Source organism: Vibrio sp. 1731 (assembly GCF_033339955.1).
In the GTDB taxonomy this organism is placed as follows: domain Bacteria; phylum Pseudomonadota; class Gammaproteobacteria; order Enterobacterales; family Vibrionaceae; genus Vibrio; species Vibrio alginolyticus.
Genome location: NZ_JAWOVO010000002.1, coordinates 114,241 through 229,583, shown reverse-complemented (window position 1 = coordinate 229,583; position 115,343 = coordinate 114,241). Strand labels below are relative to the sequence as shown.

At 45.7% G+C, this 115,343-nt stretch carries 88 protein-coding genes and 1 riboswitch (2 of these 89 only partly in view); of the genes, 42 read left to right on the top strand and 46 right to left on the bottom strand.

Going from position 1 to position 115,343, the window contains the following annotated elements:
• Positions 1–385, top strand: partial view of an ATP-binding protein gene (locus R7035_RS03735; RefSeq protein ID WP_005500050.1) — the 3' end only. The gene continues 1,046 nt to the left of window position 1, outside the view; only the last 385 of its 1,431 coding nucleotides appear in the window; the start codon falls outside the window, past its left edge; it ends in the stop codon at positions 383–385.
• Positions 386–387: 2 nt separating this feature from the next.
• Complete coding sequence (locus R7035_RS03730) at positions 388–1,632, top strand: ABC transporter substrate-binding protein (RefSeq protein WP_086047188.1); 1,245 nt, start codon at positions 388–390, stop codon at positions 1,630–1,632.
• Between the two features lie 74 nt (positions 1,633–1,706).
• Here the strand turns inward: R7035_RS03730 and R7035_RS03725 are convergent, their stop codons facing one another.
• Genes R7035_RS03725 through R7035_RS03705 form a run of 5 tightly spaced genes read right to left on the bottom strand, consistent with a single transcriptional unit; the run spans position 1,707 to position 8,955 of the window.
• A complete protein-coding gene (locus R7035_RS03725; protein WP_086047189.1) occupies positions 1,707–2,909 on the bottom strand; it encodes a type III PLP-dependent enzyme in 1,203 nt (400 codons plus the stop codon).
• Positions 2,902–4,731, bottom strand: a complete 1,830-nt coding sequence (locus tag R7035_RS03720) for an IucA/IucC family protein (RefSeq protein ID WP_262651619.1) — start codon at positions 4,729–4,731, stop codon at positions 2,902–2,904. Before R7035_RS03720 ends, R7035_RS03725 begins: the two co-directional genes overlap by 8 nt.
• On the bottom strand, positions 4,703–5,908 hold the full coding sequence (locus R7035_RS03715; RefSeq protein ID WP_262651621.1) for an MFS transporter: 1,206 nt from the start codon (positions 5,906–5,908) through the stop codon (positions 4,703–4,705). Before R7035_RS03715 ends, R7035_RS03720 begins: the two co-directional genes overlap by 29 nt.
• Positions 5,909–5,914: 6 nt before the next feature.
• Entirely contained in the window at positions 5,915–7,747 is a 1,833-nt protein-coding gene (locus R7035_RS03710) for an IucA/IucC family protein (protein WP_262651623.1), read from the bottom strand.
• Positions 7,744–8,955 (bottom strand): acetyl-CoA carboxylase biotin carboxylase subunit family protein, encoded by a 1,212-nt coding sequence (locus tag R7035_RS03705; RefSeq protein WP_262651624.1) that lies wholly within the window; start codon positions 8,953–8,955, stop codon positions 7,744–7,746. Before R7035_RS03705 ends, R7035_RS03710 begins: the two co-directional genes overlap by 4 nt.
• A 250-nt stretch (positions 8,956–9,205) precedes the next feature.
• Here R7035_RS03705 and R7035_RS03700 point away from each other — a divergent pair, with 250 nt between their 5' ends.
• The 6 genes from R7035_RS03700 to fecE all read left to right on the top strand — a co-directional run bounded on the left by R7035_RS03700 (position 9,206) and on the right by fecE (position 17,295).
• A complete protein-coding gene (locus tag R7035_RS03700) occupies positions 9,206–11,242 on the top strand; it encodes a TonB-dependent receptor (protein ID WP_053303932.1) in 2,037 nt (678 codons plus the stop codon).
• A 120-nt stretch (positions 11,243–11,362) separates the two neighbouring features.
• Complete coding sequence (gene pvuA, locus R7035_RS03695) at positions 11,363–13,501, top strand: TonB-dependent siderophore vibrioferrin receptor PvuA (protein ID WP_132936228.1); 2,139 nt, start codon at positions 11,363–11,365, stop codon at positions 13,499–13,501.
• Positions 13,502–13,602: 101 nt separating this feature from the next.
• The gene (locus tag R7035_RS03690) at positions 13,603–14,526 is read left to right on the top strand and encodes a Fe(3+) dicitrate ABC transporter substrate-binding protein FecB (protein WP_054578604.1); all 924 of its coding nucleotides are present in this window, start codon (positions 13,603–13,605) and stop codon (positions 14,524–14,526) included.
• Positions 14,527–14,600: 74 nt separating this feature from the next.
• Positions 14,601–15,560 (top strand): FecCD family ABC transporter permease, encoded by a 960-nt coding sequence (locus R7035_RS03685; RefSeq protein ID WP_411913235.1) that lies wholly within the window; start codon positions 14,601–14,603, stop codon positions 15,558–15,560.
• A complete protein-coding gene (locus tag R7035_RS03680) occupies positions 15,557–16,528 on the top strand; it encodes a FecCD family ABC transporter permease (protein ID WP_132936230.1) in 972 nt (323 codons plus the stop codon). The genes R7035_RS03685 and R7035_RS03680 overlap by 4 nt, the downstream gene beginning before the upstream one ends.
• A gap of 2 nt (positions 16,529–16,530) precedes the next feature.
• A complete protein-coding gene (gene fecE / locus R7035_RS03675; protein WP_054575393.1) occupies positions 16,531–17,295 on the top strand; it encodes a Fe(3+) dicitrate ABC transporter ATP-binding protein FecE in 765 nt (254 codons plus the stop codon).
• A gap of 117 nt (positions 17,296–17,412) precedes the next feature.
• On the opposite strand, the gene R7035_RS03670 is transcribed toward fecE, so the two are convergent.
• On the bottom strand, positions 17,413–19,299 hold the full coding sequence (locus R7035_RS03670; protein WP_132936231.1) for a methyl-accepting chemotaxis protein: 1,887 nt from the start codon (positions 19,297–19,299) through the stop codon (positions 17,413–17,415).
• 364 nt (positions 19,300–19,663) lie between these two features.
• Between R7035_RS03670 and R7035_RS03665 the strand changes: the two genes are divergently transcribed.
• The gene (locus tag R7035_RS03665; RefSeq protein ID WP_132936232.1) at positions 19,664–22,414 is read left to right on the top strand and encodes a M16 family metallopeptidase; all 2,751 of its coding nucleotides are present in this window, start codon (positions 19,664–19,666) and stop codon (positions 22,412–22,414) included.
• Between the two features lie 88 nt (positions 22,415–22,502).
• Here the strand turns inward: R7035_RS03665 and R7035_RS03660 are convergent, their stop codons facing one another.
• Complete coding sequence (locus R7035_RS03660) at positions 22,503–22,955, bottom strand: polymer-forming cytoskeletal protein (protein ID WP_080659230.1); 453 nt, start codon at positions 22,953–22,955, stop codon at positions 22,503–22,505.
• Positions 22,859–23,812, bottom strand: a complete 954-nt coding sequence (locus R7035_RS03655) for a M23 family metallopeptidase (RefSeq protein WP_005374721.1) — start codon at positions 23,810–23,812, stop codon at positions 22,859–22,861. Before R7035_RS03655 ends, R7035_RS03660 begins: the two co-directional genes overlap by 97 nt.
• Positions 23,813–24,239: 427 nt before the next feature.
• Here R7035_RS03655 and R7035_RS03650 point away from each other — a divergent pair, with 427 nt between their 5' ends.
• Entirely contained in the window at positions 24,240–25,994 is a 1,755-nt protein-coding gene (locus tag R7035_RS03650) for a hypothetical protein (RefSeq protein ID WP_318145966.1), read from the top strand.
• A gap of 81 nt (positions 25,995–26,075) precedes the next feature.
• Here the strand turns inward: R7035_RS03650 and R7035_RS03645 are convergent, their stop codons facing one another.
• The 12 genes from R7035_RS03645 to R7035_RS03590 all read right to left on the bottom strand — a co-directional run bounded on the left by R7035_RS03645 (position 26,076) and on the right by R7035_RS03590 (position 39,282).
• Positions 26,076–26,720, bottom strand: coding sequence for an START domain-containing protein (locus tag R7035_RS03645; RefSeq protein ID WP_318145965.1), 645 nt, complete (start codon positions 26,718–26,720; stop codon positions 26,076–26,078).
• Positions 26,721–26,797: 77 nt separating this feature from the next.
• Positions 26,798–27,982, bottom strand: coding sequence for a multidrug effflux MFS transporter (locus tag R7035_RS03640; protein WP_318145964.1), 1,185 nt, complete (start codon positions 27,980–27,982; stop codon positions 26,798–26,800).
• Positions 27,979–28,623 carry a recombinase family protein gene (locus tag R7035_RS03635; RefSeq protein WP_318145963.1) on the bottom strand — a complete coding sequence of 215 codons (645 nt, stop codon included), beginning with the start codon at positions 28,621–28,623 and terminating at the stop codon, positions 27,979–27,981. The genes R7035_RS03640 and R7035_RS03635 overlap by 4 nt, the downstream gene beginning before the upstream one ends.
• Positions 28,624–28,769: 146 nt before the next feature.
• On the bottom strand, positions 28,770–29,777 hold the full coding sequence (locus R7035_RS03630) for a LacI family DNA-binding transcriptional regulator (RefSeq protein ID WP_318145962.1): 1,008 nt from the start codon (positions 29,775–29,777) through the stop codon (positions 28,770–28,772).
• Between the two features lie 216 nt (positions 29,778–29,993).
• Positions 29,994–31,727 (bottom strand): sodium:solute symporter family transporter, encoded by a 1,734-nt coding sequence (locus tag R7035_RS03625; protein ID WP_318145961.1) that lies wholly within the window; start codon positions 31,725–31,727, stop codon positions 29,994–29,996.
• A complete protein-coding gene (locus R7035_RS03620) occupies positions 31,720–32,715 on the bottom strand; it encodes an ester cyclase (RefSeq protein ID WP_130545702.1) in 996 nt (331 codons plus the stop codon). Before R7035_RS03620 ends, R7035_RS03625 begins: the two co-directional genes overlap by 8 nt.
• Before the next feature lie 49 nt (positions 32,716–32,764).
• Positions 32,765–33,739 (bottom strand): ester cyclase, encoded by a 975-nt coding sequence (locus R7035_RS03615; protein WP_054574863.1) that lies wholly within the window; start codon positions 33,737–33,739, stop codon positions 32,765–32,767.
• A gap of 524 nt (positions 33,740–34,263) precedes the next feature.
• Positions 34,264–35,544 carry a TRAP transporter large permease gene (locus R7035_RS03610; RefSeq protein WP_033906641.1) on the bottom strand — a complete coding sequence of 427 codons (1,281 nt, stop codon included), beginning with the start codon at positions 35,542–35,544 and terminating at the stop codon, positions 34,264–34,266.
• Positions 35,541–36,104 (bottom strand): TRAP transporter small permease, encoded by a 564-nt coding sequence (locus tag R7035_RS03605; RefSeq protein ID WP_318145960.1) that lies wholly within the window; start codon positions 36,102–36,104, stop codon positions 35,541–35,543. Before R7035_RS03605 ends, R7035_RS03610 begins: the two co-directional genes overlap by 4 nt.
• A 58-nt stretch (positions 36,105–36,162) precedes the next feature.
• Positions 36,163–37,158 carry a TRAP transporter substrate-binding protein gene (locus tag R7035_RS03600; RefSeq protein WP_318145959.1) on the bottom strand — a complete coding sequence of 332 codons (996 nt, stop codon included), beginning with the start codon at positions 37,156–37,158 and terminating at the stop codon, positions 36,163–36,165.
• Between the two features lie 267 nt (positions 37,159–37,425).
• The gene (locus tag R7035_RS03595; RefSeq protein WP_025768661.1) at positions 37,426–38,382 is read right to left on the bottom strand and encodes a LacI family DNA-binding transcriptional regulator; all 957 of its coding nucleotides are present in this window, start codon (positions 38,380–38,382) and stop codon (positions 37,426–37,428) included.
• 150 nt (positions 38,383–38,532) lie between these two features.
• A complete protein-coding gene (locus R7035_RS03590; protein WP_256901190.1) occupies positions 38,533–39,282 on the bottom strand; it encodes an HpcH/HpaI aldolase family protein in 750 nt (249 codons plus the stop codon).
• 289 nt (positions 39,283–39,571) lie between these two features.
• Between R7035_RS03590 and hisD the strand changes: the two genes are divergently transcribed.
• The 4 genes from hisD to R7035_RS03570 all read left to right on the top strand — a co-directional run bounded on the left by hisD (position 39,572) and on the right by R7035_RS03570 (position 43,403).
• Positions 39,572–40,864 (top strand): histidinol dehydrogenase, encoded by a 1,293-nt coding sequence (gene hisD / locus R7035_RS03585; protein WP_256901189.1) that lies wholly within the window; start codon positions 39,572–39,574, stop codon positions 40,862–40,864.
• Between the two features lies 1 nt (position 40,865).
• Positions 40,866–41,600 (top strand): SDR family NAD(P)-dependent oxidoreductase, encoded by a 735-nt coding sequence (locus R7035_RS03580; protein WP_005374763.1) that lies wholly within the window; start codon positions 40,866–40,868, stop codon positions 41,598–41,600.
• Between the two features lie 83 nt (positions 41,601–41,683).
• Positions 41,684–42,688 carry a cupin gene (locus R7035_RS03575; RefSeq protein ID WP_005374765.1) on the top strand — a complete coding sequence of 335 codons (1,005 nt, stop codon included), beginning with the start codon at positions 41,684–41,686 and terminating at the stop codon, positions 42,686–42,688.
• A 1-nt stretch (position 42,689) separates the two neighbouring features.
• A complete protein-coding gene (locus R7035_RS03570; protein ID WP_053303920.1) occupies positions 42,690–43,403 on the top strand; it encodes an alpha/beta fold hydrolase in 714 nt (237 codons plus the stop codon).
• A gap of 69 nt (positions 43,404–43,472) precedes the next feature.
• Here the strand turns inward: R7035_RS03570 and R7035_RS03565 are convergent, their stop codons facing one another.
• The 3 genes from R7035_RS03565 to R7035_RS03555 form a co-directional block, all read right to left on the bottom strand.
• Positions 43,473–44,558, bottom strand: a complete 1,086-nt coding sequence (locus R7035_RS03565) for a porin (protein WP_017820111.1) — start codon at positions 44,556–44,558, stop codon at positions 43,473–43,475.
• 177 nt (positions 44,559–44,735) lie between these two features.
• Positions 44,736–45,752 carry a nuclear transport factor 2 family protein gene (locus R7035_RS03560; RefSeq protein ID WP_039536481.1) on the bottom strand — a complete coding sequence of 339 codons (1,017 nt, stop codon included), beginning with the start codon at positions 45,750–45,752 and terminating at the stop codon, positions 44,736–44,738.
• Positions 45,753–45,853: 101 nt separating this feature from the next.
• Positions 45,854–47,149, bottom strand: a complete 1,296-nt coding sequence (locus R7035_RS03555; protein ID WP_017634479.1) for an MFS transporter — start codon at positions 47,147–47,149, stop codon at positions 45,854–45,856.
• A 339-nt stretch (positions 47,150–47,488) separates the two neighbouring features.
• Between R7035_RS03555 and R7035_RS03550 the strand changes: the two genes are divergently transcribed.
• Complete coding sequence (locus R7035_RS03550) at positions 47,489–49,030, top strand: sodium:solute symporter (protein WP_318083585.1); 1,542 nt, start codon at positions 47,489–47,491, stop codon at positions 49,028–49,030.
• 11 nt (positions 49,031–49,041) lie between these two features.
• The gene (locus R7035_RS03545; RefSeq protein ID WP_193837792.1) at positions 49,042–50,412 is read left to right on the top strand and encodes an L-serine ammonia-lyase; all 1,371 of its coding nucleotides are present in this window, start codon (positions 49,042–49,044) and stop codon (positions 50,410–50,412) included.
• Between the two features lie 78 nt (positions 50,413–50,490).
• Here the strand turns inward: R7035_RS03545 and glgX are convergent, their stop codons facing one another.
• Positions 50,491–52,482 carry a glycogen debranching protein GlgX gene (gene glgX / locus R7035_RS03540; RefSeq protein WP_318145958.1) on the bottom strand — a complete coding sequence of 664 codons (1,992 nt, stop codon included), beginning with the start codon at positions 52,480–52,482 and terminating at the stop codon, positions 50,491–50,493.
• A 446-nt stretch (positions 52,483–52,928) separates the two neighbouring features.
• On the opposite strand from glgX, the gene R7035_RS03535 reads away from it, so the two are divergent.
• The 5 genes from R7035_RS03535 to R7035_RS03515 all read left to right on the top strand — a co-directional run bounded on the left by R7035_RS03535 (position 52,929) and on the right by R7035_RS03515 (position 59,616).
• Complete coding sequence (locus tag R7035_RS03535) at positions 52,929–54,200, top strand: maltoporin (RefSeq protein ID WP_213914725.1); 1,272 nt, start codon at positions 52,929–52,931, stop codon at positions 54,198–54,200.
• A 100-nt stretch (positions 54,201–54,300) separates the two neighbouring features.
• Complete coding sequence (locus tag R7035_RS03530) at positions 54,301–55,110, top strand: MalM family protein (protein ID WP_005374786.1); 810 nt, start codon at positions 54,301–54,303, stop codon at positions 55,108–55,110.
• 317 nt (positions 55,111–55,427) lie between these two features.
• The gene (locus tag R7035_RS03525; RefSeq protein WP_005374788.1) at positions 55,428–55,934 is read left to right on the top strand and encodes a hypothetical protein; all 507 of its coding nucleotides are present in this window, start codon (positions 55,428–55,430) and stop codon (positions 55,932–55,934) included.
• Between the two features lie 120 nt (positions 55,935–56,054).
• Positions 56,055–57,668, top strand: a complete 1,614-nt coding sequence (locus R7035_RS03520; protein WP_318145957.1) for an alpha-amylase family glycosyl hydrolase — start codon at positions 56,055–56,057, stop codon at positions 57,666–57,668.
• A gap of 331 nt (positions 57,669–57,999) precedes the next feature.
• Positions 58,000–59,616: an endonuclease gene (locus R7035_RS03515; protein WP_262651655.1), complete on the top strand. Its 1,617-nt coding sequence runs from the start codon at positions 58,000–58,002 to the stop codon at positions 59,614–59,616.
• Positions 59,617–59,715: 99 nt separating this feature from the next.
• On the opposite strand, the gene pulA is transcribed toward R7035_RS03515, so the two are convergent.
• Positions 59,716–63,705 (bottom strand): pullulanase-type alpha-1,6-glucosidase, encoded by a 3,990-nt coding sequence (pulA, locus tag R7035_RS03510; protein WP_132936242.1) that lies wholly within the window; start codon positions 63,703–63,705, stop codon positions 59,716–59,718.
• A 546-nt stretch (positions 63,706–64,251) separates the two neighbouring features.
• On the opposite strand from pulA, the gene R7035_RS03505 reads away from it, so the two are divergent.
• From R7035_RS03505 to pdxY, 6 genes are all read left to right on the top strand, one after another.
• Positions 64,252–65,448: a tetratricopeptide repeat protein gene (locus tag R7035_RS03505; protein WP_132936243.1), complete on the top strand. Its 1,197-nt coding sequence runs from the start codon at positions 64,252–64,254 to the stop codon at positions 65,446–65,448.
• 536 nt (positions 65,449–65,984) lie between these two features.
• Positions 65,985–66,431, top strand: a complete 447-nt coding sequence (locus tag R7035_RS03500; RefSeq protein WP_262651659.1) for a helix-turn-helix domain-containing protein — start codon at positions 65,985–65,987, stop codon at positions 66,429–66,431.
• Positions 66,432–66,841: 410 nt separating this feature from the next.
• The gene (gene speF, locus R7035_RS03495; protein WP_132936245.1) at positions 66,842–69,022 is read left to right on the top strand and encodes an ornithine decarboxylase SpeF; all 2,181 of its coding nucleotides are present in this window, start codon (positions 66,842–66,844) and stop codon (positions 69,020–69,022) included.
• A 61-nt stretch (positions 69,023–69,083) separates the two neighbouring features.
• A complete protein-coding gene (potE, locus tag R7035_RS03490; RefSeq protein WP_132936246.1) occupies positions 69,084–70,394 on the top strand; it encodes a putrescine-ornithine antiporter in 1,311 nt (436 codons plus the stop codon).
• A gap of 147 nt (positions 70,395–70,541) precedes the next feature.
• A complete protein-coding gene (locus tag R7035_RS03485; protein WP_017634469.1) occupies positions 70,542–70,730 on the top strand; it encodes an AbrB/MazE/SpoVT family DNA-binding domain-containing protein in 189 nt (62 codons plus the stop codon).
• 101 nt (positions 70,731–70,831) lie between these two features.
• Positions 70,832–71,701: a pyridoxal kinase PdxY gene (gene pdxY / locus R7035_RS03480; protein WP_213916985.1), complete on the top strand. Its 870-nt coding sequence runs from the start codon at positions 70,832–70,834 to the stop codon at positions 71,699–71,701.
• Between the two features lie 65 nt (positions 71,702–71,766).
• Here pdxY and sstT read toward each other — a convergent pair whose 3' ends face one another.
• From sstT to malT, 7 genes are all read right to left on the bottom strand, one after another.
• Positions 71,767–72,984 carry a serine/threonine transporter SstT gene (gene sstT, locus R7035_RS03475; RefSeq protein WP_005374821.1) on the bottom strand — a complete coding sequence of 406 codons (1,218 nt, stop codon included), beginning with the start codon at positions 72,982–72,984 and terminating at the stop codon, positions 71,767–71,769.
• 356 nt (positions 72,985–73,340) lie between these two features.
• On the bottom strand, positions 73,341–74,417 hold the full coding sequence (gene rsgA, locus R7035_RS03470) for a ribosome small subunit-dependent GTPase A (RefSeq protein ID WP_005374823.1): 1,077 nt from the start codon (positions 74,415–74,417) through the stop codon (positions 73,341–73,343).
• A 276-nt stretch (positions 74,418–74,693) separates the two neighbouring features.
• Positions 74,694–75,002: a glucose PTS transporter subunit EIIB gene (locus tag R7035_RS03465; protein ID WP_005374825.1), complete on the bottom strand. Its 309-nt coding sequence runs from the start codon at positions 75,000–75,002 to the stop codon at positions 74,694–74,696.
• Entirely contained in the window at positions 74,992–75,606 is a 615-nt protein-coding gene (locus R7035_RS03460; protein ID WP_005374827.1) for an SCO family protein, read from the bottom strand. Before R7035_RS03460 ends, R7035_RS03465 begins: the two co-directional genes overlap by 11 nt.
• A gap of 9 nt (positions 75,607–75,615) precedes the next feature.
• Positions 75,616–76,041, bottom strand: a complete 426-nt coding sequence (locus R7035_RS03455; protein WP_031778871.1) for a hypothetical protein — start codon at positions 76,039–76,041, stop codon at positions 75,616–75,618.
• Between the two features lie 243 nt (positions 76,042–76,284).
• Entirely contained in the window at positions 76,285–77,202 is a 918-nt protein-coding gene (locus tag R7035_RS03450) for a DUF368 domain-containing protein (RefSeq protein ID WP_017820124.1), read from the bottom strand.
• Positions 77,203–77,780: 578 nt separating this feature from the next.
• Entirely contained in the window at positions 77,781–80,489 is a 2,709-nt protein-coding gene (gene malT / locus R7035_RS03445; protein ID WP_005374834.1) for an HTH-type transcriptional regulator MalT, read from the bottom strand.
• A 734-nt stretch (positions 80,490–81,223) separates the two neighbouring features.
• On the opposite strand from malT, the gene R7035_RS03440 reads away from it, so the two are divergent.
• The 5 genes from R7035_RS03440 (at position 81,224) to R7035_RS03420 (ending at position 91,504) form a co-directional block, all read left to right on the top strand.
• A complete protein-coding gene (locus tag R7035_RS03440; RefSeq protein ID WP_005374836.1) occupies positions 81,224–83,677 on the top strand; it encodes a glycogen/starch/alpha-glucan phosphorylase in 2,454 nt (817 codons plus the stop codon).
• A gap of 117 nt (positions 83,678–83,794) precedes the next feature.
• Positions 83,795–85,975 (top strand): 4-alpha-glucanotransferase, encoded by a 2,181-nt coding sequence (gene malQ, locus R7035_RS03435; RefSeq protein ID WP_005374838.1) that lies wholly within the window; start codon positions 83,795–83,797, stop codon positions 85,973–85,975.
• A 232-nt stretch (positions 85,976–86,207) separates the two neighbouring features.
• A complete protein-coding gene (gene glgB / locus R7035_RS03430; protein ID WP_262651717.1) occupies positions 86,208–88,451 on the top strand; it encodes a 1,4-alpha-glucan branching protein GlgB in 2,244 nt (747 codons plus the stop codon).
• Between the two features lie 137 nt (positions 88,452–88,588).
• Positions 88,589–89,263, top strand: coding sequence for a monofunctional biosynthetic peptidoglycan transglycosylase (gene mtgA / locus R7035_RS03425; protein ID WP_186585601.1), 675 nt, complete (start codon positions 88,589–88,591; stop codon positions 89,261–89,263).
• Positions 89,264–89,443: 180 nt separating this feature from the next.
• Complete coding sequence (locus tag R7035_RS03420) at positions 89,444–91,504, top strand: alpha-amylase (RefSeq protein WP_213885237.1); 2,061 nt, start codon at positions 89,444–89,446, stop codon at positions 91,502–91,504.
• Between the two features lie 69 nt (positions 91,505–91,573).
• Here R7035_RS03420 and R7035_RS03415 read toward each other — a convergent pair whose 3' ends face one another.
• Positions 91,574–92,290, bottom strand: coding sequence for a DsbA family protein (locus R7035_RS03415; RefSeq protein WP_318145956.1), 717 nt, complete (start codon positions 92,288–92,290; stop codon positions 91,574–91,576).
• A 96-nt stretch (positions 92,291–92,386) separates the two neighbouring features.
• Positions 92,387–92,674: a hypothetical protein gene (locus tag R7035_RS03410; protein ID WP_049872671.1), complete on the bottom strand. Its 288-nt coding sequence runs from the start codon at positions 92,672–92,674 to the stop codon at positions 92,387–92,389.
• Positions 92,675–93,122: 448 nt separating this feature from the next.
• On the opposite strand from R7035_RS03410, the gene R7035_RS03405 reads away from it, so the two are divergent.
• The 4 genes from R7035_RS03405 (at position 93,123) to R7035_RS03390 (ending at position 96,044) form a co-directional block, all read left to right on the top strand.
• A complete protein-coding gene (locus tag R7035_RS03405) occupies positions 93,123–93,860 on the top strand; it encodes a nucleoside recognition domain-containing protein (RefSeq protein ID WP_186585603.1) in 738 nt (245 codons plus the stop codon).
• Positions 93,860–94,327: a YjiG family protein gene (locus R7035_RS03400; RefSeq protein WP_005374849.1), complete on the top strand. Its 468-nt coding sequence runs from the start codon at positions 93,860–93,862 to the stop codon at positions 94,325–94,327. The genes R7035_RS03405 and R7035_RS03400 overlap by 1 nt, the downstream gene beginning before the upstream one ends.
• A 9-nt stretch (positions 94,328–94,336) precedes the next feature.
• Entirely contained in the window at positions 94,337–95,461 is a 1,125-nt protein-coding gene (locus R7035_RS03395; RefSeq protein WP_186585062.1) for a M20 family metallopeptidase, read from the top strand.
• A gap of 208 nt (positions 95,462–95,669) precedes the next feature.
• On the top strand, positions 95,670–96,044 hold the full coding sequence (locus tag R7035_RS03390; RefSeq protein WP_262637806.1) for a YkvA family protein: 375 nt from the start codon (positions 95,670–95,672) through the stop codon (positions 96,042–96,044).
• Between the two features lie 9 nt (positions 96,045–96,053).
• Here the strand turns inward: R7035_RS03390 and R7035_RS03385 are convergent, their stop codons facing one another.
• The 5 genes from R7035_RS03385 to R7035_RS03365 form a co-directional block, all read right to left on the bottom strand.
• Positions 96,054–97,247: a lipase family protein gene (locus R7035_RS03385; protein WP_262651672.1), complete on the bottom strand. Its 1,194-nt coding sequence runs from the start codon at positions 97,245–97,247 to the stop codon at positions 96,054–96,056.
• Positions 97,247–97,720 carry a DUF6795 domain-containing protein gene (locus R7035_RS03380; RefSeq protein ID WP_232284613.1) on the bottom strand — a complete coding sequence of 158 codons (474 nt, stop codon included), beginning with the start codon at positions 97,718–97,720 and terminating at the stop codon, positions 97,247–97,249. Before R7035_RS03380 ends, R7035_RS03385 begins: the two co-directional genes overlap by 1 nt.
• 403 nt (positions 97,721–98,123) lie before the next feature.
• Positions 98,124–99,428, bottom strand: a complete 1,305-nt coding sequence (locus tag R7035_RS03375) for a dicarboxylate/amino acid:cation symporter (protein WP_054576578.1) — start codon at positions 99,426–99,428, stop codon at positions 98,124–98,126.
• A 389-nt stretch (positions 99,429–99,817) separates the two neighbouring features.
• A complete protein-coding gene (locus R7035_RS03370) occupies positions 99,818–101,083 on the bottom strand; it encodes a DUF1835 domain-containing protein (protein WP_167415841.1) in 1,266 nt (421 codons plus the stop codon).
• Between the two features lie 280 nt (positions 101,084–101,363).
• A complete protein-coding gene (locus R7035_RS03365) occupies positions 101,364–102,254 on the bottom strand; it encodes a LysR family transcriptional regulator (protein WP_262651674.1) in 891 nt (296 codons plus the stop codon).
• Positions 102,255–102,363: 109 nt separating this feature from the next.
• Between R7035_RS03365 and R7035_RS03360 the strand changes: the two genes are divergently transcribed.
• Positions 102,364–102,672: a monooxygenase gene (locus R7035_RS03360; RefSeq protein WP_262651676.1), complete on the top strand. Its 309-nt coding sequence runs from the start codon at positions 102,364–102,366 to the stop codon at positions 102,670–102,672.
• Positions 102,673–102,679: 7 nt separating this feature from the next.
• Entirely contained in the window at positions 102,680–103,051 is a 372-nt protein-coding gene (locus R7035_RS03355) for a hypothetical protein (protein ID WP_262651719.1), read from the top strand.
• Between the two features lie 65 nt (positions 103,052–103,116).
• Here R7035_RS03355 and R7035_RS03350 read toward each other — a convergent pair whose 3' ends face one another.
• The 3 genes from R7035_RS03350 to R7035_RS03340 form a co-directional block, all read right to left on the bottom strand.
• Positions 103,117–105,285, bottom strand: a complete 2,169-nt coding sequence (locus R7035_RS03350; protein ID WP_005374875.1) for a polysaccharide biosynthesis tyrosine autokinase — start codon at positions 105,283–105,285, stop codon at positions 103,117–103,119.
• A 51-nt stretch (positions 105,286–105,336) separates the two neighbouring features.
• Positions 105,337–105,777, bottom strand: coding sequence for a phosphotyrosine protein phosphatase (locus tag R7035_RS03345; protein ID WP_031780905.1), 441 nt, complete (start codon positions 105,775–105,777; stop codon positions 105,337–105,339).
• 129 nt (positions 105,778–105,906) lie between these two features.
• Positions 105,907–107,025 carry a polysaccharide export protein gene (locus R7035_RS03340; protein ID WP_017820139.1) on the bottom strand — a complete coding sequence of 373 codons (1,119 nt, stop codon included), beginning with the start codon at positions 107,023–107,025 and terminating at the stop codon, positions 105,907–105,909.
• A 458-nt stretch (positions 107,026–107,483) separates the two neighbouring features.
• On the opposite strand from R7035_RS03340, the gene R7035_RS03335 reads away from it, so the two are divergent.
• Entirely contained in the window at positions 107,484–108,377 is an 894-nt protein-coding gene (locus tag R7035_RS03335; protein ID WP_262651677.1) for a hypothetical protein, read from the top strand.
• 69 nt (positions 108,378–108,446) lie between these two features.
• Here the strand turns inward: R7035_RS03335 and nfsA are convergent, their stop codons facing one another.
• Positions 108,447–109,169 carry an oxygen-insensitive NADPH nitroreductase gene (gene nfsA, locus R7035_RS03330; RefSeq protein ID WP_262651679.1) on the bottom strand — a complete coding sequence of 241 codons (723 nt, stop codon included), beginning with the start codon at positions 109,167–109,169 and terminating at the stop codon, positions 108,447–108,449.
• 195 nt (positions 109,170–109,364) lie between these two features.
• Between nfsA and R7035_RS03325 the strand changes: the two genes are divergently transcribed.
• Together R7035_RS03325 and R7035_RS03320 are read left to right on the top strand one after the other, a co-directional pair.
• Positions 109,365–110,006: a MarC family protein gene (locus R7035_RS03325; RefSeq protein WP_005374889.1), complete on the top strand. Its 642-nt coding sequence runs from the start codon at positions 109,365–109,367 to the stop codon at positions 110,004–110,006.
• A 190-nt stretch (positions 110,007–110,196) separates the two neighbouring features.
• Positions 110,197–111,069 (top strand): patatin family protein, encoded by an 873-nt coding sequence (locus R7035_RS03320; RefSeq protein ID WP_053303897.1) that lies wholly within the window; start codon positions 110,197–110,199, stop codon positions 111,067–111,069.
• A gap of 54 nt (positions 111,070–111,123) precedes the next feature.
• On the opposite strand, the gene gbpA is transcribed toward R7035_RS03320, so the two are convergent.
• The 3 genes from gbpA to R7035_RS03305 all read right to left on the bottom strand — a co-directional run bounded on the left by gbpA (position 111,124) and on the right by R7035_RS03305 (position 115,116).
• A complete protein-coding gene (gbpA, locus tag R7035_RS03315; protein ID WP_262651681.1) occupies positions 111,124–112,587 on the bottom strand; it encodes an N-acetylglucosamine-binding protein GbpA in 1,464 nt (487 codons plus the stop codon).
• A 98-nt stretch (positions 112,588–112,685) separates the two neighbouring features.
• A riboswitch (cyclic di-GMP riboswitch) is annotated at positions 112,686–112,786 on the bottom strand.
• Positions 112,787–113,053: 267 nt separating this feature from the next.
• Positions 113,054–113,554, bottom strand: coding sequence for a fasciclin domain-containing protein (locus R7035_RS03310; RefSeq protein WP_005384595.1), 501 nt, complete (start codon positions 113,552–113,554; stop codon positions 113,054–113,056).
• 80 nt (positions 113,555–113,634) lie between these two features.
• On the bottom strand, positions 113,635–115,116 hold the full coding sequence (locus tag R7035_RS03305; protein ID WP_017820144.1) for a cryptochrome/deoxyribodipyrimidine photo-lyase family protein: 1,482 nt from the start codon (positions 115,114–115,116) through the stop codon (positions 113,635–113,637).
• A gap of 108 nt (positions 115,117–115,224) precedes the next feature.
• Between R7035_RS03305 and R7035_RS03300 the strand changes: the two genes are divergently transcribed.
• Positions 115,225–115,343: the start of a DUF6482 family protein gene (locus R7035_RS03300; RefSeq protein WP_005374898.1), read on the top strand. It continues 187 nt past the right edge of the window; only the first 119 of its 306 coding nucleotides appear in the window; the start codon lies at positions 115,225–115,227; its stop codon lies off the right edge, out of view.

The window sequence follows — 115,343 nt, the reverse complement described above, 5'->3', positions numbered from 1 at the left end:
TTCCTCCAATATCGCCGATGCGCCGGACACAATTCGCATCCACGGCGAAATCCGCACCCACTTTGCTGGTAAACCGTTAGCGATTAAGCGCTGCATTCAGAATCTGGTCGATAACGCGCTCAAATACGGCCATCAAGCGGACATTACGCTGAGTGAAAGCCCAGAGTCGATCCAGATTGAAATTGAAGACCACGGTGACGGTGTTGACGATTTATTACTTGAAAAGCTCTGCCAGCCATACTTCCGCGCTAGCAACGATAAAGAAGGCAGTGGGCTGGGGTTAACCATTTCACAGAGTATTGCAAAGGCTCATGGCGGCAACTTGTTGCTGAGCCATTCTCAGTTTGGCGGCCTCTGCGCCACGCTGACTTTCCCGAGAGACTGACTATGAACAAACTGGCATTCTTGTTCCCACTGTTGCTCGCCCCTTGCGTCGCTCACGCTGAGTCGCCACAAGGGGTAGAGTTTTTACATTGGTGGACTTCTGACGGCGAACAGCAAGCGCTGCAAACACTCAAAGCTCAGCTAAAACGGCACGATATTGAGCTGCTGCAAAGCCCGGTGCTAGGCGGTGGTGGCGACAGCGCGATGACGGTACTGCAAGCTCGCGCGCTGGCGGGCAACCCACCGAGCTTCGCGCAAATCGAAGGGCCAAGTATTAAGGCGTGGGATGCCATCGGTATTTTGCACAACGTCAACGCGGTAGCGGATGAGCAGCGCTGGGACGAGGTGCTCTACCCGCTATCTATCGAAATCAATAAAACACAAAACGGCTATATCGCCCTGCCACTTACGCTGCACCGCTTGAACTGGTTGTGGGTCAACCACAAGCTGCTTAAACAACTGAATCTTTCCGCGCCGAAAAATTGGCAAGAGATGTTCGCTGCCATGGAACTTGCTAAGCACAATGGCATTGTACCGATCGCAGTCGGTGAGCAGCCGTGGCAAGTCGCCCAACTTTTCGAGAACTTAGTGATCTCCACTGGCGGCGTTGAGTTCTACACCAATGCAATGGTTAAGCTTGAGCGAGACAGCATCGACAGCGAAAAACTGCGCCAAGCGCTGACGCAATTTCGTCGCCTGAGCTTGTTGATCGACAACCAATTACCTGACAGTAAGTGGGATACGGCGACCCAAGCGTTAGCCGACGGTCAAGCACTGTTTCAAATCGGTGGAGATTGGATTTTAGGTGAGCTGCTCGCCAATCAAGTCTCAGTCCCGCAAGAGGTCGGCTGTTACCCAACGCCGGACAGCGATGGTGTATTCCTCTACAACATGGACAGCTTGGTGTTTATGTCGAGCAAGTCGTTTTCTGCCGAGGCGGCTCAGCAAACCGCAAGCGCACTGGCAGACGTCGAGTTTCAAGCTAAGTTCAATAAGGTAAAAGGCTCGATTCCGGTACGCACCGATATCAACATCAGCGATTTTAATCCGTGTCAGGTCCAGTCATATCAAGACTTTCACTACGGCGTGAAACACAACCTCGCTGTGCCGAGTATGATTGATTCGATGGCGGTCAATCCGGTTGCTCAGCAAGCGATAAACTCGGAAATCTTCCGTTTTTACCGCAATCCCAAAATGGAACCCGACGAGCTGATAAAACGCATTATTGCTATTTCGCAAAGCGGTTAATGGCAATGAATTTGTGCCGAGATGGAATAAAAAAGCCCCAATGATTGGGGCTTGAGTAAAGCGAAGTATGCCGTTTAAAAATAGTGGAAGATCGGCGGTTCATGCATCAAGAAGTTTTGATGGGAGATGTTCCACGCATAGGCGCCCGCTAAGGTAAACACAACATAATCACCAATATCGACGTGGGCGACGTGTTGATTGCGTGCCAGCACATCTTTAGGCGTACAAAGCTGGCCGACAAAGGTCGCTTGTGTATGCTGAATTGGGTGAGAAATTTCGTGGTGTTGCTCGTTTTTCAGGATGACGAATGGATGATCATGGCTCTGCGCTGCTGGCGTGCGGAAGTGGTGAGTTCCTCCGCGTGCGATGACAAAGTTTTCGCCAAGATTTTGCTTAATATCCAGCACTTCCATCACGTAATAACCGCATGCCGCTGTGATGAACCGTCCGCATTCAAAACGCAGTGTCCAATCTTGAACTTGCTCTTTAGCGATGAGGAATTCCAACTTGTCGCAAAACTCCATCCACGGAAAGTGTTGCTCAGGGTTTTGGTAGTTGATGCCCATGCCGCCGCCCAAGTTGATCATTAGCTCACCGAGTTCGAACTCCTGTTGCCACGCTTTTACGACTTGGAAATAGCGCTGCATTAACGCTAAGTGACGCTCAACATCGAGCTGATGCGACATCAAGTGAAAATGGAAACCTTTCAGTGACACTTGCGGGAAATCGCGCAGCAACATCAAAGCATTACTCAGTTCGGACTCGTCCAAACCAAAAGGAGTTGGCTTGCCGCCCATCGCCAACTTGCTGAGCGTGATGTCGCCAATATCGATGTTCATACGCAAAAAGATCGAAGTAGGGTGGTTGAGGCGCTCGGTTAGTGCTCCAATGCGCTTTAGCTCGGTGAGGCTTTCGACATGAATCGCATCGACATCCAGCTCAATCGCTTGTTGCAATTCACTTGGCATTTTTCCTGGGCCGCCGAAGATCAATGGCTTATCGAGTTGTTGCTGGTGGAGGTGTGCCAGCTCCCCGCCAGATGCCGCTTCAAAACCATCGACATACGGCGCGAGCGTTTTGAGAACAGGGCCTGATGGATTGGCTTTGGCTGCGTAAAATAGCTCGACATTTTTCGGCAAAACGTGACGCAGTTGTTTGATGTGTTCTTCTAAGGCGTTTAGGTCATACAAGTACGCGCACAAGGGTTGATTTTGCTGCTGTGCGAGCGTGTGAACTTGTTGGCAAACGCGTGTCGGTAGAGAGAGTGAATTAGACATGTTGCGCTCCTTTTTCGTGTTTCTGCCAAGGCGCGGCGACTTGGGTATAGCCCGACTCCTTATCGGCTTTTTGCATCAAACGCGTGGTGAAATTATTTTTGCTTGGGAAGTGACCGCCATTCTGCAACGCTTCTAGTTCCGGCTGTTTTCCATTCACTGACTGCCAACGCACAATGGCACTTTGCACCGCATTCCACAACGTTTGCTCTAGTGGCTCATCACCTTCTGCGATGAAGAAAATCGCTTCGCTGATGTTGTTGATAAAGGTGCAGTATCCGATGCGATTCCAGCCTTGTTCGCGACTGTAGTAAACCGATTGTCGCGCGCGTTCAGACAAGTCAGTTAATGTTTCTGCTGGCCAGAACTCCGGCAGTAATTTAGTGCCTTCCAAATCACGAATCCAAACACAACACGGCATCTCTTGCTCAAAGCCAATTAAGGTGTTTTGCAAATGCGGCTCAAACGCCACCCCGTGTTTGAAGTAGTAATTAAACACGCCCGGGATCAGGCAATGCAAATAGCGTTCAAACCACAGTGTCGCGATGTCGGAATAGCGATTTTGCGTAGTACGCGCTTTGTTTTTAAGGCGTTGAGCAATGCAACTGTTGCCGTTTTTGTCGTAAGCAAACAGAGCGCCAGCGAGGGTTGGTTTTAAGATGTCGACTTCGCTCAGCGAGAAATTTTCGCGGTATAAAATCCCAAACGATTCGCGCGCTTTGGTGTTGTCGTCCCAGTTGTGCTCAGCGACACTTTCTAGATTCAACGTGGTGGCGTAAGGCTCAGTCATCACTTTAAATACGGGGTTGTGCAGCTGTTCGTTTTCTCTAATTGGTTTAAGAATCGACGTGAGCTGCACGGCGCTGTCGAGTTCGTACCACGCGTTTTTGCGCACGCAATTGGTTAATCGTACGTTGATGGAGAATTTCGCAAACCAATCCATATCTGGGTGGTAGAGGGTACGAACTGAAGAGGTCGGCTGCATCTTTTCACCACCTAAACCCAGTGGCGTGATCTTGCCTTGTTCAATGGCACGCTTCACGCTTGGGTTGCTCAAAATGGTGTAGCTTTCCCAAGGATGACAAGGGTAGAGGGTCTTCCCATTGCTGGTGGCGTGTTGTGGCGCGAGCTGTTGTAGCATGTGCTGAGCAGGGTTAGCTTCTCCGTCGGAACTCAGCACATCAAGTAAGGACGTATCCACTTCAAACCAGTACAGCGGGACTTGCGCGCCGACTTCTGGAGAAAACGCCAAGAGATCATCCATGGTGACGCCCGAACGACTTTTTGGGGTCGGATGGAAAGTATGCCCCCAAATCAGAGACTGTTCCGAAGCGATAAACTCGTTGTGATGCGATTTGGGCGCGACGTTGAGAAACTGCTCGGTAACCAGCACGCTATTTTCCAGTTGTTCGATCAGCTCATGGTTAAATGGGATCGCCAATACCTGCTTGAGATAGTTAAGCAAAAGCGTAAGAGTTTGCGTGGCATCCAATTTCGCCCAACCAGATCCCGGCATTTTCGCCCACGGCAGTTCTGCCAATTTGATTTTGCCCAGTTTGCTCGCGTAGTGAATCGGCAAAACCAGCACGCCATTTTGTTGAGAAAGATGAACGGCTACCCGCTGCTTGGCGGAATAGTTGCGTTTTAACGTTTGGGGTAGCGATGTCGATTGGTAGTGCCATTCCACTTGTTGATTCGGTAGCGCAAATTCACGTAAGTAACAATTAAGAACACCTATTATCGTGTTGAGTTGGGCCTTCTCGCGATTGAGCTGCACATCATGCGCGCGCAACTCGCTAGTCTGAGAGGATTGAGTTTGTAACATGTTGATTTCCAAATTTTGAATGGAGAACCAGCGCGATCAAGGTGATTACGCTGACTATCGCAGAAAGTAGGAAAGGAACCTCAAGTAGCCCCAAGCTAGAAATGAAAGAAGCGCAAAATCCCGCTGCCACGCCACCCCATTTGGACATGGCATCAAAGCGAGAAAATACTTTGCCACTGAGTTTGCGATCCAGATTGCTCGCAAGATGCTGATGCAATCCGTGATAACAACACACCATCGCGATGCCGAAGATAATTCTCGCAGCAATGAGTGCGGTTTCGGACGCAATCAAATGCAAGGCAGAGCTCACGGCAAGCAATGCAAACCCAAGCCACAACGTGCGCAGCGGTTGATGGCGATTCAACCCATCTGACAACACGTGAATTTTTCCTGCCAGCAACAGATAGACGCCATGCGGCAGTGCGTACAAAAAACCGATCCATGCGTGGTGAGTGATGCCATATTGCTGCACAAATGGCGAGAAATAAGGAAAGGTCACCACCATAGAAAACGCAAACCCAAATTGAGCAAAGAAGATCCAACGAATGGCATGCATTGCGTTTTTCTGTGCAACTGGTTTTTCTTGCTGAGGTACTGAGTTTGGCTTTTCGAGGTTTTGGTCGGCGGGTTTATCCGCTGGCAGTGTTAGCGTGATGCCCATAGCAATTAAAGGCAAAACGCATAACCACAGGTACGCGTTGAGTGGATTGGTTTCGGACAAGCTCCAGCCGAGCCCAATGGGCGCAACGATCAGCGCCAAGCGAGCAGATAGTTGGGTTTTATTGAGTGACTTGCCGAGTGTTTTGGCTTCTTTAATTTGACTAGATAAGTAGCTGTTCGAGGCGGCCATGGTGCCGCCAAAGGTTCCTTGAACAATAAGACCAAACACAAACATGGCGAGGTTGTCTGCCAAGCCGCACAGCGCAAACCCTGCTGCAAGGCCAAGTTGCGCACGCAAGAGTGAGCGGCGGCGACCGTAGCGATCGGCAAAGTTGCCCCAAAATCGCGCTGCCAACGCAGTACAAAACGTAGGTAGGATAAACAATACCCCTGCCCAGTCCGCATCAATGCTTGCGCCTAACGTTGGCAACACGACGGGTAGAAATAGCGGCACACCTAACGCGGCAAACGCAGCGATAAAGTGGCACAACAACACACTGTAGATGAGTTTGGTCATAATCGTTTAACGTACGCTTTTTTTGATGGCTTCTATGTAGGCGCGTTGCGCTTCTTCGCTAGAAAGCAGTAAGAAGTTCGGGGCCGACAAACCATAGAACTTATTGATGTCGCTCGCGCCGGAGGCTTCTTTCGAAAGCAAACTGCCAGAGCTCAACAAGTACTTGGCATACAAGTCAGGTGCCTCTTGCAGCAACTCGCGAGCCAGTTTTGTCTCTAACCCTTCGCCTTCTAATCGGTTGAGTTGCTCTGCAATGCTTTTGGCCACGATGGCGTAAAGCGATGCTGAAGAGGCAATGCCCTTCGCTGCCATAGATTCTACAATCGCTGCGATATCCAGTTGCAGTGTGATGGTGGTAAACATCTGACCGAGCGCCAATTCATTGTCGACTTTGATGCGTTGGTCGAGCAGTTCATCGCAATCCACTGGAATTGTTTTTGCGCCGTGTTTTTCGGCAGCATGGTCTGTTGCAAAGCGGAAGCGCTCTGGCCAAACTCGCGCCGCGTCGTTGTCTTTCATCGCGAGCGTCATTCTGCCCTGTTGATCAAATGCAACGATGGCGTTTTGCTGGTTGGACTCCAATGCGATGCCATAACGAAGCCACAAGGTGAGGTGCACTTGGCATAATAGATCGACGTAATCTTGGAACCACGCCAGCGTATCTTGTTGATAGTAATGTTCTGCCAAATGTTCTAAGAACAAGCGGTCGTCAGGCATTGGGCTTGCTAGTGCTGCAACCGGAACTAACGCTTTGTCTTCGCAATGAGTAAGTGGATACTCACGTACGATGTACGCGAAGGTTTTATCCTCGCCGATGTGTCCACCGTGTTTTTCGTTGCAATGGAACAAGCGACTGTTTAAGTCGGCGTCCGTTTGTTCAAGGTGGCTGAGTAGGCGTTCAAACCAGTGGCCGTCATACAGTGTTGAAGGCTTGATTAAGCGAATATTTTTCGTGCCTAGCGATCGCATGATCAGCGGAACCTTGATGTGAATGTGCGGTGCCTCGTTGACGACCACAGTACGAACGGAAAGCGTCGGCGTCACGTCTAGATACGTTAAAGGCGCTTCTATCACACCTTCGGGTAAGGCTTCTAAAGATCGCAGGGTGAGCGGATGTGCAGGGAACAGAACGTGGCTCAGTGCAAAATCAGCAGGAAGCCCCACTTGCTCCATTGTTGGCCAGCAATCAGGTTGTCCGCTGGTTAATGTCACCAGTGATTTTTCAATCGCAATCCAATGCAGAGCAAAGCTTTGTGCGAACTCGGGCGCGTACTTAGCAAGGTCTTCATCGCTCAGGCCAAACTTCGCCCGCGCAGTTGGATAGTACGGATGGTCAAGGTAAGAAGCGATCTGGTCGGCTAGCAGCAGCTTTTTATGCCAAGAACCAAGCTCGGATATTGGTTGAGAAATGTGGTCTGCATGATGATGAAACGCTTGGTCACACAGCGCTTTGTGTTTCTCTGCACATTCCAGTTCTTGAAGGTATCCCGCCAGCAACTCGTGAGAGCTCTCGTGCGCCAGTGTCGTTAGCAGCGCAATCCACTCTTTGTAATGCTGTTGATGCTCGACTTGGCCATTTTTCTCCACCCACCAACCTGGTGGTGTTTCGTCATTGGCGTGAACGTAGCGCCAGTGCTGCATGTAATACGTTGGCGCAACAGGTAAATACAACGTGAAATCAGAGTTGGCAAATATCAGCCAGACTTGCTCGTCTTGAGGAACAATTACCCCTTTTGGCGCGTCTCTACTGAACTTGGCCTTCGACAAAATGCCAAACATGTCTTCGCGCAAGCAAGTGTCGATCAATCGTTGCGTTAGATACAAAGCGTTGTCATTCATGCTGCCACCTCACGAGTCGGAGCGAGATCGAAATTGCTAAGCGCGTTCTGCAGCGCTTGGTCGAGGTTTCGCCCTGATGGTGAGACAATCGAAATTCGGGCGAGATAATCCTTATTGGAATAACTCTGTTGGAAGTGTTCTCCAGCGGTTTTTAGTACCTGTTGCTGAGTGATGATATCGTCATCGTGTTGGATGAAGGAGGTTGAATCTCCATCAATCACACCACTGTGCTCCGCAACCACATAGTGCACGTGCGCTGACCCATGAATTTGGTAATCGCCGGCCAATCTTCGGCCCAAATGCAGACCCAAAATTGTGCTAAACCAACCGAAGTGAGCGAGATTGTTGAGCAAGAATTCGCGGCCATCTCCAATACTGCGGTAGTTAATTTCCACCAGAACCGGGCCATTTTCCGTAATGATAAATTCGCTGTGGCAAACTCCAAAACCAACGCCGAACGCTTTCAGTTGAGCCAAGCAAGCTTCTCGGTGAGCAATGCCGTTTGGTCCGTTCCAGTCTGCGGCGGTTTCGATAAAGTAAGGCGGCTCAGAGAGCGACACATCAAAACCGCCCACGGCGATAAGTTGGTTACCGTCTCCTAAAGTTTCGAGCGTAACCAACGGTCCTTGAAGAAACTGCTCCACCAGAATGGCGGCGTTTGGGTGCTTTTGCCAAAACGCCTCGGAGTAAGCATCGAGCTCGCTTTGGGAGTCACAGCGCTGTACATCTAAACTTGCCACGCCTTCTTTGGGTTTTGCTACGACAGGGAAGGCCATGCCTAATGCCACATTCGAATGGCGATGCAGCAAACAGCTTTGTGTGTTGGGTAAGGATTTTTCATTTAACACCTGTCGAGTTAAGTGTTTGTTTTTGGCCTTTAACGTGACAGACCAATCTTTGGATGGGAGGCCAAAAAATTGCGCGCAGATGGCGGTGGAAGTTTGTAAGTGATCACTATTGCTGAAAACAGCGTCTGGCTTTAATTCATGCTCCGTGATGGTTTCGATGAGTTCTAATGGGTTGAAGACATCACATTCTAGAATGGTATCCGGATTAAAGTGACTATCACGACTCGCCAGCTCTAAATGGCTTAGCTTGTGGTCGGTGATAAGAACGACGTGAAGGTCCATCGCTTTAGCTGCAGGCACAAAGCCGTGAGTGACTGCATCGTTAACGACATGACTTACGATAATCATCGTAGATTTCATGAGCTTTCCTAATTTTCTAACATTTTCTTCTAACGTTGATAAAGTCGCTCACGGTCGTCTTCCAATGTGCCTCTCTCGAGACGGAGGGCAGAAGTTTTAGTGTTTATTGTTATGATATTTGGTTTTTTTTGTTGTTAGTTGTGTTTTTAGGGTAAATAAATATAGAGCATAAAATTAATATTGCAAATAGAAATAATATTTGTTCTTATTTCCATCCGTTGGCTTTATAACAACTAAACGGAATTATGGAATGAATAAATTATTGACCCTGACCCCCTTGGCGGTCGCGATTGGTTCTTCATTAGTAGCACCAAGCGCAGTGGCTTCAGAAGAGACGAACTCAACCCCATCAGCAACTGAAACGATTCAAGTCTTCGGTCATCAGTACGAAGGTTATGCTGAACACATGCCTCAATCAGGCACCAAAACCGATGTGGAATGGCTTGATGTGCCACAAGCGGTATCCGTAGTAACGAAAACAGAAATGCAAGACCGAGGCGCGGTGCGCTTAGTGGATGCGCTAGATGGGGTAGCCGGGGTCAATAACACCTTGGGTGAAGGCAGCCGCGATCAGTTCATGATACGTGGTTTTGATTCACTCAACGATATGTACCGTGATGGCTTGCGAGATGACGGTACGTTGCAGTCTTACCGCAGCTTAGCGAATGTTGAACGCGTTGAAATTGTGAAAGGCCCTGCGGGCGCTTTGTATGGCCGTGGCTCGGCTGGGGGCATCATCAACTTGGTGACGAAACGCGCTAACGGTGAGAATTTTACTCACGTAAACGGCAGTGTAGGTAGCAACAACCAGTATGTCGGTCAGGTCGACAGCTCAATGGCGTTTACAGATAAGGTCAACGGGCGTATTAACTTGGAATACCGTCAAGCCGACTCGTACGTTGATCATGTTGATTCAAACGATTTCTTCATTGCACCGACCATTCGTGTGTTACCAGCGGAAGGTCACACCATTGATGTTGACGTGGAATACGCCCATCAAGAACTAGTGCCGTATCGTGGTGTGCCATCAAAAAATGGCAAGCCAGTTGATTTGCCAGTAAGCACTTACTTTGGCGGCACAAACGACTATCAGGAGTCAGACAGTCTCCGTATTGCGGTGGATTACGAATGGCGTCTGAATGATCAATGGGTATGGAACAACCGAGCGGCATTCAACCATATCGAACTTGAGCAAAAAGGCACGCGTCAGGGCAAAGTGACGGGTAATGAAGTGTCTCAAACCGTCAACAACTTTGGTTACGATCCACGTACTACGACCACTTTACAATCTGAGTTGGTTTGGGAAACCAGGGACAATCAATTGATGGTGGGTGCAGATTTCAACCAGATCGATATCGACCTAACGTTGGCAAGTGACAAAACGCTTCCTCCGCAAAATATCTACGACCCAGTCGTTGGTCCAACGCCTGATCCGGGCTTTAAGCCATTTCGTGACAATACCACCACCACGACAGGTTTGTATGTGCAAGACGTCTATACGTGGGGCGACCTTTCTTTGATCGGTAACGTGCGTTACGACTCGATGGAGCTCGAACAACAAAAAGCGGGCTCAGATAAGGAAAAATTGGATGATGACAAAGTCAGCTACCGTGCTGGTTTGGTATACCGCATCAATTCCGACACATCCGTATACGCCAGTTTAGCGCGCTCTTGGCAGTTACCGTACGCTGGTATCTACATCAATCCAAAATTGGCGGAATTCTTCCACACCGACTTAAAAGAGGTGGGTGCGAAAGCGTACCTTTTGGATAACGCATTAATGTTGAATGCGGCACTGTTCCAGATTGATCAAGAGCAACCACAAACTAACGTGGACGGCGATGTGATCGATAAAATTGAAGTGCGTCACCAAGGTATTGAATTAGAGGCTCGCGGTCAAATCACCAAACAGTGGGACATCTCTGTGGGTTACAGCTACTTGGACGCGGAAGACAAAGCCACAGGCAAAAAGCCGAACGATGTATCAGACCACTTGTTCTCTCTTTGGAGCACTTACCAATTGAATGACAACTGGCGTTTAGGCGGTGGTGTGAAGTACGTGGGCGACCGTTACGCAGGTAACGACGAAGCTGTCGCACTTGGCGATTACACAACGGTGGATTTGATGGCGGCGTACACCACTGGTCGTCACAAAATCCAAGCGAACGCTTACAACATTTTGGATGAGAAATACATTCTTGGCGCAACAAACGGCACGTCTGGCTTAAACCAGATTGGCTACGGCGCACCAGCCGAGTTCATGCTCAGCTACGGATATCAGTTCTAGGCTTTTTGTGCGTAGTTAGCGCCTGTTAGCCGATTTTTTCCTCATATTGAGGATGTTTAGCCCCGAGAGCCTACGGGATGTATTCTGCCCGAGGCTCAATTTCTCGCAAAGGAGATCTTAATGTCTTACCAGAATTTGGATGGTAAAGTGCGTGTACGTGCTGGTTTGTCTACCACTTACAGTGTGCTTGCGATTGCAATCGCTTCTGCCACATCCATGAGCGCGGTTGCCGCTCCTGCTAAAAAAGGACAAACTACCGCGATGGAAACTGTCGTTGTCACTGGTAGTGTGATTGGTAACTCTGAAATTGAAGACGTCAAAGAGTACCCAGGTGCTCGTACCGTCATTACCCGCGATCAAATCGAGAAAACCGCCGCAGGCTCGATTGATAACGCGCTACAGCGCGTGCCGGGTATTAAAGTTCAGGATGAAAGCGGAACGGGCGTATTGCCTAACATTTCCGTACGTGGTTTGAAAGCAAGCCGTAGTGGTCATGCTCAGTTTTTGATGGATGGTGTACCGCTAACACTTGCGCCATATGGTCACACTGGTCAGTCTATCTTCCCAGCAACACTGTCGATGCTTGATCGTATTGACATTGTACGCGGTGGTGCCGCAGTACAGTACGGCCCAAACAACGTCGGTGGTGTGATCAACTTAGTGACCAAACCGATTCCACACACGTGGCAAACTGAAATCAGTAACCGCCTTACCGTGTTTGATGGCGGTGATGCGCCGCTGAATGATTTTTACCTGCGCACGGGCGGCTGGTTAAGCGACACGTTTGCACTGCAGTTGGAAGGTAACTTCCTAAAAGGTGAAAGCTTCCGTGAACATTCCGATACGGACGTGAAGAACTTTCAAGCTAAAGCACAGTGGCTATTGAGTGACACTCAAGAGATTCAAGCATTCCTGCAACGTTACGATGCTGAAACGCAAATGCCGGGCGCACTTTCGCCACAAGACTACGAACAAGATCGTCACCAATCGAAACGTCCTTACGATGATTATGAAGGTAAGTCGACGCGCTGGAGTGTTAAGTACATCCACGATTTGCCATTTGCCGACAGTGCCGAGCTAGAAGTGCTAACGTTTGGCCATAAGTCAGAGCGTCTTTTCAAGTGGGGCTTTAACAGCGCGGGTGGCCATTGGGCGGATCCGGCTCTGCCAGCGACGGACGTTCGTACCTCACCACGTGAATTTACCGTGTATGGTATAGAGCCAAAAATGGCGATGTACTTTGGCGAAGGTAAATCCGTTACTCAAAACTGGATCGTGGGTACCCGTTATGTTAACGAAGACATCGACTACAAACTCACTCAGACTCCAATCGCCGGTGGTGCAACCAGCGTTCCGCGTGATTGGCATTTAGATACGGACGCGTTTGCTGGATACGTTAGCAACGAAATTGGTTTGTTCAATGATACATTGAAGGTAACGCCTGGGTTGCGTGTTGAGTCGGTTCGAATGACGTTTACCGATCGTGGTAAAAAACAAACGGCAGACAACACCGTGACGGAATGGTTGCCAGGTTTGACGGTGGCATACAACTTAACTGACCAGTGGGTGACGTATGCGAACGCGCAAAAATCACTTCGTGCGCCACAAATTGCCTACATCCGAGGTTTGGGTGAAGAAGGTAGCGAACTGGCTTGGAACTACGAAGTCGGCGCGCGTTACACCCAAGATGCGACCAGCTTTAACGCTGCACTTTATCGCATCGACTTTGAGGATCAATTGCAATGGCAAAGTTCAACGCAGACCTTCGATAACATCGGAAAAACACTTCACCAAGGCATAGAGCTTTCTGCTCGTTACGTGCCTGAAGCACTACCTGCACTGAGTTTAGGCGCAAGCTACAACTATCTAGACGCTACGCTTGAAGAAGAAGGCGCGAATAAAGGTAATCAACTGCCTTACACCTCTAAGCATCAGCTTGGTTGGGATGCAACCTACGCATTTTACGGCATGGACACCACGCTATCGGGCTTCTACTTCAGTGACTCGTATACCGATAACGCCAACACCAGTGCCGAAGATGCAACAGGCGCAACGGGTAAAGTACCATCTTACATGGTGTGGAATTTCAATTTGGGGACGGATTTATACAAAGACGACAAAGGCAAGTTACGCATGAATGTTGCGGTGAACAACTTGTTTGACGAGGAGTATTACTTCCGCGGGATTGATACAAGCCCAGTTGGTCGGTACCCAGCTCCGGGACGCTCTTACACACTGGATCTGAACTATCAGTTTTAAGCGTTTCGTTCACCGAGTTTGAAAAGAAAAGTCGCCAATTTACCTTGGCGACTTTGCCGATCTTAGGTACTGGAAAACACTTAGCACTGGAAAAAAGCAAGATGAAAAATAAAAAACAATTTACGATCAAACACTTTTCAACCGTTTTGCTGATGCTGTTGAGCTCAGTTTTTATGTCATTTTCCGCAAGTGCTCAGGTGCGTAGCGTGCAAGATGAGCAAGGCACTTTTGAGCTAGAAGCGATACCTCAACGTATTGTGGTTTTAGAATTTTCGTTTGTCGATGCATTAGCGGCAGTCGATGTCTCACCGGTAGGCGTTGCCGATGACAACGATGCCACACGAGTTATCCCTGCTGTTCGAGCCAAGATTGAACCTTGGCAATCGGTCGGCATGCGCTCACAACCGAGTTTAGAGGCGATTGCGGTGCTCAAGCCGGATTTGATCATTGCTGATGCAGAACGTCATCGTGCGATTTATCAAGATTTGCAGCGAATTGCGCCAACCTTGCTGCTAAAAAGCCGTGGTGAGACATATCAAGAAAATCTCGAATCCGCACACAAAATCGGCGTGGCAATTGGCAAACAAGCGAAAATGACACAACGAATTGAGCAGCACAAACAGACAATGGCGGAGTTCAAACAGCATTTTGCGACACAAGAAACCATTCAGTTTGGTGTGGTTTCTGACAAAGGGATGTGGCTGCATAGCCCGGTTTCTTACGCTGGGGGCGTTTTGAGTACGCTGGGCATCCAAAGCCCGCTGGCTCCATCTGAGCAAAAAGCGTATATCCCAACCAGTTTCGAACTTTTACTAAAAACCAACCCTGATTGGTTGTTAGTTGGACTTTACTCTCAACCAAATATTGTGGATGAGTGGCGCAAAACCCCATTATTTAAGCTGCTAACCGCTGCGAAAAAACAGCAACTTGTTGAGGTCTCTCCTGAGCTGTGGTCGTTAAATCGCGGCATGTTGGCTGCGGAAGAAATTGCCCGTAATCTTGAAGCGTTATTGGAGCGCTCATGAGTGCGTCGATAATCTCAGAAAGCCCGACTTCGGTTAGAAAACCGCATTGGAAAGCGAGCTTGTTTGTCTGTGCTATGGCGTTGTGTACGCTGTCAGGCTATACCGCCTCAATGATTGGCTGGTCTAACTTTTCTTTGAGCGTTAATGACCTGACAAGCTATTGGTTTGCGTTTGATGAGGGCAATATGCTGCATCAAATCCTCGCGACGTTGCGTGCGCCTCGTGCCTATGCTGGGTTATTAATTGGCGCTTCGCTTGCGGTATCCGGAGTGCTGATGCAAGGATTAACTCGTAACCCTTTGGCGTCGCCATCCATTCTCGGCATTAATGCCGGTGCGGCGTGTTTTATGGCCTTGGCGTCCATCGGCGTACCATTCTTTAGTCAATTGAACCCAATCATCAACGCAGTACTCGGCGCGCTACTAAGTGGTGGTGCGGTCATGTTGTTGGGCGGTTTTTTCTCCGCGCGTTCTCACCCATTGCGTTTAGTGCTAGCGGGCATTGCCATCAGTGCACTGCTGATAGGGTTAACTCGTGCGTCGGTAATTTTGGCGGATGACATGGCTTACAGCGTGTTGCATTGGTTAACGGGTTCACTCTCTGCGGTAGATTCTGAGCAGTGGCAGCAACTGTGGCCTTTTGCGACTTTAGGTTTGGTGCTCGCCATGGGCTTAGCGCGAAACTTAAATTTACTCGCGTTGGGGGACGAAGTCGCTGTTGGGCTAGGTGGTAACATTCGTCTTACGCGATTAATCAGTGGTTTAGCGGTTGTGCTGTTGGCAGGTACTAGCGTAGCTATTGCAGGGCCAATTGGCTTTGTCGGGTTGTTAGTGCCGCACTTGGTACGCCCGATTGTTGGTCACAACTATCACATTCTCATTCCGGTTTCCGCCTTGTGTGGCGCGGCACTGGTGACGTGGTCAGATGCTTTATCACGATCGATTGCCTTTCCGGCTGAAACGCCAGTGGGCGTGATTACTGCGCTGTTGGGCACACCTTGCTTTATCGCGATTGCAATGAGGAAATCATCATGATGAATCAAACCAAACTGTTTGCATTAGTTGGATTGTTGCTGATTGCGTCTTCTCTCACGCTGTTTGTTGGCGCGGCGAACATGTCGGCTCAACAGGTTTTTGCATTGCTGTTTTCTTTCTCTGATTCGGACTTTGTGATTCACCAATATCGATTGCCGAGAATGTTGCTCGCCATTGGCGTGGGCGCTGGGTTGGGGCTGTCAGGCGTTTTAGTGCAAGGCGTCATCCGTAATCCACTTGCCTCACCAGATTTAATGGGGATAAGCGCTGGAGCAGGACTGGCGGCTACCGCTTGTTTGGTGCTGTATCCAAATGCGCCAGTGGCAATGTTGCCGATGGTCGCCATGGCGGGAGGCTTGCTTGCTGCTGGCTTTATTGCTGTGCTGGCTTACTGGTCAAAACCAACACCTGCACGTTTGGCGCTGATTGGTGTTGCTGTCAGCGCATTTTTAGCCAGCGGTATCGATTTTCTTCTGATTGTGCACCCTATCGAAATCAACACGGCGATGGTATGGCTAACCGGCAGTTTGTGGGGACGAAACTGGCAACAAGTGCCGTTTATTTGTAGTGCTCTATTGCTGCTACTGCCATTGGCGTTTTGGCTGGCATGGCGGTTAGATGTGATGGGACTGGGAGAAGAAAGTGCCACTACACTTGGCACGAAACCAAGACAGATCCAAATTCTTGCGTTGATTGCTGCCGTGCTATTGGCGAGCATCAGTGTGTCTGTGGCAGGCACGATCAGCTTTGTTGGCCTGCTTGCGCCGCATCTTGCGCGTTTGCTGTTTGGCCACAACCACAAGTTGTTGATTCCAGCCTCTGCAACCCTTGGCGCTTTGTTGGTGATTTGCGCCGATGGTTTAGCGAGAGGCTTACAGCCGCCAATTGAGCTACCAGCGGGAGTGCTAACATCTGTTATTGGCGCACCATATTTCATTTTTCTTTTGTATCGTTATAGAGGTTGGTAAGCATGTTACGAACGCAGAATTTATCCGTCGCGTACGGCAAACAGACCATTATTCCGGATCTCTCTTTGTCGATTCCTCAAGGTAAAATTACCGCACTAGTTGGTCCAAATGGTTGCGGTAAATCGACACTATTAAAAACCTTGGTACGCATCAATAAACCCGCTTCTGGCCAAGTGTTGTATGACGACAAACCACTAAGCAGCTACGGGGATAAACGCTTGGCGCGTTCGTTGTCTTTGCTGCCGCAGATTCTTGTCAGTCCTGAAGGTATTACCGTCAGAAAACTGGTCGAATATGGCCGCTCGCCTTATCTCTCTCATTGGGGCCGGTTAAGTCAACAAGACAAGACCTTAGTCGAGCAAGCAATGCAAGATACTGGCGTGATTGAGTTTGCTGACAAGCCAGTTGAATCGTTGTCTGGTGGTCAAAGGCAAAGGGCGTGGATTGCGATGGTAATGGCGCAAGATACCGACGTAGTGATGCTTGATGAGCCAACCACTTACTTGGATCTCTCTCACCAAGTTGAGCTGATGAAACTCATGAGGCAGATGAACGACAAAGGCAAAACTGTGGTGGTAGTGCTGCACGATCTAAACCAAGCGTGCCGTTACTGCGATCATTTGGTGGTGTTGGAAAAAGGTCAGTTAGTCACGCAGGGAACGCCGCAAGAAGTACTGACAGAAGGCATGTTGGCATCGGTGTTTGATTTACAAGCGAGAGTATTTAATGACCCAATCTCAGGCACGCCGATGTGTGTGGCGGTGTAGGTTTACGTCTTTCGAAAGCTATCTGCAATAAAAACGTCGATCCATAAAAACAAACCCCGCTAGTAACAAAGTTGCTAGCGGGGTTTGTTGTTTTTAAGAGCGTCCTTAATGTGGTGTTTAAGCCAGTTTAAACGTCGCCACTTTCGAGTTGAGATCCTCAGCTTGCGATTTCAGCTCAGCAGATTGATTCATCGATTCTTCGGCACCAACTACCAAGTGATCGGTCACATCTTTAATGGACGTGACGTTTTGCGTGATTTCATTGGTTACGTGCGTTTGCTCTTCGGCGGCGGTCGCGATTTGCGTTGCCATATCGCTGATCAGCGCAACGGCCGCGTTGATTTCATCCAGAGCCAGTGCTGCGCGATCTGCATCTTCCACCGAACCTTGCGCGAGCTGAGAGCTTGTATCCATGATGGTCACAGCGCGTTGTGTGGTTTGCTGCAAAGTCTCGATCGTCGAGCGAATCTCTTCGGTTGAGGTGTGTGTGCGTTGTGATAGCACGCGAACCTCGTCTGCAACAACGGCAAAACCGCGACCTTGTTCACCTGCACGCGCCGCTTCAATCGCCGCATTCAGAGCCAGTAAGTTGGTTTGTTCTGCGATGTCTCGAATCGTTGATAGTACGGTTGAGATGTCTTGCGCGTGCTGGTTGAGCTCGCCGATGACAACGCTCGCTTGGTTGACTTCAGAAGACAAATTGTTGATGGATGACTTGGAGTTGATCACTAACTCATGACCATTTTGTGTGCTTGCTGAAGAGTCTTGAGCGGCTTTAGCCGTCTGCTCTGCATGTGCTGCAATCTCTTGCGTTGCCGATGCCATTTCAGTCACAGCGGTCGCCACCATAGTGATTTCTTGTTGCTGATGGTTCAGATCGGAAACCGATTGATTCGCGCGAGTCGTGCTCAGCTCCGATTGTTGGCTCAGTTCTTCCGCTTGGTGACGAATGTGACCAATAAGTTGCTGCAAACTTTCAACGAACTGGTTGAAGTTTTCAGCCAGCTCACCAACTTCGTCACGGTTTTCTACTTTGATGCGTTGAGTTAGGTCGCCGCTACCGTTTGCGATTTGTGCAAGCGCATTCGAAACGTTGTAGAGCGGACGGAACAAGATGTTACATAGCAGATTAAACAAAGCTACACAGATAACGACGACGATGGTGGTTGCGATGATCTGATCCCAAACAGCATCGTAGAGTGGGGCAACCAACGAGTTTTGATCTAACACCGTCACTGTTGTGAGCTGGGTACCCTCTATGTGGCGCGCGTAAATCACATATTCGGTGCCGTTAATAGAGACGCGACGCTCTGTACCTGAACGTGCGGCAGACGTAATGTCGTTGCTGTTGAGGCCTAGCTTGCTAACCGGTTGATTCAGCAGTTTACCGTTGTTATGAGTGAAAATATTGCCCTGTTCATTGGCAATAAACATATAACCTGCACCCGGTAGGATCACTTGGTTCAGACTGTTCAGGATATCACCGATCTCTACGTCAGCACCCAGAACGACGGTTTGACCATGCAATTGCAAGGCTTTACCGAGCGACACGACGTTAGCCCCCGTGGCTGCTGCGACGGTTGGGTTATCCATAAAGACTTTCGATGGGTTGGCGATTGCATTGGTATACCAACCCCACTTACGAGGATCGTTATTACCTGGTGGCAAAACCACCCCATTAGCGTTGTCTTGTGACCCGTCCGGGTAAGCGAGGAAAACGTTATCGAACGCGCCAGAGTCTCGGACTTGTTTCAAATGCGTAACCAGAGAACGTTTCTCTGAATCAGAAGAGAGTGAAGTTAGTGCCCGCTCTTTAGAGAGTAGCCAGTCCTTTACGTATTGATTGTAAGATGCGCTAGTGCTTTCTAGTCGCTGTGCGACTTCGACATCGAGCCTGTTTAATGAATCTCGAAAAGACAGCCCCTCTACCAGCACTCCCCCTAGAATGATGGCGGCACTGGCAGAGATTGCCAGTTTGTTTTTTAATGATAGATTTTTGAACATAAAGCGAATAATAGATCTTTGAATAATAGTTGTTGTGTTTTTATTCTCATCAGTGCTCTCTGCGCTGTTGAATATGCAGCAGAAAGTCAGATTCGAATCTGTTCAATAATTATATTTTATTGCTCAAAATAAATACTGACTCCATGTCGCGAATTTGAGTTTTACATCAAATAAGCAAAAGGATTTGGGACGATATTATTTATGTATTTGTAAAGTAAGGATTTGTCGATTTTTGTAAATGAGAATTGATTTCAATAAATGGTGATCTTTATCACATTTGTGTGTCTGATAATCCATTAAAAATGTGAAGGTTATAGCACCGGATATATATTGATTAGCTTAATCATTGTTATGGGCAATCGTTATGCGCAGTATATTGTTAGTCCCCGCGTTATTAGTGTCAGGGTGTGCTCTGATACAACAGTCGACGCCGATTCAACCTGACGCCAACTGGCACGTGGACCAGTTATCGAACGGTATGAAATACCATCTTTATCCAACAGAAGACCAAGAAGTTTCGGTCCGTTTGGTGATGAATATCGGCTCATTCCAAGAAACATCTTCTCAAAAGGGTTACGCTCACTTTGTTGAGCATATGGCGTTTAATGGTAGTGAGCATTTTACCGGTAACGACGTTGTCAAACTTTTCGAGCAATCTGGTGGTAGCTTTGGCGCTGATATCAACGCTTTTACCAGTTATCAGCAAACGTCTTACCAACTTGACCTTGCGAATAATACGAAGCTAGAAGATGCCCTGAAGTGGATGAGAGATATCGGTAACGGACTTGAGTTTGCTCCTGAGCAAGTAGAGAAAGAAAAAGGGGTGATTCTTGGGGAATGGCGACGTGCTAATCCAGATGATAAGTCCTTTTCTATGCATGCTTACCAAGCCTCGATTGAAGGCACTATGTATGGTGAACATGACCCAATTGGTACTCGCGAAGCGATTCAAAACGCTTCCTCGAGTAAGTTAAAGGCGTTTTACGACAAGTGGTACCAGCCACAAAATGCCGAGTTGATTGTGACTGGTAATATCGACGTAGATTCACTGTCCAAGATTATCAAAAGCAAGTTCTCGAACTGGGAAAGTACCTCGGATACGGTAATAGAGAAGCGCCGTGATATTCGAGTGAACAACGAAAACAGAATCTTGCCAAGTAACACGATGGAATCACCAAGTCTTCATTTAGTGATTGAGCGTGGTCTAAGTGGCAGCGCGACGATTGAGCAACAACATGAAGTGTGGCGTGATGAAGTCGCAACACAACTCATTCAACAGCGTTTGATCCGTGTACTCAGTGATGCCGCTGAACCTTTTCAATACGCTTATGCAGAGCCCTATTACTCTAACTATCAGCGTATGATGTCGGCAGGGATTTCGTTTGCACCAGATCGCCGCGAACAAATGCACCAGACTTTCATTCGTACCTTGGCGTCGTTAAGAGATTATGGTGCGACTCAATCCGAGTTAGATAGCGTTATGTCAAATTGGCAAGGTGAACTTGCAAATATTGATTCAGATTGGAGTCAGCGTAAGCCAAACAGTTACGCAGAAGCACGTGTTTTTCAAATTGGACAAGACAGTGTCAGCCAATCAAAAGAGAATTATGCCCAGAGTTTGGCAGAATTCATCAACAACGAGAATTTAGAGAGCATTAACACACAATTGACGGCTTTGTTATCTCAGCAGCCAAGCTTTTTTATTGGTTTGGGGAAAAGCGAAACGTCAGAACAGTTCAATGGTGTATTTGCCGCTCTAAACAGTGCCTATCTTCAAACTGGCGAAAAACCGTTAGAGATGTATGACAAAGTGGATGGATTCTTAAAGCCTACCCAGGAAGGCAGCATCACGAGCATGCGTCAGGAAGCGGATGGTTTTCAAGTCTATACGCTATCAAACGGTGTCGAAGTGTGGTTCCAAAAAGATACTAAAGCGGGTGGTCGAGCGTATATTTATTATGCGAGTCAAGGTGGTAAAGCCGCTGTTGATCCGACGTTGTATGCCGCTTATGAAATCGCAGCAACAACGGCAATACGCAGTGGGTTAGGGGCATTTTCTGGTTCAGAGCTAGATAGCTACTTACGCAAAAACAACATTGCGCTTGGCGCGATGCTTGATGCGACCAGTCACGGAGCGCAAATTACGGCGCCAAATACGCACCTAACTGATGCTTTGAATGGACTATACAACCTAGCGACGGAGATTAAAGTCGACGAGCGCCAGATGGCGGCAGCGAAGCAAGAGTTTAAACAGCAGAGCGGCGCTTTTTTTGAATCACCGATGGGAAAACTGATTCAAAAAGCAAACGGCAATTCTTATTTGCCGGGGAGTCGTCATCGTATAGTGTCCAGTGATGATGTTGAACAAGTGACTTCCGAGCAGATACTAGCGGTGCATGAGCAACTTTTCAAAACCAATGATGGCTTTAAGATGGTTATTGTTGCAAACGTAGAGCCGGAAGAAATTACACCACTTTTGCGTAAGTATGTGGCCTCTATCGAAATGAAACCGAGTCGTTCGATTGATTATCACGTTGCGTTTAACCCGGAAGTGCCGGAGCGAACTGTGGTTGCGGATGGGCATGAACCTTCATCGTTGTATGTAATGCGTTTGACTAATACGAGCGATTACCAACGTACGGCAAGAGACACGGTTATCGAAGATATTTTGCAACGTATTAGTAATGCACGTGTTTTGGATATTGTGCGAGAAGAGTCTAGCCTTGATTACAGCCCGAGCATTTACACCATGACACAAGATCGCGAACCCATCTCTGATTGGCTCTTGGAGTCTCAAGTCGAGCCCGAAGACGTGGCACTTTTAGAGAGTAAACTGGGCAAAGTGTTTGATGATTTAGCGTCAAATATTACCCAAAAAGAAGTGGATACGGCCGCGAAACAATTGGCAGTCGCGATGCAAGGATTGGATGACAACCCAGCACAGAGATCATGGGCATATACTCGTTATTTGGTGCATGATTACGGCGTCGATGTGTTACTTGACGTTGAGAAAGTGGCTAAAAGTGTGACGTTAAATGAAGTGAAAGCGCATGCAAAATCAGCTTTTGGTCCACAAGCAAAACGCTCGGTGATGGTTTTAAATCCGGCCGAATAATCACGTAGTTTCTGACGAAAATCGTGGCAATAGTAATAAAAAAGACGGCGTGAAAGCCGTCTTTTTTAAGCACTTTAATCAGAGCGTTTTATGCTGATTTACGCGCAAGTCGCTTTTCATTGTTGGTGTTGTTTTCTTTTGTGTTCGCACTGTCTTGAGCCTTACCCTTTAACGTTACCACTTCCTTTTCAGGTAATTCGGCTGCTTCACCAAAGAATTTGCCACCAGGTTCAATGCTGAGGTTATTGCTCCAGATCCTACCGCTTACGCGTCCCTTGGCAAGTACTTGAATGTGTTCTGCGTGACAGTTTCCGTCCATCATGCCATTTATGATCAGCTGTTTAGCGTAGATTTCACCGTTTACTCGCCCGCTTTCTGCGACAACGAGAGTGCCTTCCACGTTAATTTGACCATCGACGATGCCATCAATCTGGACATCGTTTTCTACTTTGAGTTCTCCGCTAAGAGAACAGCCTTTGGCGATGAGAGTTGAAGCTGCTGAGCTACTCGTTGTTCCACTGTTTTGATTAAAGATTCCCATCGTATTCTTCGCTCCTTAGTAAAAATGTCTTCGAAATCATTAAGGCTCCAATCGACAAATGGTTTCGGATTCAGTGCTCGCCCAACAAATCGCACCTCGTAATGCAGGTGAGGGCCAGAAGAGAGCCCACTGTTGCCGGAAATTGCAATCAGCTGCCCTTTTTTGACGAACTGACCACTTTTTACTTTGAACGCTTTCAAGTGCGAATAAGAACTCGAAAAACCGAAAGAATGTTGTAGCCTGAGGAAGTTACCAGAGCCTTTATTACTGCGGCGGGTAACTTCCACTACCCCATCGGCAGGGGCATAAATTTTGGTACCGATATTTACGGCAAAATCGAGCCCACGATGCATTTTGGCAACTTTTGTCACCGGATGGATACGCTTACCGAATCCGGAAGATAGCCGTACGTTGCCGACTGGAGAGCCACTTGGTATTTGGTTTAATAACACCATGCGAACGTTTGAGGTTATCGCCGCTGCATCGAGCCTAGCATCCAAGTTATTTGTCGAGGTATGTTCTCCAACCCCAAGCACTTTCTCTAATTCACCCAAACGTTCCGAAACAAGTTGTACCCGTTCTTCCCGTTCTGAAAGGTCATTTTCTAGCTCTGATTTAAGTGTTTTCAGTGTGCTGAGCTCTTCACCCATGGTGCGTGAATGCTCTGTCAATTCAGCTTGTTTTAACGCTGCATTATCAACGCGAGTGTACAAGTGATGAATTAAGATTACGGTCGCGGCCAGAGCAACAACAAAAAAAACGAAAAACGTTTTTATGTTGCGTTGCATCCTTTTACTGAAGTACCAATGTCTTGAGCCATTGATAGTTGATATAGAGATCGTCAACTGGTCTTTCATCGTCTTCTATTGCTCGTATTTGGTATACGTCTCGTCACTGAGTTAGTAGGAATGTAAGGAAAACGAGTAGGGACTGCCAGAGGCAAATTGGAAAGAAGTGTCAGGTCGTGAGGCGTTTTCAGATATTAGATAAAAGACTCAATAAAGATTTAATATTCTGCTGATTTTGGTCGTAATTACTCCAAATCGCTTCATTTAACTGAATATTATGATTTTTAAGGCGGTTATCCGAGAAATTGGATTGTGAATATTGCCAATAGCATCCGCACGCAATTCAACTTACTTCACGGTTTGCCTTATAAATGTTGGATAATTTATCAAACCGACATTCATTACATCGATAACTTGTTTATGATAGCGGTTGATATAAAGCACTATTCATTGGCTTTAAACCTAAGCGTTACATTTCGTTTAGGAACACATAACTATGACAACGGAGTTGGTCGTGAAAAAACTACTATTGGCTACAGCAGTGGTCGCAGCAGCAGGGGGCGCTGGCTACCTGTACCAAAACAATACTACCGCGAGTGATGCAGGCTCACTGTTAACGCAAGTTCCTGCAGATTCACTTATGGTGACGTATCAGACTGAACCTTTTAACCATTATAAATACATGAACGCATTCGGTACGGCGAATCAAGGCTCGATTGCAGAACTTTTTGCCGATGAACCACTGTCTCCACAACAGCAGTTTGCAGTTAACTTATTCGATGGATACCTAGAGAGTGCTGCGTCGCCAGAAACATTAAAAGCTTATTTGGGCACCGGGGAAAACATTAATCCTGTGTTGTACACAATTGGTATGGTACCGGTGTACAAAGTGGATATTGAAGACCCTGCCGCGTTATGGAAAACACTGGATCATGAAGAGCAGATGAGCGGCGCTAAGCATGAGTTGGTTAAGCTTGGTGAAGTCGAGTATCGTCGTTACGAGATGACTGATTCAATTGACCCGCAGGACGGTATTGGCTTGGTTGTAGCCGTGGTTGATAACGTGCTTACGTTAACGATTGATGTTCCGCAACTGGGCGTTCAAAACCCGATTAAAATGGCACTAGGGCTTGAAGCACCAAGTCAAAATATTGCTGACAGTGGACGCCTTGAGGCGTTGCAAGCCAAATACGGTGAAAACAACAACTCTTTTGGTTACTTTGATCATCGCGAAGTGATTAAAGGTTTGACGACGAAAGATGGCAATATGTTTGCTCGTCAAATCAGCACGTTGGATGCAATAGATCCTGAACCAACTATTGAGGAAATGCGTTCACCAGCCTGCCATACTGAGCTTACTCAAGTTGCAGAAAACTGGCCTCAGTCCGTCGCGTTTGCAGAATACAAGATTAAAGGCGATCAGGCGTTCATTAAAGGTTCTTTTGTTGTTGAGTCCAACAATAAAGTGATTCTAGATGCGCTCAAGTCGATTCGTGGTGTATTGGCAGAGTCTAAAAGTGATAAGAGTTTCTTTAGTATGGCGCTTGGTTTAGACATCAATACGCTAGCGCCATCGATTGGTCAGATCTGGGCTGACTTGACCCAGCCTCAATACCAATGCTCTTTATTGACACAAATGCAGCAAGAGATGGGCGGCCAGAATCCAGCAGCCGCTGTAAGCATGGGGTCAGGCATGGTTAACGGCCTTAAAGGGTTAAGCCTGCAAATGTTTGATATCAAAGTAGATACTAATGCTCAGCATGGTGAAGTATTTAGCCAGCTAGATGGTATGTTGTCTCTTTCTGCCAATGATCCAATGATGCTTATTCAAACTGCGCAAATGTTCGTTCCTGAACTTGCTCAATTGCAAATTCAACCGGATAACCAACCTGTTAATGTCAGTGAGCTATTAGAAATGCATACTGGCGTGAAGGTGGACGTGTTTGCTCGTCTAAACGAAAACCATTTCACCCTTTACAGTGGTGATAGTGCTGCGGAAGCAAGCAAAGAAGTGATGGCGCAATCACTTTCTCCAAATGGCTTGTTCAGCTTTGATTTTGATTCAGAGCGTATTTTGGAAGTGTTAGAGAGTGCGTCGTCAATCACTGGGGAGCCGGTTCCGGATGATGTTGTCAAAAGCTTACAAGGCGAGCTTGTTGGTGGTATGACGATGGACGTGACAGACCAAGGTATTGGTTTTGAGTTTGATTACCGCGGTGCAACTAAACCTGTAACGGTTGCACAGCAGTAACACATTGAGTAGAAAAAGGCGGCTTGAAGCCGCCTTTTGTTATTATGTACCGTATTAAAAAGCGAGTGGGAAGAGCGACGCTTACTCATCTATTTGAGGATGAGAGTATTGCTGATATTCAGGTAACTCTTTTCTTAAATTACTAAATGTCGTCCATGCACTTTCTTTTGAAAGTTTGTTGATCAGCCAGTTTGGCAATAGACCTCCGGGGTCAGCAAACGCCTTGTATTCCACGAGTGTTGTATCGTTTGTGAGTTTTTGTAACTCCCAAGTCGCATCAACCGAGCGAATTCGAACATAACCATTTTGTTCAGCAAGATATGAGTCAGGTGCGCTTTTGATTTCTATGGTGAACCCCAGCTCATCGACCCAGTACTTTGAGTAGGTGACCATATCCCGATTTTTGGCAGGCCATGGCGCTTTAAACTGGGTGTAAACGATGTTCTCGGTGGCCGATATTTGATTTAAAACCCGGCTATGACTGGCATTGTCAATCCAGTTCGGGATATTGTCACTGTCTTCCAGTAGCGTTAAAAATGCACCATAGCTGGTGGGTGTGAACATCCGAGCACGGATCTCAACTAAACCGTTACTATGTTCTCGGGAGTAAATTGTGATTCCATTCTTGTCACGCTCGAACTGCCAGTTCTCGTTGGCGCTCGCGTCAGTACCAGCGGATATCAATGTGGCGAGTGTTAAGGCGCCAATTCTTAAATGCAACATCATGTTAGTATCCGCCAACTTTTCCTAAATTTAAGTTTATACGATTTGTCGTAACTATAAGGACAATAGTATGTTTTTTGTTATCGTTCTGAAGGTTGCTCTGCACTGAAGCCACGTTGAATGTTGGTGAAGGTAAGCGATGCAAATATTACGATAACGATCGCTAGATGCCATGCTTGACTCAATCCAAGCTGCACCAGAGCTAAGCTGACCAATGAGGAGACGACCATTTGTCCACCACCAGACATTGCCGCTGCGGCACCTGCTTGCTTTTTATAAGGTTGCATTACCATCGCTTGTGCACAAGGTAGGGCAATACCATTACCCAAGATCATTAATAGCTGTCCTAGCATCAGAAATAGAGGCTCAACAGGGCAGAAAAATAACCATATTGCTGCAGCGAGGTGAAGAAATGGGGTGCAGAGCAGCATTTTCTTATTGCCAATAATTGGCCTTACTCGGTTACAAATCGTGGTACCACATAACATACCCAAAGCGGGAATGAGTGCCCACATCGCATATTGAGCGGAGGTCATGCCAATTTGATCTTGCATGATAAATGGCATCACAGAGACTGTCGTAATCATTAAGCTGAAGTTTAACCAACTGATACTGGCGAAACTCATAAAGTAACGAGACGTAAGTAAGCTCTTGTATTGGAGCAACATTTTTCGGGGTGACGGAATGACAGAACGTTTTGCGATGGTTTCTGTGAACTTAAAGGCGATGATTACCCAGGCCAGCGAGACATAGCCCAACAGAGAAATAAACACCATACTCCAACCGAAGTGGAAGTTGATAAAGCCGCCAATCACAGGTGCAATAAGTGGCGTGATTGAAGCCGCCATGGCGATGTAAGACATTGCCACTGGGAGTTCATCCCCGCTAAATCTATCTCGAGTCGACGCCCTCGCGAGTACCGCGCAGCATCCTGTACCTAACCCTTGTAAAAAGCGCCCCATCACCATCCCTGTAAATGTGTCACTGAAGAAAATAATCATCAGCAGACCAGACATCGCGATGAGTAAACCGGTAAGTAATACTCTTTTTCGTCCTAAAGCATCTGACACTGGCCCGTAGATAAATTGAGAGGGGCCAAAGCCGAGCAAATAAATACTCACAAGTAGTTGAGCTTGGTCGAGGGAGATGGAAAAGTCTTTTGCTATCCATGGCAAAGAGGGCATGACTAGCCCCATGCTCAACTGGCCAACGCTAATAATAAGACAGGCGAGTAGTATAGTATGAGAGTTGATTGGGCGACTCATGACTGGTCTCCATTCAAACAACCTTTTTGGCGTCGTGATCTTAAGCCGCCTTCGTCATCCACTTCATTTAGCTTTGCTTTGACCCGCTTCACAGTCGATAGACTGACTTCGCATTGCTCTGCTACGTTTTGCAATGTGTAGCCTTCTAGCAGTAACGTTGCGATCTGTTGGTGTTTGGTTTTGTTTGCGGGGCGGCCGCGAAACTTCTGTTTCCATAATTCTGGCTGCTCTTTAATGGCCTGTCGCCCTTGCTCTGCGGCAAACAGGCGATGTTCAGTCTGCACTTTCCCATATCCAGATAACACTGTGAGTAGTGTTTGAGTTTGAACAGAACCTGGCTCAAAAGTTAGTGATTCACATACGGTTTTCAATGTTACCCCTTTATCGAGTAGCATTTTTATTGTGTTCAATGCTTGACTAAAGTCGCGACCAAATGCGGTCAGCCACCAGAGCACAATCGTATCCCCAGCTCTGACGGAATCGAGCAGGTGTAAGAATGCCTCTCTCTCGGTTGGAGGCATGCAACCACGAACCTTATCCTCAAAATGCTGAGCTTCGGGCGCAAAAGCTTTTAGAGTATTAAGGTGCTCTTGGTAAGCTCGATTTTTTGGCGAATAACGAGTGTAAAGATACGTGGTCATAAGGATTATGAGCCTTTTTTTTTGGGGTTCATATAGTGTAATGGCTCATAAATATACATGGGTTCATTAATGCTTACAACACTAAATGAGCCGTTTGGGAGTCAGAGGCAAATAAAAAAGCCAACCGAATGGCTGGCTATAGCTATTTAAGCTTTTGTTGTCTGTCGCTCGATTAACTTCACTGGCACCATCATTTTTACTAGGCTTCCGTTTTTCGTATTAATTTGATCAACAATGATCTTCACGCACTCGCGAGCGAGGCGACGGAAATCCTGGCGGAATGTGGTTAGTTGATAGCTCAACCATTCTGTCTGAGGAATATTATCAAAGCCAATGACTTGTAAGTCCTGAGGAATGCTCAACCCGTATTCTATACGGGCGATATCCATGACCGCCATAGCAAGGTTATCGGTTGCACAGAACACCGCTTCAGGCCGATTTTTGTCTGCCAGTATGGCACGGACTTTATCAAGTGAGCTCGCGTAGTCATAGCTGGCTTCAATGATGCGTGGCGTCTTGCCGGTTAGGTCTTCAAATTCAGAGCAGAAGCCGCTTTGACGTTCGTCATTCGTAAAGGTTGGTACTTCTCCCGTCAAATAAACCGCGTTCTTCACGCCACTTTTGTGCAGAAGTTGCGCGGCTTGTTGGCCTGCTTCGTAGTTGTCACTGATAACGTAGCTACTCCTAGTACCTTCAACAACTCGTGCGTATTGAACAATTGGGATATTAAACTCTTCACATTCTTCATAAAGGGACTTATTGAAGGTTGCGGAAGCGGCAATGACACCATCGACGCGATACTGGAAGATATTTGGGATTGAGTAGACCTCTTCTTCATCCACTTGCCATGGAATCAATACGGCAGAATAACCTTTTTTCTGTAACTCACTGGAAATTAATTGCAGTGTTTTCATATGGATAGGGTAATCCGCATCAGGAAACACCAAACCTATCAATTTCGATTCGTTTGTGGTCAGGCTACGTGCAAAGGCGTTAGGGCGGTAGTTAAGGGCTTTAGCCGCTTCAAAGACTTTTTGCTTGGTCTTTTCGGATACTGAGCTACCCGGAACAAACACGCGCGATACAGTAGATTGAGAGACGCCTGCCATCTTTGCCACATCTTTTGATGTGACTACGTGTTTAATTGATTTCATGAATAAAACTTAGTTGCCAGTAATTGAGGTCATAAGACTAGCATAAATAGGTACGTATTCATAAATGTTCTAACGGGTATCCTAAGTAGAATAATGGCTTTGGAGTATTAAAAAGCAAAATGTGGGTTAACCCATTCGATTTGCTTTGAGCTAGCACTAGAGCTAGAGCGTAGATACTGTCCGTTTGTTGGACGTACAGTATCTACGTAAAGAACATTAATTTGCTTGTTTGACTGCAACTTTACGTTTCGGGGAGAGGAGTGAATACCCCATGTACCCGATGCAAGCGGTAGCGACAAGAATAGAGCAACCACGCATAAAGTTAATCAGCATAGGCGCATCGTCAGTAAAGGCGTTGATTCCCCAAAGCATCACGAGTGAGAAAACAAACATTACCAACAAGCCATAACATGGAGCATCGATTTTGCCGGGAACGACATACCAACCATCTTCCTTGATTGGTTTATTTAGACGAGCATATTCCGCTTGCTGGCCTTTCACTGTGTAAAGATGCATTTCATCTTGTTTACCCGTCAGGAGCAGGCTAGCAATGTAAGCGACAACGGCATTCACAAGGACTCCAATCACGCAATACCAAGGCCACGCAATATCGGTCGCAACGGCTACATACCAAATCACCAAGAAGCTAGCAGCAACGCCAATTAACAAGCCTTTTTCCGTAATGTGTTTTGAGTAGAAACCAAGGACGAACATACAGAAGCTCGCACCGACAAAGTAAGAGCCTGCCTTACTCAGCACTTCCAGTACCGAGCCTGTGCTGGTGGCAAACATGATCGCTGGAATGATGACCAAAATCGCCCACGCTACCGTGAAGAAACGCGATACCTTTAAGTAATGCTCTTCCGACTCGTTTTGCTTGTAGAAGCGTTTGTAAAAGTCAGCCACAGAAACGGTCGCCATTGAGTTAAATGCGGAATCGAGACTCGACATACTTGCCGCCAGAATCGCAGCGGCAATGATGCCCATCAAGCCTGGCATTCCATATTCACTCGCATAATGAAGAATGATGGTATTGCCGTTTTCAAACTCTTTACCGTCGTAATAAGCGTTGAATAGGACGCCAAGCAAGATAAAGACAAAGTAAATAAAGAAGGCCACGTAGCCCATCATCAACATTGCCTTTTTCGCATCGCCCATGTTTTTAGCGGCCATACAACGTTGTACCATCATCTGGTTACCGCCATACACGGTGGTGTGGAACATCGTCATTGCGATAACGCCGGCCCATACAGTGGTTACTTGGCTTAGGTCAAAACTTGTTTGTAGGGCATCGGTCATTCCTTTCGCTTTGAGTTCTGCCATGACCTCCGTCATTGGAGCAGGCATACCATTCCAAACGGCTTCAATGATGATGAACGCGCCAATAAACAAGATCACTGCTTGAATCACATCGGTCCAAATGACAGCCGCGATACCGCCCATTACGGTGTAGATAAGGGCGATTGCAGTGACGATCATGATGCAGTACATCACGTCGATACCAGTAATGAACTCCAAAATCATTGCTGTCGCGTAGAGTACGGCTGCCGAGCTCAATGCTTGTTTGATAAGGAAGATAAACGACAAAGTCAGTCGTGAAGCCTTACCGAAGCGTCGTTCTTGATACTCGTAGATAGAGGTTAAACCATTGTTGTAGAAAAATGGCATAAATACAGCCACGATGAAGAAGATCACCAGCGGATAATTGAGGTGAATCGCGATAACCGACAGGCCTTCTTTGTAAGACCAAGCTGGCCCGCCAAGGAACGACATGGCACTCACGTAAGTACAAACGACAGAAATACCGATCGCCCACCAAGGGATGCTCTTATCACCCAAGGCGAATTGGCTAGCTGAAGTGACTCGCTTTCCAATTACCGCCCCCAGTACTAGCGTGAGGGCGATGTATCCCCCAAGGATGCTCCAGTTAAGTGCGCCAAACTCATGCATAATTAGGTCCTTCTAACTGTTCTTTCATTTGTGCAAACACGTCATAGCCAAGTTGCAGCAGGATATGAACGATGTCGATCGCCACCCAGTTTTCCTTCAGTAAATCGCCTTCGCGTCGCCAAATGTCCATAACGCGAAGTTCGATGTGTTTTCCGGTTGGGGCAAGACCGAGCCAGCCACTGTAACCAGTGTGAGTACCATGCATATGTGGCCAACCACCTGTGGATACGTAGTCATTTTTGGCCAAAAAATTGACCTCAATATCGACACTTCGATCTGGGAACGCAAACACAAATGGCGCTTGATGGTGGTTACGGAAACCTTTGATACCGCGCGTAGTGCCAATACCAGCAGGGCCGTACCACATGAAGTCATTGTGCCAGTAGTTTTCTAAATCCATCGAGAAAAGATCTTTGCCATCAAAACGACCCAAGCAAGACAGCATATCTTCAACCAGCTGGGCGCTCTTTTCACTTTCTTCCAAAGACACAACAGATTGTTGAATACCGTTAGAAGTTGCAGGAGAAGGAACCAAGCCATCGTGACCTAAGCTTTTACGAAGAGGGTTGCAGCCTGCTTGATTCATCGCGTCGATGAAGTCTGGGATCATGTAAGATTCGATGATTTGGTCGTTCTCCACACACACCATTTCGGTGTAACGTAAGTAGAGTGTTTTCCCTGTTGCTGGTATGCCAAATAGTGGTTGTTCAAATGTACCGATAAAGTAGCCGGTAGAGTTGTACCAAGTGCGGCCTTCGTATTCGCCGTGCATCACAATTATTGGTCGGCGCTCGGCGTCAGGCAAAGCATTAACAAGTGGTGAGAGGAAAGATTCGTGGGTTGCATCTGGGCCATTAAGATCGTTCACAGGGTGCGCCACGCACCATTTTACGTCAGGGTTCAAAGCTTGCAGAGCGGCCTGTTTTTGCTCGATGTCTGCGGCTTTGAAGTAGTTCTGGTAGAACTGTTCGATGATGTTGAGTGACATGTTGCTTCCTTACTGTCTGTGATTTTAATAAATAGTGTTTAGTCAGCCGTTAGCCTTGCTGTAGCAGGATTTGCTTCCAGATTGCGGTCTCGTCAAACAAAGTGAATTCGCGACGAAGACCCCAAGGGCCAAACTCAGCGTGGCTGATCCCCATGATGTAAACCTCTTTTCCTGAAGGCTTACCAAACATCCCATATCCCTCATGCTTACCGTGCAAAGACCATCGAATTGCAGCGCGTGGTGACATCATGTCGTCATCTCGGCCAATACGATGGTGAACGGTAAATTGAGCATTTGGGAAAGACGCACGAAGTGCCATCCAAAAATGATCGACTTCCGAGTGTGATAGGGCATTTTGACCGCCAGTGTATTCGCCGATGCAAGCGCGGTCGTACTCTTTCGGTACTATAGAGAACTCGGCATTCATAAGGCTTCTGAGAATTGCTTCATAGCGCTGACCATATTCGTTGTCGTTGCCTACGCCCAAATAAGGTCCAGGAATGTCGACTTCAGGTGTGAACGGAAATGGGCTTGATTCCACGCCACCTTCAAATTCGATTTGTTGGCGTGCAAACTCTTCTGACGTCATGCCCAGTTGCTTCGCGATATCGGCTTGATCGCGAACCAACCATTCGTCATTGATTTGGTTATTGATAGCGTGGCAATCTGCGATAATACGGAAACGAAGTTTGCGGTTCGAGGCTTGCCCGTAGAAGCCGTTGCCACTGTGTGTTGCAGTAGAGATGATTCGATGAGAAGAAAGCATGCCTTGTTCCGGGGTGCCTGACCAAATGACGTCTTCGCCATATAGCGTGCGATCGGGAAACTCGGCCAGTGTCGCCATTGTTGCACTGATCACCCCTTCGTTTCCTTGAACGATAGAGAGTGGAGTACGCACAACAATGTCGGGAGAGTAGTAGTGTTCTAAGGTGTTTAAACCTCGGTCTTCCCAAATCTCTTTTGTGATACCAAGAATGTAGTCGGGAAAATCACGCCACTTTTCATCGAAGCCAACCATGGCCATAAATCACCTCCGTAATTGAATAATTATGTTTGAATTATGTTTTGATTACGTATTCAAAATATATCATGTTGCCATTTTGTCAACGGATTGTTTTTCGATTGTTTAAATAGCGTGCTGATGATCAGGTTTTTAACAATTGAGCGGAAAATAAACTAAAAAAGTACAGGAGAGATGGAAGCTATCTCTTATCGAGACGTGTTAATAAGAAAGGAGGTCAAAGTTTTTTGTATGAATTTCATAATATCTTATTGTTTTTTAATCGCTTAATTTATTTTGATCTGTTTGAATGGAAACAAATGATTAAGCCAAAACTGATAATCATGCAGATCAAGGCACCCAAATAGACTTTATCGCTAATATTCAGCTATTTTGGTGTCAATTATCCTTATATCTTTCAAATTTTCCTTTTGCATACGAATGCTTAAAGGCTTTTTTATTAAATCGGAAGTAGATAACGAATAAGCCACTAGAAAGGTGTTTATCTAGTGGCTATAACAGTCATAAGCGCTCTATGAGTGCAACGATCAGGATAAAAGCGCAGGTAACGATAGCGAGATGGCAGGGATGAAGGTAATCAACATCAAGGCCACTATCATTGCACCAATCCAACCCATGATGGCTTTAGAGAGCGACTCTATCGGTACTTTGCCTACCTGACTTGCCATAAACAGGTTGGCACCCAGAGGAGGCGTAACAAAGCCAATGGCTAAGTTCACGATCATCACGATACCAAAATGAACTGGGTCCATGCCGAGTGCTGACGTAATGGGTAACAGAATTGGTGTGAGAATAACAATCGCTGCCAGCGTTTCCATAAAGGTACCGACGAGCAACAACAGGACATTGATGCAAAGCAGTATCAGAAGTTTGTTTTCGGTAATCGATAGAATGAACTGAGCGATCTCAGTCGGCAGACGCTCTAGCGTCAATATGCGGCCAAACGTCACGGACGCACCCACAATGACGAGCACTGCGCCAACTAACAGTGACGACTCTAGAATGATTTTCACAACTTGCGCTGGTTTGAGCTCTTTATAAACAAACATGCCAAAGAATAAGCCATAGAGCACGCCAATCGCTGCGGATTCGGTAGGCGTGAAGATACCGGAATAGATACCGCCGAGAATGATTACGGGTAGTAGCATTGCCCAACTGGCTTCTTTTAGTGCATCAAGACGCTCTGACCAAGTGGCTTTGCGTTCGTTACCTGTGTAGCCCCGCATTTTTGAGACAATTAGACAATAGCCGATCAATACCATACCGACGACCAAGCCAGGAATGATGCCTGCCATGAACATTTTAGTTACCGAGACTTCAGCTGTGATCGCGTAGACGATCATCACCACAGAGGGTGGAATAATGACCCCAATTCCGCCGGAAGAGGCTATCAAGGCACCGGCAAAGCTGCGGTCGTAGCCTTTCTTCACCATAGATGGAATCATCGTCAGGCCGATAGCGGCAACAGTGGCAGACCCCGTACCAGAGATGGAAGCGAAGAACATGCACGCCACAATGGCGACGATGCCAAGCCCACCAGTAAAGTGGCCAAAGAAGACCTCCGCCACGTGTAATAATCGTTTTGAGATCCCTCCTTGGCTCATAAGGTTACCTGCCAAGGTAAATAGAACGACGGCGAGGAGAGGGAAAGAGTCGAGCCCTGTTACCATTCCTTGGACTAAAAACTCGATGTTAAGAAACGGCAGACTGAGTATCGCGACCATACTGGCTGCCGCCAGAGCAATACCGACCGGAACGCCAATGAGCAGAAGCAGACCAAAGCTGCCAAACAAAAGTGCAGACGTCATGCGTTAAACTCCAATAGTCGGTTAGAAGTACGATACTTTGCTTTGATATGGCGATAGCGTTGGCGAGAAAAGCGAACTCGTTCATTGCTGGTGGAGCACGCGTTCACACGTTGATAAATGCTTGTCACTAGGCGCGCGCAGCTTAATAGTGCGCAAACTAAAACAGAGGCATACAAACACGCAATAGGAATTTCCATTGCGGGTGCAATCTGACCGAGTTGCAGGCTGCGGTTTATAACCTTAAATCCAAACCAGGCGACAGTTGCACTAAAGGCAAGGTAGATAAGATCAGAGACAATCAAACTGAATTGCGTCCAATTGCCCGGAAGTTTATCGATGAACACACGAATGCGGATGTGTCGATCATCTCGGATACAGTAGCTGATGCTCAGGTACATCGCCCATACGAATAAATAACGAGCCAGCTCTTCAGCCCACGCGATCGTTGCATCGAACAAGCGTAGGGCGATTTGCAAGCACAGTAAAGTTGTCATCGTTGAGATCGCGATAACGATAAGGGTTGGTTCTAGGTATTTGTTTAGTAAGCGAAACCACTTCATGTTCACCTCCAAAACGAGAAAGCACGACCTGTTGCCAGATCGTGCAAAAGAGTGGGAGTTATAGGCGTTCTATCTCGGCCATCACGTTGTCAAACAAGTCTTTACCCGTTTTACTGCGCAAGTCCTGGTACACGGCCGCATTCATTTTCTCTTTCATGACGCTGCGTACCTCGTCTGGGACGATGTTAACCGTCATGCCTTTCGCTTCGAGATCTTTGATCACTTCTTGATTTTGCTTAGCGGCGAGCTCGCGCTGCTTAGCGATGGTTTCTTTGCTTACTTCACTGATCAGCGCCTGTTGCTCTGCAGGCAGTGAATCCCAAAACGATTTGTTCATGAACAACACGTAGTTGGTGTATATATGGTTAGTTAAAGAGAGGTACTTTTGTGCCTCGTAAAAACGTTCGGCATAAATAGAGTAGATAGCACTTTCTTGAGCGTTAATCAGGCCTTGTTGTAACGAGGTGAAAATTTCTCCCCAAGACAGAGGTGTTGGCGCAGTACCAATAGATTTCCACGCGCTTATTTGAGTGGGGTTAGATGCCGAGCGAATCTTTAGCCCTTTCAGGTCCTCAATACTATCAATTGGCTGTTTGTTGTTGGTCACGCTACGAAAGCCGACCTCCATAAAGCCAAGTCCATGAAAGCCTTTTGATTCCATAGCATTCAACAATGGTTGTCCGATCTTCTCACTGTCGAGCGCTTTGTGTGCTTGCTCTTCGCTATCAAAAAGGTAGAACACGTCGAGCACGTTAAACTCTGGGACGTAGGGAGAGAGTAAAACTGACGCACCAAACGTCATTTGTAAGTTGCCTTGCTGTACGAGTTCAGTCGTCTCACGCACATCGCCTAGTTGTCTTGCCGGATAGATTTCAACTTCTATCTCACCGTTTGAGCGAGCTTCCACTTCTTGTTCGAAATAGAGCATTGCTTTGTGTACGGGAGAGGTTTCTTGACTGTCATGAGCAAGACGAATAACACTGGTTGCAAACGTATTCATACTGATAAATGCAAGCCCCAGTGCGGTAAGTGAAGTAAGGATTGCTTTCTTCATCGTTCTTCCTTGTTTCTGGTATGACCTGCCATGGGCATTCGTCGGCAAGTCACACAACTTTTTATGTTTTTATAAATTAGTTGAGCAATTCATATCCATTTTGCATACGAATCCAAAATAAAACATTAAAGTAACAAGTCAATAACAAGATTGATGAATTGATGAGGAATTAAATAACGATTGGTGAAAATTTAATCGTGATCACAGAAAATGCCTTACTCGAAAGCAAGGCATTTTGTTTATGAAGAATGAATAAAAATGGATTTATTAAATGGTGCTACTACGTTCGATCAAGGTGCCTTGCTCGAAAAGGTATTCGCCAGTTGCATCCAGGTTGCCGTTGATTCGATTCATCAAATCTTCAACCGCTCGTTTAACAATTTTGTCGACTGGTTGAGCAATGGTGGTCAAATCATAGCTCGGCCATGCAGACATCGGAATGTTATCTACACCCATCACAGAGAAGTCTTGGGGGATCTTTGCTCCGGCTTGTCGCAAGCCATCCATCACACCCATGGCGAGGATGTCGTTTGCACAAAAAATTGCATCGGGTTTGCTAGTGTGCGACAAGATCGCTTTCGCCGCTTCTAAGCCTGCTTCAAAGCTGTACTTGGCTTGGATAAAGGTTGGTGACGGGGAGCCGAGTTCTTGCAATTTTGAAGAGAAACCCAGCCAACGCTCTTCACTGGTCATGGAGCCAGCATCGCCACTGATGTAAGCACACTGTTTTGCGCCTTTCTGCGTTAAATACTCGGCTGCTTGTTGGCCCGCCAATCGGTTATCAATACCAGAGCTATTGGCATTAATACCCTCGGCGTAGCGGTTGATCAAGCTTAAATGAACGCCAAACTTTTCGCATTGGGCAAACGCGCGTGAGGTTAAACGGCTGGTGGCGATAACGAGTCCGTCCACTTGGTATTCAATGGCGCGTGAAATGGCGAGATCGAGGTCGTCCTTGTCGATAGGGCAAAGCACAACTTGTCCGCCTCGCTTTTGAATTTCGACAGCCAAAGCACGAGATTGCATGTCGTACATTGGGTTTGATTCGCTATCTAACGCAATCGCCACTAAGCCTGAACGATTCGAAATCAGACCTCGGGCGATGGCATTCGGTGTGTATCCGAGCTTAGCTGCGGCATCCATCACCATTTTGCGTTTCTTCTCGCTAATACTCGCAGTCGGGCTGAATGCTCTAGATACCGTCGATTGAGAGACGCCGAGCATCTTCGCGACGTCGATCGAAGTTACTTTCGCTTTAATGGTGATACTCCTTATTTAAGGCCATTGAACCTTCTCATACGTGCTGAGTGTATGGGCTAGGGGATTTCTGTGTCTAGAGCATTACATTGATAAGGCGTAAATATCAGAGAAAACTCAAGAATTCATCACATTTCTCTCTTGCTTGAAGCCATCAATGATCATTTTGTGTTCAGAGCCAACACAAAAGAAGCTAACGCCGAGTTCACGCCATTCCCGAGCTTGTTGAGCCGTCGCGACAAACATGCCAACAGGTTTATTGGCGGCTCTGGCCGCTTCGATTACTCGCATACTTGCTTGTGCGACTTTCTCATCATGAACGCTATCAGCACCATAAGCGACAGTGAGATCAACTTGGCCAATGAAGAACGCATCAATTCCTTCAACATTGGCAATCGCTTCAACATTTTCAACCCCTTGAGGGTCTTCAATTTGTGCAATGACAATCGTATTCGCACGGCTGTCTTTTAAGTGTTCAACCATGGGCTTAGTGGCGTATTGCGCTGCTCGACTGGAACCAGCATACCCTCGGCCACCTTCTCCGTAATGGCAGATTTTCGCCAGTTGCGTCGCTTGCTCAGCAGTACAAACATGGGGAATTTGTACACCCGCCGCGCCACAGTCAAGCGCGTTCAAAATGGTTGAAGGGGCGCTGTCTTGTACTCGTACCACGCACGCGAGGTCATTCGCTCTGGCCGCCATGATGCACAGATCAAGCGAGGAGCGATCGAAAGGTGCGTGCTCTGCATCCAGTACCACAAAAGGCAACTCTGCCAGTGCCAATACTTCGATAATGTGAGGGTGAGGGGTTTTAACAAATGTACCTAATATCGTTTCTTGATTCAGACGTTGTTTAAAATTGCTCATGATTCTCTCCTTTGCAAAGGTATGCAAAAACTAACATGTAGAAATGTAAATGATGAGTAAAAATGATGTGATCTAAAACTCATTTTTGATTAAAAATTAAACTAAATTAAGGTCCTTATTACTTGCTTTTATTTGTTTAAACTAATAAATGCAAAGGCTTAAGGATTGTTTTTGTGGTTTGTTGACTTAACTTGTCAAATGTTAATTAAGTGTTTAATCTGATTTTGCATTCGTATCCAAAAGCATAAAAATAACCGTTCGTCAGCCTCAATGTTCAAGGAGAAACCCAATGGCACGCATTTTAAAAAAAGGAATCACTGAAGAAGCATCAGCATCAAACGACGCAAAAGTGCGTCAGATTGTTGAAAACATTCTTGCTGATATTGAATCGAAAGGTGATAGCGCTGTACGTGAGTTGTCTGAAAAGTTTGATAACTGGTCGCCGGAGCAATTCCGCCTGTCAGAAGAGCAAATCCAAGCCTGTGTGGATGCGCTTGATGAATCGACTCGTCATGATATCGAGTTCGCTCAGCAACAAGTTCGAAACTTTGCTCAAATTCAACGTGACTCAATGAAAGACGTCGAAGTAGAAACCATGCCTGGTGTGGTACTGGGGCATAAAAATATTCCAGTAAACAGCGTGGGTTGTTACATCCCTGGTGGAAAATACCCATTGGTTGCATCCGCTCACATGAGTGTACTGACGGCGAAAGTCGCGGGCGTAAAACGTGTTATTGCTTGTGCGCCTCCGTTTAACGGCCAGCCGAACGTCGCGATTGTCGCTGCGATGGCAATGGCGGGTGCGGATGAAATCTACTGCTTCGGTGGTGTTCAGGCGGTAGGTGCAATGGCTCTTGGTACAGAGACTATTGCGCCAGTCGATATGATTGTAGGGCCGGGTAACGCATTTGTGGCAGAGGCAAAACGTCAGTTGTTTGGTCGCGTTGGTATCGATTTGTTTGCAGGGCCAACGGAAACCTTGGTCATTGCTGATGAGAAAGGCTGTGACCCGGAATTGGCAGCGGCAGACTTGCTTGGTCAGGCTGAGCATGGTTACAACTCTCCCGCTGTATTGTTGACCAATAGCGAAACATTTGCGCAAGAAACCATCAAAGAAATTGAACGTCAGTTAACCATTCTTCCAACGGCTGAAGTCGCGGGTAAAGCGTGGGCAGATTACGGACAAGTGATTGTGTGTGATAGCTACGAAGAAATGGTGGAAGTGGCAGACGATATTGCATCTGAACATGTGCAAGTGATGACAGAAGATCCTAAATACTTCCTAGATAATATGACCAACTACGGTGCCTTGTTCCTAGGTCGTGAAACCAACGTTTCTTACGGCGACAAATGTATTGGTACCAACCATACACTGCCAACGAAGAAAGCGGCGCGATACACCGGTGGTCTTTGGGTAGGTAAATTTATCAAGACCTGTACTTACCAGCGTGTAACGGAAGCTGCGTCCCTCAAAGTCGGTGAGTATTGCTCTCGCTTGTGTGCACTCGAAGGTTTTGCTGGCCACAAAGAGCAAGCGGATATTCGTGTGCGCCGTTACAAAGGCAAAGTGGAAGAGGCGTAATATGTCGAAACTTGCCTTAGTCACAGGCGGCAGTGGCGGACTGGGTGCCGCCATTTGTCGCAAGCTAGCTGAATCGGGATATCGCGTAATTCTGACTTACAACAGTAATCAGAAAGCGGCCGAGGATGTGCTTTCCTCTCTGCCACGTAACGAGCATCTAGCATTCAAATTGAACGTGGCAGATTCTAGTGCGATTGAACAGCTTAAACATCAAGTCAGTGAAATAAGCGACAAGCTGGATTTGTTGGTCAACTGTGCGGGGATGACGAAATTCGTCGCGCACTCTGATTTGCAAAGTTTAGATGACCAGCTGTTTGACCAAATTTTCCAAGTGAACGTCCGTGCGCCTTTTGCCATGGTTCGAGCGTTTGAGCCTTGGCTTAAGCAAGCCAATGGTTGTGTGGTGAACATTACTTCTATCGCGGCACAGACTGCGATGGGGAGCAACATTGCTTACTGTGCAAGTAAATCTGCCGCGGAGAACATGACCCGTTCTTTAGCTCGCGCTCTGTCTCCCGAGGTTCGAGTTCTGGCTGTTGCTCCAGGGCTTGTCGACACTGAGTTTGTCAAAGGCTTGGATGACGCATGGCGTAATCAACAAGAACAATCCACACCGCTTAAGCGTTTAGCCAATGATGAAGAAGTCGCTCAAGCCGTGTACGCCGTGGCAGATCTTCTTACCTTCTCGACAGGCAATACCATCGCGGTTGATGGTGGGCGACCTTTAGGTCTGTAACACACTTTCGGTCTGTAACTAACTTTAGGCTTGTAACTAACAATTCAAAGGCTAGGTCCAAACAAGGACAACAAGGATTTACAATGACTCTACAATCTAAAATGAATAATAATCTGGTCCGCTACATGGAACTGATTCCGGGTACGAGTGCGTTTATTGATGCGCGCACGCCAGGCAGTGATCTGAAAGATAACTTCTGCATTATCGGTGCTGGGGTGGCAGAAAGCAGTCGTCAGCATGTTCATATTCGCGATACGGCGGGCTTTAACATTGGTGCCGCAGGCCAACCGCCGGGCATCAAAAATTCGTTGCACTCTCATCGTACCGCCGAGCTTTTCTTGGTGTTCAAAGGTCAGTTCCGTTTTTATTGGGGGAACGATGGAGAGCATGAGGCGGTGTTGTCTCACGGTGACGTCATCTCGATTCCAACCAATCTCTTCCGTGGATTTGAAGTGGTTGGCCGCGATTACGGCTTTATGTTCTCGGTACTTGGCGGCGACGATTCAGGTGGCGGCGTTATTTGGCATCCAAACGTTATTAAAGACAGTCAAGGTTATGGTTTATACCTCAAAGCCGATGGCACACTCGTGGACACCATTAATGGCGACCCGGTGCCACAAGAATCAGAATTGATGCCGCTGCTTACCGAAGAAGAGCTCGCGACCTTCGATACCTACACCGCAGAAGAGATGATGCCATTTGTCGCTCTGCAAAAAGATTATCGTGAAATCAAAGGCGATTTCGGCGGAAGCAACGTGAAACAATACGCCTTAACGGGTCATCCTTTGGCGAGTTATGACTTCCAAGTAAAGAGTGAAGATGAAGTGAGCATCATGGCTTATGAGCTTTCTGAAGGTGGCTCGATTCCTCAACACTGCCGAGAAGAAAAACAAGTGCTTATCAACTTTGATGGCGATACTGAAGTGGTCCTCACGCATCAAGGCGAACAAGCGAGTGTTGTTTTAACGCGCGGTGATGTGCTGAATGTTCCAGAAGGTGCGTCTTATTCACTGACGAACTTGCGGGGTAATAGTTTGACGTATTGCATTCTTGGCTCTGATCAACCAAAGCCGCTTGCAGGAGAATAAAATGACGCAACCCACCTCGTTAGTTTGGCTACCCGGACTACTTTGTGATGGCACATTGTTTGAGGATATCAACCGAGCGTTGCCAAGTTGGGTTGAGCCTTCATGCCCGACGCTGGCTTCATTGCCGTCAATGGAACAGCTGGCGCAGAGAGTGTTGCAAGACGCACCGCAGGAGTTTGTCTTGGGTGGCTTATCAATGGGTGGGATTCTTGCCTTTGAGGTGTACCGTCAAGCGCCAAACAGAGTCAAAGGCTTGATCCTCATGGATACCAATGCAGCAGATGAAAAGCCAGAGGTGACACAAAAGCGTGATGCACTGGTTAGCCGTGCGTTAAGTGGTGAGTTTGAACGCATTACGGCTGACACTCTGATGCCTGTGCTGATTCATCCAAGCCGTTTGCAAGACAAAGCGTTAACTGAGCGTATCGAAGGCATGGCGGTTAATGTAGGTTTGGAGGCATTTGAAGCACATGCTAAAGCGTTAGCAACTCGCCCGGATGCTCGACCTTTATTGGCGGACATTCAAGCTCCTACGTTGGTGATAACAGGTAAAGAAGATAAGCTTTGTCCGCTAGACAATCATCTGTTCATGGAGAGATGCATCCCAAACGTCACTCTTCATGTTATCCCTGAGTGTGGGCATCTATCTACGCTTGAGCAGCCTTTAATTATTAGTGAAGTGATGGCTACTTGGCTTCAAGATAACTTTGCTTAGTGTTGATAAGAACTTCATCACTCACCACCTTAAGGTTACTTGGGTATAGGTGGTGAGCGATGAGTATTATCAGAAGTAGTAGCGAATACCTGCCGCGAATTGATCATCACGGTTTTCGAATTTGCTGCCATCGTACTGATCTTTACCTAGGTCGAACTGGTATTCAGTCCAAACTAGGAATTTGTTCTTCTGGAAGTGGTATTCAAGACCAGGGATCAGCAAGTTACGCTCGTAACCTTGTGTCTCGTCACCACTATCCTCCATGTAGTTGTAGTTCAACGTTGGGCGCAAGCCGTTGTCGAAGTGGTAGTAAGTGTAGATTTCGCCACCTAGGGTATCGAACATTACGTCCGTACCGCCTTGGCTCACTGCTTCCCAGTTTTCGCCAACGTGGAAAGTCGCACCTGCGTAGAAGCCACCGTTGCTGTAGTTTGCGCCCAATAGCATGATGCGCATGTTGTCGCCGTTTTCTACGCCAACCACGCTTGCGTCTAGATCCGCAACTTCATTTTGATGGTAAGCCGCACCCAGTGTTACGCCATCAACGGGTTTGTAAGTGATCGAAGCACCCATGCCGTTTTTCAGTGAGGCTGTCGCATTGCTTGCTAGAGCAACATCTTCACGCGTGGTCTGGTAAGTAAAGCCGTAGCTCACTTTTTCATTAATTGAATTACGGTACGTAATTGAGTTTTCCGCACGACCAGCACCGGATGCGATACCCCAGTCAGCTAGGTTGTAAACACCTGAGCCACGAGTACCGAATACACGACCTAAATCGGTGTACCATGCTACGTCGTAGAAGGTAGACCACTGTTTAGTACCCGCAGCAATCTTGCCGTATTTTTCGTGATCAACACCTGCGTATAGCAAGCGGTCGTAAATGTTGTCGCCGTTCGCGCCAGAGTTGTAGCCCCATTCCGCGTGACCGAAACCAGTCCAGCCGTTATCCAGACCCATTTGGCCTTTCAAACCGAAACGTGAGCTGCCGCTGTTCCATTCGCCGTTGTCATCACCGCCACGGTCTTGGTAGCGAAGATCGAAACGGCCATCGATGGTTAGGCTGTCGCCAGCGTCATTAACAAAAGTGTGTGCAGCAAAGGCTGAGCTAGAAGTAAGCGCTGCTAAAATCACTGCAGAAAGGGTCGACTTTTTCATCATCAATCTCATTATTCAGGGCGCAGAAAGCCACCGTGCGTTCATGCCCGTTTTGAATAAGGGTTCTATCTTGAGGTTGTGCCCCATCCTTGAGGCACGAGTTGGGAGCATGTCGCCTGAACCGAGAGGGGATTCAGGCAACATAAAGGCGGGTTGACAATCCGCCCCTAGGACTTCTTATAGAGAAGGGTTTAGGATCTGTTGAGTACGCTCGAACACGTCTAGACCTTGCTGTTTTAGCCAGTAAGGAAGGTCGATCAGTACCCAGTTCTCAGATAGCTTGTCGCCGTCACGGTAGTAAACGTCAACCACTTGCATGTCTGCACGTACTTCACCACCTGTCATACCTAGGAAACCACCGATAGGCGTGTTAGATAGGTTTGGCCAGCCGAAGAAACAAGAGAAGTTACCTTCTGCGAAACGACATACGTGGCCGTTAAACTTCTTGTCTTTTAGGTTGTTACGGAACGGCAATTGGTGCTGCTGTTGGTAACGAGGGATTGTATAAGACGCACCGATACCACATGGACCGTACCAGATCATGTCTTTAGACCAGCTCTTCTCAAGAACTTCTGGTGGGCAACCCATAGCGCCGCTGTCGTTTAGTGCAGATAGGTCATCAACCATCTTGTTCACTAGTGCTAGTGTTGCTACGCCTTCTTCTGGTGCTGCGTCTTCGAACAGTAGACCATCGTGGTTACGAGGACCAGGGTATACGAAGTGCTTACCTGTTGATGGTGGCAGTGGGTAACAACCCGCTTGGTCCATTGCACCTAGAAGGTCTAGGAATAGGCCAGTCTTAGTGATCTTGCCGTTTTCAACACAGTTAAATTCTGCGTAACGGATGTTCATGATTTTGCCAGTTGGGCGCATGCCTAGGTATTCAGCGTCGAATAGACCCATGAAGTGACCCATGCTCATTACCCAGATTTCACCTGATGTTACTTCGTTCTCACCACCGATGAAGATGTCTTGACGACGCTGCATGCGAGTCATTGATTTCATCAAAGGAGCCCAGAAAACGTCAGCCGCTGCTTGAGCGCCTTGTTGCTCACGGAATGGGTAAACACCACGCCATAGGTAATCTTCTGAAGTGTGTGCTTTTAGTACTTCTGCCACGTTCTTGTGAGTTGCGTTTTCCATTGCGCTGAAGTATTCACGTACAACGCGTTTCGCTTCTTGATATTTAGACATAATAAACTCTCTTATTTGCTGTCGAGTCGGCTTTGGGAACAGGACTCGAAATTAAGTTTTTTCATCCGGCCGGGGAGCCAGCCGGAGTTTTTGAAATTCAGTTACGCTTTTGCTGCTTCGGCTTTTTTGCTCTTATCGAACACGCCGCCTTTTAGTGTCTCTGGCAGTGATAGCCATAGAAGACCAGCAAGGATCCATACGATTGGTGAACCCCACATTGCGGTTTGTAGGTCGGTACGTTCTTGGATGAAGATAAGTACCATTGGTGCCCACATACCGAGGATACGACCGCCGTGGAATAGCGCCGCGCCGTAGCTACGTAGGTGTGCTGGGAACAGTTCTGAGAAGTAACCACCCCATACCGCTGAAGAAGACAGACCGAAGTTGTAAATCAGACCAAGTAGAGCCAGCATGTTTAGGCCGCCAATCACCATGTCGCCAGGTGCAACAAAGAAGATTGAAACCATGATGCCCGCTAGGATGAAGCCAAATGCGTTCACCTTACGACCGAATTTGTCAGCTACCCAACCCCAGAACCACGCACCAAACAGTGAACCAAATGCTGAGATAGAGAAGATGAGACCGATGGTTGCACCGTCGAACATACGTACATCACGTAGGTAAGTGGTTACGAAGCCACCAAAGAATTGGAAACCGTAGAAATTAAGGCCAGCCAGTAATAGACACGTTAGTGTGATCTTACGGTAAGGCTTGCTTAGCATTTCGCCCCAAGAGCCTTTTTTCGCTGGTGCATTTGATTCTTCTGCTTTTGCTTGCTCTTCTTCACCGTAAGCGATCACTTTGCTGTCGCTAGGTAGTACAAAGATCATGACAACAGCGGCTGCCAATGGTGGGATACCACCAACAAGCATTAGGCTTTCCCATGGTGCATCAATGCTTGCAATAAATGCTGCATACGCACCCATTACCATCAGTGCTACAGAGAACATAGAAGACGCGAATGCCGTCAACTTACCACGTACCGTTGGCGTAAATAGGCCGATCATTAGGCTTACTGCCACGGTGAAGTAACCACCCAGTGACAAACCAATGATGAAACGCATTGCTGCCCATGTTGTGTAGTCGGTGAACATCATATTGATGATTGTTGCGCCACCGTTTAGGGCTGTGATGGTAATAAGAGTGGATTTCTTACCAAATTTTGTTGCGAACCAAGCACAGCTCAATGCACCGATAAGTGCACCAACCGACTGCCATGTATAGAACTGGGCAGTGTCTGACAGGCTAATACCATCATACGCTTCAACGATGTATGGGCGTACGTAGTCAATAATTACAAAGTTATAACAATAGAAAAAGTAACCAACCAGTATCGCTAGATAGGCAGCTACCCTTTGAATCATAGGAACTTCGCTCATGTGTCTTTTGGCATTCATGACCGATAAACCTCTATTTCACTTAGGATTTGTTGCTATTCAAACTTAAAGAACACGATCTTATTGGGATCATCTTCGATTTCGTGTCGTGGTGAATCATAGTTTTTTTAAGGTCATTAGATCCGTGATCAATATCAATTTTAAAATGAATGCGTACCCAATTAGTGGTTTTTAGTGATGGGAGTCTCATTAAATCGGTCTTTTTGGCATTTTTGAATATATAACCGTCTATATTGGTGATTATAGTCACAGTTATGGCGGGATTATCGTTTAGATATGCTTTTTTAAAGTAATATCCAAGCACAAATAATTAGCACCCAGAATTATGGAAACCCTGAAATGGTTACGTACTCAAGTTTTGTGGTGATTGCGTTATACGTGCTAATCACCATATTAATCAGCTATTTAGTGAATAAGCGCTACAGCAATGGTGGCGACTTTTCTACGGGTGGAAAGCAATTTGGCTGGTTTACGGCGGGTGTTTCGATACTTGCGACTTACATTAGTGCGATGACGTTTGTAGGGATGCCTGGTTGGGTTTATAGCTCTGGCATGGAAGCGATGAGTATTCACCTTAACTATCCCATCGTTATCTTTTTCACTGTTATCTTCTTTGTACCTGTCTTTTATAAGCTGGGTCTGACTTCGATTTATGAATACCTTGAGCACCGCTTTGGGGTGTATGCAAGAACCATCAACTCGATTGTGTTCATTGTGGTTCAATGCATTTCTGCGGGTGTGATTCTGTATGCCGTGGCGCTGATCTTAGTGCAAGTTCTGCCCATCAGTATTTCTGAAGCCATCATCTACATTAGTATTTTCACCGCTTGCTATACCTATGCGGGCGGGATTTCCACGGTGATCTGGACCGATATGTTGCAATCTGCAGTATTGGTAGCAGGCAGCATCGCCATCTTTGCTATGTTAGTGACAGAGATTAATGCGGCAGATTACCTTTCTCGTGATCACCTGAATATCATCAACTTAGACTTTGATTTAGGCGTGGATACCACACTCTGGGCAGGCGTGGTTGCAGTGAGCTTTTTGCATCTGAGTGTGTATGGCACCAACCAACTGATCATCCAACGCACGCTAGCGACGAAGTGTGAAAAGACGGCGCAGAAGTCGATGCTGTTGTGTGGTTACGGTGCGTTTTTCGTGTACTTGTTCTTTGCGGTACTCGGTGTCCTTCTGAGTGTTTTCTATCAAGATCAATCGTTTGAAAACAGCAACGAAGTGATTTTGGATTTCGTCTTCAACCACACTAACCCAATTGTGGTTGGTTTGATCATTTCCGCATTGGCGGCGGCCGCAATGTCGACCTTGGATTCAACCTACAACTCAATGGCGACCGTCGCAACGTTTGATATCTACAAGCGTTTCGTTCGCAAGAGTGCCGATGATGAGCACTACGAAAAAGTCGCAAGAAAGATGAGTTTGCTCGCTGCGGCTATGGTGGTAGTGCCAGCTCTTCTGGCGGTATCGAATGAATCGGTACTCAAAACCATTGCTAGCCTGACTTCCATCTTTGTTGGTATCCGTCTTGGGTCATTCGTGCTTGGCTTATTCTGGGCAAAAGCCAATGAGAAAGGCGTGATCGTTGGCAGTATCATGAGTGTGATTGCGGTGTTTACTGCCATGTATCTCGACGTGGCTTGGCCGTGGTTCGCGCCAATTGGTACGTTTGTCTTCCTTTTGTTTGGTGTGTTAGTGAGCCGTCGTTGGGGCGCTGTGACTGCCGAGCAACAAATTTTTATCAATAATCAAAAACATCTTTTTGCAAAGCCAACCGCAAGCCATTACGGGCTGTTGGTGTTCGCCGTGGCGACCATCGCTGCTTGTATGGTTCTCCCTGATTGGCTTTATGCTGCATTGTCGTAATAGGTAAGTTTATGCTGTCCATCTTTGATATTTACAAGATTGGTGTGGGTCCTTCTAGCTCTCACACCAATGGTCCAATGATCGCGGGTTACCACTTCACTCGTTTGATTGAATCGAACTTGGCAAAAGTGGTTCGTATTCAGGTCGATTTATACGGTTCACTCTCGTTAACGGGGATTGGTCACCATACTGACCGTGCAACCATTTTGGGTCTGTTGGGTAACAAACCAGATACCATCAAAATCGCTTCTGCGAATAAAGCGATGCGCAAGGCGATTGAAGAGGGCATGATGTCTGTCGATGGCCGTCATGAAATCGAATTCAACTACAAAACGGACATGTTGTTCCATGAAGAGAACCTTCCTCTGCATGAGAATGGAATGACGATTACTGCGTTAGATGCGCACGGCAATCAGGTTGGGTTTGAAACTTACTACTCTATCGGTGGTGGTTTCATCGCAACGGCGGATGAACTGCAAAATGGCAGTGCGACTGCTCCCGTAGAAGTTGAGTTTCCATTCTCCAGTGCGGACGAAATGTTGGCGCAGGCAGAGAATAACGGTATGAGCCTTGGCGGCATGATTCTGAAAAACGAACAAGCGTTTCAGGATATGGAAGCCATCAATCAACGCGCAGAACAGATCTGGCGTGTGATGACGCGTTGCATGGAGCGCGGTTTCGAGACAGAAGGTATCTTGGATGGTGGCTTGAACGTGACCCGCCGTGCGCCAAACTTGTTGAAGAAGCTTGAAGCAAATGCAGCAATCGAAAACGATCCAATGGAAATTATGGATTGGATTAACCTGTTTGCTTTTGCTGTGAGTGAAGAAAACGCGGCTGGTGGACAAGTCGTAACGTCGCCAACTAATGGTGCGGCGGGTGTGATTCCTGCGGTATTGATGTACTACCATCGCTTCATCAAAGAGCTTGATACTAAACAGCTTAAAGACTTCCTTGCTGTGTCCGGTGCGATTGGCATTTTGTACAAAACCAATGCGTCTATCTCGGGTGCCGAAGTGGGTTGTCAGGGCGAAGTCGGTGTTTCTTCTTCTATGGCGGCAGCTGGCTTGACCGCGCTACGTGGTGGCAGCAATGAGCAAATTTGTATTGCGGCTGAGATTGCCATGGAGCACTCACTAGGGATGACTTGTGACCCAATCGGTGGCTTAGTGCAAGTACCGTGTATTGAGCGTAATGCAATGGGCGCAATGAAAGCGATCAATGCATCTCGCATGGCATTAAAGCGTAATAGTAAATGTCTGATCTCGTTGGATAAGGTAATTGAAACCATGTACCAAACGGGCAAAGACATGAACAAGAAATACCGTGAGACGTCACTGGGTGGGTTAGCTTTGATTCACCTAGCGCCGCCTTGCGAATAATGAGTTAGGCACATCTAACCAACAAAAAAGCCGAAGCACTGAGATGCATCGGCTTTCCTTTTTTGGAGCGTTTATAACTTAGCTATGCGTTTGCTCACCTTTTGGTGTGCTTTGGTTTGGTTGATAGTGCAAAATCACCATCGAGGTGGGTGACAGCAAGACTTCGCCTTCAGCATGTCCTGGGTTGAGATTACGTACGTTTGTATCACAGATCGTCACCCATTCTTGCTTTCGCTCATTAGGGAGCTTAAAGCGCGCTGTGGCGTTAGTTTGGTTGATGAGGTAGACCAGTTCTTGCCCTTCTTTACCGATACCAAGGTGAAGTGCGACAGAGCTTAAACGGTTCCAATCATCGTGCTCCATTAAGCGACCGTCTGTACGGCGCCAGAAAATACGGTTGTTATTGCGGTTTTCGCCACTGAAAGCTCGGATAAATGGCACCATGTATTGATTTCGGTTGGCGACCATTTGTGACATCCATGCTTTGAAATGTTGCTTACGTTCTGTCTCTTCCCAGTTCAGCCAACTGGTTTCGTTGTCTTGGCAATAGGCATTATTGTTACCGCCTTGGGTGTGAGACAGAACATCAGCAGTGAGAATGTGTGGGATACCGAAGGCAAACAGCAAGCTAGCAATAAGGTTGCGTTTTTGCTTCTCACGCGTGGCGATGATCATCAGATTTTCCGTCTCGCCCTCAACACCGTAGTTTTCTGAACGATTGTCACCGTGACCGTCGCGATTTTCTTCGCTATTGGCTTCGTTATGTTTGTGCTTGTAAGACACTAAATCTTGCAGTGTGAAGCCATCGTGATAGGTGATGTAATTTACGGTGAGTTTGTATGGCCAGTTCGCTGCACTGTAAATGTCACGAGAGCCCATTAATCGAGTGGCAAACTCTTTTAAATAGCCTTGATCACCGCGCCAAAAACTGCGGGAAATATCACGCAGTTTGTCATTACATTCGTTCCAACCAAATGGAAAGTTACCCACTTGGTAGCCATTTGGACCAATATCCCAAGGCTCGGCAATCAATTTGGTTTCACGCAAAATTGGGTCTTGCGCAACGGCTTTAAAGAAAGCGGCTTCTGGGTTGTAATCATCGCCCTGTCGACCTAACGTTGCAGCCAAGTCAAAACGGAAGCCATCGACTTTAAATTCGCTAACCCAGTAGCGCAATGTATCCATCACAAGGTTTAAGGCTGGTTGGTAGGTGAGATCCACTGTATTTCCGCAGCCAGTGTAATTGGCGAAGTGGTTGCCATGTTTGATGTAAAAACAGGAGTCGAGGGCTTTCAGGTTGAAAATTGTAGGCCCTTCACCACCTTCAGCAGTGTGGTTGTAAACCACGTCGAGAATCACCTCAATGCCGTTTTTATGCAATTCGCGAATTGTTGTTTTTAATTCCGTAACGGCGTCTTGTTCTGCGTAGCGCGGATCGGGCACCATAAAGAGATAAGGGTTGTATCCCCAATAATTGACCTTTTCCATCTCTAGTAGATGAGGCTCATGCATGCATGCTGCGACAGGTAGCAATTGCAGCGTGTTGATGTTTTGCTGTTTGTAAAAGGCCAGCATTTCAGGTGATGCAAGACCTAAATAGCGCCCCCTCAGCTTGTCCTCAACCTCTGGGTGGCGTTGGGTAATCCCTTTGACGTGCGTCTCAAACAACACCATCTCTTCTCTGGGTATACGCGGGTGATCCGTGTTTTGCCAATCAAAATCATCTTCGATAACGACGCACTTCGGCATATCGAAACTTTTGGCTGGAGAGTAGGGAGGATGATAGTGGAGGGCTTTATCTATTGATTTTGCGTACGAATCAGAAATTAACAGTGGCTCGTCCTTGTGGGAGACAAGGTAACCGTATTTTTGCCCCGGCTTAATATCTGGAATAAAAGTATGACGTATGCCAGCGTATTCATTCGGTAAACCGTGAAGCTCGTAGCTGCCATCGTCTGCAAACAATGCCAGTTGAATGTCTTTTACGCCCGGAGCATGAATAGAGAAGTTGCAGCCTTCTTTATTCAATGTTGCGCCCAGCGGGTAGGGGCGAGAGAGAAGTCGTGTCATCGGAGATACTTTATTTAATATTTATTGCTACCTTTAGGAAACTATAAGTTAAAAACTTTGTCTTACTAAGGTCAACCACCCTAAATATAAAAATATTCGTGTAATTTAATTACTTTATGTGACGGCTTAGAGTCAAAAATATGAAATGGCTATCACTTTGTAGCGGCTCAAAACCGAACAAACTTACTAATTCCTCCCTAGATTGGTGATCTGACTCGAAAAAACACCATTCGGTAAATTTTCTACTCCCTTCTCATCCCCCTTAAATTAGTTTAGGGCGGAGGAAGTCATCCTTGTACGCCTCGGGTAATCTCACAACTGTTGAAACAAACGGGGATTCGTTCCCATCTTACCTCTCTTTCTTTAGGTGTGTTTTTACTGCCTATATTCACCTAAAAGAGTGAGCAGGGAAGACAGAATTATAAATACCCTTAATGGAGTTAAGAATGAAAAAAGTAAGTGCAATTGCTGCTGCTGTAGCTGCAACTTTAGCTGCTGGTTCTGCGTTCGCAGTGGATTTCCACGGTTACATGCGTGCTGGCGTTGGCGTGAACGCTGACGGTGGTCAACAAATCGATTTCAAAAAGAGTCAAATCGGTCGTCTAGGTAACGAAAGTGACGTTTATGGTGAAGTCCAACTAGGTAAAGAAGTTTACAATAACAACGGTAAAACGTTCTACGTAGACTCTATGTTCGCTATGACATCTGATGGTTCTAACGACTGGGAAGGTACTGCAACTAACTGTAGCATTAGTGGTTCAGACCTAACTTGTAAAGATGATGCACAATTTGCTCTACGTCAGTTCAATGTTCAAGCTAAAGGCGTATTAAACTTTGCTCCTGAAGCGACACTATGGGCAGGTAAACGTTACTACCAGCGTCACGACATCCATATCTCTGACTTCTACTACTGGGATACATCTGGTGCAGGTGCTGGTGTAGAAAACATCGAAGCTGGTCCTGGTAAGCTATCTTTTGCATGGATTCGTAACGACCGTGATTCTCTTGAAGATTCTGGCAACAAGAGTGGCTCTCTAAACGTAAACACTCTAGACGTACGTTATGCTGGTCTTCCAGTGTGGGAAAATGGCTCTTTAGAAGTTGGTGTTAATTACGCTCTTCTAAACGAATCTGATGATGCATCTACTGGTGCTAAAGACGCACAAGACGGCGTAATGTTCACTGCTGAATTGACTCAAGGTCTAGATTCTGGCTTCAACAAAACAGTAGTTCAGTATGGTACTGAAGGTTATGCACAGACAATGGCATTCTACGGTGGCGGTAGTTGGTACGCTGCAGAAACTAAAGATGGTGCTTCAGGTTACCGCCTAATCAACTGGGGTGTAATCGGCATGGGTGAAAACTGGGAAATGGGTCACCAGTTAGTGTACGGTGTAGGCGAAGACATGGGTTCTTGGTCATCAAAATGGAAAACTACATCTGTAGTAGTTCGCCCTATGTACAAATGGGATGATAACCACAAGACTATCTTCGAAGCAGGTTACGGTATGGACGATAACGATGGTTTCGAAAGTGACTACGGTAAGTTCACAGTGGCGCAGGCATGGTCTGCTGGGTCTAGCTTCTGGGCCCGTCCAGAGATCCGTCTATACGCTACATACCTAACAGCTGATGATGACAACAGCTCAAAAGTATTTAACGGCGGTCGTTCAGACGATACGTTCCAATTCGGTGTACAAGCTGAAGCTTGGTGGTAATCATCTAACCACTAAGTCCTAAATTGTCCTAGAATGATACAGCCAGAACTTATCTGGCTGTATTTATTTAAAAAACAATAAAGAGTCGAGGTAGACAGTAATGAAAAAATGGCTTGCTCCCGTACTGCTGGGCATGTTGGCTACTGGTTGTGCGTCTGTAGAACAAGTAGAGATGAGTCCAAAAGGTCAGCAACAAGTGATCACGCAATCGGGTGATATTCAATGGGTACCGCTTAACGTGCCTGTGGTTACTGAATTCGCTTTGACTGATAAAAGCCAAATGTTGTTGGATGGTAACAGTGCTGGCGCTATTGCAGCGTTTGCTCTTCCAGGTAACCGTGGCAGTCTCGATATCAAATTAGAGACATTCGTAAGTAAAGAACTTCAATTTTATGCTCCTAATGTCGCAGTGATGAACTCGGCAGGAGAAACCATTTACCAAGCAGATTTTTCAAAGTTTAAGTACGAACCAGCAAAACTGTTGGACAACGATAAATTCGTACTTGATCTCAATGTGATTCCAGACATGACAGGTAACGATCTGCATGTGTTGGTTTACACTACTTCCGCCGATCTAAAAGGAAGTACACAAGTTTTACACCCTGCAAAAGCCTTCGCCATGGCGCGTCACACTCAGCCGCCAGATATTGCAGACCCTCTAGCGAAACATAGCCCACTAGGTCAGTTCCGCTTTTCGGTATCCGCGAATGATATTGTGAATACTAAGATTGTTGCGAAAAACGACAACATTCCCCAAGGTACGGACCTTACTAGCTACTACTACAGCTCAATTGAAGCGGCAGTCGCAGCGAATGATATTCCGAAAGCGCTCACTTTGCTTGATGAAGCAAAAGAACTGGGTATCGAAGGTGCGCAACAAGTGTTTGTGAAAGCCGTAAATAGAAAATAATCAGATAAAAAAAGGTCAGCGAAATGCTGACCTTTTTCATAGAAAATAAACTAATAAAAATACCCCTACATAGAGTTACCTTATTCACATAATTATTTTTATTACTTTGTTTTTTATATAGGTTGGATCAATAATTAATGGCAGTTCCTAATTTATTTTTTGTACTTAGGAAATAAACAGACTTCTCGAAGTGATTTAAATTCGCAATCTGACGATATTTATTTGGCGTTTGATATTTCCATTTTAATAACGATTAATATTTCTTTTAACCGTTGAGTTTATTTTGCTTTGGATATACTAAAAAGGAATTACGTGAAATGAACATGATGAAGACCTCTCTTGCTGCTGCCCTACTTGTTGCCTTAGTAGGTTGTCAATCGACGGCAGAACCAGAAGCGGCCGCAGAGCCTGTTGTTAATATGTCTCAAGACGAAGTGGTTGCTTTCATGAAAGCGTGTGACAACCCAGATAGCACAGCGAAAGGACCTATTTCTAAACCACTATTTGTGGTGGGTACTTTTGCGGATTCCGATTGGAAACACGTGCCTCAGCGTCAATACACCTACAAAGGGAATAATTTCTACCAAGCCGTGGTTCAAGAAAAAGTAGGCTCCTACAAAATGCAGTATGCGACCGAGTTGTGGTTCCCACAATTTACCGCAAAAGGTAATAGAATGAACGTTGGTGAATTAACACCATTAACATTTGGTGGTTACGGTACGGATACTTCGGTTGATATTAAAGAAGATGGTAAATATGTATGGAGTCTTCAGTTTGAAGGAAAAGGCAAACCTGTTCATGTCATGGTAAATAAGTGCCAATAATATTCAATTCAATTATTTAAAATCTATTTTTATTTATTAACCCCTGCATGAAACACATGTCGGGGTTAATTTTATTACTCAAATTTCCGTAGTTTATTTGAGTAAGTTAGGGAGAATAAAATGCGTAATATCCTACGTAACCATCGCCTGTCTCGATCGTTGCTTGCGTTAAGTGTGATTGGTGCTTTATCTGCGTGTAATTCTTCTGGTGGTGGCGACACTAATAGCAGCACTCCGCTACCGGATACCAGTTATGCTTGCCAAGCCAATGTCATGGCGCAAAGTAACCAACTTCGTACTTATCAAATCATGGTAGAGAGTTTTGTGGATGGTGATGCGAGCATTGGTCACGGTACAGGTTATGGCACCAGCCATCATAACGGCGATTTGCAAGGAGTGATTGATTCACTCGATTACATCCAAGATTTAGGGATGAACGCGATTTGGTTGACGCCAGTTTTTGAATCGGAAGCGATAGCGGGCCAAGAACACTGGGCCGATCGTCTGGATGCCACGGGCTACTTTGCAACGGATTACTTCACCATTGATCCACGTTTTGGTGATTTAGAAACGGCGAGAACCTTGGTCGAGGAAGCACACAAACGCGGCTTATACGTGTTTTTTGATGGTGTATTTGGTCATCACAAAGATGGTTTGATCAAACCATCTCCCTCCGGTTTGTTGCCATCGGGATCGAGCAATCCCGTTGATTACCCGGCCAGTCTCGATTTCTACAAAGAAGTGGCAACGTATTGGATCAAAGAACTGAAGATTGACGGCTGGCGTTTAGATCAAGCCTATCAAGTTCCGACAGACGCTTGGACACAACTTCGTAAAGCCGTCGATGAAGCCTCACAAAGTGTGACGTACACCAATAGCAAAGGCGAACAAGTGAATCCGTTGGGCTATATGGTGGCAGAGATTTGGAAAGGGGAGTCTGAAATCGCGAATGAGGCGTATGGATCGAACAGCGATCCAGCATTGTGCTCTGCGTTTGACTTCCCTATGCGATATCGCATCGTTGAAACTTTGGCCGTGAATGAGAGCGGCGTGAGTGGTCGCGGTGCGGATTGGTTAGACAACGGCTACAGCACACACAACCAATATCCAACACATGCGCAGCCGAATTTGATGATCGGCAACCATGATTTAGTGCGCTTTGGTGACTTGTTACAGCGCGGAAACTTGGCGGATGTGAATGATGCAGAATATTGGTTACGCCATAAAGCCGCGTTTGCTTTCCAAGCGGCGTACACCGGGCCAATCACGTTGTACTACGGTGATGAAATCGGGGATCAAGTGGATGGTTTTGCCGCAAAAGAAGACAACAGCACCTGCGCCATTCAAGGTTTGTGCGATGATCACGTTGCGCGCAGTAGTGCGAAAATTGAAGGCGTGACGGCGACGCTTGATGCAAACCAAGCCGATCTCAAATCTTATGTGACATCGCTGATGACAATGCGCGATGCGCATCCTGCACTTTATCAAGGGTCACGCACGAATTTAGTTGCGAGTAACGGCAGTTATGTGGACTTGAAACAATCTGGTTCGGACAAAGTCTTGTTTGCGCTAAATACCTTAGAGAGCGCTAGAAGCGTCACTCTTACTCAGGAGAGTGTTGGTACTGGTGAGTTGGTGGATTTGCTCACGAATGAAAAAATTACTCCGAGTAATGGTCAATATCAGATTCTGATGTCGCCACTACAAGGAAGATTCTTTGCGGTAAAACCTTAAGGAATTATCCAGAATTGATGCTCACCAGTTGAGCTGACTACAAGTTTTCTTATAAACAAGCCAAGTGTTGTTGCTGACCCCCATAGGCGCACACTTGGCTTTTTTCTGTCTGTTTTACTTTTCCCTTAATGGTTTTACGACGATGTAGCCAACAAGTTGCTTCGCTTTTTGTATTGGCATTTGTTTTCAGCAGATGGATATTTGTGAGATAAGCTGCACATTAAAAAGTAAATTAACACTTGTGCAACGTAAAAATGTGATTGAAGGATTACTTATGCCCCACTAATATGTTTATCGTGTTTGGGATTTATATAACTAATGGAAAAGTATAATGAAATCCATAACAAACTCCCTCTGTCTCCTTGCTGCTGTTAGCTCTCCGTTTGCATATAGCCAAATTATCAACGGTGACTTTGAGCAGTGGAATGGCAATGTACCTACGCAGTGGTCAGAGATTGACGCGGGCATTACAGTGTCGCCAAGCAGCGAGCAAATCAAATCGGGTGGTCTGGCTGCCCAGGTCGTCGTGAATACAGGTACCCAAAGCAACACCGACTTTTTGCAAACCATTAATGTGGAGCAAGGGAAAACCTATCCGTTTTCTGTCTCGGTTTATCATACCGAAGGAAATGTAAAAGCACGTCTGGTGGTTGATGGTTATCACAATTACTCGAACCCACAACAGATAAACCAGTGGCAAGAGCTCGCGCACAACTACACAGCGAGCTCGAACAAGACCATCAACGTCGGTTTGCGTTTTTACGATGAAGCCAGTTTTGATGGCTCAGAAGTTGTCTACGTCGATAATTTTCAACCGACCGAGACAAGTACACAACCTCCTGTAGAAAATTGTAGTGATCATGAGGTGGTTCTTACACTCACGACGGACAACTATGGCTCAGAAACTAGCTGGGAGTTGAAAAATAGCCAAGCGCAAGTGCTTTTCTCTGGTCAGGGGTATGAGTCGTCAACCTCTGTAGATAAGACCATGTGTTTGGCCGATGGTAACTACCAATTTACGATTCAAGACAGCTATGGCGACGGCATTTGCTGTGGCAATGGTTCGGGGTCTTACGCGTTGAAGGTGGGAGATAAGACTCTTGCTTCTGGCGCTGAATTCTCGAAAAGTGAAACCACCGATTTTAACTTAGGTGACACAACGACGACCCCACCAGTGGTTGATGGTTACTATCAAGCGGCATCTGGTAAGACGGGATACGCTCTAAAAACAGCGTTGTTTAACATTATCAATAATCACTCTAGCCGAGGTTATTCTGCGGTGTGGACCTTGGTAAAAGATGCCGATATTGATCGTTATTATGAAAATGATGGCTCTATTCTCGATATGTACTCTGAAAAGCCATCTGCTAGCGATACAGTAAGCTTTACCAAAGTCACAGACCAATGTGGCCAATACAAAACGGAAGGGGATTGCTACAACCGTGAGCACTCTTTTCCGAATAGCTGGTTTGGCGGTAAGGTTGAGCCGATGAACTCAGACGGTCATCACTTGTTTGCAACTGATGGTTATGTAAACGCGAAGCGCAGTAATTGGCCATTTGGTGAAGTGGGCACCGCGACCTACGTGTCTAGTAATGGCTCTAAACTTGGCCAAGCAAGCACTAATCTGGGCTACTCCGGTACGGTGTTTGAGCCGATTGATGAGTTTAAGGGCGACTTCGCCCGTGCTTATTTCTACATGGCAACCCGCTATGAAAATGTTGTAGGTAACTGGGAAGGCAATTCAAGCAATGCGGATGCTGTCCTTGATGGTTCAAGTTCAACGGTTTTTGAACCTTGGATGTTAAACATGCTGAAACGTTGGCACAAAAATGATCCCGTTAGTGAAAAAGAACGAAATCGGAATCAACAAGTGTTTGATTTTCAGGGCAATCGTAATCCATTCATTGATCATCCTGAGTTTGTTGAACAGATTTGGGGAAACTAACACCTTTTTGATTTTGGTATCCACCATTTAGTGACGCCAACAAAACAAAGGGGAAGCGTGATGCTTCCCCTTTTTCATTACGGATGTTTTTAAATGAAATTAGTTTTTCGTTACCGTCACGATTGGCGCCGACTTGTCAGCCGCGTTGAAGTGGAAGTTGTAATTTCCTGCTTCTGCAATCGCAATTTTCAGGTTTGCACTACCGCCACCGACTTCCATCGTTAGCGCTTTACCAAGCTCAACACTGCCTTCGCCACCGAAGTTGGTGTCTGCTGCCCAGTCTGCGCTCGCAACTTTCATTTCGTAGTTGCCCGCCGCTAGGTCAATGTCTAGCGAATAAACGTCATTTGCAACATAGCTGAACTTCGCTGTTGAGTCTTGTGCTGGAGCATCCCATGTAGTGATAGTGCCACGTAAGTAAAGTGCTGTTTCACCGAATGTTGGTGCATCTGCTGATTTGGTCACTGACACGACCGGTTTTTCTACGCTTTCATCTTGAACATGCAGCGCGTTCAGAGTGAAGTTGTACTTACCTGTTTCAGCAACAGACAGCTTACAGTTACCTTCTGAACCTAAGTCTAGTGAACCAGAAGCTATATTCGCAGCATCACAACCGATGTTTGGATTTGCCCAACCAGAGTCCGCGAATTTGAACTCGTGTTCACCAGCTTCAAGAACGCCAGTTACAGAGTACATACCGTTGCCAATAAAGGTCATCGCCCAATCACTGCTATCAGACCACTCGTTCATCGTGCCTTTCACGTAAACAACGGTTTCGCCGTAAGGAGGAATGCTCGATACGTCTTTGTTATCCGTGTTTACTGGTAGGCCAGCACCTTGTGCGCCGTTTTGTGGCTGCACGAATACCGCTGTTGTCAGTGCTGGTACTGTGAACGTTTCATTGGTGAAGCTTGCACCTTTGACGATGTCATCCGCAGAGTTTTGTTGAACTTCATGCAGTTCGAAACCAGTTGCGCCAGCAACTTTGAAAGATTTCTCAGTTGATGTTGAGTTCACAACGGCCACGACAGCATCGTAGTTCGAATCTAAATCGGCACCCGCTGATGTACCATCGTCGATAGACATCACAATCAAGCCTTCCACTTGGTCTTTCCCTACGTTGCGGAAGTCCACACGGTTCATCACTTCTTGCGCGGTATCTAGGCGGAACAGTTCGCTTGTGCTACGGATTTTTAGTAGCTCTAGGAATTGTTGCTTAGTCAGCTCGATGTCGGTTGAATCTGGTTTCGCCGTGCTGTCACCAACGATGGTTTTGATCAGCTCCCAGTTTGCACCGTCTTTGTCTTCACGTGGTAGACCAACGTTCCAGTTATTGTCGCTTCCGTCGAAGAATACACGGTTGAACCAGTCACCAGAATCGTACGAGTCGCGCTGCATAGATTTAGAGCGCAATAGCTCAGAACCCATGTGGATAAATGGAATGCCTTGACCAAGCATCACCGTTGATAGGGACACAGACTGCATACGTGCACGCTCGGCAGATGAAGTGCCTGTCGCAATCTTGTAGGCGTTGTTATCCCACAATGTTTGGTTGTCGTGCTTAGACACGTAAGAGATGTTCTCTGATGGCACTTTTGTGTAGCCTGCAGGCGCACCATTGTAATCAACGTTCTTACCCAGTTTGGTTTCGCCTTTGTAATCAAGAAGGATGTAATCAGCCAAGTTACCAGCCATACCTAGACGAACCAGATCTTGGTTGTGTAAACGACCATTCACCGACTCTGCGTCAGTTTTGGTTTCTTCGTTAGGATAAGCGGCGTTACCAAAGCCTTGGTTAAAGCGAAGTGGGTGCTTACCTTCAGAATCTACACCGCCATCAAACGGGCTTCCGCCACGAACTGCGTCACGCAGACGATCAGAGAAAGTACCGATTTCTGTCCCCGCCATGTTGACTTGTGTCGCCTGATCGAAGCGAGCGTTTTGCGCGACTTCACCAAAGTCCCAACCTTCGCCGTAGAACAAGGTATTCGGGTCAATTTCACGGACTTTTTCAAGTGCGTAAACCATCACATCTTTCGGCTGGTGGCCCATAAGGTCAAAACGGAAACCATCGACTTTATAGTCATCCGCCCATACCATCAATGAGTCAACCATTAGTTTACCCATCATCAAGTTCTCGGTTGCGGTGTTATCACAACAGGTTGAGTTTTCGACGCCGCCAGTGTTGACGTTTAGGCGGTGGTAGTACCCAGGGACAATCTTATCCAGTACTGATTTTTCGTTCACACCAGATGCATTTGTGTGGTTGTACACGACGTCCATGACCAGTTTCAGATCCATTTTATGCGTCGCTTGAACCATTTCGCGGAACTCAAGAATACGCTTAGACCCGTTAGGAACGGTCGCATAACTGCCTTCTGGCACGGTGTAGTGGTAAGGGTCATAACCCCAGTTGAAGCTGTCTAGCATGCGAAGATCGTTCATCAACGCTTGTGCTTTGCCCGTTGTTGGGTCGTAGCTATTTAATACCTCTTCAATTACTTTGCCGTCATCTTCGGTCTCACAAATGGAGGCTTCTGGCTTGATGCCACAAAGTTTACCCACGGTGTCGGTGATATCGACTCGCTTGTCAGCGTCTTCATCCACGGTTGCAATATCAAACGCAGGCAGGATATGTAGCGTTGTTAGGCCAGCATCTTTTAAAGCTTGTAAGTGAGATACAGACTCACGCTCAGGTTCTGTAAGCGCCAGATATTTGCCATCAAGACTTGGTGTGCCTTTGCTGTCGTTAAAGCTGAAATCACGAATGTGTGACTCGTAAAGGACGTGGTCTTCGTCTTTTTTAACCGTTGGGCGTGCGTAGTTTTTCCAATCTTGAGGCATTAAGCTTGGATCATCTAAATCAACCACTTGCGAGTATCGTGAGTTCTTAGACAAGCTCATTGAATATGGGTCTGTTACCAAACGCGTTTCAACGACGCCAGTTGTTGGGTGGTATACCTTAACTTGGTAGCGATAATATTTGTTGACAACGTTGCTTTGTGCCTCAGAAACCCAGATACCTGTTGCTGGGTCTTCCGTCATGGCAACGGTCGCTTCTTCTGCTAAGTTTTCATCGTAGATTATCAGATCAACATCTTGGGCAGTTGGTGCCCATAGTTTGAAGGTTGCGGCACCGCCTTCCACAATCGCACCGAGTTCTTGACCGATCGCGTTACCTGCCTTGGAATCGGCAAACACCGCATCCAAAACGCCCGGTTTTTGCACTTCAGTTGCAGAAATGACGTCACCATTTGCGTTGTAAGCCACCATAACGATTTGTGACTTCAGGATCGTACGCAAGGTCGCGTCATCGACATCGATACCCGCAGCTTGAAGGCTAGCAAGGTGACGGAAGCGTGATTTCAGACCATCAGACAACTCACCAGCTTTTGTCAGCTCAACCGCTGTACCGCCAGAGATTTGCTTATCTTCATCCATTTTGATGTCATTGCTAAGGCTGTAGAACAGCTTCATGGAATCCGCACTGGTCGCCGCTTCCCATGCAATGGTGTTGGCGTCTAACCAATGGGCTTTTTGACCATCAATATCAACAGGGCGCTCTTCTATTGGCTCGTAGTAAAGTTCACTGCTGCCGTGGAAGCCAAACAAACCTTTCGATTCGCCGATTTTCGTCAACTCTACTTTTGAGTTTGCGCTGCCGAACGCTTTCTCATCACCCTTGTGCAGAATGAAGTTCATGCATTCGTGTGGGTCAGAGGCATCTGGGTTTATTTTCAGTACGTAGTAAGCACCGTAGGTGTCGTTGATGCCATCGAATGGGTGTGGCGCAGACCAATCCGTTCCTGTTCCCGGAATGCCCATTGCGTCTAAATCTGTGCTGGTACAGCCCTCACCGTTCCATAGGTGCAAGCCCCAACCTTCGTAGTCGCTTGCTGTTGAAGCTGATGCTACATCACGTTTGTAATAAATGACGACTTCGTTCTCTCCCGCAGGGTACAAGCCTGAGCCAGGGTTCGTCGTATCTTCGTTCGTGCTATCACTACCACAACCGCTGATTACCGCGACGGAAATCAAAGGCAGTACGGTTTTGGCAATTGTTGATAATTTAAATGTCTTATTGTCCACGTTTACAAATCCATTGTTATTGAATTGATATTGAGCTGCGCGCTGCCTTCGCTGACTCAATCATCAAGAAGGTTTTGCACACGCTAGAAAGGCAGATGCCAAAAAAGGAAATGTTCAATTAGATGCTAATACACTGAATCATCAGCAAAATGTGAGAGCAGGCTGTTAAGTTTTTTACAGGTGCAAATTTTCTGTCACAGTCGATTTTGTTCACAAATTAAATAATAAAACAGGCGCATAGTGAGAGATTCTGCACATCATTAAAATGTAAATTTTTATGGGATGAGTAAGGGGGGATGATAGGGGATGAGAATGTCTCAGCCCCAAAACCGTGATTAAGTTCTATAAAAATGAGGGCTATATTTTTCTTTTAAAAATAAGTTGCAGTGATGTTGAATAAAATACCGCCATTAAGTCTTCGCAAGCTTCAGATTTTCGCTAAGTGGTCGTTATATAATGAAGGTAGTCGGCGTTATGTCGGCGCGTAATCATAAGATTTCCCTGAAAGGGAGTTAAATTGGGCCCTGAAACCAAAAGAGGCTATTTATGAGTAGTATGGGCATTGCCATTGCGGCAACTGGCCTTTCACTCGTCCTGATATTTGTGTGGATGATCTCGTTGTCGATGCGGAAACAGAGACTCGAGGCAGAGAGGAAAGCTCGCGAAGCCGCTTATCGAAAGGCGATGCATAAAGCGCGAGAGCAAGAGCGTAAAGAGCGAGAGTTCAAAGCAGAAACCGGGCATATTCCCACCATTTTATTTCTAGCGAAAGAAGCCGAAAAGGACAACATTCGTCAAGCGCTGTATTGGTATGATAAAGCCGCTAAACTGGACAATGTGACGGGGATGTACGGCATTGTTCGCTTAAGTGAACGCATGCGCGAAGATGTGATTTTAAAAGAGCAGGCAAACTTCTGGCGTACCGCAATTGCGGGAATGGAAGGGGATACCGAAGCGAAATTTTCGACGGGCAAGGCCTTGGTCTTTGGTCGAGGAACTGAAAAAAATATCCCAAAAGGTAACCAACTGATTGAAACTGCCGCCGAAGAAGGCTGCATTGATGCCATGATTTATATGGGGGAATGGCAGCTTTCACCAGACAATAGTGCAGGACGCAGTGCAGATGCGCTTTACTGGTTTATGAAAGCGGCGGAAAAAGACAGTGCAGATGGCAAGATCCAAGTCGGCTTATGTTACCTAAATGGCATTGGTACAGAAAAAAGCATGGTTAAAGGTTGCTACTGGCTGGAACGGGCCGCGGAAGGTGGCAGTGCTAAAGCGATGTATCATGCTGGCGAAGCGTGGAAGGATAAAGGTAAAACGGGTAATGCAATTGCTTACGTTTGGCTGTTTCTTGCTGCCAATATGGGCTACCAACCTGCGCGTACGTTACGTGATGAAGTGGCAACCAATATTGGTGTTGATGTTGTCGTTGGATTGCAGTCCATAGCGAAGCCGTTGCAAAGAAAGCTGGCCTCAGGAATGGTGAGAAAGCACTCTATTATTCGAGCCCTTAACAAAGTGTACAAACGCGAAGCGTATTTTCCTGCGGAAGAGGAGCTCAATGCGGTGTTGAATGATGAGAATAAAGACGCCTCCGAAGCTTGGGAGGAGGCATCAACACTAGATTTTCAGCCTAACATGACAACGGTAACAGCAGAAGACCAGGCAAGCACATCGCCCAACGAAAAAAAACTTTCTAAAGAGGCGCTCGATTTCACTCAAAACTTCCTTCAACCATAACCTATCTTATCCAGAAGCCTCAAGAGTGAGGCTTTTCTTTTGCTCTTTTGCCAGTATCTCTATCAGTCACGACAACAGAATGTAAACTTACTTAAGCAGTCATTTTACTGATGTGCATACTATTTATGCGATTTTTCAACATATTTTTAGTACTTAACTAAGATGGGATCTGTTTACCTTAAAAAAGAGGTTTTTCCCTCTTTATTTACTTCCGCTATTGGGCTTAGATCAAGCCTTTTCAATTGGTAGTAATAATGATTGAAGAGCAATACTTGATGCCCCGATTTATAGGTGAATAGCACTCATTACTTTATCTAATAATGTAAATTAAAAAATGTATTATAAATCTTAAATTGTTCTTTTATATTTAGGTGTCGATTATTGATTTTATGATTAATTAGGCGCAAGATAACGTAAAAATAAAATAGCATAGTTAATATGCAGAATTACACTAGGAAGTAACTTTTTCATTACATGTTTCATAATAAATAGAGATAATTTTTATCTCTGTTTTTATTTATATTAGAGATTTGTGTATGTTGAGAATCATTAGTGCAGATAAATTTATCTCTTCAAGGTTTATCTTAGAGTACAGTAAGGCTGAGTTCGCTTCTTTATTAGGTGTTTCCGTCGCTAAAATAAGTAATATTGAAAGTGGAAAACCTTCAATCCCCCCGGTGTATGATTACGCCATTAATTACTTGTTGAGTGAACATCCATTTAAAGATAGTGCTGTTGAGGCTTTATGTTCTCATGAAACGTTAAACTTTGCTCGTCGTATTGACGTCAATACCAAAGTAAAACGCTTGTCCTGTAAGCGTTGCGATAGCCGTAGACTGCACGTTATGGCTGGCATGAGTGGCTTGTATTTTGTCGAGTGCATGGATTGTAAACACACTATGTACTCGTCAGGCATGTCTGTAAAACGTTATCAGCAATGGTCGAATGATGGAGTCAAACTAGATAGTCATTTATTTAATTGAATTGTGTTTCCTTTGCACCTAAAGTAAAAAGCCATCAATACATGTGTTGATGGCTTTTTTATTATGTGTTTAAATTTAGTTAAAATTAAAATATTTATCATTCCTAATAATATAGTCCTAATAATTATATAGTGATGGAAATCTCAAAAAATTATTTTCTTGACATTTTATTTCTAACAACAATGGCTGTGGTCACACAATTTTTAATTATTTTTCCTTTTAAGCCTGGTTTCAATATCATTGGGCTATCAATTGGAAAGTGATGAAGATCGCGAAATTTTAATTCGAGAAAATAAGACTTTTAAATATGAAAATTTAATCACGAAATTTGTTTTTTGAATTTTAAATATCGTTTTCGTTTGTAATATCTGTACCTGTCAATTTTAAAGAACAAAAAAGAGATATTCCAAATGAAACGTTTAATTATAGGTGTTAGTAATTACATGCCAGAAGACTTCAGTTTATTAGCTGAATCTTTAGATGAACAATTTAATCGTCATTTACAACCTTTAGAGCAAGTTGAATTAACCGACGTTGGTGCGGCTATTATTACTTCAGCAGACATTAAAGCAGGTCTGCATAAAATGATTTCTGAAACGGGTTACGGTATTCCAGTTTTCTTAGTAACGGATGAAAACCCAGTTTCGGCAGAAGATTACGTTTGGCTAACTGGCGTTATCGATTTAGAAAGACAATCTATTGAGTACTACTGTCGTCAAATCAATGAGGCAGTAACCAAGTACGAATGTCGTCTTCTTCCTCCTTTCTTCAAGCAATTAACGCACTATGTTGAGATGGGTAACTCAGCGTTTGACTGTCCGGGACACCAAGGTGGTCAGTTCTTCAAAAAACACCCAGCTGGTAAACAGTTCTACGATTTCTTTGGCGAAAACCTGTTCCGTAGTGACTTGTGTAACGCGGACGTGGATTTAGGTGACTTGCTGATCCACGAAGGTTCTGCACACCAAGCGCAAGCGCACGCTGCAAAAGTATTTAACGCGGACAAAACTTACTTCGTACTTAACGGCACTTCTGCTTCAAACAAAGTAGTGTGTAACGCGCTGGTAACTGAAGGTGATTTGGTACTGTTCGACCGTAACAACCACAAATCGAACCACCACGGTGCGTTAATCCAAGCGGGTGGTATGCCAGTTTACTTAGAAACGGCGCGTAACCCTTGGGGCTTTATCGGTGGTATGGATGAACACTGTTTCGATGAAGAATACATTCGTGCTCAAATCGCGAAAGTGGACCCAGAACGTGCACGCGATGAACGTCCTTTCCGTCTTGCTATTATCCAGCTTGGTACTTACGACGGTACTATCTACAACGCTCGTTACGTGATGGATAAGATCGGTCATCTTTGTGACTACATCCTGTTTGACTCTGCGTGGGTTGGTTACGAGCAGTTCATCCCTATGATGAAAGACTGTTCACCACTGCTGCTGGATTTGAAACCAGAAGACGCAGGTGTGATCGTGACTCAGTCTGTTCACAAACAACAAGCTGGCTTCTCTCAAACATCGCAAATCCACAAGAAAGACCGCCATATCAAAGGTCAATCTCGTTACTGTAACCACAAACGTTTTAACAACGCGTTTATGATGCATGCATCGACTTCACCATTCTACGCACTGTTCTCTGCGCTTGATGTGAACGCGAAGATCCACGACGGCGAAGCAGGTCTGCGTTTATGGCGCGATGCGGTTAAGACAGGTATCGAAGCGCGTAAAGAAATCCTTAAGAGTTGTGAATTGATTCGTCCGTTCATTCCAGATGAAGTCGAAGGTCAACCTTGGGGCAGCTACGACACTGACGTGATAGCAACGAACAAGAAATTCTTCATGTTTGAGCCAAACGCAAGCTGGCACAAATTCGAGGGGTACGGTGAAGGTCAATACTTCGTTGACCCATGTAAATTGCTACTAACCACAGCAGGTATTGCAGAAGATGGCAGCTACGCAGATTTCGGTATTCCTGCAACGCTTTTAGCGAACTTCCTTCGTGAAAATGGCATCATCCCTGAAAAGTGCGACTTGAACTCTATCTTGTTCCTACTCACTCCTGCGGAAGATATGGGTAAGATCCGTCACCTTGTGGCTCAAATTAACCGATTCGAAAAATTCATCCGTGATGATGCCCCTTTAAGTATCGTACTTCCAAGCGTCTACGAAGCGAATAAAGAACGCTACCGTGGCTACACCATCCGTCAGCTATGTCAGGAAATGCATGACATGTACAAAGAGCTGAACGTGAAACAGTTACAAAAAGCGATGTTCCGCAGCGAGTACTTCCCACAAATGGTTCACAAACCTGACGTAGCAACACGCAAATACTTCCGTGGTGAATGCAATTACCTACCACTTAAAGAGGCCGTGGGCCGCGTAGCCGCTGAAGGTGCACTTCCTTACCCTCCAGGCATTATCTGTGTGATCACTGGTGAAGTCTGGACTCAACAGGTGGTGGATTACTTCCTATCTCTAGAAGAAGGCATTAACCGCTTCCCAGGCTTCGCGCCAGAAATTCAAGGTGTGTACCTTGAAGATATTAACGGTCGCACTACCGCACATTGTTATGTCCTAAAAGATTAATCTACCCGTTCGCACCACGCTCCGGCGTCGGTGCGAACCGCTTATTCGTGGAGAATAATTTATGAGTACTGAAACTAAAAAAATGTCGGTGGTGCAGTTAACCATTCTGACGTTCATCAATATGGCTGGCTCCGGTATTATCATGCTGCCAAGTAAACTGGCGCAAGTGGGTACCATTTCAGTGTTGTCTTGGCTGATCACGGCGGCGGGCTCTTTGGCGTTGGCTTATGTGTTTGCAAAATGTGGTCGCTTTAGTAAACGAGACGGCGGTATGAACGGTTACGCGTCTTACGCATTCGGTAAATCGGGTGCGTTTATGGCGGGCTGGACTTACGGTTTGTCGCTCCTTATTGCGAATATTGCGATCGCGATTACCTGTGTGGGTTACGGCTCCGCATTCTTTGAAGTGACCCTATCTCCGGTCGAAACCTGTTTGTACACCATCGCCATTCTTTGGATTTGTACTTTCGCTAACTTCGGTGGTGCGAAAATCACAGGTCAAATTGGTACATTCACCGTGTGGGGCGTAATCCTACCAGTGTGTTCATTGGGTATTGTTGGTTGGTTCTGGTTTAACCCAACCATGTACATTGAAGCTTGGAACCCACACAGCTTGCCATTTGGTGAAGCGGTGAGTGCTTCTATTGCGATGACTCTATGGGCATTCCTTGGTCTTGAATCAGCTTGTGCGAACTCTGAAGCAGTAGAAAATCCAGAGAAGAACGTACCAATCGCAGTGCTAGGCGGTACGCTAATTGCGGCTGTGGTTTACATTGTATCGACAAACATCTGTTCTGGTATCGTTGCAAACTCTGATCTTGCTGCATCTACAGCGCCATTCTCAACCGTATGGACAGTGATGCTAGGTTCTGCTGCTGGTAAAGTGGTTGCGGGTATGGCGGTATTGGCTTGTGCGGGCTCTCTATTGGGTTGGCAATTCACTATCGCGTCAGTGTTCAAATCGTCTTCTGACGCGGGCTTCTTCCCTAAATTGTTCTCTCAAGTGGACAAACGCGGCACACCGATCAAAGGTATGATCGCGATTACTATCATCCAATCAGTATTGTCTCTAATGACGATTTCTCCAACGCTGAACGAGCAGTTCGAAGCACTGGTTAACCTAGCGGTAGTAACAAACGTTATTCCTTACATCTTATGTATGGGCGCAATCTTTATTATGCAGCAAGTGGCGCACGTGCCAGAGCGTGAGATGAAAACCACCAACGTTATCGCTCTGATTGGCTCTCTGTACAGCTTCTATGCGCTTTACGGCTCCGGCTACGAAGCGATGATGTGGGGCTCTATCGTAACCTTCCTAGGCTGGAGTGCTTACGGTCTGATTGCTGCGAAGCATGAGCCTTTAGCAAATTAAAAAATAATACTGAAAGAGCCTTCCCAAACGCGGTGTGGAAGGCTCTTTGCTTTTAGGCATTTACGCCAAATCCAAGTCAGCTTAATGTATTTGAGGCTAGACATCCAATGACGTGAAAACTCATTTTCGACATTTGGAGGACGAAAGATGATAAGTCAACCTGTTAAAATCGGTGACGACACCGCCGTAGTCATTCCAAGCGTAATCCTGGCTCAGCTCGGGATAAGGGAAGGAGATACCCTAGAAATCGCACTGAATAAAGACAAAATGGAAATTAAGAAGATGGTGTTGAAAACCAGCGCGCCAACTTACTCTGAAGATATTGAGGAGAATTGAGTTAGAGAATCTTGGTTTGTCGGATACACTACTGGTTTCGCAAAACTGGCGCTTGCCGCTGTCTTTGAACTATCGATAACTACAATAAGAGGTAAGGTACTATGCAAGGTATCCTCTCTATACAATCTCATGTTTCTTTTGGTCATGCTGGTAACAGCAGTGCCGTTTTCCCAATGCAACGCATGGGTTTCGAAGTATGGCCGATTCATACCGTTCAATTTTCTAACCACACGCAGTATCAAGAAGGCTGGACTGGGCGAGCGTTTGCGGCTGAAGACATCAGCGAGTTAGTTCGTGGACTTGGTAACATCGGCGCGCTGGAAAAGTGCCAAGCGGTATTGACGGGCTACCAAGGTAGCGCAGAGCAGTGCCTTGCTGTTGAAGATACCGTGACGAAAGTGAAGCAAGTGAACCCGAACGCACTTTATGTTTGCGACCCTGTGATGGGCGCGCCAGACAAAGGCTGCATTGTGGCTCCGGGCATTGCTGAAAATCTTCTAACGCGTTTGATGCCAATGGCGGACGTGATCGTTCCGAACCAATTCGAGCTAAGTCAATTTGCTGAGATGGAAATCCACTCACTAGACGATGCGATCACCGCATGCCAACGTGCGCTAGAGAAAGGTCCAAAAGTGGTGCTAGTTAAGCACCTTTACTGCCTAGAAAATGGCAGCTTTAACATGCTATTGGCTACGCAAGAAGGTATTTACCTTGCGAAGCGTCCTCAATTTGAGTTTGCTAAACAACCTGTTGGCGTGGGCGATCTTATTTCAGCTATCTTTACCGCGGGACTCTTAAAAGGCTGGTCTCCCAAGCAAGCTTTCCAACATTGCCATGACGCATGCTACGGGGTGTTAAGTGCAACGTACCATGCAGGCGAATGGGAGCTGCAAACTATCGCGGCGCAGCAAGAGTTTGTTGAGCCAAGTAAGCATTTCTCAATTGAAGAGGTGGCTTTGGTCACCGCGTAATTGAGCGCAATTAAACAAAAAAGGGGAGCCATCATCGGCTCCCCTTTCTCTTTGTTCTGTCAGTCTTACTGAGCTTTTTGCTGCTCTGATTTACAAACTGCTGCCGTAAAGACAACGTCTGTTGAGCTGTTTAGCGCAGTTTCTGCAGAGTCTTGAATCACACCGATAATGAAGCCAACCGCTACAACCTGCATTGCTACGTCGTTTGAGATACCAAACAGGCCACACGCAAGTGGGATAAGTAGTAGAGAGCCACCTGCAACACCTGATGCGCCGCATGCAGAAACCGCAGCTACAATACTTAGAAGTAGCGCAGTCAGTAGATCAACTTCGATACCCATAGTGTGCACAGCTGCAAGCGTTAGTGTTGTGATAGTGATTGCAGCACCAGCCATGTTGATGGTCGCACCTAGAGGGATAGATACTGAGTATGTATCCTCGTCCAGTTTTAGCTTCTCACATAGTGCCATGTTTACTGGAATATTCGCCGCACTTGAACGAGTGAAGAACGCAGTTACACCACTTTCACGTAGACAACGGAATACAAGTGGGTAAGGGTTTTGTTTGGTTTTAACGAACACGATCGCTGGGTTTACAACGAGTGCGATGATCATCATTGCGCCAAGAAGAACCGCCAGAAGGTGTGCGTAGCTTGCTAGTGCGCTAAAGCCCGTTGTCGCAAACGTTGAAGCAACCAAGCCAAAGATACCAAATGGTGCAAGACGAATGATAAAGCGCACAATGTGAGACACGCTGTGGCTTAGATCTTCAAATACGGCCTTCGTTGTTGCCGATGCGTGGTGTAGTGCAAGACCCAGACCCACACCCCAAGCAAGAATGCCGATGTAGTTTGCTTCTACTAGTGCATTTACTGGGTTGTCGACCAGTTTAAACAACAATGTGCGTAGAATTTCAGCAATACCTTGAGGAGGCGTTGCACCTTCAGCGCCGGTGACAAGCGTTAAATTGGTCGGGAAAAGGAAGCTTAGAACCACTGCTGATAGCGCCGCGAAGAATGTACCCATCAGGTACAGTACAACGATTGGGCGCATGTAAGTGTGTTGGTTTTTCTTTTGGTTTGCAATTGAAGCGGCAACCAAAATAAACACAAGAATTGGCGCGATCGCTTTAAGCGCACCGACAAAAAGGCTACCAATTAATCCCGCGCTTTCGGCATGGCTTGGAGAAATTGTCGCGAGCAAAATACCAAAGACGATACCGACAAGGATCTGGACGACGAGGTTACCACGAGCATATCGGGCAACGAGGCTGTTGTGTTGCATACATCATTCCTGCAATTTTATGCCAGAGTGGCAGGGCAATAGTCCATCATTACACGGCGATAATGCCCTTATATTGCAAGGGGTGAGCATTGCTTCTGGTCACTAAGACACATGATTATCAATTATCCTGTTTTTATAAATTCAGCCATTTTCTTGCTGAATATCACATATCTTAGCTTGGTAATATTTTGTGTCTAGTTTTAGTTTGTTTTTGGATTAAATGTTTGCTCAATGTTATTTAAATAAGATTTTTATGTTGAAAATTATCATTAGTTATGAGTAATGGTTTTTAATAAAGTTGTTAAAAAGGAGACTTTCGTCTCCTTTGATTTTATTGACAACTCAAACGCAACAAATTAATAACTTTGTTGGCGCCTGCGCTTATCATTCATGGCATTGCGAGCAAGTTTACCGAATTGTCGACTTTGTGCTCGTTGCTCTGCCAAAGTCGCGCCGTTAAAGGCTTGTTCTCGCGTTAGTTTTTGATAGTTATTGAAACGACGAACCTCAAGTGTGCCATTTGCAATCGCAGTTTGAACTGCGCAGCCTGGCTCAGTTTGGTGCTTACAATTGCCAAAGCGACAACGCTGAGCGAGCGCCTCAATGTCAGAAAATGCCTCACTGACCCCCGATTCACAATCTGCTAGTTGAAGCTCGCGCATTCCCGGAGTATCAATCAAGATGCCGCCATCAGGTAATAGATGGATAGAGCGCGATGTAGTTGTATGTCGCCCTTTGCTATCGTCTTCACGAATATGCCCAGTTGCCTGTTCTTGTTGCCCGAGTAATGCATTAACAAGAGTTGATTTGCCAACGCCTGAAGAACCGATAAAAGCGAGGGTTTGTCCTTCTTTGCACCAGGTCATGAGTTTAGAAGCACTCTCTATTTCTAAGCCGTTGACTGTCTCTATAGCTAATAGAGGGTCGAGCTTCTGTACTTGGCTTTTTAGTTCATCAGTATTGTCACACAAATCGGCTTTGGAAAGCACGATGACGGGTTCGACTTCGGCTTCATGAGCCAAGGAAAGATAACGTTCAATACGACTTAAATTGAAGTCGTCGTTAAGGGAACAGACGATAAACACTGTATCCACATTGGCTGCGATGAGTTGCTCTGCCACTTTGCTGCCAGCGGCTTTGCGGCTAAAGAGGCTCAAGCGATCCAGTAAGCGAACAAATTGCTGATCTTCATTTAAGATTACCCAGTCTCCGACGGTCATATTGGGTAAAGAATGGTGGGCATTAAGATGAACTTGCCCAGTTTCTGTTGCCAATAAATAACCACTTCGGTGATGCGCAATTACACGAGCAAAGATAGTGTTGTCGTAATCGTCTAATGTCAGTTGTTGCTGAAAAAATGGTTTCCAACCCAATTGTTTTAGAGGGTTTGAAGTTGAAACTAATGTGTCACAAAAAGTATGTGTTTGATTCATTATTGAATTATCCCAGACGCAACAAAGCGCCTTAATACAAATCGCATTAGGGTCTAATTCGGATAGAGTTGACCCCGGTGAAGACCGGGCAGAGAAGGGGAAGTTGTGGTTATGCCACAGAGTTGGTGCTGTTAGGGTTACCCTTGCGATGCCCAGTTAGTGTTATTCAATACAATCATCTTGTGTCCTCTTCGTTGGTTAATAAATAAGTGAGTTAATTAAGCCAAAAGAGTATAGCCGCCGTTTTTTAAAGAGGGTAGCTATACTGCAAAAATATTAACTTTGTTTTGTGATGCGCTCTTCCACAATTTGCGAATACGTGTTGGCTTTTAAGCCGTATATGATTTGGACATGACGATCATCCAATATCACGACGCCATGCGCGCCATGATTTTTGAGTGCGTTCTTATCGATGACGGACGTCTCTCTGAGGGTAAGACGCAGCCGAGTCGCACATGCACCAGTTTCTAGCAGGTTCTCTATGCCCCCAATGGCGTCAATGATCGTGTCGACGTCTTGTTCGACATTGGGGTTGGTATGAGTTAGGAAATTGAAAAATTGCTTCAGCACTGACTTAACCGTCATTTGAAGAGTCTTCGGTCGTTAGTTTTGAAATGGCTTCAACAATCGGTGCCGGTGAGAGCGTATGTGGTACTTTAGTGATTAACGTGCCATCCGGCTTCAAGAAGTAAAAGTAAGAGCTATGATCCAGCGTGTATTTTAGTTCCGAGCCTTCCAATTCTGTCTTGCGGAAAATGACACCATAGTTGTGTGCCAAAGGTGTCGTTACATCAAGTGGTGCCGATAGGCCTTCAATCATTGGATGGAAGTAATGGGCATATTTTGCTGATGCATCGGCCTCATCACGCTCTGGGTCTAAAGAAATGAACATCGGGCGTAGTTGCGCTTTTTGCGCGTCGTCAATTTGATTCAGTGCTCCTGCCAGCATTGCAAGAGAAGTTGGGCAAACGTCTGGGCAGCGAGTAAAGCCAAAATAGACGACTCGGATGCGAGGGTCATTCACATCGAAGATATTGACGGCTTGGTTATTTTCCCCAAACAATACCGTTTGTTGAGAGGTGGAACTGTCCACTTGCTCTGGCTTCGTTTTTTGATTATCTAAATAGCTCTTTACGCCAAACCCGAGTGCGAAAGCAGCTACGAGAAATAGGGACCAATTGCGGCTCATAACGATTCCTTATCTTTGCATTTTTATAGCAGGGTAAACGGTACTCTCTCCATCACTGAGTTCACCAACCCAAGTCATTGCATCCTCCGTGCAAACCGGGAGAATGATGTCACCTTGATATTGGCCAGGAGCGATTTGCTTCAGCAAAAACTTAGGCTCACCCATCTCCATTTCTCTTCCTGAAAGACTTAGGATGAGTTGCTTAGCATCGCTTGTATGCCACTCAACATTTAGAGTGGTAGGAACCAAGGGTTGAGCAGTTTCTGAGTTTAGCGTCATCGTAACATTTTCTTGGACGCAAGAGGTTGTAGAGAGAAAGCAGTATTCATCTATTGACTTGCTTTGAGTGGAAGAAGAAAAGCTTTTTATTAGAGTCGGGGCATAAAATCCCGCAACTAATGCGGCTGAAACAGCGGCGATTTGTAACAGTTTCATTAAGGTTCAGCATTTATCACTTAACATTACGAGCATCGTAGCACAGATGCGCCGCTCGCCAACTCGTGACCTCGGTAAATTGTGCGTTATACCTCGGTGACCAGCTTCTTAGTAACGCGACGGACTTTATTGCATCAAATACAGCAGAGTTTTCAATTGAGATGTTTTGCCCTCAGCCAATAGATAAAAACGGAGCCAATTGGCTCCGTTTTTATTTGGTTCAGTATGTGTTTGATACCAAAGTTATTTATCTGAATCTGCGAATTTCTCTAGACCCAAAACCAGAGCAATGGCTGCAAGCATCATTACGACAGCAAGTACTAACTGAGAAGGTTGTGATGTCACGTGTTCAAATTCAAATGGTGATAGGTTGTGCTGTAGCAATGGCACTTGTTCGCCCTTCGAATTGGTGCGCCAAGTGATGGTTTCTTTCCATGGCCAAATCTTTGGCAACGTACCAATCATTAATCCAGTCAAAAACATCAGGGTGAAATCACGGAACTTGCGTAGTAACCACGACAATAAGTGAGAGAAGGACAGTAAACCGATCACGCAGCCAGACAAAAATAGCGCTAATGTATCGACTTGAAAACCTTTCACTGCGGCTAATACAGGAGCATACATGCCAATCAGCAGCAAAATAAAACTGCCAGAGATACCCGGCAAGATCATCGCACAAATCGCGATAGCTCCAGCGAATAAGGTGTTAATGGCCGTTGGTTCCATGTGTAAAGGTTTGAGCACAGTAATACTATAAGCAAACCCGACACCAACGAGCAGAATGACAAAGCGGACAAGATCGCGTTGCTCAACCTGACGAATAATGTGATACACAGAGACCAAAATTAGACCAAAGAAAAATGACCAAAGTGGGATCGGGTGTGTGTCAAGAAGCCAAGTAATCAACTTTGCTAGCGTTGCAATACTGGTGAAAATGCCGGCAAACAGAGCGATTAGGAAGAATCCGTTGATGTGATTAAACGCGGCTTTAAACCCTTCTTTTCGCCAGATAGAGAAAAGTGAGGGGTTAATGCGTCGAATGCTTTCAAGCAGCGTATCGTAAATACCAGTGATAAACGCGATGGTGCCGCCAGATACACCAGGTACAACATCTGCTGCACCCATGGCGATTCCCTTGAAGAAAGTAATTAAGTAGTTCATTGCTCTAATGCTAAGTCGTTTCGATGGCAGAGAGTATACAAACATTGCGATGAAAAAAGTATGAAATAGTGCTGTAACTACTTGGTTTTATATCCAATCTATTGCCTATCTTTATTACCCGCCAAGAGACAATGCCGCCGTAACGAGCTTTTAATGCTTGGTTTACATTTTTGAGATGATTAACTCTACTATCAATTATCAATCTTGGTTGCATTATGCAATTGCAATTTGCATTATAAAATTGCATTTTGATAATTTGCGCGTGAATAAATCCAGCTTATATGAGATCTTGTGCCCAAAAATAAGTCTTTGCATTTTGGCATGATTAATGCATAATACTGCTCGACCCTTCTTAAGCCGAGGGTCACCTAGCCAACTGACGTTGTTAGTGAATACAATTTGTTCACACTAAATATAAGCCAATCGCGATTATTGCGGTTGGCTATTTTTTTATATGAACAACGTTACTTACGTGCTTTGCAAATTGCACTTCTCTTACTGTCAGTCATAAAAAAGGGCTGACGTGTTACGCCAACCCTTATGTTTTACTTTACGTTTTAACCCGTTTATCGAGCAGTTCAGTATCCCATCAACTGCAGCAAATTTTCAGCTGTCACAATGGCTTCTTTACGATTAGCAATATTAAGCTTTTGGTACAGGTTGCGAATGTGGGTTTTAATTGTCGTACCTGCCACATCCAGCTCTTGTGCGATTTGCTCGTTACTAAAGCCTGAATAAATCAGCCCCAGAACCTGCCATTCGCGTTGTGTTAATGGGCTGGTACGTACTAGCTCTGGCACATTAGGGTGATTCACCAACTTTTCAATAAAGTCTTCATCAAAGTGAATCGACCGGCTACGTTGATTCGATGAAATGTCCTTCATTAACTGTTGAGCACGGTGACGCTCAAGATCGCCCAGTTCATGGCGGAGGCTCAACTTCTCCAGCAGACCGCCAATGGTTGCACCATCAATCAGGAAGTTTCCGACCATGCCAGTTTGGTTCGTCATTACTAATGCTTCTTTTAACAAAGCCTTGGCTTGCTCCTCATCTTTTTGGCGAGCAGAAAGGACCGCTTCAACCACTAAGTTGCGATTAGTATCTGTGATTAGGTTAGTGCGACGAGCTTCACCTTGGAGGAAATCTAACGCAGCACGAGCGTCGGTATATTGGCCTAAGTTAATGTGGGCGCGGGCAATGTTACGCCATTGCAATTGAGAAAAGTGGTTGCATGCCGATTCAGGACGAACCGCAGTGTTGAGCCATTCTTGCATTGCATCGGTATTCCCGCGCGCTTGCCAAAATAGAATCAACGATAGTGAAGCGTTTGCAGTCCAATCTACATGGTAAGTCGACTGTTTCATCAAGTGTTGGATGTGCTCAATGAATTTACCGGCTTTGTCTAATTCACCGCGTCCAATCGCAATACGCGCCAACATCGAATAGCTATGTAAGTGCTTGCTTGGTGAATGGTTTTCGAGAATTTGCAGACCTTTGTACGCGCATTCTTCCGCTTCATCAAGTCGGTTCCAGCACCAAAGTACTTGCGCGCGAATACGCAGCAAAAATTCATGAAGAGGAACATGCTGAAGCTGCTGATCTTCAATCAGACGGAATGCGGAATCTTGTAGTTCAAAGGCAGCTTGCACGTAACCTTGTGCAATTAAAATCTCGCTTTGCTGCAATATTGCCCATAACGCTTGGTGATATACCTGATACTGACGAGCTAGCTTTTCAGTTTGTTGCATCATCGGCAAAGCACGGTCTAGTTTACCTAGCACGTGGTTAACTTCACCAACAACCGAAGTCGCCACAATTCGGCTACGGTAAATTGTGTTATCAAGTTGGCTAAGCGCTAACTCCGCTAATTCGAGAGCTTTTTCTGGTTGGTTACTGTTGATAGCCACTTGAGCAAGCAACGCGTTTGCTTGACCTTGATAATGAATATCTAACGCAATGTTACGCTTTTTGTGTTCCTCTTCCGCTTCTTCAAGCAGGTGGCCCACTTGGTTATAACGATGCTGACTTTGAGCCAACCATGCTCGGAGCATCGTAAGTTTTGGGTGGCTGAACAACAGATCATCGTCCAACTTGTTAATTGAGCTTTCCAGTGTGCTGAGTTCGCCTTGGTTAAACATCTTCCAGCCGAATTCGTTTAGGATCTCTACCACTAAGTCCTTATCATTCGATTTTTGTGCATGATGAATCGCTTGGTGTGGTGCTTTTTGTTGTAACCAAGCGATAGCAGCATTGCGGTGGAGATCTTTTTCTTGCTGAGGAATACGAGCTTGGCGCTCATGAGATAAAAACTCGCCAAATAAGTTATGGAACCGGAACCAGTTCTGTTCCCCTTCGAGCGGGTAAATGAATAAGCCGTAACGGTTAAGCGATTCAATCATTCCCAGTGCGTCTTCGCGTTGGGTAAGGGCAAACACTAGCTCATCATTGAAGTGGTCAAGCACGGATACTTGCATTAAAAAGTGACGAGTTTCGTGATCGAGTAAGTCAAACACTTCTTCGACCAAGTAATCCCACAAGTGCGCGTGATTGAACTGCGATACCGACTCTACAGTTTGCGCCAATGTGCGGTTTTGATGTTGGGCTTGTAATGCGATCAACTGCATCGCCGATGGCCAACCTTCAACATAGGTTCTTAGGCTGTTCGCCATGTCTTCATCAATACCATCGGCGATACGCTGGTTAAAGAAGCGAGTGGTTTCTTCGGTATCAAACGCCAACATCTCGTTGCCAATTTCGATCATTAAATCACGAACACGTAAGTTTGCAGTGCCTAGAGGCGGCGCTGCACGACTGGTTACCACAACGGTGAGGTTGTCTGGCATGTGCTTTAAAAAGAAACGCATGGATTCATGGATTTCATCATTCGTGATTAAATGGTAGTCATCAAGCACCACGTAGCACTCTTGATGAAAGTCAGCCATTTCAGCGAATACTTCGCTAAATAGGGAGCGTAAAGACGAGATCTGACGTTTTTCCGCCAGTTTTTGTGCGTTAGCGCAACTGAAGTTGGTGGCTTTGTTTAATGCTTGAAGCAGATAGTTTACAAAGCGAAAGCCGTCGTTATCGCTGTCATCAATGCTGTACCAACCGACGTTTGGCTTATCGGATAGCCACTGCGCTGCCATTGTCGTTTTTCCGTAACCTGCTGGGGATCGGAATAAAACCAATTTGTAGTAAGGCGCTTGCTGTAGTAAGTCCAACACTCGTGGGCGCACGATGGCATTGTGCAGGCGTCCTGGTCGAGTAAGCTTAGATGGAATCCACATTAGTAGTTATGTCCTTATTTATGTATACCCAAATGACAGCAACGTGATCATTCTTGTAAAGCCCCCTTGAAAGCCGTCTTACTGAATGATGTCATCAGCATCAAAAACACTGTTTGAATGCCGGATAATGTCGCTACTGTTGGGGCTTGCGTCCGTCTGAAAAACCATTCCATACGGTCACTTAGATATAAAAGCTAGCGAAAACTAGAAATAACTCACATCGCCTAATTCTAGTTTGTATAAAAAGCGTACAATCCTGTGAGCTGAGTGGGATGTTACGACATCAGAAATGTTCGTTACTTTGATCCACTTCCTAATTCTCAAGGGTTGATGGATTTACCATCAACTACGCCCTTTATTTGTGATTGTCGTCACTTAAATATCGTTTGTTTCGTTAGCGTTAAGATCGCGTTGCACATAGATTACGAAAAGTTCTTCTACGCTGACCGAGTTAATGTGACCGATATTACAATTTTCACATCATCAGATGAGTGGACTATAAAAAGCGTCATGAACGGGTTTTAACCTTTCTCACATTCCATTGTGATCAAAATCACTAAGAACTGGTGCAAAGTTCACTTTGTTGAGATTTGGATCACTAACCTAGCAATGGTACCCCCTCTACGCCCTCAGCCCTCCTCCTTCAAAGGATGAGAATTAGGAGGATGTTTATTCACAGAGGTAAATGCACGATGTATGGCAGATGAATTACCAAAAGACGTGAGAATTTCGTAATGAAACCTACTCAACAAAAACAATTTGACAAGAAGTCGTTCCAAGAAAGCGTAAAGAAACACCTATCTGTAACTTACGCTCATACGATTGAAAACGCAGACAGCCGCGCATGGTACCTAGCAATGGGGCATGCTCTGGCTGAATTTACTACTCTAGATTTGCTTGCGACAGAAGAAGATCCACGCATTAAAAGTGCGAAGAGCGTTAACTACCTTTCGCTAGAATTCCTTATCGGTCGTTTGACGGGTAACAACCTAATCAGCATGGGTCTGTATGAACAAGTAACAGAAGCAATGGCTGAACTGGGTTACAACCTAACTGATCTGCTAGAAGAAGAGCGCGACCCATCATTGGGTAACGGTGGCCTTGGTCGTCTGGCTGCGTGTTTCATGGATTCATGTGCGGCACAAGAATTCCCAACTGTCGGCTATGGTTTACATTACGAATACGGTCTATTTAAACAGTCATTCAAAGATGGTCGCCAGCAAGAAGCACCTGACGCATGGCGCGGTGTAGAAGGCTACCCTTGGGAAATTGCGCGTCCAGAACTTGCGCAAGAGATCGGTTTCTACGGTCACGTTGAAGTGATTAACGAGAACGGTAAAGAGGTTCGCAAATGGGTACCAGGCATGACAGTAAGAGCAATGCCTTGGGATCTTCCAATTGTGGGTTACGAATCAGACACGGTTTACCCGCTACGTCTTTGGGAATGTCAGGCGATTGCACCATTTTCACTAGCAAGCTTTAACAATGGTGATTACTTCGAAGCTCAGCACGCACTGATCGACGCAGGTAACATCACTAAAGTGCTTTACCCGAATGACAACCACGAGAAAGGTAAAACACTGCGTCTAATGCAGCAGTACTTCCACTCAGCAGCGTCTGTACGTGACATCCTACGTCGCCACGAAGCTGCGGGCTACTCGCTAGCGGATCTACCTAAGCAAGAGACTATCCAGCTTAACGATACACACCCAACGATTGCGATTCCTGAACTAATGCGCATCCTGATGGATGAAAAAGGTTTAGCTTGGGAAGCGGCTTGGGAAATCAGCTCTAAGACATTTGCGTACACCAACCACACGCTACTTCCAGAAGCACTAGAGACATGGCCAGAGTCGCTAATCCAGCACCTGCTACCACGTCACATGGAGATCATTTACGAGATCAACCACCGCTTCCTACAAGACGTACGTGCAATGTGGCCGGGTGATGTCGCGAAGCAACAGAAGCTTTCTATCATCGAAGAAGGTTTCCACCGCATGGTTCGCATGGCAAACCTATGTGTAATCGGCTCTTACGCAGTAAACGGTGTAGCAGCACTTCACTCTGAATTGGTTAAGAAAGACCTATTCCCAGAGTTCCACGAAATGTACCCGACACGTCTACACAACGTAACGAACGGTATTACGCCACGTCGCTGGTTGAAGTTCTGTAACCCAGGTCTGTCTCAGCTTATCACTGAGAAAGTCGGCCCAGAATGGCCAGCGAAACTAGAGCAACTTGAAGGTATTGCGAAGTACGCTACTGACGCGACATTCCAAAAAGAATTCATGGCAGTGAAGAAAGAGAACAAAGAACGCCTAGCAACTTGGGTGAAAGAGAACATGGGTATCGAGCTCGATACTAATGCAATCTTCGATGTTCAAATCAAGCGTCTGCACGAGTACAAACGTCAGCATCTAGACTTGCTACACGTACTGTCTCTGTACCATCGTATTCTTAATGAACCAGGTTTTGAGTGTACGCCACGCGTTGTGTTCTTCGCAGCAAAAGCAGCACCGGGTTACCACCTAGCGAAAGAAATCATCTTCGCAATCAACAAGATTGCAGACAAGGTGAACAACGATCCTCGCATCGGTAACAAGCTGAAAGTGGTATTCATCCCTGACTACCGCGTGAGCATGGCTGAAATCATTATCCCTGCGGCTGACGTTTCTCAACAAATCTCGCTAGCGGGTAAAGAAGCATCAGGTACAGGTAACATGAAGATGGCGCTAAACGGTGCGCTAACTATCGGTACAATGGATGGTGCAAACGTTGAGATTCGTGAGGAAGTAGGCGATGAGAACATCTACATCTTCGGTCTAGATGTTGAAGGTGTGAAAGCGCTGAAAGCTCAAGGTTACAACCCATTTGATTACTACAATGCGGATCACTTACTCAAAGCGTCAATGGACTTGCTATTGGGTGAAGAGTTCACACCAGGCCAACCGGGCTTACTGCGTGCCACATACGACAGCCTACTAGACGGCGGTGACCCGTACTTATGTCTTGCGGACTTTGCATCTTACGTGAAAGCGCACGAAGACATGAGCGAACAATATAAAGATCAAGCTGGCTGGGCGAAGAAGGCCATTCTTAATACCGCCCTTGTTGGCAAGTTCACGTCAGACCGCTCAATCCGCGACTACGTGAACAATATCTGGAAACTTGAAGCGGTGAAACGCTAATAGAACCTAGTTAAGACCAAGGTAGCCAAGCGCTACCTTTGGTCATTTTCCAAAAGAAGTTATTGATAACAATAAAACCCTACATGGAAGGTGTTGGTATTACCTTCGGAGAAAGCGATGAAAGAACAAACAGCATTAAAGAAAGTCGCGGAAATGGCGAGATTGGCTGATAGCTATGTCAGTGCTTGGGGAGATGAGGCGAAAGTGTCTGAGGAGACGCTACGCCGCTTGCTCGCTTCGCTTGGCTACGATACTAGCAGTGATGAAAAACTACTGGCTTCTGCTGAAAAGAAACATAAAAAAGACGTACTAGCCCCTGTTCTTGTTTTACGCGACGGCGAACCAGTCGAAGTGGAACTAAACCTAGGTACGAGTGCTCGTGAGAGTGAATTCAGCTGGCGTTTAGAAACAGAACAAGGAGAGGTACTTGAAGGCTATCTTCAGTCCCAAATTGTTCGTGATGAGCGTGCTGAGGGTGGCCCTCTAGTGTTTGCATTGCCAAAGAACTTGGCTTGGGGTTATCACAAACTGATCATCAGTCGTAAGCGTCGTAAAACACCTTACGAGATGTCATTGATCATTACGCCGAAAGCGTGTTTCAAACAAGACGATCTAAACCAACACAAAAAGCTATGGGGTCCTAGTATCCAGCTTTACACACTGCGTACTCAGCATAACTGGGGCATCGGTGATTTTGGTGACCTAAAACAACTGGTGAGTGATATTGCCTCTCGTGGCGGTGACTTCATTGGCTTGAACCCGATTCACTCGCTGTTCCCTGCGAATCCAGAAGGGGCAAGCCCATACAGCCCGTCTTCTCGTCGCTGGCTGAACATCATGTACATCGACGTAAGCTCTGTACCTGAGTTCGCGCTAAGTGCAGAAGCACAACAGCGAGTGGGTAGCGCAGAGTTCCAACAACGTCTACAAAAAGCGCGAGACTCTCATTGGGTGAATTACACCGAAGTTTCACAACTAAAAATGAGCGTTCTTCCGCTGCTATTCAGTGAGTTTAAAGCTCGCCATTTAGACAAGAACACCGATCGCGCTCGTGCCTTCTTGGACTTTGTTGAAAAAGGCGGAGACAGCTTGCTACACCAAGCTGCATTCGATGCACTTCATGCTGATTTACATGCAGAAGATGCAAACATGTGGGGTTGGCCTGTATTCCCTGAGAAATACCGCACATTCGACGCAGCTGGTACTCAGAAGTACATTAAGGACAACCAAGATCGTGTTCACTTGTACATGTACCTGCAATGGATCGCAGACGATCAAATCAAAGAAGCACAAGCGCTAGCCGAAGAAAAAGGCATGGCTGTGGGTTTGTACCGCGACCTTGCGGTTGGTGTTGCAGATTCAGGCAGCGAAACATGGGCAGACGAAGGCGCGCTAGTATTGGATGCAAGCATCGGTGCGCCGCCGGATGTACTTGGTCCACTAGGCCAAAACTGGGGTCTACCACCGCTAAACCCACAAGTGTTGGAAGCAACTGGCTACGATGCATACATCAAGCTACTGCGTGCAAACATGAAACACTGCGGTGCGCTGCGTATTGACCACGTTCTTGGTCTACTTCGTCTATGGTGGATTCCAAAAGGCGAGAAAGCGACAGAAGGTGCTTACCTGTACTACCCAGTTGAAGACATGCTAGCAATCCTAGCGCTAGAATCTCATCGTCATCAGTGTTCTGTAATCGGTGAAGACTTGGGTACTGTGCCTGATGAAATCGTGGATATCCTTCGTGATGCGGGTGTGCATTCGTACAAAGTCTTCTTCTTCGAAACATCAAAAGACGACGGCGGTTTTATTTCTCCGAAGCACTACGCTGAGCAGTCTATGGCTGCGCTGTGTACGCACGATATGCCAACACTACGCGGTTTCTGGCACTGTGATGACTTGAAGATGGGGCGTGAGATTGGTCTGTACCCTGATGAGCAGCAGTTGGAAGGCCTATTCGCTGACCGCTTGAAGTGCAAACAAGGCATTCTAGACAGTGTTCGCTGGCATGGCTATTTGCCAGAAGGCATTGGTCATGATGCTCAGTACGTGCCAATGGATTCATACCTAAGCGAAGCGCTGCAACTGCACGTAGCCGCGGGTGACTCTGCACTGCTTAGTGTTCAGCTTGAAGACTGGCTAGAAATGGATCAACCGGTCAATATTCCTGGTACGGTGGATGAGTATCCAAACTGGCGTCGTAAATTGTCGATGAACCTAGATGAAATCTTCAGCCGTGAAGATGTGAACCGTATTTCTAAACGCCTTACTGAAGTTCGTGCACAGGCGAGTAAGTAAGATGCCTAGAGTGGCGTAGATGGACGAGCTGATTACCAATTTTGTTAGCTCAGAGGTACGAAAGTTCCGTCTAGGTCACTCATTCCTAAAACACAATCCGTTAGGATGAAGTACCGTTATTATGCCCGCGACAATAGCGGGCATTTTTGTATTTTGACGCCGTTTACGCAACGAACGTGAGAAGCGGAGTCTTTTTGTGAGTTCACAACGTTGGCTGTGGAGAAACCGATGTTTGATTCAGATCTCTGGTCTTGAAAAGGATGTTGGCTCTAGGGAGAAAGATTTGAAAACCACCAAAACCAAGAAAATAAAGAAACAACACGAACGCGCATACGAACTGCTTGCTGAGGCGGCTTACTCAGATCCATTTGCGGCGCTGGGTCCTTTCATTGACGACGAAGCTTCGCTGAGAGTTTGGATGCCGGGCGCAAACAAGGTTGAACTGCTTGTTAATGGTGAACCTCGCGTGGCGCTTGAGCGTGATGGCGACAGCGGTTTCATCTTAAAAGAGCAACGCGATTTACACCTGACCCACTACCGTTTAGCGGTCGATTGGAATGGTGTTGAACAAATTATTGATGACCCGTACCAGTACCACAATATCTACCAAGAGTACGAGCATCTGCATACGCCAAAAGACATGTATCACTACATGGGCGCACACTTTGTCACGCTAGAACGTGGCGGTGAAAACATCTCTGGTGTGCGTTTCCTTGTTTATGCACCACATGCATCTGCTGTTAGCCTTGTGGGTTGCTTCAACCAATGGGATGGCCGTCGTCATCCAATGCAACGCTTAGACTACGGTATCTGGGGCCTATTCATTCCTGGTTTGGAAGAGGGGGTACAATACAAATTTGAGCTCAAAGGGCCAAATGGGGAAGGGTTGCCACACAAACAAGACCCTTGGGGTTTCTACTCTGAGCAATACCCATCGTTCGCATCCATTACCTACGATCACAAGCGTTACCAATGGCAAGATGCGAAATGGCAAAACCGTGCAGTGACACAAAAGCGTGATGAAGCGTTATCGTTTTACGAGCTACATGCTGGATCATGGAAGCGCGACGAGAACGGTGATTTCCTGAACTACCGCGAACTCGCGGAGCAGTTGGTGCCATACCTTGTGGATATGGGCTACACCCACGTTGAGCTGATGCCTGTGTCTGAGCATCCATTCTATGGTTCATGGGGCTATCAACCTGTTGGCTTGTTTGCACCAACTAGCCGTTTTGGCTCACCTGATGATTTCAAATTCTTCGTGGATGCGTGTCACCAAGCTGGTATCGGTGTAGTGCTGGATTGGGTTCCTGCGCATTTCCCATCGGATGATCATGGTTTAGCGAACTTTGATGGTACGCCTCTGTTCCATGATCCAGATCCGCGTCGCGGTTGGCACCAAGACTGGAACTCCTACATTTACGATTTAGGCCGTGAACATGTGCGTCGCTTCCTTGTGTCGAATGCGCTGTACTGGTTTGAACAATTCCATATTGATGGTATTCGCGTGGACGCCGTCGCGTCGATGCTCTATCTCGATTATTCACGTAGCCACGATCAGTGGGTCCCGAACGTTGATGGTGGCAACGAAAACTACGACGCAATCGCAACCTTAAAATGGATGAACGAAGAAGTGTACAAGCACTTCCCGAATGCGATGACGATTGCGGAAGAGTCAACGGCGTTTCCGGGTGTGTCTGCGCCAACCTTTATGGGTGGTTTAGGCTTTGGCTTCAAGTGGAATATGGGGTGGATGCACGACAGTCTTTCATACATCAAAGAAGATCCTGTTCACCGCAAATACCACCACAATACCATCACATTCCCGCTGGTTTATGCGCACAGCGAAAACTACGTCTTGTCTCTCTCTCACGACGAGGTGGTGTACGGAAAAGGCTCTATCCATAACAAGATGCCGGGCGATGAATGGCAGCAAACCGCAAACCTACGTGCATACTACGGTTATATGTATGGTCAACCGGGCAAAAAGCTGAACTTCATGGGCGCGGAAATCGGCCAAACGGCGGAGTGGAACCACGATGATCAGTTGCAATGGTTCTTGCTGGAATACGAACGTCATCAAGGCGTTCAAAAGCTGATGCGCGATTTGAACCACTTGTACCGAAATGAAGCGGCGATGCACGATCAAGATTGTGTTCCTGCTGGTTTTGAGTGGCGTCTACAAGACGAGGCAGATGCAAGCATCCTAGCGCACGAGCGTATCAGTAAAGGGGGTGAGCGTATTCTCATCATCACCAACTTTACGCCCGTACCACACGAGCGTTTCCGTTTAGGTGTTCCAAATGCAGGTCAATACGAACTGCTGCTGAACACGGACGACAGCAAATACGGCGGAAGCGATTTTAAAGTGCTGACCAGTGTGAAAACGGAACAAGTCGAAAGTGAATCACTGCCTCAATCACTTGAGCTTCGTTTGCCTCCACTTTCAACCGTGTTCTACAAGCTGCACAAATAATTTAGTCTAATCAAATTCTAAGCCCGTTTTACATTGTAAATCGGGCTTTTTTTTAACCAAGTTTTCACTAACGATAAACAGACTGCATACTCTATACTTGCATCATATTGTTTTATGAAATCAGGCTAGGTCGGACTTTGAGAAAGATTAAATCCCTTCTGTTCAATATCTTATTGGTGCTTTTGCTTTTACCAGTGATGCTCGTTGGCATAGTGAAATACATCGATCCACCAATTTGGGGATGGAAGATCAGCCGCATAATTTCTCCTCCTGAAGGATTTCCTGAAGAGAGTCAAAATGAATGGGTGCCTTTGAGTGATATTTCTAAACACATTCAACTGGCCGTGATTGCGACAGAAGATCAAAAGTTCCCGACCCATTACGGAGTGGATTTTGATTCCTTGTTTAAAGTGATCTCAGAGTCTGGCGAGAACGGTCCCTCTCGCGGTGCGAGCACGATTACTCAGCAAACTGCAAAGAACGTGTTTCTGTTTCCTTCACACTCTTATGTGCGCAAAGCGTATGAGCTTTATTTTGCTCTGCTGATGGAAGCAATGTGGAGTAAAAAACGCATTCTTGAAGTGTATTTGAATGTGGTGGAGTTTGGTCCAGGTATTTATGGCGCGGAAGCCGCTGCGCAAAACTACTTTGGTATTCCTGCTAAACAACTTTCAACACGCCAAGCAGCAAGGCTTGCGGTGGTGCTGCCAAATCCGTATCGCATCAAAGTTTACCCTCAGACTTCTTACACCATCAGCCGCGTCAATTGGGCGATGAGACAAATGCGTAACCTTGGTAGCGTTCTGCTTTAAACTCCTTTTTACCCTGCTCATAAGTAGAACTACGCCCCCATAAAAGCAAAATGTGAAGCGTCACAAGCTTTAGGGCGTAGCTTTTCAGAATGATGTGCTCAGTTTTTCATCCATTTACTATTAGTGTGAATAAAACTACAACACGAATACTGCGCCTATGCGCAACCAATGGACTGAACGATGAAACTGAATCTGATTACGACTACCTTATTGCTTGCATCGGCAAGTGCCATCGCCGAGCCAAACATCACCATCTCTACCACGACTAACAGCCGTGACTTTCCCTTAAGTGCAGAACAGCCTTTGGTTGTGCCCTTAACCAAAGACGGATACACGCTCAAAATCACGGGCGTTGAGGGCGACTGTTTCGCGCCTGATAGCCAGAAGGTCAAATTCAACAAACCTATCGCGCTGAACTGTGGAAAGCCAACAGAACTGCCATTAAAAATCCGCTTTACTGGCGATTACTCTTTTGCTTTTGATGCGGAAGCGAAAACATTGCGCTTCAAGCGTGAACCTAAGAAAGCCGCGAAGACAGAATTCAAACGCCCAATCCCACAAGTGCAATGTGAGGTTTATCAAGGCGGCGAAGTCACCATTGCGCTGGGTGACAGTTTCCCCGATGGCACCAAGTTGCGTGATGCTTACTCTGGGCAGATGGTCGAAGTAAAAGATCAGCAAGTATCGCTGACGCCAAGCAAAGATTCAGGCGGGTTGGTGCTACTAGAGCCAGTGAAGAAAACCAAAGAAGCAGTGCCGTTTGATTACCGCAATGCCAACATTTACTTCGTGATGGTTGACCGTTTCAACAACGCCGATACCAGCAATGACAACAGCTATGGGCGTAAGAAAGACAGCAAAGAAGAGATCGGCACCTTCCACGGCGGTGACCTAAAAGGCGTGATCGAAAAGCTAGATTACATCAAGAGCCTAGGTACAGATGCAATTTGGTTGTCGCCAATCGTTGAGCAAGTGCATGGTTTTGTGGGCGGCGGCGATAGTGGCTCATTCCCATTTTACGCTTACCACGGTTACTGGACGCGCGATTTCACCAAGATTGATGAGAACTTCGGTAACGAAGATGATCTGAAAAAGCTGGTGGAAGAGGCACACAAACGTGGCCTTAAAGTATTGATGGACGCAGTAATCAACCACACCGGTTACTCGACGTTAGCCGATTTGCAATTTGATGGTATTGAGGTGTTAAAACCAAACGCTGAACTACCTAAGAAGTGGGGGGATTGGCAACCAAAAGCGGGTGAAAACTGGCATAGCTACCACCAGAAGATTGATTACCAGAGTCCAAACTGGGCGAAATGGTGGGGCGGTGACTGGGTAAGAACAGGTCTACCGGGATACCCAGCTCCGGGCAGCAGTGATATCACCATGTCATTGGCGGGTTTGCCTGACTTTATCACTGAATCAGACAAAGCCGTGAAGCCAGCTCAATGGCTATTGGATAACCCTGGCACTCGCGTTGAGGCGCGTGATAATTACACTGTCTCGGACTACCTAATTGAGTGGCAAACTGATTGGGTGAAACGCTTTGGTATTGATGGTTACCGTGTCGACACGGTGAAGCACGTTGAAGGCCATGTGTGGAAACGCTTGAAAGAAGAGGCATCAAGCAGCCTTGAGCAGTGGCGTAAAGAGAACGGTAAGTCAGGTCAGCCATTCTGGATGATGGGTGAAGTATGGGGACATACCGCTTATCGCAGCCCTTACTTTGACGATGGCTTTGATGCGTTGATTAACTTCGACATGCAGAAGAAGTTAGACAAAGGCGCGGCGTGTTTCAGCCAAATGGCAGACACTTACCAAAGCTATGCGGACACTATCGCCAATGAGAAAGACTTTAACCCTGTGAGCTACATGTCTTCTCACGATACCGAGCTGTTCTTCTCTCGCTTCAAAGATTACGGTATGCAGCGTAACGCCGCGAATGCACTGCTTCTGAGTCCTGGTGCTGTTCAGGTTTATTATGGTGATGAAGTTGGTCGTAACATTGGTCCTTACGCGGACGATTTCCACCAAGGCACTCGTTCTGACATGGTATGGAAGCTATCTGATGAGAAGCAAGCGCTGCTCAAACACTGGCAAACTCTTGGTCAGTTCCGTAAAGCGCACCCAGCGATTGGTGCGGGTCAGCATCAAGTAATTGAACAAGAAGGCGCGTACGTGTTCTCTCGCTCGCTTGGCAATGACAAAGTCGTTGTGGCGTTTGTGGGTCGCGACAAGTAGTTAGAACTTCGTTTTAAGCCTAGATAGAAAAAGCCCTTCCTTGAGTTATCAGGGAAGGGCTTTGTTGTATTAGTTCGCCAGTTCTTGGTCGATGACTTTTTCTAGCTCGTCAAACGGCACATAGCCAGGAATGACTTGATCATTAATGATCAACGCGGGCGTGCCGCGTAAACCAAGTTGCGTGAAATACTGATAGTTTTTATCAAGCAACGCCTTGGTCTCTTTGTCGTCGACAAGCTGTGCTTCTGTCCCCGTTTTTTTCGCGATTTGATTTAAGGAACGTGCGTCATGTGCGCCCGTTTTTTTCACCAATAACTCATGCACTTGTTCGTACTTATCTCGCTGGTTTTGCCAAACATTTAATGCGTAACTTGCCGAGTTGTAACCGTTCTTCTCGTATTGTTCTTTAAAAGAGACATTGAGGTTAAGCACTTTTACCTGCGGATATTCCTTACCAACTTTGACCAGCTCTCCTTCTAAACGTTTACAAAAAGGGCAGCTGTAGTCTGTTACGTTAATAATGGTTAACTCAGGGTTTTCAGCACCAAAAGAGGAATGTTTGCCATCACTTAGATATTGACGAACCTCCTTCAAGGTGTCGCCAAATGACTGTTGATACGCAATGTACTCTTGAAGGTTTTGGTGCAATGAATCAAGAATTTGAGGGTTATCTTTTAGTATCTGATTAACTTCCTCTAGCTTTTGTTCTGCGGTCTTTTCTGATGCGAAAGATACGGCAGATACGATAGCCATCGTTAACGCCAAAAGTGTACGAGTGAATGTCATAATATTTCCTAAAACTTTTAAATTTCGTTGTTTGTTATGTGAAGTGAATAAAATATGTACAAAAGTCAGGCAGAAAGGTCTCTCGCCTTGCTGGCTTTATTCTCTAAACACGCAAAGTTTTAGGTGAACCCGATACTTTTCCGGTATCGGTTCTGTGTATTCCAGATAACGAATTGCTGTGGTTGTCATCGGCAGCGCCACAATCAAAGCAAACAGAAAAAATGGAATAAGAATATGATCAAACTGATGTTGGTACGCTTGAACCAGCTTTTCTGAAAGGTCGCAAGATGGTGATAAATTCACACTCTCATCTTGCTGACTCTGTATTTGGTGAGCCTTCGGGCAGCTTTTCGAGAAACCAGAATTTTGGCTTAAGCATATCATCACCACCCAAAGCACGAGGGCGAGTGTCCATTTGGCTATTTTATATTGTGAGCGTAACAATGGGTCGTATAGTCCTGTTAATTCTGGTTTATGCCGTTTACATATGACCGGGCCATCCTAACCTAAATTTCGTGGCTGAATGTTACTTTCGAGTTAATCGATATTGCCTCAATGCCAAAGTATGAAGTACGTCATGAATGTTGTAGAAAGCAATATTCGTCAGAATCATTTGTTGAGTTGATGAAGAAGTCGTGAGCTATCGATATAGATTAAAATACCTAATTGTTGGCACAAATTTTTATTATCTTTCAATTGTGATTGGAATCATAAAACAAAACTTCATAACTGAGTCGCGATAATGTTCGGCAGGCGGATTGATTTTGATCATCTCTCTAGCACATCATTCAGGTGAACATATGTGTTAAGTTCCACATGTGTAGGTAATGTTATGAAAATTCCTGTTCAAACTGAGCGTAAAGTTACACTGGGGTGCTACGTTGCTCTGGCGTTTGCGGTTGTGTTCTTTTCTGGCCTGATGCAATCTAGCGAATGGTACGGTGTATTCGATTTTACAACGCTCAATGGCTCTTTCGGCAAGGTGGCGTATGGTGTCACCGAAACGGCTGACGGTGTGCAAGTTGCAACAACGTCGCTTCGCGGTACTGGTGGTAGCGGTGCTCGCGACGGTTTCATTTTCGCACTTACTTTGATTCCAACTGTTATGTTCGCCTTAGGTATGATCAACGTACTTGAGCACTACGGTGCACTTGAAGCAGCTCGTAAGCTTCTTACTCCTCTTCTACGTCCTCTAATGGGCATCCCTGGTAACTCTGGTCTGGCTTTAATTGCTTCTCTACAAAGTACCGATGCAGGTGCGGCAATGACGCGTCAGCTAAAAGATGAAGGTCACCTAACTAAGCGTGAAACGGACGTATTTACCATGTTCCAGTTCACTGCAGGTGCAACCATCGTGAACTTCTTCTCATCGGGTGCTGTGCTGTTCACACTGACGATGGCTGACGGCTCTCTAGCAGTAACTTCTTCTATTGGTTTGGCGGTTGTGGTGATGTTCGCGTTTAAGATCATTGGTGCGAACCTGTTCCGTATCTACCTAAACATGACGGAAGGTAACGAAGACAAGCAAGACCAAAACAAATCAGAGAACCTAAAAGAGGAGACGGCATAATGGGTGACGTTAAAGCGAAAAAACCAATGGTGACGGATATCTTCGTCGAAGGTGCTAAGAAAGGTTGGGTGATTGCGACTACCTCTACGGTTCCTAACGTATTAATGGCGTTCGTTATCATCAAAGCGCTGCAAATCACTGGTGCGCTGGATCTGATGGGCACTGTGTTTTCTCCAATCATGGCGGTGTTTGGTCTTCCGGGTGAAGCTGCAGCGGTATTGATCGGTGCTTGGATGTCGATGGGTGGCGCAGTGGGGGTGGTTATCACGCTGTTTGACCAAGGTATCCTTAACGGCACGCACATTGCGATTCTAGCGCCTGCCATCTACCTTATGGGCTCTCAAGTTCAGTACATGGGTCGTATCATGGGCCCAATCGGTACTGAAGGTCGTTACATCCCAGTTATGATTGCAATCTCAGTATTGAACGCGTTTGGCGCAATGCTGGTGATGAATCTGTTTGTCTAGGAGTGAGTCATGCAATTCTCTCTAAATGAATATCTAGAAGAGCTACGTCCGCTAATCAATGTGGATTGTGGCACTTACACGACTGATGGCATCGAGTTCATCGCTTCTCAATTTGAAGATAAGTACCAAGCGATGTCAGGTTGGAGCGTAAAACGCATCGACTGTGGCAGAGCGGGTGTTGGTCTTGAAGTTCGAAACAAGCCGGAAGCTGAGCAAATCGATGTGATGCTAATTGGTCACATGGATACGGTGTTCCCTGTGGGTACCGCTGAGCTTCGTCCAATGTTTCAAGATGCAGAGAAAGCGTACGGTCCAGGTGTGTCTGACATGAAATCTGGTTTGCTGAACATCGTGTACGCGATGCGTAATCTAGACCAAGCGGTGTTGGATAAGCTGTCTATCGCTATCTGCATGAACCCAGATGAAGAGACGGGCTCTCTGAACTCTGTGGATTGGATTCAATCAGTAGCGAAAAACGCTAAGAATGTACTGGTTGCAGAAGCGGCACGTGCAGACGGTGGTTTAGTGAAAGCGCGTAAAGGCATGGCTCGCTACAAAATGACCTTTAATGGCGTTGCTGCTCACGCAGGGAACGAGCCAGAAAATGGCCGCAGCGCAATCACTGAGATGGCGAATTGGATTCTAGCAGTCAATGCAATGACCAACTTTGAATCTGGTACCACACTGAATGTCGGTATTGTTTCTGGTGGCAACGGAGCGAACATCGTCCCTGAGCACGCTGAAGCGATCGTGGATGTGCGTTTCTGGAGCAACGAAGAATACGATGATGTCGATAGCAAGCTAAACGGCATGCTGGAAACACCATTCGTTGATGGCGTGAGCATTGAGTTGGTTAGTGAAGCGTATAAGCCTTCTATGGTGCCAAGCCCACAAACAGAAAGCTTAATGACATTAGTTGAAGAAGCGGCAAGTGAACTGGCGATCGACATCAACTGGAAAGAAGTCGGTGGCGGCTCTGATGCAAACAATACGGCGATTCTTGGCGTTCCAACTTTGGATGGTCTAGGACCTATCGGTGCGGGCTTCCACAGCGATCAAGAGTACTTGTTGCTTGAGTCTATCGAACCGCGAATCAAAATGCTGATGCGTGTATTGGAGAAGATTGCTCAATAGGGCATTCTGCTTTTAAAGCTTGGTTCCCAAAGTTTTTGGCTTCAACCTTTTGGTTTGCAAGACTTTTTTCCAATGCAATAATCCCCGGACTTCGGTTTGGGGATTTTTCTATCTGTGTTTCACTTTACTATCATTTCTTGTTATTAATCTTGCGTTCAGGTTCGATTAATTAATATGTTGGACATAGTCATAAATTTCGGAGGCAACGATGACCACAACAATGTCTGTAAAATCGGCGCCGAAAGACGCCAAAGATCAAACGATGCAAGCGCCAGATGAGAAAACATTCTGGCGAAAAATGAAAGGGTCGGTTAAGAAAGCGGGTGAAGAAATTGCCGTAATGGGCATTAAATCATGGCTCGCGATGACAGATTCTAACACCTCTGTTCGCCATAAGGCGATTTTAGGTGGTGCGCTGGCATACTTTGTCCTACCAACAGATATGGTGCCAGACGTACTCGCTGGCGTCGGTTTTACCGATGACATGGCAGCACTTACCTTAGCCGCGAACTCAGTCGGTAATGCCATCACTAAAGAACACGAAGCACAAGCCAGAGAAAAACTGAATTCGATGTCTGATTAAGTTGAAAGTTTATTTTACAGCACTAATAGCCATTTGTGCTGCTCGATAAAGTTTTCCAAATACCATAAGAAAAACGTTTCTAATAAACTTTGCAGACATATCTTCAATTGCTCTTACTGGTTTTCCAATAAACACCAGCATATGGCCTAACAGCCCTTTGACTTGTGATTCTCTTACTTTAGAAGCTTTAGCTACTTTTTCTATATTTCTGGCGAGTATATCATAAAATGTCATTCCAGTAGATACTGTGGCTTGGGCTGCTATTGCTGCAAACAAGCCAGTATCTTTTAATAAGGTTATTAATGCTGCTTGAATTCTTTCTGACCAATATTCTGTAAATGATGCTTGGTTTCTGTGCTCAAACTTAAATCTAGTAGGTGTATACAAGTACTTGTTAGATCTGACTTTTATTGCTCCCCACGTTTCGGAGTTAGCATTATCTAAATACCCTAAGCTTGTTTCGCTAGACATACTATGAGCATTTAAATTAAAGCCAGTACTAGCGTCTAAGCGGTACTCATCGCCATTATGTGGAGCATGAATAAATGGCCAGACAGGTACTTTAGGCACAGGATCTGCGCCGTGAGTACAGCGGTATACTTTGTCGTTGCTTTTACTAGATTTACGGGAATATTGTTCTAAACCAACTCTAGGTGCGCCAAAAGTATATAAATTCACTCTTAATGAATATTCTTCTCTCAGCCAATCAGAACATAATGAAGCCAGAGCTCCTCCTAAGCTATGCCCAACACAATGAATACGGTTAGGTAAATTTTGGCATTGCTGTAAATATTGTTTTATGCTTGGTTTGATACTTGAAAATGAATTAATAAATCCAGCATGAGCGATAGAGCCATTTGGAGAGCCTTTAAGGCCGACATTTAGGTTGGTTACCCAATCATTGGCGTTTTGCGTCCCTCTAATGGAAATTACTAAATCTCCCTTATATTTTCCTTTCCCAATACCAATTACCGCAAATGCTTCAGATGTTCTCATTACACCAGGTACCACTTTTCTAAACAATGGTATACGATCTAATCCTGTGATGCCTCCAGTTCGGCCACTAAAAACATCTTGCTGCGAAAATGCAAAGTGTTTTTCAAAACCTCCTTCTCCCCTAAACGCTAGTCTCCCTTGTCCCTGGTATACTCCATACGGTATGTTCGCGATCTCTGATGCAAGTTTTGGTGTTAAAGACGGCATTATGTATCCTCCGTAAACTCTGTTTTATATAAAAATCCATTTAAATTGCAGTTGCTAATAACCATTAGATCTCGAGCACTTTCTAGATTGATATTTTTGAAAAAATATCGGAATTCTTTATTTTTAAGCTCACAGTAAAGGTTATTTAAGTTATCTTTTATAAATATAGGCGGTGAAACGTAGCTTAACTGAGACTCCCAAATGTACTTCTTTTCTTCATTTATATAGGTATATATTCCGATATATGAATATGTTTGATTCAAAGCTGATTCTTTAAACCTTTGAGAATGTATGACTGGCTTAAAGTGAAATTCACCTAACTCATTAGTAATTGAACTCCTTTTGTAAGCATTCTTTAAAAAATTAGCTTCTAAGTAAACGGTTAAATTTTTTAGAGGTCTTTGATCAAGAACTAAAGTACCTTTTATCTCTGGGCTTAATGTATATTTAAATTTCTTAAAAAAATCGAACATACTTTCGTTGAAACCTAATGCAAGTATTGGAAATGAGAATATGAATAAAAAAAGACTATTTTTAAACATGAAATTATGATGTATGTATCTTAGTACCAACTTAATTATCAGACTACTATCTATCGCGATTTGGTTTTGAACTTTAATTTGATAATGGAATTTGTATCTCTATATGATGAAAATGTCCCTTATATCATTTTCAAAGTGATAAACATAGGCGAGTTATCTTAACCCTCTAGATGAACTAATATAGAATCTAACTACTGACCTATTAGTAATTGAAACAACCTCGGGGGACGAGAATTTTATCTAAACCTTTTTGATTTCGGGTTAATTGGAAATAAAAAACCACCTTAGAGTAAGGTGGTTTTTGCTTAGACAGGATAATTTAACTTGGAAGTATTTAAGCTTCCGCGCGCTTCAGATGCACTTCTTCTTCGGCTACGCCTGCCATTGGGTCGTTGAAGCGAGCTTCATCCAATGCACCTTCTGATTTCGCAACGATGACGGTTACTGCACTGTCACCAGTGATATTTACCGCGGTACGAATCATATCAAGAAGACGGTCAACACCCATGATGAGCGCGATACCTTCAAGCGGCAGACCAACTTGGTTCAATACCATAGCAAGCATGACAAGACCCACACCAGGAACACCTGCGGTACCGATAGACGCCAGAGTTGCCGTCATGATAACCATTAGGTAATCGCCCATAGTTAAATCAATATTGAAAGCTTGAGCAATAAACGCAGTTGCTACGCCTTGCATGATCGCCGTACCGTCCATGTTCACGGTTGCACCAAGTGGTACTGTGAACGATGATACACGGTTCTCAACACCCATGCGGTGCTTTGCTGTTTCCATTGTCACTGGAATCGTCGCGTTCGATGATGCTGTAGAAAAAGCAAACATGATCGCGTCTTCCATCTTGCGTAGGAACGTAATTGGGTTTAGACCTGTGAAACCTTTTAACATTAAGCTGTAAGTAACTAGACCGTGTAGGACAAGCGTACCAGCCAGTACTAAGAAGTACTCTGCCAGATTGACGATCGCGCCCAGACCAAGACCAGTAAATAGCTTCGCCATTAAGAAGAACACCCCATAAGGCGCCAAGTTCATCAAAATCGCGACCAGTTTCATGATCACTTCATTCAGATCAGAGAAGAATGCTGCGATGCGTTCGCCTGGTTTACCCGCTGCACTGATCGCGATACCGAATAGCACGGCGAACACGATAACTTGCAGAGTTTTACCTTCTGCCATTGCGCTGATTGGGTTGGTCGGGAACATATCGATGATCACCTGACCTAAAGATGGCGCTTCGGCTGATTTGAATGAACTTGCTGCCGTTAGATCTGCCCCTGCCCCTGGCTGGAATAGAGTACCCATAGTTAGAGCAAGCGTAATCGCGATAGCCGTTGTCGTAACGTAGAAAGCGAGGGTTTTACCGCCCATGCGACCCAGTGTAGAGAGGTCTTTGAGAGAGCTAGTACCACAAACTAACGAAACAAATACTAGCGGTACAACAAGCATTTTTAAGCTGGCAACGAAGATCTGTCCACCAACTTCGAATAATCCATTAACAATGTATGCGTCGACAAATCCGTTGTCGGCAAAAAGTGTGCGAATTGCAAATCCTGTCAAGATACCCGCAACCATACCTAAAATTACGCGGCTGGTAAGCGACATCGGTTTCTTGGTATTCATGAGAACACTCCTTATAGTTATGCACCTTGAGTTCACTTCAAAGCGGCGAGCAGATTAGCAGCGGAGTGAGAAAATACGAAAGAATAATCCTCTAAATGGTTAATAGATGTGAACTTTATCACTAATAAAAATGGGATTTTAACCAAATATTAACGAATTGGCCGGATTAAAAGTTTGTATTTTAACACTTTTATCGAATATACAACCGATAACAAAGAGGATTTACAATAAATTTTAATAAGAGATAGAGTGCATACTCTCTTTGAGTGGATGCATTTCTGCATAACTATTTAAGTTGTATTCAGACTAGCGGTCGCTTCTTTAGCGATACTTTAGTATTGAGTGTTCATCAGAGCCAACGAACCTTTTATGCTTTCATATTTGTCAACTCAATGATGGTTGGCAAGTGTAGTTAGTTGGAGGTGATCCCAGCTCCAATAACTTTGACTGGTATTTTTAATCCCTCCAACCCAATAGCATTGTTTCGCTCGTATTAAACCCTCCAAACACTGCTTGCCAGCCTCAGTGATACGGACGCTTTGTTCCCACCAGTGCCTTTCACGTGACTCAATCGTGATCAAAGGTGTTTGACACTGTGCTAGAGGGAGGAGTAACGCGTAAAACATCACGTCTCCTAGGTAAGGAAGAGGTTCTAGTTGTTGATATTGCTCAAACCAATCTTTGATGGGAATTGAACGATTTTGCGAGCTCAAGACCTTTAGTGCGAGGTGTTGTGTCAAGCTCAATCCAGTTTGTGAATTAGGTAACTCTTGCAAATGGCGTTTAAGCACGTTGAATATATTGGGCAAGCAATCCAGGTTATGCTGCTGAATCAAATTAACTATGGAAATAGGTGTCGGTGATGTAATAGCGTGCCAACACCGTTTAGCCTGACTGAATAATTTTGCTGTCACAGGTTTACGATATCGCCAACAAGAACGAATAGCTTCTTCAGGCAACTGCCCAAAGCCGATGAATCGCTCAGTACCCGGAAACTGGTTCAACTCAATGATCTCTATCACTTTGTTCTCTACATTCTCTAACAGTGTTAGAGCACGAATTAGCATCAATTGATCATAGCTGTCATGTTCGACCCAAAAGACGATTCGTTCAAATACATCACTTTGCAACAGATCGAGGTTTGATTGTTCCAATGTGACTATATCTTGAACCGAGTCTTCACGCTTCATCACAGGCAGCAGAGTCTCTACGACATATTGGGCACGAATGGCAAGGAAGTTCTGTGGTGTTGCTGGTATGGGGCCAATACAAAGCGGATCGATCAGGGCTAAAAATGTCCCTTCAAATCCGCTGGCTTTAAGTTGTTGTTGAATGTCGTGGCCACAACGAACGTGTAGCGTTTTTACTTTCGCATCTAGGGGCGGTTTTTGTTCTTTGATGGCTCGTTTGTGCGCTTCTAGCTCTTCGACATGAGCTTTTAGTTTACTCCAACTGGATAAGCCCAGTTCTCTTGCGAGTGCATGTTGAACGTCAGCCAATTGAATTGTATTGGGAGTCAATGACTCTGGTTTGGAGTGACATCGCTTAACTAACTCCAACGTAGCGTCATCGTATAGGCGGATAGCTTTGAGCCTTTTTTTAGCAATGGATTTTTGCTGATTGATATTGATCGAGAAGCTATTTGTAGAGTTCATATTTCACCTTTCTTATTTCTTCCACACTCGCCTAAATAGAAGCTAAAAAGAAGGTAAAAACAGATTGTGCCTGCTAAACCAAGCAGGTGAGGATATTGCCGTGAACCGAGTTCTTTCCGCGAGTGTTGGGTGCTTTAGGCATGAGCAGAGTGATAGTAGGTGGTCGCTATCCTTCGTGCAACCTTTTGTGAGAGTGTAGCGTCACAAAATGGCCGTTTCTCTATATTTAGGGAGAATCAATAGGCGATAACACTAGCGATTCAACTCAATACCACTGTCGCTAGGCTCGAGTTTCTACACTTTTGAGTAAAGTACGATAAAGCGCTTGAGTCGCAGGACCACTTTTGGCTCCTTTGGGCAAAGTGAGGTGCAGCGCAACTTGATATTGATGGGAGTGTTCGATCTCCAATACTTTAATTTTATCGCTCTTGCGGGCTGCGACTAAGTGCGCTGGTAGCCGACAAAATCCAGCGCCTTGCTCTACGGCGTGAAAAGCGTGGTCGAAGTTATCGACGGTAATACGCTGACGTGCGCGTAACCAACCCACATCTCTTTTCGTTTTGTCTGAATCACCTAAGTCACGGATGACAATTTGGCTGGTGGTTGCAAAATCGTCGATGGAAACATGCGGCTTTTTAGCGAGTGGATGGTGTGCTGCGATTACAGGCAGCATGGTTGTTACGCCAAATGCTTCGGCAGGGTAGTTGGTTATCGGTAAGTTGATGATTGCGATGTCAGCGAGCTCATTTACGACCATTTCGGTTGTTTTGCTCAGTGACGTTTCAACCACTTGAACGGAGGTCGTGTTGTTGTCCTCCAAAAATTGACTGAGTGGTGCATAAAGCCAACAAGGGTCACAAAGATGATCTACTGCGATCGTGATTTGAGATTCCACCCCACTTTTTAACTGCTCGCTGATGACTTCTAGTTCCCGCGCTTGTTCAAGCATGGATTGTGCACGACGCAGTATGGTTTTGCCGTGCTCTGTCAAACCCGCTTTGCGCCCTCGTACTTCGATAAGTTGAATACCAAGTTGGTCTTCTAACTTCCTCACCGAGTAGATCAATGTGGTATGGCTCTTGTTGAGCAGTAAAGCTGCGGATTGAATGCTGCCTTCTTGATTAATCGCTTGTAGCGTTTGCCATTGTTCTAAGGTCGTTTTTAGTCTCATGAGTCAATTTTTTAGACAGTTAATGGCAAAATTATGAACTTTTCTGTCAGTTTTATAAAGGTAATAATCTTGTCATCGAAAACGAGTCAATAAGAAGAGGAGACTCAAGATGGCGAAATTATTGCAAGTTGATTTTGAATTTCATGGTCCGTTTGGTGACGAGATGTCGAATGATCTGGTCGACTTAGCTAAGTCGATTAACCAAGAGCCGGGCATGATTTGGAAAATCTGGACGGAAAGCGAAAAAGACAAACTCGGTGGTGGTATCTATCTTTTTGAAGATGAAGCCACGGCGCAAGCTTATCTCGAAATGCATGCCGCACGCTTACGAAAAATGGGCGTAGTCGAAGTACGAGGTCAAATTTTCGATATCAATGTGCCGTTAACGACGCTCAATCAAGGGCCTATTAGAGGATAAGGAGATGATGACCAACCGCACTTTTCTAACCGTTCATGGTGTCGTATATACGGTATTCGCTTTTGCGTTGTTTTTTGTACCAACCATAATGTGGCCGATGTATGGAGTACAAATTAACGACCAGTACGCGCTGTTTTTATCGCAGCATACTTCGATCTTTTTAGGTGGAATCGCAGCGGTGAGTTTGATGTTACGTAATGTGGAATCAGGGCATACTGCGAAACATCTGTTTAAAGCATTATTGATTACTAATGGCTTAGGGGCAGTGATTACTACCTATGCCGGCATTATCGGAGTATTTGTCGGTTTTGGTTGGAGTGACCCAATATTCTTTGTCTTGCTTAGTTTGATTACGTACAAGCAATTAAGAGTGCAATAGAAAAAGCCCTGCTGTTTCTAGCAGGGCTTTGTCATATTTGGTTTAATTAGCGATCTAAATTCAACTTATGATTCGCTTTTGTACGCGTAGTTATAGTAGCCGTATCCATAGCCGTATGAGTTAGATGCCTTTTTCTCAACTGCATTGAGAATCACACCTTTAACTTCAACGCCTGATTGCTCGAAGCGACCTTGCGCGACTTCAATCTCCTTCAAAGTCGTTTGATCAAAACGAGCGACCATCAGAGTTGTTCCTGCAAGCGCGCCAACAATGCTTGGGTCGGTAACTGCGAGTACAGGCGGTGTATCGATGATGACTAGATCGTATTGTGCAGACATCTCGTCAACAAAGCTCTTGAAGCGAGGGTGCATAAGAAGTTCTGACGGATTTGGTGGTACTTGGCCGCGAGTCACAACATCTAAATTATCAATGGATGTAGATTTAATGATGTTGCTAAGGGATGTCTTACCGCTCAAGTAATCAGAAAGACCGTTGTCCCAACGTAGACCGAAGCATTGCTGCAAATAACCTTTACGCATATCCGCATCAATAAGCAGCACTTTCTGACCGGTTTTCGCAGCGACGGCCGCAAAGTTGGTCGATACAAATGTTTTGCCGATAGATGGTGCAGGACCTGAAATCATAAGAACGTTATTCTTCGCTTCCATCATTGCAAAGTGCAAGCTAGTGCGAAGACTACGTAGAGCCTCAATGGAAAGATCGGCTGGGTTAGCTTCCGCTAGAAGGACTAGCTCATTGTTGCTGCCTTTGTTGCGCTTAAGCTTGTTTGCAAATTCCAGTTGTTGAATAGATTTTGGAACGCTTGCGTAAACTGGCATGCCAATCTGTTCAATTTGATCTGGTGTTTCCACACCACGGTGGAATGCTGCACGAATTAATACGAAAGCAACGCCTGCCATACCGCCAAGCAGTGTTGCTAGCACAACGATAAGCGCTTTTTTCGGCTTAATTGGCTTAGAGAAAGATTGAGCGTTATCTAAGATTCGAACGTTGCCAACTGTTCCGGCTTTAATAATGTTGAGCTCTTGAACCTTGTTCAATAGTTGGATGTAGATTTGTTGGTTTACTTCTACATCGCGTGTCATACGTAGAACTTCACGCTGTGTTTTCGGTAACTTTTGAACTTGTTTATTAAGACGTTCTTTCTCTTTTAATAGTGTTTCACGTTTATCAAGTAGCGACTTATAAGCTGGGTGATCCTGTGTGAAGCGTTGGCTGATCTCACTTTCTTTGAATGTAAGCTCATTTAGCTGTGCTTCTAACTCAACCATTACTTTCAGCGTTGACTGAGCTTCAAGGCCTAAGTCGATAGATTCATTTTCTTGACGGAACCGATTTAAAACGTCTTCAGAAGCGGTCAGTTTTGTTTTGATGTCTGGGAGGTGACCTTTCAAGAACTCGAGGCTTTGCTCTGCCTCTGCAGAATTTCTTTGAACGTTTTGTAAGAAGTAGTTTTGGCTAATGTCGTTCAAGATATCTTGAATCTTAGCGCGGTCTTCACCAGAGAAGCTTAAAGATATAATCCCGGTTTGCTTACCACGTTCGCTAATCGATAAGTTTTCTTGAAGTTTATTAATTGCATCTAATTTACTGATTTTGCTGACCGTGAATGAGTCACCAGTTTGAGCCACAAGCTCAGTCGCCAAAAACTGGTATCCATTCTTCTCAAGCAGTTCACCAACTTTACCTTCTAGAATGACGTTATTGTCATCTTCTAAGAGCCTGAACGTCTGTTTTTCAGAATCAATAACTTCAAGAGTTAAAGGAACGCCAACTGCGTAAGAAGGAGCATTAAATCGTGAAACGCTCAGACTGATTTGCTCACCTTGTAGTCGAGCTAGGCCTTTACCAATAATTGGCATGTAGTTTGGAGAAACGACAGTCGTTAAGTTGAACTTATCAACAGTACCGCCCAAGATCATACGAGATTTGATGATCTCTATTTCTGTTGTCGCTGATGATTCTGCTGAAAACAGCTCTCCCATATCACCAACCATCGCTGAAATACCACCTGAACTCTTACTTTCGATTTGGATAAGAGCGTCAGCTTTATAGATAGGTGTTGATAGAATGGCAACGCCGACGCCTATAATCGAAAATAGGACTACGGTACATAGAATGAGCCATTTGGCATCGAGAATGATCCCAAATAACTTTCCCAAATCGATCTCATCGTCGGCTTGACGTGATTGCTTAATAGTTTGTGTTGTCATTACTTTAACTTCTTAAATACCTTGCCATTGGCGTTTATTTAGCCTTACGGCTTATAGTTTTTGAGACCACGCTTTTGCTGCTTTTTCTATAAGCGTATATGCATGTTCGAAAGCTTCTCTACTTTGTCTGTATGGATCAGGGATGTTTTGTTCATTTATCCACTGTCCAAACAGCATCGTTTTACCTCGTGCCTCAGGAGCGATTTTGGTTAAGGCTTCTAAATGACCTTTTTCCATAACCAATATCAGATCGTATTGAGCGCAAAGCTCAGGTGTTAATTGTCGTGCTTCGTGTCCATCTAAGCTTACGCTATGTTCGTTCGCGATAGTGGTTGCCATCTCGTCAGCAGCTTTTCCCGTTAGATGGCTCTTATCTACTGCGATTCCTGCTGATGCGACATGTTTGTTTGGTAGTAAAGACTGCAAAAGCCGCTCTCCTGTTGGAGAGCGGCAAATATTACCAACACAGACGACAAGAATATTAGAAAACAAATGCTTACCCTACTTTAAGTTGTATGCTTATGATCTCAACTAAATTGCTGGCTTCTTTATATTGCGCAATTGAGCTGAGTAGCTATCGATTACGTGCCGCAAGAGATAATTTTCTTGCGGCACGTTGTTTTACGGCCAAGTGCGTACTCGTAGTACACCTTCAGTTAGTTCATTAAAGCCGGAAATGGTTGGAACGAGCTGAGCAATCACACGATTCCAACGACTAACAGGTGCAGCCGTCACATAGACTATGTCGTAAGGGTTGAGATCAAACTCAGTACCAATCACCAAAGCAGAAGCGTCAGAAACATCTAGCTGATAAATGTCCGCCATTTTAGCTTCTTCTTTTGAACGTCTGATGACAAACACACCGGTAGCATCTGCGGAGATTTCACTGATACCACCAACGCTGCTAAGAGCCTCAGTAAGGCTCATGCCGCTACGATCAATTTTGAGTAATTTCGGATCGTTAACCTCGCCCATAACAAATACTTTTTGCGCATCGTTTCGAGGAATATGAACAATATCGCCAGGCTTTAGAAGGCGGTTTTGAGTTAAATCGCCTTGTTGCATCAGAGCATACAAAGAAACGTTTTCAACAACGCCATTGCGTGTCAGTGTCGCATTACGCCAATCAGCCTCGGCAGCCAGTCCGCCAGCTCTATTCACAGCATCTAGAAGTGTAAGGGGGATGTTTGTAATTGGTTGTTGTCCTGGCTTGTTAACTTCGCCAGTTACATAAGTCTTTTTAGAGCGAAATGCCGCAACGCTTACATCGACCTGTGGGCTCTCAATGTATTTTGCAAGGCGGCTTGCAATGTCTGCACGAATCTGACGTACGTTTTTGCCTTCAACATGTACGACACCTATGTAAGGGTAGAAGATCGTGCCATCCGAATGCACCCAGTTACCCGCTTCGGCTGAGCTTCGGTATGAGCCCGCTGGGATCGTTAGCTCTGGGTGATCCCAAATAGTGATATTTAGGATATCGCCAGGTCCTACTTCGTATTCATATTTTGCGATTTCAATATCTAACTCTGGGTTTGGTTTTGAAAAAGGGTCCACTGAATTTAAAGACGTTACGCGCTCCAAAGTTAAGGGATAAACGGTAACCTGAGACTCTATATCACTCGATTCAGTGCTCATGACTGTTTTGTCACTGACCGAAAGGTGGCTACCAGGCAAAGTACACCCTGTAAGAAGGATAGGAAGTACTGATATCCCCAAAAATTTATTAAATGTGTTCATTGGTTTATAACTACCGAAAGAAAGTTTGCCGACTGAAATTGATTCATTCTAATTGAACTGCATTTCATCAATATTGATGATTTACTGCAGTTTTAAGCCTTTAGAAAGCGAGTCCATTCAGAATTATTTGTGTAATAAACACTCCAAATGGCTGCTAGCGACTTAGAGCTCTTAGTTTCATTAATGAAGGTGTGAAAATCCGACCCACAAAAAATAGTCAACTATTATCCATCTGGTTGCAATAAAGGCAACAAGTTACTTGAAAAAATACTGACGAATACATGACAAAATTGTGTCTATTTAACGTTATTGAGATGAATGCATGATTTTGCACAAGCAAACAGGCAAGAATGTGAAAAAACTCATGCCAAAGTTGTATGCATCCTATTTACACTATATGCAACTGCCGTTATGCTTCCTGTTGCGGTCGGATATAACAACAAATATTGGAGCTAATTTTGAAAATCAAACTTTTAACGGCAAGTGTGGCAGCAGTCCTACTAGCAGGTTGTGGTAGTGACAGCGACCCTGAGGTAAAAAGATACTCAGTTCAGGCTTATGACCCAGCTGTTATCGGCATGAAAGTTCAAGCAGTATGTGGTGGTGAGACATACGACGCGATTGAAAATACAACAAACTATGAAGGTATGGTTGGTAAAGCGCGTTTTGAAAATATCAACGTTGTAAATGCGCCAGGTGATTGTGCTTTCGTATTAACGCACACAGAAGATAGTAAAGACGCGTCAAATGGTAAACCTATTACATCTGACTACAAAATCCCTCAAGGCCTAGCCCAGACGGATTCATTGGTAACAGGCTCTCCATTTACGACTTTGGTTGCTAACTCTTTAAAAGATGGTGAAGTATACTCTTCTGATATCGCTGAAAAAGTATTCGAGAATTTGGGTATCGATATCAATGCAAGTGGTAAAACAGTTGACGAAATCCTTCGTGATACAGAATCTGTAGTAGCAGGACTTGGTAGTGAGGGTGGTAACAGCGCACTTGCTACTCAGCTAGTTGCAACAGCAAACGTTGTATCAGATATCATCAAAGCGAACCCAACAGCTTCGCCTGAAGCTGTAGCTGTTGCTGCAAAAGCAATAACAGAAGATGTAATCGCGGCGAACCCAAATTATCCTGAGAATGATTCGGGTGATGTTATCTACGTAACGATTCCAGCTGAAGATACTCAGAAAGTTGTTGCTGATGTACAAGAGGCTATCTATAACGAGATTCCATTAGAAGATATCGAACCTGACGTACCACAAATTCCAGATGCGGAAGTCGGTGAGCCAATTGAACCTGAAGATCCACCGGGTCCAGGCACTGGCGCGACAGGCGGTAACTAAGCAAGTTTTTGCTGATAAATTCTAAAGGCCTCTTCAGAGGCCTTTTTTGATCCTATCGTATTGTGGTCATCACCTTTTAGTGAGCCCTTTACTGTTTAAGTAAGGCAGGATATGCGGACGTGATTCGCCAGCCAGTTTACTGGTGACTTCTTGCGACCAAGTACTCTGTTTTTGATTGCTCGAACGGTTTGCATAGTAGTTTTGCATAGTTTGGTCATACGTCTGAATATCATCCAAGTTTAGGTCTTGATACTGATTTTCATGCACCACGACATGCTTAGGTAGGCGAGGTTTTACTTCAGGGGCTTGATCTGGATGACCAAGACACATACCAAATAAAATGGCGGTATTTTTAGGTAAACCTAATAATTCGTCTACTTTTTGGGCATTGTTTCGTAAACCACCAATATACACACCTCCTAGTCCCATCGACTCCGCCGCAAGCAAGCAATTTTGTGCCATGATGCCCGAGTCTACAGCGCCTATTAGCGTTAACTCGGTAAAATCAGCTTGAATATCTGGGTTGATACTGGCATGGCGCTGGTAATCAATACAAAACACCAAAAACTCAGCCGCGCTTTCAACGTACCCTTGATTTCCGGCATATTGAGCTAATAGTGTACGTTTTTCTTTGTCGGTCACGCGGATAATTGAAACGACTTGCAACATGCTTGATGAGGACGCCGCAAGGCCGGCTTGAAGAATGGCATCTAATTGTTCGCTCTCAATCGGTTGTGAGGTGAATTTTCGAATTGAGCGGTGATTGAGAATTGTTTGAATCGTGCTGTTCATGGTGACTTAACATCCCCTGTTACGTGTAAAGGCTGAAGACTCACCTTAGCGACATTTGATGAGTCGGTAAACTATCTCAAAAGAAAAACAATGCTTGGCGCATAAGTGTGAAGGCGAATCGAGAATACACCACTCTTTCTGTTTGAGAGCGTATATACTGTTTTTAGAATCAATAATTTAAATGCAGTGGAAAATATGAAAGAACTCATTGTTCATACAGTTACGGTGTTTATGGGCTTCTTTGCCATCATGAACCCTATCGCCAATATCCCCATCTTTTTGAGTTTAACTGCTGATGAAGATAAAGAAACCATCCGTTCCATTGCGCTCCGCTCAGTCTTTATTGCATTTATTATCATCGCGATATTTTCTATTGCAGGTAAGTTAATTTTTGATTTGTTTGGTATCACGCTTTATGCATTGCGAATAACAGGCGGTATTTTGGTGTTTTTGATAGGTTTTAACATGCTTCAAGGTGATTCGACGCATCAGAAAACCAAAGAGAAGGCGTATTCACCAGCTCAGCAACGGGCGGCATTGAGTATTGCAGTGTCTCCATTGGCGATGCCAATATTAGCTGGGCCCGGAACGATTGCTACCGCGATGAACTTTGCGACAGCGGGTGGTTTCGATCAAACCATTATTACTATCGTTTCTTTCGCTGTCCTTTGTGTGATCACCTATGTACTGTTTTTGTTTGGAGACAAATTGGTCAAAGCGGTTGGACCAAGTGCTCTAAATGTTGTGACTAAAATGATGGGCTTAATTCTAGCGGTTATTGGTACTCAAATGTTCATTGATGGCGCGGGCGAAGCCTATAAAACGGTTTTCTCCTAGATTTCTCTTAGACCTTGCCACCTTGGTTAAGCCCGCAATTACATTTCTAACGGGTACGGATTTTTTGAACTTTAGTTTTCATTTTCTAAGAGAGAAATAAATAGACTTCACCTATTTCAATAATAAGAATATTCAATTGTTGTGATTGCACGAATTTCATTACTCTTTTGGCAAGGAGAATGGGGGAAATATGGCAACAAAAGCAATTGTAGTAGAAGGTGGCGCGATGCGAGGCGTCTTCGCAAGCGGAGTGTTAGATGCGTTTTTAGAGCAGAGTTATAAACCGTTTGATTTTGCAATCGGTGTATCTGCTGGTGCATCAAATTTGATTGGGTATTTGACCGACTACCCGCATCGCAGTATTAACGTCATTACTAAGCTGGCCACAAGCAAACGCTTTTTTGACCCAACTCGCTTCGTTAAAGGTGGGGACCTCATTGATGTGAAGTGGCTGTTTGAAGAATCTAATCGCTTGTATCCCGTCGATGAAAATAAACTGTTTAATGGCGTTCCTTTTCTCGCAGCGACAACAAATGTAGATACAGGGCAGGCAGATTACTATCGCGTGACACGTGATAATTTTCACCATGCGATTGAAGCGACAACAGCATTACCGATTGCCTACAAGCATACCCCTTGTTTTTCTGGCGGTTGTTATACCGATGGTGGGGTCGCTGACTCTATCCCAGTGCGTGAGGCTTATCGTCGAGGGGCTCGCGACATAACCGTAGTACTCTCTCACCCACTGAATTATGCCAAAAAGCCAGTTAAGACCACATGGCTGATGAAGAAACTTTTTGCGGAGCACCCCAAAATGGCGGATGCGATGTTAAGACGTGCAGATAACTATAATCAATCATTGGAGTTTATTCGTAACCCTCCACCAGGAACACATGTTAGGGTAATTGCCCCACCAGATAATTTTCATGTTCAGCGCTTATCAATGCGACAATCCGTTTTACTAGAAGGGTATGAAATGGGGCTGATTGAGGGGCGAGCGCATCTCACTAGTTTATCTGGTGTTTATGGTTTAGACCGGGAAAATTGTCATTTTTGCGTTTGATTATAAAAGAGCCTCATAGTGAGGCTCTTTTTACTTAACGTTCAAAAGGGTGATTTAGTTGACTTTATCCCAAGCCATCTCCCAGTGTGAACCTATTCCAGGCTCGTAATGGTTTGCGCTTTCTTTCCACTGCATACAGTAACCAGAGTATGGGAAAGGTTTACATTGATAAATGCCCCCGTCGCTGGCAAGCACTTTTGTGCTCGCCGTGTAGCTAGATAGTCCTTCAGGGAAGACAAAATCGTACTCACCAGATGGTGGTGGCGTTACTGGATCTTCTTTTAAGTGAAAGTCGAGCGTTTGCTGATCCACCAAGTTGCCATCTTTATCCTTAATACGTGTTACGAGCATATGGTGACCCGGCTCCGATTTACTTAAAGCGAGCGATATCGCCTCTACCGAGCCGTCTTTCATTTCGTTTGCCCAACTTGCAAGTGGTTCGCGATGGTGATTGTAAACGGTGAGTTCTGCATTTAAATCGCCTTCAGCAGTTAGTGTCAGATCCAACGTTGTCGGTGTTGACTCAATGATATATTCGTCTGCTAAGCCATCTACTGTGAGTGAGTATTCTGGAACAGGAGTTTCAATGTTATAGCCGATCTCTACTCGCTCAAGGCCGCTATTTGCTTGCAGATACACCGGATTAGTACCATAAACAGGAGTGAATTTATCCTCTGCATACTGCCCGGCTTGCAGTTTTGCTTGTTCTTGGTTTAGCTTAGTCGCGAGTGCGTAAGACCAGTTTTTCGCTTGGCCCATTGCTGCATCGGTAATTTCTAGTTCAGTTCTATACGCTATGTTTTCACCTGCTTGATCAAATACGCGCGTATAAACCGAATCCCCAATATTTAAATCCATTGTAGGAATAATTTGACCGCCTTGCTTCCAATCTGGAATAACGGGACTGTCACCATCAAATTTCACATCGATCACGTTATAAAATGAGGCTGCAGTGTCGCCAACATCCCATACTGCCAGGATGACATGGTATCCCTCGCGAGTAGGCACATTACATTGATGGCTTACCTGTTTCGGGGGTTGAACCATATTGCCGTCGACGACACAGAAAGGAGTTAGATCAAAAGAGTCTCGTGATAGTGAAGCGTTTGGGTTCCAATCAGGCTTGGTGATGTAATATTTCCAGTCGCGCGTCACGTGGTTAGCGGTAAATGTCCATTCAAAAGTTTGTGTACCTGCTTGAATAGGGCGTTTTACCCAGCGGTCGGCAGTTTGCTCATCAAGGGCAGCTGCTAAAGCGGTTTCGGCACTCGCTATTTTACCATCGCGAGGCCCTGTTTCGGGAAAGCCATCAGGGCCTTCAACGCTTTGCGGTTCATATTGAATCGCACCGCAGTTATTATTTTTTTCGTTAGTATCTGGCGTTGGATACTTACATAGTGCCGAGCGACTTGCAGCGACACCACCATTGGTTTCTGATACATAACCGTGAGCCGCAGCACCTGAGCTAATGCTTGCAAGTGCTAACGCGAGTACGGATTTGGTTGGAAATGATTTCATCACATGTCCTCTGTTATGGCTGACAAACTAATGTCACACCCCGGCGCATGCTGAGCATAAAGCAACGCTACAGAAATTGGACTTCTGTAACACTGCGTCATGGTAACCCCGCTATCATGAGCATTCTTTTAGATTTTTAAATGCTGACAGACCGGAAGCTTTGCGTCCCACCCTTTCGAATGGTTTGCCGAAATGTGATTGAGCAGCCAAAATTTAGCTTAAGAATTTACATGTGGAAAAGTAAACGTCACTGACATGGAATCCTGTTCTCAAATTGAAAGATAACGATATCTTAACCTCGTCAATATTGTGCAGTGTCGTATTGCAAGGTATTGATTTTAATTTTGTTTTTATCCTTTTTATAGCCATGGTGAATGAGTGGGGGTGGGGATAAGTGGAGAGGAATCGTGCTAAGGGTGGAAGAAGTTCTGTCTAAAGGGCGGATTGTACCGCCCTCTGAATGGTGTTATTTCGGCATGATGACAGTATCAATCACGTGAATGACACCGTTTTTAGCTTTCACATCGGTTGCAATGACATTTGCATCGTTAACCATGACTTTATCGCCCATGGTTTTAATCATCACATCTTGCCCCTGAACCGTAGTCGCTTTGTCTAGCTTAACAACATCGGCAGCCATCACTTTCCCTGGGACGACGTGATAAGTCAAAACAGATACTAACTTGTCTTTGTTTTCCGGCATTAAGAGCATGTCGACTGTGCCGTCTGGCAGTTTTGCAAAAGCGTCATCCGTTGGTGCAAAAACAGTAAATGGGCCTTCCCCTTTGAGAGTGTCAACCAAGCCCGCTGCTTTCACCGCAGCAACAAGCGTATTGAAAGAGCCGTTTTCAGCGGCAACGTCGACAATATCGGCTTTCATCATGCCATGCTCATGAGCCTTGACGGGAAGCATAAAAGATAACGTCGCCATCAGTGTCGCCGCGATAACTAAGATACGTTTGAACATAATGTGTTCCTTACTAGTTGAGGGTACAACGGGTTCCCTGGAGTGTGTTTGCATTTGTACGCATTGTGATTGAGAGATGATCATCGCGTCCTACTTTCTTTTGAGGGTCTAACATGTCGCGCAAGAATTCGTCTGCCTTCTTGTTTCACATCGGCTCGTTTCCGCCACGTCCATAAGCGCTCTCTTGCTGCCTTAGCTGCGTTGTCTGGTGTGATAATAGGTGCAAGGTAACGGCTATCTGGCTGCAACTGATACATGACAGCTTCCATCTGGGTCATTGTCCAAGGCTCGAATAAAAGAGGGGGAGGAACCATTTGCAATTCAGGTACCCACTTGTAGATGAACGTGCCGTCAGGATCATGTTCTTGGGCTTGCTTGATCGGATTATAAATACGGATTGTGTTAGTCCCGGTTACTCCTGCTTGCATTTGGAATTGTGGGTAATGAATTCCGGGCTCAAAGTCGAGAAACAGTTGCGCTAAATGCGTTACACCTACTCGCCAATTCATGTTCATGTGGTGAGTAAGAAAGCTAACCAGCATGGCACGCATGCGAAAGTTAATGTAACCAGTGTGGTGCAAACAGCGCATGCAGGCATCAATCAAAGGTACGCCAGTATGCCCGGATTTCCATGCTGCTAACTTTTCTTCATCGAAAGTACTACTTTGTTTAATCAATGGTTCGTAAGCCCGATTAACGCAGTAAAACTCCATGTCGTATTCCGATTCGAATTTTTGGATGAAGTGACAGTGCCAATGAAGCCGTGAAGACAATGCAATTAAGCTGCGACGAAACCCAGCGACTTGCCAGTGTTTCAAAAGGTATTGATAAACTTCACGCAAGGATATGTTACCCCAAGCGAGATATGGAGAAAGTCGAGTACAGGCTGTGCGTGAGGCTGTGGGACTAGAAATGCTTCGATAGTAATCACGACCTCGACGATGGAAAAAGTCCTCTAGTGTTTTCCAAGCGAGCCGGCTTCCTCCCGTTTGCATTCCTTTGCATTTTGATAGCCAGGATGATGGTGGCGAAAACGAACAGCCGAGAGCTTCTGCATCCAATGAATGCAATAAGTCGGTTTGGAGCTCAATAGGGCTTATTGAGGCTCTCATGACAGAGTCCCAATGTTTGTCCCAACCTTGCCGGTTTATTGCACCTCTGATTACAGCACCGTGTTCGAATTCAAACCAGTCGATGTTCTGCTCATACAGCCAAGCGGCAACTTGTCGGTCTCGTTCAAAGGTGCAGTTGAGTCCTATTTCTTGGTGAGAAAAAACAGCGTTGATTTGATATTGCGCTTGAATTGATTGGAAACATGCTAAGGCATCGTCAAACAGCACCGTGATTCGATGCCCATACGCTTTGAGCGTTTCATCCATGTCTTGCAGTGATTGCCAAACAAATCGCCAGTGGCGCTCAGAATAGTGTGGGTTGTTCAATAGCAATGGTTCAACAATATACAAAAGCACAGTTGGGTGCTTTGTTGATAATGCTTGAGTTAGTGGTTGATGGTCAGTCAGCCTTAAATCTCGCTTTAACCACACGACATTGATTGTTTGCATCGGAATCCTCTTTGTTTCCGATGTTGTACGCAAGTAAACCGAAGAAATCTCATCCAATGATCGGTTTTATTCTACAAAACGTAGAGGTAACTTTCAGGGAGGTGACACATGGCAATACCATTGAGTAAGTTACAAAAATACTTCTATGTAGACAAATTGGTCATTCATTCGCTTGATCTCGCATTGTACCAGGCATCTGTTGTGATTGATGGAGAAGCGCAATTTAT

Bases quoted from the DNA above. Each gene is read 5' to 3' on its own strand.
- pdxY (WP_213916985.1), top strand. From the start codon at position 70,832: ATGCAAGGTATCCTCTCTATACAATCTCATGTTTCTTTTGGTCATGCT.
- R7035_RS03680 (WP_132936230.1), top strand. From the start codon at position 15,557: ATGATGAATCAAACCAAACTGTTTGCATTAGTTGGATTGTTGCTGATT.
- R7035_RS03350 (WP_005374875.1), bottom strand. From the start codon at position 105,285: ATGACAACACAAACTATTAAGCAATCACGTCAAGCCGACGATGAGATC.
- R7035_RS03575 (WP_005374765.1), top strand. From the start codon at position 41,684: ATGACTCTACAATCTAAAATGAATAATAATCTGGTCCGCTACATGGAA.
- R7035_RS03395 (WP_186585062.1), top strand. From the start codon at position 94,337: ATGCAATTCTCTCTAAATGAATATCTAGAAGAGCTACGTCCGCTAATC.
- R7035_RS03705 (WP_262651624.1), bottom strand. From the start codon at position 8,955: ATGAAATCTACGATGATTATCGTAAGTCATGTCGTTAACGATGCAGTC.
- R7035_RS03610 (WP_033906641.1), bottom strand. From the start codon at position 35,544: ATGACGTCTGCACTTTTGTTTGGCAGCTTTGGTCTGCTTCTGCTCATT.
- R7035_RS03640 (WP_318145964.1), bottom strand. From the start codon at position 27,982: ATGAGTCGCCCAATCAACTCTCATACTATACTACTCGCCTGTCTTATT.
- rsgA (WP_005374823.1), bottom strand. From the start codon at position 74,417: ATGAATCAAACACATACTTTTTGTGACACATTAGTTTCAACTTCAAAC.
- R7035_RS03370 (WP_167415841.1), bottom strand. From the start codon at position 101,083: ATGAACTCTACAAATAGCTTCTCGATCAATATCAATCAGCAAAAATCC.
- R7035_RS03440 (WP_005374836.1), top strand. From the start codon at position 81,224: ATGAAACCTACTCAACAAAAACAATTTGACAAGAAGTCGTTCCAAGAA.
- R7035_RS03670 (WP_132936231.1), bottom strand. From the start codon at position 19,299: ATGTTCAAAAATCTATCATTAAAAAACAAACTGGCAATCTCTGCCAGT.
- R7035_RS03465 (WP_005374825.1), bottom strand. From the start codon at position 75,002: ATGACGGTTAAGTCAGTGCTGAAGCAATTTTTCAATTTCCTAACTCAT.
- R7035_RS03505 (WP_132936243.1), top strand. From the start codon at position 64,252: ATGAGTAGTATGGGCATTGCCATTGCGGCAACTGGCCTTTCACTCGTC.
- R7035_RS03555 (WP_017634479.1), bottom strand. From the start codon at position 47,149: ATGAATGCCAAAAGACACATGAGCGAAGTTCCTATGATTCAAAGGGTA.
- R7035_RS03690 (WP_054578604.1), top strand. From the start codon at position 13,603: ATGAAAAATAAAAAACAATTTACGATCAAACACTTTTCAACCGTTTTG.
- R7035_RS03635 (WP_318145963.1), bottom strand. From the start codon at position 28,623: ATGACCACGTATCTTTACACTCGTTATTCGCCAAAAAATCGAGCTTAC.
- R7035_RS03570 (WP_053303920.1), top strand. From the start codon at position 42,690: ATGACGCAACCCACCTCGTTAGTTTGGCTACCCGGACTACTTTGTGAT.
- R7035_RS03340 (WP_017820139.1), bottom strand. From the start codon at position 107,025: ATGAACACATTTAATAAATTTTTGGGGATATCAGTACTTCCTATCCTT.
- R7035_RS03415 (WP_318145956.1), bottom strand. From the start codon at position 92,290: ATGACATTCACTCGTACACTTTTGGCGTTAACGATGGCTATCGTATCT.
- R7035_RS03685 (WP_411913235.1), top strand. From the start codon at position 14,601: ATGGCGTTGTGTACGCTGTCAGGCTATACCGCCTCAATGATTGGCTGG.
- R7035_RS03450 (WP_017820124.1), bottom strand. From the start codon at position 77,202: ATGAACTACTTAATTACTTTCTTCAAGGGAATCGCCATGGGTGCAGCA.
- R7035_RS03615 (WP_054574863.1), bottom strand. From the start codon at position 33,739: ATGGCCATGGTTGGCTTCGATGAAAAGTGGCGTGATTTTCCCGACTAC.
- R7035_RS03525 (WP_005374788.1), top strand. From the start codon at position 55,428: ATGAACATGATGAAGACCTCTCTTGCTGCTGCCCTACTTGTTGCCTTA.
- gbpA (WP_262651681.1), bottom strand. From the start codon at position 112,587: ATGAAATCATTTCCAACCAAATCCGTACTCGCGTTAGCACTTGCAAGC.
- R7035_RS03715 (WP_262651621.1), bottom strand. From the start codon at position 5,908: ATGACCAAACTCATCTACAGTGTGTTGTTGTGCCACTTTATCGCTGCG.
- R7035_RS03455 (WP_031778871.1), bottom strand. From the start codon at position 76,041: ATGAAACTGTTACAAATCGCCGCTGTTTCAGCCGCATTAGTTGCGGGA.
- R7035_RS03550 (WP_318083585.1), top strand. From the start codon at position 47,489: ATGGTTACGTACTCAAGTTTTGTGGTGATTGCGTTATACGTGCTAATC.
- potE (WP_132936246.1), top strand. From the start codon at position 69,084: ATGAGTACTGAAACTAAAAAAATGTCGGTGGTGCAGTTAACCATTCTG.
- R7035_RS03460 (WP_005374827.1), bottom strand. From the start codon at position 75,606: ATGAGCCGCAATTGGTCCCTATTTCTCGTAGCTGCTTTCGCACTCGGG.
- R7035_RS03500 (WP_262651659.1), top strand. From the start codon at position 65,985: ATGTTGAGAATCATTAGTGCAGATAAATTTATCTCTTCAAGGTTTATC.
- R7035_RS03665 (WP_132936232.1), top strand. From the start codon at position 19,664: ATGCGCAGTATATTGTTAGTCCCCGCGTTATTAGTGTCAGGGTGTGCT.
- glgX (WP_318145958.1), bottom strand. From the start codon at position 52,482: ATGACACGACTTCTCTCTCGCCCCTACCCGCTGGGCGCAACATTGAAT.
- R7035_RS03630 (WP_318145962.1), bottom strand. From the start codon at position 29,777: ATGAAATCAATTAAACACGTAGTCACATCAAAAGATGTGGCAAAGATG.
- R7035_RS03515 (WP_262651655.1), top strand. From the start codon at position 58,000: ATGAAATCCATAACAAACTCCCTCTGTCTCCTTGCTGCTGTTAGCTCT.
- R7035_RS03325 (WP_005374889.1), top strand. From the start codon at position 109,365: ATGAAAGAACTCATTGTTCATACAGTTACGGTGTTTATGGGCTTCTTT.
- R7035_RS03590 (WP_256901190.1), bottom strand. From the start codon at position 39,282: ATGAGCAATTTTAAACAACGTCTGAATCAAGAAACGATATTAGGTACA.
- R7035_RS03720 (WP_262651619.1), bottom strand. From the start codon at position 4,731: ATGTTACAAACTCAATCCTCTCAGACTAGCGAGTTGCGCGCGCATGAT.
- R7035_RS03710 (WP_262651623.1), bottom strand. From the start codon at position 7,747: ATGAATGACAACGCTTTGTATCTAACGCAACGATTGATCGACACTTGC.
- R7035_RS03485 (WP_017634469.1), top strand. From the start codon at position 70,542: ATGATAAGTCAACCTGTTAAAATCGGTGACGACACCGCCGTAGTCATT.
- fecE (WP_054575393.1), top strand. From the start codon at position 16,531: ATGTTACGAACGCAGAATTTATCCGTCGCGTACGGCAAACAGACCATT.
- R7035_RS03520 (WP_318145957.1), top strand. From the start codon at position 56,055: ATGCGTAATATCCTACGTAACCATCGCCTGTCTCGATCGTTGCTTGCG.
- R7035_RS03600 (WP_318145959.1), bottom strand. From the start codon at position 37,158: ATGAAGAAAGCAATCCTTACTTCACTTACCGCACTGGGGCTTGCATTT.
- R7035_RS03420 (WP_213885237.1), top strand. From the start codon at position 89,444: ATGAAACTGAATCTGATTACGACTACCTTATTGCTTGCATCGGCAAGT.
- R7035_RS03545 (WP_193837792.1), top strand. From the start codon at position 49,042: ATGCTGTCCATCTTTGATATTTACAAGATTGGTGTGGGTCCTTCTAGC.
- R7035_RS03405 (WP_186585603.1), top strand. From the start codon at position 93,123: ATGAAAATTCCTGTTCAAACTGAGCGTAAAGTTACACTGGGGTGCTAC.
- R7035_RS03305 (WP_017820144.1), bottom strand. From the start codon at position 115,116: ATGCAAACAATCAATGTCGTGTGGTTAAAGCGAGATTTAAGGCTGACT.
- R7035_RS03560 (WP_039536481.1), bottom strand. From the start codon at position 45,752: ATGTCTAAATATCAAGAAGCGAAACGCGTTGTACGTGAATACTTCAGC.
- R7035_RS03410 (WP_049872671.1), bottom strand. From the start codon at position 92,674: ATGATATGCTTAAGCCAAAATTCTGGTTTCTCGAAAAGCTGCCCGAAG.
- R7035_RS03725 (WP_086047189.1), bottom strand. From the start codon at position 2,909: ATGTCTAATTCACTCTCTCTACCGACACGCGTTTGCCAACAAGTTCAC.
- R7035_RS03650 (WP_318145966.1), top strand. From the start codon at position 24,240: ATGACAACGGAGTTGGTCGTGAAAAAACTACTATTGGCTACAGCAGTG.
- R7035_RS03730 (WP_086047188.1), top strand. From the start codon at position 388: ATGAACAAACTGGCATTCTTGTTCCCACTGTTGCTCGCCCCTTGCGTC.
- pvuA (WP_132936228.1), top strand. From the start codon at position 11,363: ATGTCTTACCAGAATTTGGATGGTAAAGTGCGTGTACGTGCTGGTTTG.
- R7035_RS03310 (WP_005384595.1), bottom strand. From the start codon at position 113,554: ATGTTCAAACGTATCTTAGTTATCGCGGCGACACTGATGGCGACGTTA.
- R7035_RS03380 (WP_232284613.1), bottom strand. From the start codon at position 97,720: ATGTTCGATTTTTTTAAGAAATTTAAATATACATTAAGCCCAGAGATA.
- R7035_RS03660 (WP_080659230.1), bottom strand. From the start codon at position 22,955: ATGGGAATCTTTAATCAAAACAGTGGAACAACGAGTAGCTCAGCAGCT.
- R7035_RS03580 (WP_005374763.1), top strand. From the start codon at position 40,866: ATGTCGAAACTTGCCTTAGTCACAGGCGGCAGTGGCGGACTGGGTGCC.
- R7035_RS03400 (WP_005374849.1), top strand. From the start codon at position 93,860: ATGGGTGACGTTAAAGCGAAAAAACCAATGGTGACGGATATCTTCGTC.
- R7035_RS03365 (WP_262651674.1), bottom strand. From the start codon at position 102,254: ATGAGACTAAAAACGACCTTAGAACAATGGCAAACGCTACAAGCGATT.
- R7035_RS03375 (WP_054576578.1), bottom strand. From the start codon at position 99,428: ATGAATACCAAGAAACCGATGTCGCTTACCAGCCGCGTAATTTTAGGT.
- R7035_RS03620 (WP_130545702.1), bottom strand. From the start codon at position 32,715: ATGTCACTCAACATCATCGAACAGTTCTACCAGAACTACTTCAAAGCC.
- R7035_RS03320 (WP_053303897.1), top strand. From the start codon at position 110,197: ATGGCAACAAAAGCAATTGTAGTAGAAGGTGGCGCGATGCGAGGCGTC.
- nfsA (WP_262651679.1), bottom strand. From the start codon at position 109,169: ATGAACAGCACGATTCAAACAATTCTCAATCACCGCTCAATTCGAAAA.
- hisD (WP_256901189.1), top strand. From the start codon at position 39,572: ATGGCACGCATTTTAAAAAAAGGAATCACTGAAGAAGCATCAGCATCA.
- malT (WP_005374834.1), bottom strand. From the start codon at position 80,489: ATGTGGATTCCATCTAAGCTTACTCGACCAGGACGCCTGCACAATGCC.
- R7035_RS03565 (WP_017820111.1), bottom strand. From the start codon at position 44,558: ATGAAAAAGTCGACCCTTTCTGCAGTGATTTTAGCAGCGCTTACTTCT.
- R7035_RS03700 (WP_053303932.1), top strand. From the start codon at position 9,206: ATGAATAAATTATTGACCCTGACCCCCTTGGCGGTCGCGATTGGTTCT.
- R7035_RS03595 (WP_025768661.1), bottom strand. From the start codon at position 38,382: ATGCTCGGCGTCTCTCAATCGACGGTATCTAGAGCATTCAGCCCGACT.
- R7035_RS03625 (WP_318145961.1), bottom strand. From the start codon at position 31,727: ATGCATGAGTTTGGCGCACTTAACTGGAGCATCCTTGGGGGATACATC.
- R7035_RS03390 (WP_262637806.1), top strand. From the start codon at position 95,670: ATGACCACAACAATGTCTGTAAAATCGGCGCCGAAAGACGCCAAAGAT.
- R7035_RS03645 (WP_318145965.1), bottom strand. From the start codon at position 26,720: ATGATGTTGCATTTAAGAATTGGCGCCTTAACACTCGCCACATTGATA.
- R7035_RS03535 (WP_213914725.1), top strand. From the start codon at position 52,929: ATGAAAAAAGTAAGTGCAATTGCTGCTGCTGTAGCTGCAACTTTAGCT.
- R7035_RS03385 (WP_262651672.1), bottom strand. From the start codon at position 97,247: ATGCCGTCTTTAACACCAAAACTTGCATCAGAGATCGCGAACATACCG.
- R7035_RS03530 (WP_005374786.1), top strand. From the start codon at position 54,301: ATGAAAAAATGGCTTGCTCCCGTACTGCTGGGCATGTTGGCTACTGGT.
- R7035_RS03355 (WP_262651719.1), top strand. From the start codon at position 102,680: ATGACCAACCGCACTTTTCTAACCGTTCATGGTGTCGTATATACGGTA.
- speF (WP_132936245.1), top strand. From the start codon at position 66,842: ATGAAACGTTTAATTATAGGTGTTAGTAATTACATGCCAGAAGACTTC.
- R7035_RS03655 (WP_005374721.1), bottom strand. From the start codon at position 23,812: ATGAAAGACCAGTTGACGATCTCTATATCAACTATCAATGGCTCAAGA.
- R7035_RS03360 (WP_262651676.1), top strand. From the start codon at position 102,364: ATGGCGAAATTATTGCAAGTTGATTTTGAATTTCATGGTCCGTTTGGT.
- malQ (WP_005374838.1), top strand. From the start codon at position 83,795: ATGAAAGAACAAACAGCATTAAAGAAAGTCGCGGAAATGGCGAGATTG.
- R7035_RS03605 (WP_318145960.1), bottom strand. From the start codon at position 36,104: ATGAAGTGGTTTCGCTTACTAAACAAATACCTAGAACCAACCCTTATC.
- sstT (WP_005374821.1), bottom strand. From the start codon at position 72,984: ATGCAACACAACAGCCTCGTTGCCCGATATGCTCGTGGTAACCTCGTC.